General features: G+C 72.9%; 97 protein-coding genes and 1 tRNA gene (2 of these 98 cut by a window edge). 67 read left to right on the forward strand and 31 right to left on the reverse strand.

Annotation, left to right across the window (positions count from 1 at the left end):
- Nucleotides 1–357: the beginning of a carbonic anhydrase gene (locus BS83_RS07325; RefSeq protein WP_051942743.1), read on the reverse strand. Its footprint begins 402 nt before the window's first position; 357 of the gene's 759 nt are visible here — the first part of the coding sequence; the start codon lies at nt 355–357; its stop codon lies beyond the left edge, outside the window.
- Between the two features lie 145 nt (nt 358–502).
- Nucleotides 503–1,498: an ATP-binding protein gene (locus BS83_RS07330; protein ID WP_037602053.1), complete on the reverse strand. Its 996-nt coding sequence runs from the start codon at nt 1,496–1,498 to the stop codon at nt 503–505.
- 193 nt (nt 1,499–1,691) lie between these two features.
- Here BS83_RS07330 and BS83_RS07335 point away from each other — a divergent pair, with 193 nt between their 5' ends.
- Nucleotides 1,692–2,624 (forward strand): Fic family protein, encoded by a 933-nt coding sequence (locus BS83_RS07335; RefSeq protein ID WP_051942744.1) that lies wholly within the window; start codon nt 1,692–1,694, stop codon nt 2,622–2,624.
- 426 nt (nt 2,625–3,050) lie between these two features.
- On the opposite strand, the gene BS83_RS07340 is transcribed toward BS83_RS07335, so the two are convergent.
- Nucleotides 3,051–3,884, reverse strand: a complete 834-nt coding sequence (locus BS83_RS07340) for an HAD family hydrolase (protein WP_408640976.1) — start codon at nt 3,882–3,884, stop codon at nt 3,051–3,053.
- A gap of 521 nt (nt 3,885–4,405) precedes the next feature.
- Here BS83_RS07340 and ssd point away from each other — a divergent pair.
- From ssd to BS83_RS07375, 7 genes are all read left to right on the forward strand, one after another.
- Nucleotides 4,406–5,590 (forward strand): septum site-determining protein Ssd, encoded by a 1,185-nt coding sequence (ssd, locus tag BS83_RS07345; RefSeq protein ID WP_084713195.1) that lies wholly within the window; start codon nt 4,406–4,408, stop codon nt 5,588–5,590.
- Entirely contained in the window at nt 5,587–6,858 is a 1,272-nt protein-coding gene (locus tag BS83_RS07350; RefSeq protein WP_084713196.1) for a TadA family conjugal transfer-associated ATPase, read from the forward strand. The genes ssd and BS83_RS07350 overlap by 4 nt, the downstream gene beginning before the upstream one ends.
- A gap of 203 nt (nt 6,859–7,061) precedes the next feature.
- Complete coding sequence (locus BS83_RS07355) at nt 7,062–7,901, forward strand: type II secretion system F family protein (RefSeq protein ID WP_037603088.1); 840 nt, start codon at nt 7,062–7,064, stop codon at nt 7,899–7,901.
- Entirely contained in the window at nt 7,898–8,770 is an 873-nt protein-coding gene (locus BS83_RS07360) for a type II secretion system F family protein (protein ID WP_232248104.1), read from the forward strand. The genes BS83_RS07355 and BS83_RS07360 overlap by 4 nt, the downstream gene beginning before the upstream one ends.
- 434 nt (nt 8,771–9,204) lie before the next feature.
- On the forward strand, nt 9,205–9,318 hold the full coding sequence (locus BS83_RS48535; protein WP_037602055.1) for a DUF4244 domain-containing protein: 114 nt from the start codon (nt 9,205–9,207) through the stop codon (nt 9,316–9,318).
- Nucleotides 9,308–9,673 (forward strand): TadE family type IV pilus minor pilin, encoded by a 366-nt coding sequence (locus BS83_RS07370; RefSeq protein ID WP_051942746.1) that lies wholly within the window; start codon nt 9,308–9,310, stop codon nt 9,671–9,673. The genes BS83_RS48535 and BS83_RS07370 overlap by 11 nt, the downstream gene beginning before the upstream one ends.
- Nucleotides 9,670–10,089, forward strand: coding sequence for an Rv3654c family TadE-like protein (locus BS83_RS07375; protein WP_232248106.1), 420 nt, complete (start codon nt 9,670–9,672; stop codon nt 10,087–10,089). The genes BS83_RS07370 and BS83_RS07375 overlap by 4 nt, the downstream gene beginning before the upstream one ends.
- A gap of 25 nt (nt 10,090–10,114) precedes the next feature.
- Here BS83_RS07375 and BS83_RS07380 read toward each other — a convergent pair whose 3' ends face one another.
- The gene (locus BS83_RS07380; protein WP_084713253.1) at nt 10,115–12,760 is read right to left on the reverse strand and encodes a DEAD/DEAH box helicase; all 2,646 of its coding nucleotides are present in this window, start codon (nt 12,758–12,760) and stop codon (nt 10,115–10,117) included.
- A gap of 67 nt (nt 12,761–12,827) precedes the next feature.
- Between BS83_RS07380 and BS83_RS07385 the strand changes: the two genes are divergently transcribed.
- From BS83_RS07385 to BS83_RS07395, 3 genes are all read left to right on the forward strand, one after another.
- Nucleotides 12,828–13,169, forward strand: a complete 342-nt coding sequence (locus tag BS83_RS07385; protein WP_037602057.1) for an STAS domain-containing protein — start codon at nt 12,828–12,830, stop codon at nt 13,167–13,169.
- A 116-nt stretch (nt 13,170–13,285) separates the two neighbouring features.
- Complete coding sequence (locus BS83_RS07390) at nt 13,286–13,762, forward strand: ATP-binding protein (RefSeq protein ID WP_037602059.1); 477 nt, start codon at nt 13,286–13,288, stop codon at nt 13,760–13,762.
- 759 nt (nt 13,763–14,521) lie between these two features.
- A complete protein-coding gene (locus BS83_RS07395; RefSeq protein ID WP_051942747.1) occupies nt 14,522–16,927 on the forward strand; it encodes a sodium-translocating pyrophosphatase in 2,406 nt (801 codons plus the stop codon).
- 119 nt (nt 16,928–17,046) lie between these two features.
- Here BS83_RS07395 and BS83_RS07400 read toward each other — a convergent pair whose 3' ends face one another.
- Nucleotides 17,047–17,937, reverse strand: a complete 891-nt coding sequence (locus tag BS83_RS07400) for an alpha/beta fold hydrolase (protein WP_037602061.1) — start codon at nt 17,935–17,937, stop codon at nt 17,047–17,049.
- A gap of 135 nt (nt 17,938–18,072) precedes the next feature.
- Here BS83_RS07400 and BS83_RS07405 point away from each other — a divergent pair, with 135 nt between their 5' ends.
- From BS83_RS07405 to BS83_RS07435, 8 genes are all read left to right on the forward strand, one after another.
- Nucleotides 18,073–18,786 carry a hypothetical protein gene (locus BS83_RS07405; RefSeq protein WP_157596998.1) on the forward strand — a complete coding sequence of 238 codons (714 nt, stop codon included), beginning with the start codon at nt 18,073–18,075 and terminating at the stop codon, nt 18,784–18,786.
- Between the two features lie 256 nt (nt 18,787–19,042).
- The gene (locus tag BS83_RS07410; RefSeq protein WP_232248167.1) at nt 19,043–20,584 is read left to right on the forward strand and encodes a DUF7059 domain-containing protein; all 1,542 of its coding nucleotides are present in this window, start codon (nt 19,043–19,045) and stop codon (nt 20,582–20,584) included.
- Between the two features lie 301 nt (nt 20,585–20,885).
- A complete protein-coding gene (locus tag BS83_RS07415; RefSeq protein ID WP_037602063.1) occupies nt 20,886–21,182 on the forward strand; it encodes a DUF3592 domain-containing protein in 297 nt (98 codons plus the stop codon).
- A 605-nt stretch (nt 21,183–21,787) separates the two neighbouring features.
- Nucleotides 21,788–24,598, forward strand: a complete 2,811-nt coding sequence (gene topA, locus BS83_RS07420; protein ID WP_037602065.1) for a type I DNA topoisomerase — start codon at nt 21,788–21,790, stop codon at nt 24,596–24,598.
- Nucleotides 24,599–24,768: 170 nt separating this feature from the next.
- Entirely contained in the window at nt 24,769–27,447 is a 2,679-nt protein-coding gene (gene tmk / locus BS83_RS49090) for a dTMP kinase (RefSeq protein ID WP_051942749.1), read from the forward strand.
- Nucleotides 27,448–27,479: 32 nt separating this feature from the next.
- Nucleotides 27,480–28,424: a hypothetical protein gene (locus BS83_RS49095; protein WP_051942750.1), complete on the forward strand. Its 945-nt coding sequence runs from the start codon at nt 27,480–27,482 to the stop codon at nt 28,422–28,424.
- Between the two features lie 149 nt (nt 28,425–28,573).
- Entirely contained in the window at nt 28,574–29,770 is a 1,197-nt protein-coding gene (locus tag BS83_RS07430; RefSeq protein ID WP_037602067.1) for a DNA polymerase III subunit delta', read from the forward strand.
- A gap of 223 nt (nt 29,771–29,993) precedes the next feature.
- Nucleotides 29,994–31,031: a hypothetical protein gene (locus tag BS83_RS07435; RefSeq protein ID WP_037602069.1), complete on the forward strand. Its 1,038-nt coding sequence runs from the start codon at nt 29,994–29,996 to the stop codon at nt 31,029–31,031.
- Here the strand turns inward: BS83_RS07435 and BS83_RS07440 are convergent.
- Nucleotides 30,992–31,174, reverse strand: coding sequence for a hypothetical protein (locus tag BS83_RS07440; RefSeq protein ID WP_037602070.1), 183 nt, complete (start codon nt 31,172–31,174; stop codon nt 30,992–30,994). The genes BS83_RS07435 and BS83_RS07440 overlap by 40 nt on opposite strands.
- Nucleotides 31,175–31,186: 12 nt before the next feature.
- Between BS83_RS07440 and BS83_RS07445 the strand changes: the two genes are divergently transcribed.
- From BS83_RS07445 to BS83_RS07475, 7 genes are all read left to right on the forward strand, one after another.
- Nucleotides 31,187–32,803 (forward strand): alpha/beta hydrolase, encoded by a 1,617-nt coding sequence (locus BS83_RS07445; protein WP_037602072.1) that lies wholly within the window; start codon nt 31,187–31,189, stop codon nt 32,801–32,803.
- 114 nt (nt 32,804–32,917) lie between these two features.
- Nucleotides 32,918–33,607, forward strand: coding sequence for a leucine efflux protein LeuE (leuE, locus tag BS83_RS07450; protein ID WP_037602074.1), 690 nt, complete (start codon nt 32,918–32,920; stop codon nt 33,605–33,607).
- A gap of 87 nt (nt 33,608–33,694) precedes the next feature.
- Nucleotides 33,695–33,768 (forward strand) — tRNA-Thr (locus BS83_RS07455).
- A 419-nt stretch (nt 33,769–34,187) separates the two neighbouring features.
- A complete protein-coding gene (locus BS83_RS07460; protein ID WP_198035161.1) occupies nt 34,188–38,051 on the forward strand; it encodes a S8 family serine peptidase in 3,864 nt (1,287 codons plus the stop codon).
- A 242-nt stretch (nt 38,052–38,293) separates the two neighbouring features.
- Complete coding sequence (locus BS83_RS07465) at nt 38,294–40,267, forward strand: S53 family peptidase (RefSeq protein WP_051942751.1); 1,974 nt, start codon at nt 38,294–38,296, stop codon at nt 40,265–40,267.
- Between the two features lie 152 nt (nt 40,268–40,419).
- A complete protein-coding gene (locus BS83_RS07470; protein WP_037602078.1) occupies nt 40,420–41,445 on the forward strand; it encodes a LuxR C-terminal-related transcriptional regulator in 1,026 nt (341 codons plus the stop codon).
- Between the two features lie 207 nt (nt 41,446–41,652).
- On the forward strand, nt 41,653–41,853 hold the full coding sequence (locus BS83_RS07475) for a hypothetical protein (RefSeq protein ID WP_157597002.1): 201 nt from the start codon (nt 41,653–41,655) through the stop codon (nt 41,851–41,853).
- 28 nt (nt 41,854–41,881) lie between these two features.
- On the opposite strand, the gene BS83_RS07480 is transcribed toward BS83_RS07475, so the two are convergent.
- A complete protein-coding gene (locus BS83_RS07480; protein WP_232248107.1) occupies nt 41,882–43,060 on the reverse strand; it encodes a carboxylate-amine ligase in 1,179 nt (392 codons plus the stop codon).
- 282 nt (nt 43,061–43,342) lie between these two features.
- Between BS83_RS07480 and BS83_RS07485 the strand changes: the two genes are divergently transcribed.
- From BS83_RS07485 to BS83_RS07495, 4 genes are all read left to right on the forward strand, one after another.
- Nucleotides 43,343–43,804 (forward strand): class II glutamine amidotransferase, encoded by a 462-nt coding sequence (locus BS83_RS07485; protein ID WP_051942752.1) that lies wholly within the window; start codon nt 43,343–43,345, stop codon nt 43,802–43,804.
- Nucleotides 43,801–43,923 carry a hypothetical protein gene (locus BS83_RS49100; protein ID WP_456300473.1) on the forward strand — a complete coding sequence of 41 codons (123 nt, stop codon included), beginning with the start codon at nt 43,801–43,803 and terminating at the stop codon, nt 43,921–43,923. The genes BS83_RS07485 and BS83_RS49100 overlap by 4 nt, the downstream gene beginning before the upstream one ends.
- 242 nt (nt 43,924–44,165) lie before the next feature.
- The gene (locus tag BS83_RS07490; protein WP_037602082.1) at nt 44,166–45,452 is read left to right on the forward strand and encodes a hypothetical protein; all 1,287 of its coding nucleotides are present in this window, start codon (nt 44,166–44,168) and stop codon (nt 45,450–45,452) included.
- Nucleotides 45,453–45,508: 56 nt separating this feature from the next.
- The gene (locus tag BS83_RS07495) at nt 45,509–47,308 is read left to right on the forward strand and encodes a SulP family inorganic anion transporter (RefSeq protein ID WP_198035162.1); all 1,800 of its coding nucleotides are present in this window, start codon (nt 45,509–45,511) and stop codon (nt 47,306–47,308) included.
- A 124-nt stretch (nt 47,309–47,432) separates the two neighbouring features.
- Here the strand turns inward: BS83_RS07495 and BS83_RS07500 are convergent, their stop codons facing one another.
- Nucleotides 47,433–47,867, reverse strand: coding sequence for a DUF7144 family membrane protein (locus BS83_RS07500; RefSeq protein ID WP_037602084.1), 435 nt, complete (start codon nt 47,865–47,867; stop codon nt 47,433–47,435).
- Between the two features lie 295 nt (nt 47,868–48,162).
- Here BS83_RS07500 and BS83_RS07505 point away from each other — a divergent pair, with 295 nt between their 5' ends.
- The 3 genes from BS83_RS07505 to BS83_RS07515 all read left to right on the forward strand — a co-directional run bounded on the left by BS83_RS07505 (nt 48,163) and on the right by BS83_RS07515 (nt 51,984).
- Entirely contained in the window at nt 48,163–49,491 is a 1,329-nt protein-coding gene (locus BS83_RS07505) for a diacylglycerol/lipid kinase family protein (RefSeq protein ID WP_037602086.1), read from the forward strand.
- Nucleotides 49,488–50,036 carry a phosphatase PAP2 family protein gene (locus tag BS83_RS07510; protein ID WP_037602088.1) on the forward strand — a complete coding sequence of 183 codons (549 nt, stop codon included), beginning with the start codon at nt 49,488–49,490 and terminating at the stop codon, nt 50,034–50,036. The genes BS83_RS07505 and BS83_RS07510 overlap by 4 nt, the downstream gene beginning before the upstream one ends.
- Before the next feature lie 85 nt (nt 50,037–50,121).
- Entirely contained in the window at nt 50,122–51,984 is a 1,863-nt protein-coding gene (locus BS83_RS07515; protein ID WP_063774113.1) for a cation:proton antiporter, read from the forward strand.
- On the opposite strand, the gene BS83_RS07520 is transcribed toward BS83_RS07515, so the two are convergent.
- Nucleotides 51,914–52,795 carry a YhjD/YihY/BrkB family envelope integrity protein gene (locus tag BS83_RS07520; RefSeq protein WP_232248120.1) on the reverse strand — a complete coding sequence of 294 codons (882 nt, stop codon included), beginning with the start codon at nt 52,793–52,795 and terminating at the stop codon, nt 51,914–51,916. The two genes, BS83_RS07515 and BS83_RS07520, sit on opposite strands and share 71 nt — an antisense overlap.
- A 244-nt stretch (nt 52,796–53,039) precedes the next feature.
- Between BS83_RS07520 and BS83_RS07525 the strand changes: the two genes are divergently transcribed.
- The 6 genes from BS83_RS07525 (at nt 53,040) to BS83_RS07550 (ending at nt 58,078) form a co-directional block, all read left to right on the forward strand.
- Nucleotides 53,040–53,447 (forward strand): hypothetical protein, encoded by a 408-nt coding sequence (locus tag BS83_RS07525; protein WP_037602089.1) that lies wholly within the window; start codon nt 53,040–53,042, stop codon nt 53,445–53,447.
- Between the two features lie 42 nt (nt 53,448–53,489).
- Nucleotides 53,490–54,107 (forward strand): class F sortase, encoded by a 618-nt coding sequence (locus BS83_RS07530; protein WP_051942835.1) that lies wholly within the window; start codon nt 53,490–53,492, stop codon nt 54,105–54,107.
- Nucleotides 54,108–54,195: 88 nt separating this feature from the next.
- Nucleotides 54,196–54,699, forward strand: a complete 504-nt coding sequence (locus BS83_RS07535) for an RNA polymerase sigma factor (RefSeq protein WP_037602093.1) — start codon at nt 54,196–54,198, stop codon at nt 54,697–54,699.
- The gene (locus BS83_RS07540; RefSeq protein WP_037602095.1) at nt 54,683–55,237 is read left to right on the forward strand and encodes a hypothetical protein; all 555 of its coding nucleotides are present in this window, start codon (nt 54,683–54,685) and stop codon (nt 55,235–55,237) included. The genes BS83_RS07535 and BS83_RS07540 overlap by 17 nt, the downstream gene beginning before the upstream one ends.
- A 161-nt stretch (nt 55,238–55,398) precedes the next feature.
- Nucleotides 55,399–56,319, forward strand: coding sequence for an AurF N-oxygenase family protein (locus BS83_RS07545; RefSeq protein ID WP_037602097.1), 921 nt, complete (start codon nt 55,399–55,401; stop codon nt 56,317–56,319).
- A 100-nt stretch (nt 56,320–56,419) separates the two neighbouring features.
- Nucleotides 56,420–58,078, forward strand: coding sequence for an FAD-dependent oxidoreductase (locus BS83_RS07550; RefSeq protein WP_037602099.1), 1,659 nt, complete (start codon nt 56,420–56,422; stop codon nt 58,076–58,078).
- A 91-nt stretch (nt 58,079–58,169) separates the two neighbouring features.
- Here BS83_RS07550 and BS83_RS07555 read toward each other — a convergent pair whose 3' ends face one another.
- Nucleotides 58,170–58,619 (reverse strand): hypothetical protein, encoded by a 450-nt coding sequence (locus BS83_RS07555; protein WP_051942753.1) that lies wholly within the window; start codon nt 58,617–58,619, stop codon nt 58,170–58,172.
- A 39-nt stretch (nt 58,620–58,658) separates the two neighbouring features.
- Nucleotides 58,659–59,303, reverse strand: a complete 645-nt coding sequence (locus BS83_RS07560) for a TetR/AcrR family transcriptional regulator (RefSeq protein ID WP_157597006.1) — start codon at nt 59,301–59,303, stop codon at nt 58,659–58,661.
- Between the two features lie 157 nt (nt 59,304–59,460).
- Between BS83_RS07560 and BS83_RS07565 the strand changes: the two genes are divergently transcribed.
- Nucleotides 59,461–60,228 (forward strand): SDR family NAD(P)-dependent oxidoreductase, encoded by a 768-nt coding sequence (locus BS83_RS07565; protein WP_037602102.1) that lies wholly within the window; start codon nt 59,461–59,463, stop codon nt 60,226–60,228.
- A gap of 69 nt (nt 60,229–60,297) precedes the next feature.
- Here the strand turns inward: BS83_RS07565 and BS83_RS07570 are convergent, their stop codons facing one another.
- The gene (locus BS83_RS07570) at nt 60,298–61,674 is read right to left on the reverse strand and encodes a carboxyl transferase domain-containing protein (RefSeq protein ID WP_037603128.1); all 1,377 of its coding nucleotides are present in this window, start codon (nt 61,672–61,674) and stop codon (nt 60,298–60,300) included.
- Between the two features lie 72 nt (nt 61,675–61,746).
- Nucleotides 61,747–62,343 (reverse strand): TetR family transcriptional regulator, encoded by a 597-nt coding sequence (locus BS83_RS07575; RefSeq protein WP_037602104.1) that lies wholly within the window; start codon nt 62,341–62,343, stop codon nt 61,747–61,749.
- A 114-nt stretch (nt 62,344–62,457) separates the two neighbouring features.
- Between BS83_RS07575 and BS83_RS46315 the strand changes: the two genes are divergently transcribed.
- The gene (locus BS83_RS46315) at nt 62,458–62,802 is read left to right on the forward strand and encodes a hypothetical protein (protein WP_063774114.1); all 345 of its coding nucleotides are present in this window, start codon (nt 62,458–62,460) and stop codon (nt 62,800–62,802) included.
- On the opposite strand, the gene BS83_RS07585 is transcribed toward BS83_RS46315, so the two are convergent.
- Nucleotides 62,765–63,400 (reverse strand): phosphatase PAP2 family protein, encoded by a 636-nt coding sequence (locus tag BS83_RS07585; RefSeq protein WP_037602106.1) that lies wholly within the window; start codon nt 63,398–63,400, stop codon nt 62,765–62,767. The genes BS83_RS46315 and BS83_RS07585 overlap by 38 nt on opposite strands.
- A 95-nt stretch (nt 63,401–63,495) precedes the next feature.
- Here BS83_RS07585 and BS83_RS07590 point away from each other — a divergent pair, with 95 nt between their 5' ends.
- From BS83_RS07590 to BS83_RS07600, 3 genes are all read left to right on the forward strand, one after another.
- A complete protein-coding gene (locus BS83_RS07590; RefSeq protein WP_037602107.1) occupies nt 63,496–63,867 on the forward strand; it encodes a BlaI/MecI/CopY family transcriptional regulator in 372 nt (123 codons plus the stop codon).
- Nucleotides 63,868–63,886: 19 nt separating this feature from the next.
- Nucleotides 63,887–64,894: a M56 family metallopeptidase gene (locus BS83_RS07595; RefSeq protein ID WP_051942754.1), complete on the forward strand. Its 1,008-nt coding sequence runs from the start codon at nt 63,887–63,889 to the stop codon at nt 64,892–64,894.
- A 169-nt stretch (nt 64,895–65,063) separates the two neighbouring features.
- Nucleotides 65,064–66,584 (forward strand): glycoside hydrolase family 3 protein, encoded by a 1,521-nt coding sequence (locus tag BS83_RS07600; RefSeq protein ID WP_232248124.1) that lies wholly within the window; start codon nt 65,064–65,066, stop codon nt 66,582–66,584.
- A 21-nt stretch (nt 66,585–66,605) separates the two neighbouring features.
- Here the strand turns inward: BS83_RS07600 and BS83_RS07605 are convergent, their stop codons facing one another.
- From BS83_RS07605 to BS83_RS07645, 8 genes are all read right to left on the reverse strand, one after another.
- Complete coding sequence (locus BS83_RS07605; RefSeq protein WP_037602109.1) at nt 66,606–67,211, reverse strand: TetR/AcrR family transcriptional regulator; 606 nt, start codon at nt 67,209–67,211, stop codon at nt 66,606–66,608.
- 34 nt (nt 67,212–67,245) lie between these two features.
- Nucleotides 67,246–69,324 (reverse strand): YhgE/Pip domain-containing protein, encoded by a 2,079-nt coding sequence (locus BS83_RS07610; protein ID WP_037602111.1) that lies wholly within the window; start codon nt 69,322–69,324, stop codon nt 67,246–67,248.
- Nucleotides 69,317–70,075, reverse strand: coding sequence for an ABC transporter ATP-binding protein (locus BS83_RS07615; protein WP_063774115.1), 759 nt, complete (start codon nt 70,073–70,075; stop codon nt 69,317–69,319). The genes BS83_RS07610 and BS83_RS07615 overlap by 8 nt, the downstream gene beginning before the upstream one ends.
- A gap of 130 nt (nt 70,076–70,205) precedes the next feature.
- The gene (locus BS83_RS07620) at nt 70,206–70,865 is read right to left on the reverse strand and encodes a response regulator (RefSeq protein ID WP_037602113.1); all 660 of its coding nucleotides are present in this window, start codon (nt 70,863–70,865) and stop codon (nt 70,206–70,208) included.
- A complete protein-coding gene (locus BS83_RS07625; RefSeq protein WP_063774116.1) occupies nt 70,862–72,214 on the reverse strand; it encodes a sensor histidine kinase in 1,353 nt (450 codons plus the stop codon). The genes BS83_RS07620 and BS83_RS07625 overlap by 4 nt, the downstream gene beginning before the upstream one ends.
- 33 nt (nt 72,215–72,247) lie before the next feature.
- Nucleotides 72,248–73,075, reverse strand: coding sequence for an ABC transporter permease (locus tag BS83_RS45205; protein ID WP_037602115.1), 828 nt, complete (start codon nt 73,073–73,075; stop codon nt 72,248–72,250).
- Nucleotides 73,072–73,992 (reverse strand): ATP-binding cassette domain-containing protein, encoded by a 921-nt coding sequence (locus tag BS83_RS45210; protein ID WP_037602117.1) that lies wholly within the window; start codon nt 73,990–73,992, stop codon nt 73,072–73,074. Before BS83_RS45210 ends, BS83_RS45205 begins: the two co-directional genes overlap by 4 nt.
- 537 nt (nt 73,993–74,529) lie before the next feature.
- Nucleotides 74,530–75,558 carry a terpene synthase family protein gene (locus BS83_RS07645; protein WP_051942755.1) on the reverse strand — a complete coding sequence of 343 codons (1,029 nt, stop codon included), beginning with the start codon at nt 75,556–75,558 and terminating at the stop codon, nt 74,530–74,532.
- A 440-nt stretch (nt 75,559–75,998) separates the two neighbouring features.
- Between BS83_RS07645 and BS83_RS07650 the strand changes: the two genes are divergently transcribed.
- Together BS83_RS07650 and trxA are read left to right on the forward strand one after the other, a co-directional pair.
- The gene (locus tag BS83_RS07650; RefSeq protein ID WP_051942756.1) at nt 75,999–78,935 is read left to right on the forward strand and encodes an ATP-binding protein; all 2,937 of its coding nucleotides are present in this window, start codon (nt 75,999–76,001) and stop codon (nt 78,933–78,935) included.
- Between the two features lie 67 nt (nt 78,936–79,002).
- A complete protein-coding gene (trxA, locus tag BS83_RS07655) occupies nt 79,003–79,368 on the forward strand; it encodes a thioredoxin (RefSeq protein WP_037602121.1) in 366 nt (121 codons plus the stop codon).
- Nucleotides 79,369–79,459: 91 nt separating this feature from the next.
- Here the strand turns inward: trxA and BS83_RS07660 are convergent, their stop codons facing one another.
- Entirely contained in the window at nt 79,460–80,062 is a 603-nt protein-coding gene (locus BS83_RS07660; protein WP_037602123.1) for a TetR/AcrR family transcriptional regulator, read from the reverse strand.
- 155 nt (nt 80,063–80,217) lie between these two features.
- Here BS83_RS07660 and BS83_RS07665 point away from each other — a divergent pair, with 155 nt between their 5' ends.
- The 8 genes from BS83_RS07665 to BS83_RS07700 all read left to right on the forward strand — a co-directional run bounded on the left by BS83_RS07665 (nt 80,218) and on the right by BS83_RS07700 (nt 90,170).
- Complete coding sequence (locus BS83_RS07665; RefSeq protein WP_037602125.1) at nt 80,218–80,604, forward strand: Zn-ribbon domain-containing OB-fold protein; 387 nt, start codon at nt 80,218–80,220, stop codon at nt 80,602–80,604.
- Nucleotides 80,605–80,752: 148 nt separating this feature from the next.
- Entirely contained in the window at nt 80,753–81,142 is a 390-nt protein-coding gene (locus tag BS83_RS07670; protein ID WP_037602127.1) for a hypothetical protein, read from the forward strand.
- Between the two features lie 170 nt (nt 81,143–81,312).
- The gene (gene efeU, locus BS83_RS07675; RefSeq protein WP_037602128.1) at nt 81,313–83,397 is read left to right on the forward strand and encodes an iron uptake transporter permease EfeU; all 2,085 of its coding nucleotides are present in this window, start codon (nt 81,313–81,315) and stop codon (nt 83,395–83,397) included.
- Nucleotide 83,398: 1 nt separating this feature from the next.
- A complete protein-coding gene (efeB, locus tag BS83_RS07680) occupies nt 83,399–84,715 on the forward strand; it encodes an iron uptake transporter deferrochelatase/peroxidase subunit (protein ID WP_051942757.1) in 1,317 nt (438 codons plus the stop codon).
- A gap of 166 nt (nt 84,716–84,881) precedes the next feature.
- On the forward strand, nt 84,882–86,597 hold the full coding sequence (locus BS83_RS07685; RefSeq protein WP_051942758.1) for a threonine/serine exporter family protein: 1,716 nt from the start codon (nt 84,882–84,884) through the stop codon (nt 86,595–86,597).
- 51 nt (nt 86,598–86,648) lie between these two features.
- Nucleotides 86,649–87,671 carry a hypothetical protein gene (locus BS83_RS48240; RefSeq protein WP_051942759.1) on the forward strand — a complete coding sequence of 341 codons (1,023 nt, stop codon included), beginning with the start codon at nt 86,649–86,651 and terminating at the stop codon, nt 87,669–87,671.
- A 155-nt stretch (nt 87,672–87,826) separates the two neighbouring features.
- Nucleotides 87,827–89,017: a C40 family peptidase gene (locus tag BS83_RS07695; protein ID WP_037602129.1), complete on the forward strand. Its 1,191-nt coding sequence runs from the start codon at nt 87,827–87,829 to the stop codon at nt 89,015–89,017.
- A gap of 271 nt (nt 89,018–89,288) precedes the next feature.
- A complete protein-coding gene (locus BS83_RS07700; RefSeq protein WP_037602130.1) occupies nt 89,289–90,170 on the forward strand; it encodes an oxidoreductase in 882 nt (293 codons plus the stop codon).
- Between the two features lie 71 nt (nt 90,171–90,241).
- Here BS83_RS07700 and BS83_RS07705 read toward each other — a convergent pair whose 3' ends face one another.
- From BS83_RS07705 to BS83_RS07720, 4 genes are all read right to left on the reverse strand, one after another.
- Nucleotides 90,242–91,633: an HNH endonuclease signature motif containing protein gene (locus BS83_RS07705; RefSeq protein ID WP_198035163.1), complete on the reverse strand. Its 1,392-nt coding sequence runs from the start codon at nt 91,631–91,633 to the stop codon at nt 90,242–90,244.
- A 110-nt stretch (nt 91,634–91,743) separates the two neighbouring features.
- A complete protein-coding gene (locus BS83_RS07710; protein ID WP_037602132.1) occupies nt 91,744–92,226 on the reverse strand; it encodes a hypothetical protein in 483 nt (160 codons plus the stop codon).
- Between the two features lie 219 nt (nt 92,227–92,445).
- Nucleotides 92,446–94,140 carry a flavin monoamine oxidase family protein gene (locus BS83_RS07715; protein ID WP_037602133.1) on the reverse strand — a complete coding sequence of 565 codons (1,695 nt, stop codon included), beginning with the start codon at nt 94,138–94,140 and terminating at the stop codon, nt 92,446–92,448.
- A 142-nt stretch (nt 94,141–94,282) separates the two neighbouring features.
- A complete protein-coding gene (locus BS83_RS07720; protein ID WP_051942760.1) occupies nt 94,283–95,017 on the reverse strand; it encodes a TetR/AcrR family transcriptional regulator in 735 nt (244 codons plus the stop codon).
- Between the two features lie 106 nt (nt 95,018–95,123).
- On the opposite strand from BS83_RS07720, the gene BS83_RS07725 reads away from it, so the two are divergent.
- The 6 genes from BS83_RS07725 to BS83_RS07750 all read left to right on the forward strand — a co-directional run bounded on the left by BS83_RS07725 (nt 95,124) and on the right by BS83_RS07750 (nt 102,462).
- Complete coding sequence (locus BS83_RS07725; protein ID WP_037602134.1) at nt 95,124–96,872, forward strand: amidohydrolase; 1,749 nt, start codon at nt 95,124–95,126, stop codon at nt 96,870–96,872.
- Nucleotides 96,873–96,937: 65 nt separating this feature from the next.
- Nucleotides 96,938–98,725 carry an ABC transporter substrate-binding protein gene (locus BS83_RS07730; RefSeq protein WP_157597010.1) on the forward strand — a complete coding sequence of 596 codons (1,788 nt, stop codon included), beginning with the start codon at nt 96,938–96,940 and terminating at the stop codon, nt 98,723–98,725.
- Nucleotides 98,722–99,678, forward strand: a complete 957-nt coding sequence (locus BS83_RS07735; protein ID WP_037602137.1) for an ABC transporter permease — start codon at nt 98,722–98,724, stop codon at nt 99,676–99,678. The genes BS83_RS07730 and BS83_RS07735 overlap by 4 nt, the downstream gene beginning before the upstream one ends.
- Entirely contained in the window at nt 99,675–100,601 is a 927-nt protein-coding gene (locus tag BS83_RS07740; RefSeq protein WP_037602139.1) for an ABC transporter permease, read from the forward strand. The genes BS83_RS07735 and BS83_RS07740 overlap by 4 nt, the downstream gene beginning before the upstream one ends.
- Complete coding sequence (locus BS83_RS07745) at nt 100,601–101,644, forward strand: ABC transporter ATP-binding protein (protein ID WP_051942761.1); 1,044 nt, start codon at nt 100,601–100,603, stop codon at nt 101,642–101,644. Before BS83_RS07740 ends, BS83_RS07745 begins: the two co-directional genes overlap by 1 nt.
- Nucleotides 101,641–102,462: an ATP-binding cassette domain-containing protein gene (locus BS83_RS07750; RefSeq protein ID WP_037602143.1), complete on the forward strand. Its 822-nt coding sequence runs from the start codon at nt 101,641–101,643 to the stop codon at nt 102,460–102,462. The genes BS83_RS07745 and BS83_RS07750 overlap by 4 nt, the downstream gene beginning before the upstream one ends.
- A 6-nt stretch (nt 102,463–102,468) precedes the next feature.
- Here BS83_RS07750 and BS83_RS07755 read toward each other — a convergent pair whose 3' ends face one another.
- Entirely contained in the window at nt 102,469–103,140 is a 672-nt protein-coding gene (locus tag BS83_RS07755; RefSeq protein ID WP_037602145.1) for a hypothetical protein, read from the reverse strand.
- Between the two features lie 204 nt (nt 103,141–103,344).
- Complete coding sequence (locus BS83_RS07760; RefSeq protein WP_037602146.1) at nt 103,345–103,839, reverse strand: inorganic diphosphatase; 495 nt, start codon at nt 103,837–103,839, stop codon at nt 103,345–103,347.
- Nucleotides 103,840–103,947: 108 nt separating this feature from the next.
- On the opposite strand from BS83_RS07760, the gene dacB reads away from it, so the two are divergent.
- The 6 genes from dacB (at nt 103,948) to folE (ending at nt 112,084) form a co-directional block, all read left to right on the forward strand.
- The gene (gene dacB, locus BS83_RS07765; RefSeq protein ID WP_051942762.1) at nt 103,948–105,588 is read left to right on the forward strand and encodes a D-alanyl-D-alanine carboxypeptidase/D-alanyl-D-alanine endopeptidase; all 1,641 of its coding nucleotides are present in this window, start codon (nt 103,948–103,950) and stop codon (nt 105,586–105,588) included.
- Nucleotides 105,589–105,856: 268 nt separating this feature from the next.
- The gene (locus tag BS83_RS07770; protein WP_037602149.1) at nt 105,857–106,963 is read left to right on the forward strand and encodes a zinc-dependent metalloprotease; all 1,107 of its coding nucleotides are present in this window, start codon (nt 105,857–105,859) and stop codon (nt 106,961–106,963) included.
- Nucleotides 106,964–107,281: 318 nt separating this feature from the next.
- The gene (gene tilS, locus BS83_RS07775; RefSeq protein WP_037602151.1) at nt 107,282–108,469 is read left to right on the forward strand and encodes a tRNA lysidine(34) synthetase TilS; all 1,188 of its coding nucleotides are present in this window, start codon (nt 107,282–107,284) and stop codon (nt 108,467–108,469) included.
- Between the two features lie 81 nt (nt 108,470–108,550).
- Nucleotides 108,551–109,105, forward strand: a complete 555-nt coding sequence (gene hpt, locus BS83_RS07780) for a hypoxanthine phosphoribosyltransferase (RefSeq protein ID WP_037602153.1) — start codon at nt 108,551–108,553, stop codon at nt 109,103–109,105.
- 255 nt (nt 109,106–109,360) lie between these two features.
- Nucleotides 109,361–111,379 (forward strand): ATP-dependent zinc metalloprotease FtsH, encoded by a 2,019-nt coding sequence (gene ftsH, locus BS83_RS07785; RefSeq protein WP_037602155.1) that lies wholly within the window; start codon nt 109,361–109,363, stop codon nt 111,377–111,379.
- Nucleotides 111,380–111,478: 99 nt separating this feature from the next.
- Complete coding sequence (gene folE, locus BS83_RS07790) at nt 111,479–112,084, forward strand: GTP cyclohydrolase I FolE (protein WP_037602157.1); 606 nt, start codon at nt 111,479–111,481, stop codon at nt 112,082–112,084.
- 240 nt (nt 112,085–112,324) lie between these two features.
- On the opposite strand, the gene BS83_RS07795 is transcribed toward folE, so the two are convergent.
- Nucleotides 112,325–113,536, reverse strand: a complete 1,212-nt coding sequence (locus tag BS83_RS07795) for an alpha/beta hydrolase (protein WP_157597012.1) — start codon at nt 113,534–113,536, stop codon at nt 112,325–112,327.
- A 36-nt stretch (nt 113,537–113,572) separates the two neighbouring features.
- Complete coding sequence (locus BS83_RS07800) at nt 113,573–114,730, reverse strand: alpha/beta hydrolase (protein WP_037602159.1); 1,158 nt, start codon at nt 114,728–114,730, stop codon at nt 113,573–113,575.
- Nucleotides 114,731–114,917: 187 nt separating this feature from the next.
- On the opposite strand from BS83_RS07800, the gene BS83_RS07805 reads away from it, so the two are divergent.
- Nucleotides 114,918–115,343: the start of a phosphatidylglycerol lysyltransferase domain-containing protein gene (locus BS83_RS07805; protein WP_037602161.1), read on the forward strand. 1,383 nt of this gene lie beyond the right edge of the window; 426 of the gene's 1,809 nt are visible here — the first part of the coding sequence; its start codon is at nt 114,918–114,920; its stop codon lies off the right edge, out of view.

Here is a 115,343-nt window from a genome sequence, read left to right on the forward strand (position 1 = left end):
CACCGCGTACTCGACGGCGGCGAAGACGCTGTCGTCGGCAGCGGGCGGGACGAGGTTGCCGATGTTGCGGACCGTGAACAGCTCGCCGGGGCCGCTGTTGGTGATCACATTGGGCACCATGCGCGAGTCGGCGCAGGTGATGAAGAGCTGGTCCGGTGACTGGCCCTCCCGGGCCAGCCGCGCCAGCTCGGGACGGAGCAGGGGCGCGGTGTGTCGCTGGAAGTCCCGGACGCCCGTGAGGGCGTCCGGCGACTGGGGCCGCGACTGCGGCCGTGGCCGCGACAGGGACTGCGTCGCGGACGGCGGCTGGGGCTGTGGGGACAGCGGACTGGTCTCGGTGCTCGGCGTGCTGTGCATGGGTCGCGTCTCCTGTGGGGTAGGACGGCGCGGCGGGTGTGCCACGAATGAGCCAAGAATCGGTAAATGAAGAGTAATGAGTTCTTTACCGTCCGGGCAGTTCCAGCTGCCCAAGTTCACCCGTGCGAGTCATGGCCGTTCCTGCTCAGACCCCCAGCGGCTCGGGGAGGGGCAACAGGTCCTCGCCGAGAACGAAGTCCGGATCGACCTGGGCGGCGAGGTCGGCGCCGGTCTTGGCGTTGCCCCAACTCTCGGCATTGCGAAGGTGGAAGGCGACCAGCTGGGAGGTGTAGCGAACCCAGTCGCGCCGCGAGTGGGCGGCGTCCGCGGTCTCCTGCATGACCCGCAGGACGGCGGCGTTGGCGGGTTCGAGCTCGTCGAAGGCCGGCGAGCGCCCCTGCTCCGTCCGGCGCACCCAGGCGGACTGTCCGAAGCCGGCGAGCAGTGCGTCGCCCAACTCCTCCCGGAGGAAGGCGAGATCGTCGTCATGCTGGATCTTGTTGCCGATGACGTGCAGCCGGACGTCGTAGTCGGCCGCGTAGTCCCGGTACTGCCGGTACACCGAGATGCCCTTGCGGGTCGGCTCGCAGACCAGGAAGGTCTGGTCGAAGCGGGTGAACAGGCCCGAGGCGAAGGAGTCCGCCCCGGCCGTCATGTCGGTGACCCAGTACTCGCCGGGGCCGTCGAGCAGATGATTGAGGCAGAGCTCCACCGCGCCGACCTTCGAGTGGTAGCAGGAGACCCCGAGATCCTCCTCGGTGAAGGCCCCCGTCGCCATCAGGCGCAGGGAGGCGCCGTCCACCGTGATCGGCCGCGCGCACAGCTGGTAGACCGGGTTCTCCTCGACGATGCGCATCAGCCTGGAGCCGCGTCCCGGCGGGGTCGTCTTGATCATTGACGCCGCGTCGGCGATCCGGGGGTTCTCCCCGCGCAGGTACTCCTTGATGGCCGGGAGCTGGGCGCCGAGGGAGGGCAGCGTCGCGCACTGCTCCTCGCTGAGCCCGAGGGCTGCGCCCAGATGCTGATTGACATCTGCGTCCACCGCGATCACCGGGCTCCCGGCGGTGGCGAGGTGGCGGATGAAAAGGGAGGACAGCGTGGTCTTGCCACTGCCGCCCTTGCCGACGAAGGCGATCTTCATGGAGTGCTCCGGACGGGGCCTGATGGGACGGAAGGGGGCTTATTGGGAACCGTTATCGTCACCGATAGTGGTCATCGTAGCCAGGCGTAGCCGACGGGAGATCCGCTTTCACAGTTCCTTGACTCTTTCGGGTGATGCACCCCACGTCCCCGGGCGCACTCCCGGACCCCGTGCGTTCCGTAATGTCATTGCGGTGAGCACGAGCACCCCTTCATCCCCGTCCGGCCCCGCGTCCGGGTCGGCCGACCCGCTGGCGCCCCTGGGCGAGCTCCCCGGTGTCGCCGAAGCGGTGGCCGAGACCCGTCGGGCCGTCGACCGCCTCTACGGGCACCGCGTCATGCGACGCCGTGCCGACGAGGTCACCTCCGAAGCCGCGCTGCGCGGGGCGAGGGCCTCCGCCGCGCTCGACGGGGCGGACTGGCCACTGGAGGAGGTGCGCCGTCGTACCGACTTCGGCCGGGACCTGGAGGCCCGCACCGTCGGTGGTGCGCTGCGTCTTGGTGTCGAATCCGGGCAGCTGCTCGGCACCTGGCGGCACTCGCCGCTGCAGGTGCTGGCCCGGCTGCACCTGCTGGCCGTCGGCGACGCGGACGGCCCTGCCGTCGGGCGGCCCCGCCAGGCCGGAGAACCCGCGGAGGAGCTCTTCCGGCACCGGGTGGCCGCTACCGAGAAGGTCGAGACGGAATTGCCCGCCGACCTGACGTTCCCCCCGGCGCCCGCAGCTGCCGAGGTGTCGGCACGATTGGACACCCTCGCGCAGCTGTTGGCCAGCCGCGGTGGCGCGAAGCACCCGAACGAGCGAACGGCGCCGGCTCTGGTCGTGGCCGCCGTGGTGCACGGCGAGCTGCTCACGCTGCGCCCCTTCACCAACGCCAACGGCCTGGTCGCCCGGGCCGCCACGCGGATCGTGCTGATCGCCGAGGGGCTGGACCCGAAGGCGATCTGCCCGGTGGAGGTCGGCCTGGCCGAACTCGGCACCGACGCCTACCGCGCGGCGCTCACCGGCTACGCCTCGGGCACCGCCGCCGGTATGGCCGCGTGGATCGCGCACTGCGCTCAGGCGATGCGTCTCGGGGTGCGCGAGAGCACGGCGGTCTGCGAGGCGATGCAGCGCGGGATGGCCTGACCGATCCGAGGCCGGCGGTCGTGGGTGGACGGCACGGCCGGGAAAGGGTTGCGGCGGCATCCATGGATGCCGCCGCTGGCACAGGGTCCGGGTGACCATGCGTACGCCTGTATGTGCCCATCCGGCGGGGATCTCTGCCCGTTCGCCGGGTGCGGCGGCCCAGATCGCGGGTCGGCTGCACGTGGGTGCCCGAAGCTGTGCGCGGTCCGTGTGGCCTGACGCTTCGATGGGTCCTGCCGGCGATTGCCGTCGGAGGTGAGCCATCTGGTCTCGCGGGCCGTAACTCCTTTGTAGCGCGGATCACCCCGAAGCGGAACCCGGGGGCGCAGTTCTTTACCTTTTGCCCGGCTTCCTACCCGTTTCGTTACTCGGGCGTGCGGTCGCCGGCAGGGCGGTCGGGCGGCGGGTCGTCGGCAGCTGGGGCAGTCAGGCCGAGCCGGTGCGGGTGGAGCGGCGCGCGGCGTACCAGACCAACCCGGCCGCCGTCACCGCCGCGCCGAAAGCCGCCGCGGCCAGCACGGGTCGGCTGGTGACGGCCAACGAGGCGCTGCGCTCGCGCAACTGCACCGGACGGGTGAAGACCAGGACAGGCCAGGCCCTGGCGACTGCCTCGCGTCGCAGCGCCCGGTCGGGGTTGACCGCGAAGGGGTGGCCGACGGCCTCCAGGAGCGGAAGGTCGGTCGCGGAGTCGCTGTAGGCGTAGCTGCGGGACAGGTCGTAGCCCTCCTCTGCGGCCAGGCGCCGGATCGCGACCGCCTTGTTGGCGGCGTAGGCGTAGAAGTCGATCTCACCGGTGTAGCGGCCGTCCGCCTCGGCCATCCGGGTGGCGATGACGTGGTCGGCCCCGAGCATCTCGCCGATCGGCTCGACGAGTTCGGAGCCCGAGCTGCTGACGATCACGACATCGCGGCCGGCCGCGTGATGCTCCTCGATCAGCGAGGCGGCCTCGTCGTAGATCAGCGGATCGATCAGGTCGTGGAGCGTCTCGGCGACGATCTCGCGCACCTGGGCCACGTTCCACCCGCGGGCGAGCGAGGAGAGATACTGCCGCATCTTCTCCATCTGGTCGTGGTCGGCCCCGCCGGCGAGGAAGACGAACTGCGCGTAGGCGCTCTTCAGCACGGCGCGGCGGTTGATCAGCCCGCCGCGATAGAGCGGACCGCTGAACGCGAGCGCGCTGGACTTGGCGATCACCGTCTTGTCCAGGTCGAAGAAGGCGGCCTGACGGGCGGGGCGGCGGGGCTGCGAGTGGTTATCCACGAGGTCGAGGATAAGTGCCAACCATTCGGCTCAAGGCCCGGCGCGTGGGTTTGCTTGAGAAGGGCTTCGGGTACACCATGGAAGTCACGGATCGTTCGCGACCGTGCTAACCCAGCTCGACTCCTCCCCCCCGAGTCGGGCTGTGGAGGACGACCCCCGCTCTCCCCCCCGGCGGGGGTCGTCGCATGTCCGGGGCCGGGAGCTCCGGAGCCTCCGAAGTGCGATTTCCGGAAGAACTGCCCCCGGAAGCGTCGCTGCTCGGACCTGGGCACGATTCCCGATCAGTTCTACGCGCGACTCGCTGCGGAGAAGGTTCCCGCAGTTCGATCCGGCGATGCGTCAACTTCTTGACACATAATGCACTCTCGCGTGTAGCGAAGTTTTCCACACCCCCTTGGTTGTCCACAGATTGCCGCCCGGATCAGACGCCTCTTGCGAATTCCGCGCACTCTGATTCCGCGCCGCACACGGCGCGTCCAGCACTCCGTGAGGGGTCCAGTACTTCGCGAGGGGGAGCCGTCATGGCCGCACGCCCGCCCGTCGATCCACCCACCGACCCACCCGCCGGTCCGTCCGGCGGTCCGGCCGACAACCCGGCCAGGATCCCGGCCGCCGCTCCGCTCCCCGGCCCCAGCGGGCCGTTGATCGTCACCGAGGACGACGGCCTGATCGACACGCTGCTCAAGCTCTGCGCCGCCGCCGGGGCGACCCCACAGGTCGTCTGCGGGGCACCGCCACCACGCCAGGCCTGGGAGGCCGCCCCGCTCGTGCTCGTCGGCGTCGACGTCGCCGATCGCATGGCCACCCTCGCGCGGCGTCCGGGCGTCCTCCTGGTCGGGTTGGATCTCGACGACAGCGAGGTCTGGCAGAAGGCCGTGACCATCGGCGCGGAGCACGTCGTCTTCCTGCCGGACAGCGATGCCTGGCTGCTCGACCGGGTCGCCGACGCGGCCGAGGGCGTCGGCCACCCGGCGCTGACGGTGGCGGTGCTCGGCGGTCGTGGCGGCGCGGGGGCGTCGACGCTCGCCTGCGCCCTCGCCGTCACCGCCGCCAGAGAGGGGCACCGGACCCTGCTGATCGACGTCGATCCGCTGGGCGGCGGTCTGGACGTCCTGCTCGGCGGAGAGGAGGCCGCAGGCCTGCGGTGGCCCGATCTCGCGGCCTCCCGAGGCCGGGTCAGCGCCGTGGAGCTGGAGCATGCCCTGCCCCGGCTGCACCGCCTGTCCGCACTGAGCTGGGACCGCGGTGACACGCTGACCATCCCGGTCGAGGCGGTGCGGACCGTCCTCGGCGCCGCGCGGCGGCGCGGCGGCGTGGTGGTTCTCGACCTGCCCCGCAGGATCGACGAGGCCGCGGCCGAGGCCTTGGAACAGGCAGACCTCGGCCTGCTGGTGGTACCGGCCGAGCTCCGGGCGATGACGGCCTCGAGCCGGGTCGCGTCCGGGGTCGCGCTGAGGCTCGGCGACCTGCGCGCGGTCGTCCGCGGCCCGTCGCCGAGCGGGATGACGGGCGAGGAGGTCGCCCGGGGGCTGCGCCTGCCCCTGGCGGGCGAGCTGTCCGCCGAGCCGGGGCTGGCCGCGGACCTGGAGTGCGGCCGTCCGCCCGGGGCAAGGCCCAAAGGGCCCCTCGGCCGGTTCTGCACAGCGTTTCTGACCGAGGCTCTGGCAGGAGCCGGGCTGACTGACGGTGGGGGAGTGGCAGCATGACCAGGAGCACCAGCACGGCTCGCACGACGGGCGTCCATCGCGTCCACCACCCCGCCACAGGACGCCCCGCAGGTGCCGGCGGCGGAGGGGCGGTCTCGGCGGCCCTGCTCGACGCAGTCCGGCTGCGACTCGCCGAGGCGGGCGCGGAACCGACGATCACCGATGTCGCGGCCGCCCTCCGCGCCCAGGGCCGTCCCTACGGCGACACCGAGGTCCTGGAGATCGTCAGGGAGCTGCGCGCCGAGATGGTGGGCGCGGGTCCGCTCGACCGCCTGCTGACCGATCCGGAGGTCAGCGACGTCCTCGTCAACGGCCCGCGCGATGTGTGGGTCGATCGGGGCCACGGGCTCCAACGCGCCCGCGAGGTGCGGTTCGCCGACGAAGCCGCGGTACGGCGGCTGGCACAGCGGCTCGCTCACACGGCCGGACGCCGTCTCGACGACGCCCGTCCCTGGGCCGACGCCCGGCTGCCGCAGGGGGTGCGTCTGCATGCGGTGCTGCCCCCGGTCGCCGTGGGCTGCACGCTGATCTCGCTGCGGGTCAGCCGACCCCGGCCGTTCACGCTCGAGGAGCTGACGGCCGCGGGCTCGCTCACCGCCTGGGGCGCGGCCCTGTTGCACGCGTTGGTCCGTGCCAGGGTCGCCTTCCTCGTCTCGGGCGGCACGGGCACAGGGAAGACCACCCTGTTGGCGGCACTGCTCGGCCTGGTGCCCACGCATGAACGCCTCGTCGTCGTCGAGGACTCGGCGGAGCTGGTCCCCGACCACCCGCACGTGGTGCGACTGGAGGGCCGTCCGCCCAACCAGGAGGGCGCGGGCGGGGTGGCCCTGCGGGAGCTGGTCCGCCAGGCGCTGCGGATGCGCCCCGACCGGCTCGTCGTCGGCGAGGTGCGCGGCGAGGAAGTCCTGGAGCTGCTCGCCTCCCTGAACACCGGTCACGAGGGCGGCTGCGGCACCGTCCACGCGAACACCGCGGCCGACGTTCCCGCCCGGCTGGAGGCGCTGGCGGCCACGGCCGGGCTCGGCAGGGACGCCCTGCACAGCCAGCTGGGTTCCGCGCTGGACGCCGTGGTGCACCTGGTCCGAGGGCCGGGCGGCCGGCGTCGGGTGGCCGAGGTCTGCGTCCTGTCACGGGGCGGCGGAGGCCTGGTGACGGCCGTTCCCGCCGTCAGATTCCCGCCTGCGGGCGGACAGGAGCCGGGCCCCGGATGGGCGCACCTGGCCGAACGCTGCGGCGGGCTGCGCGCGCCGTGGGGCAAGGCGCAGTGAGGGCGGGGCCGATGCCGGTCGGTCTGCCGGGGCTTCTCGGCCATCCGGGGTTGCCCCTCGGGCCGGTGCGGGGGCTGCCCCTCCGCTCGGCGCTTCTTCCCTTCCGTCCGGCACTTCCTCTCCATCTCGCGCTGCCCGGCCCACCCGGGCTGCTCCTGCCGCCCAGGGCGCTGGGGCTTCCATGGCCGCTGCTGCACGCGACCATGGCGGGAACGGTGATGTGCCTGCTCGGCTGGGCAGCCTGGTGGCTGGCCCGGCGCGACGAGGCGGTGCGCCGCCAGCGACTGCTCTACCCCGGAGCCCCAGCCCGGAGCGTCGGTCCGTGGCAGCGCCGAGCCCGACGACTCCGGGCGCGGCTGCCGGTGGAGCTGGGGCTGGTCCCGCTCGGCGCGGCCGCCGCATGGCTGGCCGACTCCCCGGTACCGGGACTGGTCGGTGCGGCAGCTGTCTGGCCGGTGCTGCGGCTCCGGCGCCGTCGGCGCGCGGCCAAGGCGCGGGAGCGGCGCAGGGTCGCGGTGGTGGAGCTCTGCTCGGCACTGGCCGGGGAGCTCCGCACGGGGGCCACCCCGCATCAGGCGGTCGAAATGGCCGTCGAGGGCCTCCCGCACGGGGACGCCCTGGATCTGACCGGTCTGCTGGCCGCCGTGCGGCTCGGTGGGTCCGTCGAATCTGCCCTGATCCTGCTGTCGGAGCTGCCCGGCGCAGAGGGGGCCGCAGGAGCCGCCGCGTGTTGGCGGGTCACCTCCTCCAGCGGGGCCGGTCTGGCCGAAGGGCTCGACCGGGTCGCCGAAGGACTGCGCGCCGAGCGGGCGCTGCGCGACACCGTGCGTGCCGAGTTGGCCGGTCCTCGCTCGACCGCCGTCCTGCTGGCCCTCCTGCCACTCTTCGGGCTGGCCCTGGGCGCGGCTCTCGGGGCCGACCCGCTGCAGGTGCTGCTCCACACGACGCCGGGCCTGGTCTGTCTGTTGCTCGGCTCGGCACTGGAGTTCGCCGGGCTGGCCTGGACAGCGCGCATCGCCCGCACGGCGGAGGGCCTGACGTGAGCGGCGGGTTGGTCTGGGCTTCCGCTGCGCTCAGCGGAGGCACTGCGCTCGCCGTCGGCCTGACGGTGCGTCGGCGGCGGGGACTGATCCGCCGCCGCGCGGGCCGGTTCGGTCTGCAGACCGCTCCGCAGGGCGGCGCGGGAGCGGCAACTCCGTCGGCCAAGCTGCCCGTGGTGCGCCTTGCCGCTCGCCGGGCAGCGAGCCCGGCGTCATGGGCGGCGTCGGTCCGCTCGGAGGGGCGCGCAGCCGAGCGGGACCGACTGGTGCCCCGGCTGGCGTCGATGCTGATCGGCGCCGGAGCAGTCGCGCTGGTGGGAGGACAGGCGGGCTGGGTGCTGGGTGTCGCGCTGACAGCGCTGGGGCTCAGGCTCCTGCCCGCTCCGCCGGGCCGCGCCGAGCAGCAGCGCCGCCGGTCGGCCGCCGCGCTGCGATCCCAACTGCCCTTGGCCGCTGATCTGCTGGCCGGCTGCCTGGCCTCCTGGTGTCCGCCGGACGCCGCCCTCACGGCGGTGGCCACGGCCGTGGCCGAGCCCATCGCGAGCCGACTGGCCACGGCGGCGGTCGAGCTCTCGATAGGAGCAGACCCGGAGGCCTGCTGGGAGCGGCTCGGAGACACCGAGCCCGCTCTGGCCCCACTCGGTCGCTGCCTGGCCCGCGCGGCGGCCAGTGGCGCACCCCCGGCGGCGGGCCTGGCCCGCCTGGCCGACGCCGAACGGGCGTCAGCCGCACGCGAGGCGCAGGCACGCGTCCGTCGTGCCGGGGTCCTGGCCACGGCACCGCTCGGCCTCTGCTTCCTGCCGGCCTTCGTCCTCGTCGGCGTCGTCCCGGTGGTCACCGGGCTGGCCGGAAGCTTCCTCGGCCGCCTCTGAGGCACACGGACGACCGGCGGTCCCGCCTGTCGTCCCCGACTGTCCCGATCCCGTCGTGCAGCCGGGCCGACCGACTGCGCCCGTCGATCGACCCCTCGCTCGATCGACCAATCGACCGGCTCGTCGGCCGGAGTGGGCCGAGTGCATCAACTCGCCCGCCGACTCGATCAGACGGCGCACTCAGCGCCGTTCACCCCCGACCGGAGGAACCCCATGACCACGTCCGCTCCCCGTGCCGTTCCCCGAAGCGCCGCGGCTCCCGGCAGCCCCGTCGGGCACGTCCGCTTCATCGGGCTGTGCCTGCGGCGTCCCCGGGCCACGCTCTCGCTCCTGCTGTGCGTGGCGCAGGTATGGCTCCTGCACGGCGCGCACGTCGTCCGCTGCCGCCTGCGCCGTTTCGCCCCGGACGCGGGAATGACCATCAAGAGTACGCCGTGGGAACCGTCGCCGCGTGCGGCTTCGCCGCCCTGCTCTACAAGGTGGTCACCAGCGGGGCCGTCTCCGCCGCCCTTCAGGGCCTGATCAGGCGAGCGCTCGGTGCTGTCTGAGCGTGCCCGGCGCGAGCTGGGATACACGACGGCGGAGGCGGCGGTGGCGCTGCCGGCGCTGGTGCTGGTCACCGCACTGCTGCTGTGGGCGGTTCTGGTCGGATCCGCGCAGGTGCGCTGCGTGGACGCCGCGAGGGAGGCCGCACGCGCGGCGGCCCGTGGGGACCCGCAGGCCGTCTCCTTGGGCCGGGCCGCAGCCCCGTCCGGCGCCTCGGTCTCGGTGAGCGTGGGAGGCGACCTGGTCCGGGCCGAGGTGTCCGCGGTCAGCGGCGGACCCGGCGGTCTGCTCTCCGTCCGGGTCGCCGCCACAGCGATCGCGGAGCGGGAGCCCGGCGAGCCGGGAGCCCGGCCGTGAGCCCCACCAAGGCCGGTCACAGGAGCAGGATCAGCGACGGAGCCGGGCGGTGGAACGACGTGGGATCGGCGACGGTCTGGCTGGTCGGTCTGCTGCTGCTGGTCTCCCTCGCGGCCACAGCCGCGCTGGGGGTCGCGGGCGCGGTGGCGGCCCGCCACCGGGCGGAGTCGGCCGCCGACCTCGCGGCGCTCGCCGCAGCGGGACGGCTGCTGCTCGACCCGGGGGAGGCCTGCGCCCGTGCGGCCGTGATCGCCTCCGCTCAGGGCGCGACGCTCCGGTCCTGCACCATCCGCGCCGACGCGCTGGAGGACAGCGTCGAGGTCGAGGTCACCGTCCCCACCGGGATCACCCTCGTGCCCGGCCTCCCTCCGGCCCACGCCCGCTCGCGCGCCGGGCCGGTCACGGCTCCGATGTAGCCCGGCCCCGCATGTGTGCGGCCGGTCAGAGCCTCTTGGCCTCCGCCGACTCGGCGCCCGGCGCCCCGTCGTCGCTGACCGCGCTGCCACCGACCGCGCCTCCGACCGAACTGCCACCGATCGCGCCGTCCGTCGCCGTGCTCCCTCCGACGGGGCTCCCTCCGATGGGGCTCGCTCCGCCCGCGCCGCTCTCGGTAGGGCCCGGGGCGCCGTCGCCGCCACCGGCGGTGTGAGCGTCCGGTGCTCCCGCCAGGAGCAGGGTCAGCAGGCGGATCGCGCCGGGCTTGTCCAGGGGGTCGTTGCCGTTCCCGCACTTCGGGCTCTGGATGCAGGAGGGGCAGCCACGTTCGCACTCGCACGCGGTGATCGCCTCCAGGGTGGCCGACAGCCACGCCCGAGCGCGCTGGAAGCCGCGTTCGGCGAAGCCCGCGCCTCCCGGGTGGCCGTCGTAGACGAAGACCGTGGGCAGGCCGGTGTCCGGGTGCAGCGGCACCGAGACGCCGCCGATGTCCCAGCGGTCGCAGGTCGCGAAGAGCGGCAGCAGGCCGATCGAGGCGTGCTCCGCCGCGTGCGCGGCACCGGGAAGCTCCTCGGGAAGCACTCCCGCGTCCTCCAGTTGGTCCTCCGTCACCGACCACCAGACCGCGCGCGTCCGCAGCGTGCGCGGCGGCAGGTCGAGCTTGGTCTCGCCCAGGATCTCGCCGGTCAGCAGTCGGCGCTTGAGGAAGGAGACGACCTGGTTGGTCACCTCCACCGAGCCGAAGCTCAGCCGCGCCTCCCCCCAGGCCACCTCGCGATCGGTGCCCAGCACCGTGATCGCGGTCGTGTCACGGGCGACGGTGCTGTAGGGCGGATCGGCCTCGGCGACCAGGGCGACGGACTCGTCCAGGTCGAGTTCGCGGACCAGATAGCTGCGGCCCTGGTGCAGGTGGACCGCCCCGGTGTGGACGGACGTATGGGCGGATCCCGCGTCGACCGTGCCGAGCAGGCGACCGGTGTCGGCCTCCACGACGCGCACGGGGGCGCCGCCCTCGCCGCGAATGTCCACCAGGTCCGCCGCCCGCTCCCTGCGGGTCCAGAACCAGGACGCGCCCCCGCGTCGGCGCAGCATCCCGCGCCGCTCCAGCTGGGGCAGGAGTATCGGCGCCGACGGGCCGAAGAGCTCCAGATCCTCGGGCTCGGTCAGGGGCAGCTCCGCCGCGGCCGCGCACAGGTGCGGCGCGAGCACGTGCGGGTTGTCCGGGTCCAGCACCGTCGACTCCACCGGCTGCCGGAACAGCGAGTCGGGATGGTGGACCAGGTAGGTGTCCAGCGGGTCGTCGCGGGCGATCAGCACCGCGAGCGCGCCCTGTCCCTCCCGGCCCGCCCGGCCCGCCTGCTGCCACAGCGACGCCCGGGTGCCCGGGTAGCCGGCCAGTAGCACCGCGTCCAGACCGGCCACGTCGACGCCGAGCTCCAGTGCGCTGGTCGAGGCGAGGCCCAGCAGGGCTCCGGAGTGCAGAGCGCGCTCCAGCGCCCGCCGTTCCTCGGGCAGGTAGCCGCCCCGGTAGGCGGCCACGCGACGGGCCGCCGCATGACCGGCGGCCTCGGCCAGCCGCTCCTGGGCGATCACCGAGATCAGCTCGGCACCGCGCCGGGAGCGGACGAAGGCGACGGTGCGGGTGCCGTCGAGCACCAGGTCGGTCAACAGGTCGGCCGCCTCTGCGGTGGCCGAGCGGCGTACGGGGGCTCCGTGCTCGCCGGACATCTCGGTCAGGGGCGGTTCCCACAGCGCGAAGACCGTCGCACCGCGCGGCGAGCCGTCCTCGGTCACCTCCGCCACGGGCAGGCCGGTGAGCCGCGCCGCGCTCTGTCCCGGATCGGCCACGGTCGCCGAGGCGAGCAGGAAGACCGGGTTCGCGCCGTAGCGGGCACAGAGCCGGCGCAGGCGCCGCAGCACCTGCGCGACGTGGGAGCCGAAGACTCCCCGGTAGCTGTGGCACTCGTCGATGACGACGTAGCGCAGCGCGCGCAGGAACGAGGCCCAACGGGTGTGTCCGGGCAGGATGCCGCGATGGAGCATGTCCGGGTTGGTCAGCACGTACGAGGCGTACTGCCGGACCCACTCGCGTTCCTCGAACGGAGTATCGCCGTCGTAGCCGGCCGCGCGGACCCGCGACAGCGGAGACTCGGGTCCCGCGGCGCTGCGCAGCTCGCCCAGGCGGCGCAACTGGTCGGCGGCCAGTGCCTTCGTCGGCGCCAGGTACAGGCCGGTGGCCCCGCGGCCGTTCTTGGCCTCGGTGCCGTCCAGCAGGGCGCTCAGCACAGGCGCGAGGTACGCGAGCGACTTGCCCGAGGCGGTGCCTGTGGCAATCACCACATTCTGTCCGTTTATCGCCAGTTTCGCGGCCTCGGCCTGATGCGACCAAGGGCGGGCGATTCCGGCGGCGGCGACCGCCTCCAGAACCTCCGTCCGAAGGCCGGTCGGCCAGTCCGCATACTGAGCGGGCCGGGCGGGAATGTGCTCCATATGGGTGAGCCGATCTTGCCGCCCCCGCGTGCCCACGAGGCGGTCGAGAGCGGCCTCCGACGGGTCCGGGTGCGGCTTCATCGGCCTCAAGTCTGTCATCACGCCGATGGAGATTCGCCCCAAGGCGTCGTGCTGGCCTCGCGATAAGTGGTTGAATGCCATCGCGGCCGTGCAACGGGGCCAGGGCCCCGCCATCGGCATGGAAGCAAGGCAAGGTGCTGGAGGTTCCGTGGACCTGTCCCTGTCGACCCGTTCCGTCGGCGACCGCACGGTCGTCGACGTGGGGGGCGAGATCGATGTGTACACCGCCCCGAAGCTGCGCGAGCAGCTCGTCGAGCTCGTCAATGAGGGTCACTACCACCTGATCGTGGACATGGAAGGCGTGGACTTCCTGGACTCGACCGGGCTGGGCGTGCTCGTCGGCGGGCTCAAGCGGGTACGCGCCCATGAGGGTTCGCTTCGTTTGGTCTGCAACCAGGAGCGCATTCTCAAAATTTTCCGGATCACCGGACTGACCAAGGTGTTCCCCATCCACGGCTCCGTGGACGAGGCCGTCGCCGCCAACGACTGAGCGGTGGTGCGCCCGGGAGCGGTCGGCGCGGTACAGCGGGCAACTGACCCGTGCGGCCGCGCGACCGCCGCTCCCGGGGCCGGTCCGAAAACCTGAACCTTTCGAGGGGGACATATATGGCCACCGTCGAACTGCGCTTCAGCGCGCTCCCGGCGCACGTGCGCACGGCGCGGCTGGTCGCCGCGGCGGTCGCACGACAGGCCGGGGTCGACGAGTCCGTTCTCGACGAGGTCCGCCTCGCCGTGGGCGAAGCCTGCTCACGGGCCGTGGGCCTGCATGTGCGCAGCGGCGTCTCGCACCCGGTCAGGGTCAAACTGATCCAGCAGGAGAAGCGGTTCCTGATCGAGGTCGGCGACGGCGTTCCGACGCCGGCCACCTCGCACGCCGACAGCAGCGGCGTCGACGCGCTCGCTCTCGCCGCCGAGGCCGGGGCCGGAAACCAGGCGAACGGCGGCGACCACGGTTCCGACGACACGATGGGTCTGGCCGTCATCAGCGGCCTGGTGGACGACCTGGTCATCGGACACGATGACGACGGTGGCCTGATCCGCATGAGCTGGCCCGTCGCCGACCCGGCAGACCACCTGGGCTGAGCCCGGACCGAACCGCACGCGGCGCGCCGGGCGGACGGGATCCCCGTGCCGCCCGCCCGTCCACCCTGCCCGGGTACTGGGCTCCGCGGCGGGTCCGGCCTCGGCGCATCCACGGCTCTGCCCGCATCGACGGCGCATCGGGCCGGTCGAAGGCGCCCCGGGCCGCCCTCGCGTGCCCGATTCGGTCGTCCGGCGGTGGCGGCCTCGGTTGCGGCTGATCCGGACCGGATCCGCCCGGACCGGATCGCCCCGACCGGGATCGCTCCGAGCCCGCGATCTTCCATCGCCTGTGGCCCGCCGAGTGCGGCGGCAGCCTCCTGAGCGGTTCGCCGGGGCGCCGCCTCCGAGCCGACGTCGGCACGCCCGGTCGCGTCCGGCCCCGCTACGCCGCCCGTGCTCCACCGCCTCACGGGGACCCAGGGGGTGCCCACGGGCCCACGCATCTCCACGCCGCCGCAAACACCCACGTCAACGCAGGCGCTCGGCGCACGAGGGCGGAGCAACTCCAGCCCCACCCCTCCCGATTGGGAACTCCTGTCGCGTCCGTCGGCGGACCGCTCCGCGTCGTCCCGATCAGCTATTCCGTCACATCACGTGCCACCTGTACCAATTGCCGCACATACCCTGTTTTGATCATGCGCCCGATTCCTACAATCGCCGCCTGCCACCTTGCCCGCGCTGCCGAGCGGTCCGCGCCTCCACGCGTCCCATGACGCGTGGAACCCGCCCGGCGCACGAGCCAGACGTCAAGGAGGACGAATGGCCGGGCTCTACCTCTCCGGCGCTCCATCAGGGGTGACCGCCGTGCTCACCGGTTCGGACCGGGTCGTGGTCGTCATCGTCGCCGTCGTCGCCGCAGCCGCGCTTGGTGTCGCGTGGCTGCTGGTCCGTCAGGTACTGGCAGCGGACCAGGGCACCGACACCATGAAGCAGATCGCCGCCGCCGTGCAGGAAGGCGCGAACGCCTACCTCGCACGCCAGTTCCGCACCCTCTCCGTGTTCGCCGTCCTCGTGCCGGCGATGCTCCTGCTGTTGCCCGCCGACAACTGGTCGCAGCGGATCGGACGCTCGCTCTTCTTCCTCGTCGGCGCGGTCTTCTCCGCCGTCACCGGCTACGTCGGCATGCGGCTCGCGGTACGGAGCAACGTCCGGGTGGCCGCCGCGGCGCGCGCGGCGACACCTTCCGAGGACGGGGGCGAGGCCCCCGACGTCCGGTCGGTCTCCCACCGGGCCATGCGGATCGCCTTCCGCACCGGCGGCGTGGTCGGCATGTTCACCGTCGGACTCGGCCTGCTGGGGGCCTCGGTCGTCGTCCTCCTCTACAGGGAGAACGCTCCCAAGGTGTTGGAGGGCTTCGGTTTTGGGGCCGCGCTGCTCGCGATGTTCATGCGCGTGGGCGGCGGCATCTTCACCAAGGCCGCCGATGTCGGCGCCGACCTGGTCGGCAAGGTCGAGCAGGGCATCCCCGAGGACGATCCGCGTAACGCGGCGACCATCGCCGACAACGTCGGCGACAACGTCGGTGACTGCGCGGGGATGGCCGCAGACCTGTTCGAGTCCTACGCCGTCACGCTCGTCGCCGCGCTGATCCTGGGCGTGAGCGCCTTCGGCGACGTCGGGCTCGCCTTTCCGTTGCTGGTGCCGGCCATCGGCGTCGTCACCGCCGTCCTCGGGATCTACGCGGTCTCGCCCCGCAGCGGCGACCGCTCCGGCATGACGGCGATCAACCGCGGCTTCTTCCTGTCCGCGGTCGTCTCGCTCGCGTTGGTCGCGGTCGCGGTCTTCGCCTTCCTGCCCGGGAGCTTCTCGGCGCTCAAGGGCGTCTCCTCCACCATCTCCTCGCACAGCGGCAACCCCCGCGTCTTCGCCCTCGCCGCTGTCGCGATCGGCATCGGGCTGGCCGCGGCCATCCAGCAACTGACCGGCTACTTCACGGAGACGAACCGGCGCCCGGTGATGGACGTCGGCAAGACCTCGCTCACCGGCCCGGCCACGGTCATCCTGTCCGGCATCTCCGTCGGCCTGGAGTCGGCGGTCTACTCGGCGGTCCTGATCGGCGCGGCCGTCTACGGTGTGTTCCTGCTCGGCGGCGGTTCGCTGATGCTGTCGCTCTTCGCCGTCGCGCTCGCCGGCACCGGGCTGCTGACCACAGTCGGCGTCATCGTGGCGATGGACACCTTCGGGCCCGTGTCGGACAACGCGCAGGGCATCGCCGAGATGTCGGGCGACGTGACCGGGGCCGGCGCGCAGGTGCTGACCGAACTCGACGCGGTCGGCAACACCACCAAGGCCATCACCAAGGGCATCGCCATCGCCACCGCGGTGCTGGCCGCCACGGCGCTGTTCGGCTCGTTCACCGACGCGATCAACACCGCCGAGAAGCAGATCGGTTCGGCGGCCCAGGGGTTGAGCCTGAGCTTGGACATCTCCCAGCCCAACAACCTGGTCGGGCTGCTGCTCGGTGCTGCCGTCGTGTTCCTCTTCTCGGGCCTGGCCATCAACGCGGTCTCCCGCTCGGCCGGTTCGGTGGTGTTCGAGGTGCGTGAGCAGTTCCGGTCCAAGCCGGGGATCATGGACGGCACCGAGACGCCGGACTACGGGCGCGTCGTCGACATCTGCACCAGGGACGCGCTGCGCGAACTGGCCACGCCCGGTCTGCTCGCGGTCCTCGCGCCCATCGCCGTCGGGTTCCTGCTCGGCGTCGGCGCGCTCGGCTCCTACCTGGCCGGCGCGATCGGCACCGGCACCCTCATGGCGGTCTTCCTGGCCAACTCGGGCGGCGCCTGGGACAACGCCAAGAAGCTGGTGGAGGACGGCCACCACGGCGGCAAGGGCAGCGAGGCGCACGCGGCGACGGTCATCGGCGACACCGTCGGCGACCCGTTCAAGGACACGGCAGGACCGGCCATCAACCCGCTGCTCAAGGTGATGAACCTGGTCTCGCTCCTGATCGCCCCGGCGATCGTCAAGCTGGGCTTCGGCGCGCACGCCAACACCGCACTGCGCGTGGGCATCGCGGTGCTCTGCCTGGCCGTGGTGGTCGGCGCGGTCTGGGTCTCCAAGCGGCGCGGCATCGCGATGGGCGCGGAATCCGGGGCGGCGGCCGAGGCGGCCGGAGCGACGGTCCCCGACCAGGGGCAGGGGGTCGCCTCACCGGCCCGCTGACCCGCGCCGCCCCGCGTCAGCGCGGGGACTTCACCGGCTCCCGGATCGTCCGATCACGCGGCTACGTCGACCCCTCGACAGCCTCGATCCCTCGATCGCTCCATCCCTCGATCCCGTGATCACCCGAGGTCGGTCGGCCCGCCGCCCGCATGGGCGTTGGCGGCGATCGCGGGAATGATCCGGGGCCAGAGCGCACGCGGCAGGTCGTGGCCCATGCCCGGCAGCGTCAGCAGTTTGGCGTCCGGGACGGCTGCGGCCGTCGCGTGCCCGCCGCTCACGTCCACCAGCGGGTCGGCCTCGCCGTGGACGACCAGGGTGGGCACGCCGACGTTCTTGAGCCCCGGCGTCCGGTCCGGCGAGGCCAGGATCGCGGTGAGCTGGCGCGCGAAGCCGTCGGCGCGGCTGCTGCGGTCGTAGGTCGCGGAGACGTAGGCGCGCAGTTCCTCGTCGTCGCGCGGGTAGTCCGGCGAGCCGATCACCCGGGAGGCGGCCATGCCCGACTCGATCACTGCCTCGCGCCCGATCGCCCGCGGACGCAGCAGCATCCGGGTGGCTTCCGGCGTGGACAGGCCGGTCGCCGGGTCGCCGGGGCGGGACATGATCGAACACAGGCTGAGCACCCGCTCGGGGCTGTCGATCGCCATCTGCTGCGCGATCATGCCGCCCATCGAGGCCCCCACGACGTGCGCGCGCTCGACGCCCAGGACGTCCAGCAGGCCGACCGCGTCCCTGGCCAGGTCCGCGATCAGATACGGCGCGCTGGCCGGGTCCCCGCCGAGGACCGCGCCGAGATCGGGCTGCGGCCCGGCGTCGAGGTGGCTCGACAGGCCGGAGTCCCGGTTGTCGAAGCGGACGACGTGGAATCCGTGATCGGCGAGCTGGCGGCAGAGCCGCTCGTCCCAGGCCGTCAGCTGAGCGCCCAAGCCCATGATCAGGAGCAGTGTGGGCCTCGCGGGATCCCCGAAGGTCTCGTACTCCAGCTCGAGTTCGTGGACGTGAGCGCGGGGCATGCGGCCCTCCCGGTGGTTCGTGGCGCAGGCTGAGGTACGTACTGACTGGTCGGTACGGTATCGGGACAATTGTGCGGCGGAAAGGGGCCAGCGTGTAGGTTCCGAGGCTGGGTCGGAACGTGGGAAGGGGACCCGGTGAGTGGGACGGATCGGTCGATACGGGGTCGGCGCGCCGGCCGTGCGGCGGCTGCGGCCGCGATGACGGCGGTCGTCGTGGGCGCGAGCGCCTGTGGCGGCAGTGACAGCACGGCGCAGTTGGACTCCTGGGCCAAGAGTGTGTGCGGCGGAGTCGCCGCGCCCATCCAGTCGGTCCAGTCGGCGCAGAGCGACACCGGGCAGATCATCGCGGGTGAGACCCCGGCCGCCCTGCAGACGCGTCTTGCGGCGGACATGGGCAAGCTGGCCACGGGCAACCAGCAGATAGCGCAGGCCGTGCAGGCGGCGGGCGCACCGAAGACCAGCGGCGGTGCGCAGCTGCAGGCGGACGCCGTCAGTGAGCTGAACCAGGCAGCCGGGGGCTACACCAAGGTGCAGGCCACGGTGAAGGCCCTGCCGGTCACCGACCAGGCCCGCTTCGCGGCGTCCCTGCGCGGGGTCTCCGACCAGGTCCAGCAGCTCTCGACGCTGTCGTCGGGCGCGCTGCAGAAGCTCCAGACCGGCGAACTCGGCGCGGCTCTCAAGCGCCAGCCGGGCTGTGCCCAGCCGAGCGGCACGCCGACGCCGGCGACGAGCGCCGCGACCTCGTCCTCCCCGTCCGCATCCACCCCGGCCGGCGCCGGCGCCTCGGCGGGCACGTCCGCCAAGCCCAGCGCCTCCACGTCGCCCAAGCCCTCGACGTCCGCGCACTGACCCCGACCCGCTCGTCCCGCACAGGCTCGACCGGCCAGGGGCCGGGCGGGCCGTGCGCCTGGGGTGACGGGAGGGTGGTGTCGGGGAGAATGGCCGGGTGAACAGCTCCGCAGCTTCCACTCCGTCCAGCGCGAACTCCGCGTCCACCCCGTCCGACCGTGCGGCCTCGGACCCTGCGGCCTCCCGCCCTGCGGCCTTCGGCGTCGGTGCCTCCCCCGGCGGCGCTGCCGAGGCCGGATCAGGCGCGCCGCTGCCCGTGCTCGAGCCGACGCGGATCGCGCGGCTGCGCGAGGCCTTCGTCGCCGCCGACTACACCGCCGACGGCTGCCTGGAACTGCTCGGCGCCGCCGCGTACGCCGCGCTCGCGCGCAGCGAGAGCGTGCCCGCGTTGCGGGCCACGACCGGAGCGGGCGCGCTGCAGACGCTGGTGCGTCTGTTCCTGCTCCAGCGCGCCGTCTCCTACCCGGCTGCCGCGACCGCACTGCCGGTCGAGGAGGCGCTCGCGGACGGCTGGCTCGTGCGGACGAGCGAGAGCGACGTGCGCGCGACGGTCGACATCAGGCCCTACGCCAACGACATCGCCGGCGAGCAGGCCGCGGCCGAGGCGTGGATCGTCTCCGACCTGGGCTGTGCCGTCGGCGGAGCGGGCGGGATCGGTTCGGGGGCGGCGACGGACCAGGGCGTGTCGCGCGGCGAGCTCGTGCTCGGCGTCGGCGGGGCGTCGACGACGCTGGCCAACATCGCCGTCCGGCGGCCGGTCCGGCGTGCCCTGGACCTCGGCACCGGGTCCGGGATCCAGGCCCTGCACGCCGCCCGCCACGCGGGCCGGGTCGTGGCGACGGACGTCAACCCGCGGGCCCTGCACTTCACACGCCTCAGCGCCGAAATCTCCGGGCTCGGCGACCGCATCGAGGTCCGCGAAGGGAGCCTGTTCGAGCCCCTCCAGGCCGACGAGACCTTCGACCTCGTCCTCTCCAACCCGCCGTTCGTGATCTCACCGGGGGAGCGGTTCACCTACCGCGACGGCGGCATGGCCGGCGACGAGCTCTGCCGCAGCCTGGTCGCGCAGGCCGGAGCGCATCTGGAGCCCGGCGGCTACTGCCAACTGCTGGCCAACTGGCAGCACGTGCGCGGCGAGGACTGGCGGGACCGGGTGGCCTCGTGGGTCTCCGGCAGCGGCTGCGACGCCTGGGTGGTCCAGCGTGACGTCCAGGATGTGACCACCTACGCGGAGCTGTGGCTGCGCGACGGCGGCGACCATCTCGGCCCCCGCGCGGACTACGAGCGGCGCTACGCCGAGTGGTTGGACGCCTTCGAGGCGGCCGACGTCGAGGGTGTGGGCTTCGGCTGGATCACGCTCCGCCGGCTCCCCGAACAGGGCGCGGACGTCAAGCCGATCCTGGTCGCGGAGGAGTGGCCGCATCCGGTCGAGCAGCCGCTCGGGCCGGTCATCGAGCAGTGGTTCGAGCGCCAGGACTTCCTGCGCGCCCAGGACGACGCCGGCCTGCTGGCGGCGCACTACCTGCTCGCGGACGAGGTGGTCCAGGAGCAGGTCGGCGTGCCCGGCGCGGAGGACCCCGAGCACGTGATCCTGCGTCAGAACCGGGGCATGCGACGGGCGACCAAGGTGGACTCGGTCGGCGCGGGCTTCGTCGGAGTCTGCGACGGCTCGTTGGGCGCGGGAGACATCCTGGACGCGATCGCACGGTTGCTCGACGAGGACCCGGTCGTGCTGCGCGACCGCGCGCCCGAACAGATCCGTCTGCTGGTCGAGCAGGGATTCCTGCGACCCGCCTGACCCGCGCGGCCGGGCGGCATCGGGTGAACATCACACCGAACCACCGGCGTTCACCGCACGTTTGCCCATGCGACGGACGCAGTAGGCCGCACGTTGCCGACGCGCTGGAAATCTGGACCCCGCAACCGATCATTTGATCGACCATCACAGCGGCTGAGCCAGCGGGGGCGGGGCGAACGTGGGAACTCCACTGGGTCTGTTCACGGGGGCGTGGTTTTTCCTGTTCGGCGGCGCTGTCCTGTGGTGGTGCGCCGCAGAGGTGCGCGCTCGGCGCACCCTGCGGCGCGTTGGCGTGAGCGGCATGGCCCGTGTCGTCGTCGATCTCGACGAGGCCACCGACCACGCCGACACCGCGCCGATGCTGAGCTTCCAGGTCGAGGGCCACGGTGAGGTCGTGACGCGCCCGCGGGGCTGGACCTCGATCAGACGGGTGCCGACGCTCGCGGTCGACTCCCTGGTGCCGGTCTCTTACGACCCGTCCCAGCCGACGCTCGTCGTGGTGGACGGCACGCCCCAGGGGCGGAGCGACGTGTTCTGGCTCCTTCTCGGCCTCGCCTTCGCCGGCTGCGGTGTGACGCTGCTCGCATTCGCGCTCTGACGCGATCCCGCCCGCAGCCCGTCCGCGGCCGACGCCCGAGGGCGATCCGGCGCTTCCGCCGGCGCCCGCATCCGGCAGGGCTCCGTCCGGGCTCCGGCCGGGGCCCGGACGCGTCCGGCACCCACGCCCCACCCGATCTCGGCCCGACGTCGATCCGACCGATTCCCCAGGTCCGATCGAGCTCCGACTGCCATGCTGTGACGGCTGGTCCTATCAGATGGGTGCATGGCTGTGCGTCCGGATGGGCAGAGACACGCCGAAAGGGTCGGGTTCTGCGTCGTGCGCCATGCGGCCAGTCCTATGATCCGGCTTGTCCGGCCCGCCCCTGCCAGTGTCGGCGGACGTGTTCGCGTATCCGTGTGACCACGTACGACGCCGTCCCGAACAGCGGGAGCGGAGGCCTTCGGGTTACCGTTCGAGTGACAGCGGAGGGCCCCCGTCCGTGACATGTCGGGATCCGTCCGTTTGACAAGGGGCACTGGGATGCGGTCACACTCCGCATTCAGGACCTGCATTCAAGGACCGCAGTCACGACTGCACTCAGGATCGTGTCGCCGCACGCAGTGACGACACCACCCCTACCCGACCGGGAGAGAAGAGCGAAGGTGTCCCCGACCAGCGAGACCGCACGCGACGGACGTCGACTCGTGATCGTCGAGTCGCCGGCCAAGGCGAAGACGATCAAGGGTTATCTGGGCCCTGGATACGTGGTCGAGGCCAGCGTCGGGCATATCCGCGACCTGCCCGGCACGGCGGCGGAGGTACCCGAGGGCTACACCGGCGAGGTCCGCCGGCTCGGCATCGACGTGGACCACGATTTCGAGCCGATCTACGTCGTGAATTCGGACAAGAAGGCCCAGGTCTCCAAGCTCAAGGCGCTTCTCAAGGACGCCGACGAACTCTTCCTCGCCACCGATGAGGACCGCGAGGGCGAGGCGATCGCCTGGCATCTCCAGGAGGTGCTGCGCCCGAAGGTGCCGGTGCACCGGATGGTCTTCCACGAGATCACCAAGGACGCGATCCAGGAGGCCGTGCGGCACCCGCGCGAGCTGAACAAGCTTCTGGTCGACGCACAGGAGACGCGCCGCATCCTCGACCGCCTCTACGGCTACGAGGTCTCCCCGGTGCTCTGGAAGAAGGTCATGCCGAAGCTGTCGGCAGGCCGTGTCCAGTCCGTCGCGACCCGCCTCGTCGTCGAGCGGGAGCGCGAGCGGATGGCGTTCCGTTCCGCCTCCTACTGGGACCTGACCGCCGTCTTCGCCACCGCCGACGCCCTCTCCGGCAAGGCTGCCGCCGCCGGCGACCCGGGTACCTTCGGTGCGCGCCTCAGTTCGGTCGACGGCCGCCGCGTCGCGACCGGCCGTGACTTCGACTCGCTCGGGCAGCTCAAGAGCTCCGCCGGTTCGGCCGCGCAGGTCCTGCACCTGGACGAGCAGTCGGCCCGCTCGCTGGCCGCCGCGCTCGCCGACACCGACTTCCGGGTGCGCAGCGTCGAGTCGAAGCCGTACCGCCGCTCCCCGTACGCGCCGTTCCGCACCACCACGCTGCAGCAGGAGGCCAGCCGCAAGCTCGGCTTCGGCGCGAAGCGGGCGATGGACGTGGCGCAGCGGCTGTACGAGAACGGCTTCATCACCTATATGCGTACCGACTCGACCACGCTCTCGGACACGGCGGTCAACGCCGCCCGGGCGCAGGTCGAGCAGCTCTACGGCCGCGAGTACCTGCCGGACGCGCCGCGCGTCTACCAGGGCAAGGTCAAGAACGCCCAGGAGGCGCACGAGGCGATCCGCCCCTCCGGCGACCGCTTCCGCACCCCGGCCGAGACCCGTCTCTCCGGCGACGAGTTCAAGCTCTACGAGCTGATCTGGATGCGGACCGTCGCCTCCCAGATGAAGGACGCGGTCGGCCAGTCCGTCACCGTCAAGGTCGGCGGCGCCTCCGCGGACGGCAGGGACGCCGAGTTCTCCGCCTCCGGCAAGATCATCACCTTCCACGGCTTCCTCAAGGCCTACGTCGAGGGCCGTGACGACCCGGACGCCGAGCTGGACGACCGCGAGCGCCGCCTGCCGCAGGTCGCCGAGGGCGACGGCGTGACGGCCGAGGAGATCAACCCGGACGGGCACGCCACCAAGCCGCCGGCCCGCTACACCGAGGCCTCGCTGGTCAAGGAGCTGGAGGACCGCGAGATCGGCCGCCCGTCGACCTACGCGGCGATCATCGACACGATCATCGCGCGACGGTACGTCTTCAAGAAGGGCACCGCGCTGGTCCCCTCCTTCCTGGCGCTGGCCGTGGTCCGGCTGCTGGAGGAGCACTTCGGCCGCCTGGTCGACTACAACTTCACCGCCAAGATGGAGGACGACCTCGACGCCATCGCGCGCGGCGAGGCCGAGTCGGTGCCGTGGCTGCGCCGCTTCTACTTCGGCGAGGGCGACGTCCCGGCGTCGGCCGCCTCCGCGGCCGACGCCGGCAACGGCGACGGCGACCACCTCGGCGGTCTCAAGGAGCTCGTCACCGATCTCGGCGCGATCGACGCCCGCGAGATCAGCTCCTTCCCGCTGCCCGACTCGGACGTGGTGCTGCGCGTCGGCCGCTACGGCCCCTACGTCGAGCGCGGCGAGCAGCGCGCCGACGTCCCGGACGAGCTGGCCCCGGACGAGCTGACGGTCGAGCTGGCCGAGGAGCTGCTGGCGAAGCCGAGCGGCGAGCGCGAGCTGGGCAACGACCCGGTGACCGGCAACGCGATCGTGGCGAAGGACGGCCGCTACGGCCCCTACTTCACCGAGATCCTGCCCGAGGGCACGCCCAAGACCGGGAAGAACGCGGTCAAGCCGCGGACCGGCTCGCTGCTGAGCTCCATGTCGCTGGACACGGTGACCCTGGAGGACGCGCTCAAGATCTTCGGCCTGCCGAGGGTCGTCGGCGCCGACGCCGAGGGCGTCGAGATCACGGCGCAGAACGGGCGCTACGGCCCGTATCTGAAGAAGGGCACGGACTCGCGCTCGCTCGAGAACGAGGACCAGATGTTCACCGTCACCCTCGAAGAGGCGTTGGCGATCTACGCCCAGCCGAAGGCACGCGGCCGCGCCGCGGCGAAGCCGCCGCTGAAGGAACTCGGCGTGGACCCGGTGAGCGAGAAGCCGGTCGTGGTGAAGGACGGCCGCTTCGGCCCGTACGTCACCGACGGCGAGACCAACGCGACCCTGCGCCGGGACGACTCCGTCGAGGAGATCACCCCGGAGCGCGGCTTCGAACTGCTGGCGGAGAAGCGGGCCAAGGGCCCGGCCAAGAAGACGGCGAAGAAGGCCCCGGCCAAGAAGGCGCCGGCGAAGAAGACGGCCGCCAAGAAGACGGTGGCGAAGAAGGCCACCGCCAAGAAGGCGCCGGCGGCGAAGAAGACGACCGCCGAGAAGTAGGGCGCCCGGTCACCGGGCGCCCGGTCAGGGGCGCCGGGCTCTGTCCGACCAGGCGGAGCCTCGCGCCCCTTGAAGGACTCGTGTGCCTCTTGTGAGCGCTTGGTCACAGGCGTGTCATGAACGAGGACAAGGCCGCATCCGCTGTCCTGGGCTCCGGTTAGGCTGGCCGTATGAGCGCCGAGTCGCAGGAGCCCGGAAACGGGGCCCCGGAAAGCCCCCACACGTCCCCCGTCGGCGTCAGCCTGACGGAACGCGCCCGCGCCCTGCTGCGCGTGCGGGGTTATCGCCGCGCCTGGCGCGCGCAGGCGGTGGGCACGCTGGGCGACCGACTCGCCCTGCTGACGATGCTCGGCCTGACCGTCGTCGCCGTGGTCGGGGCGCAGGCGCTGGGCGGCGGATACACCGCCGCGCTGTTCGCCATCGCCGCCGTCTTCGGCGCCCGGCTCGTCGGCACGGTGCTCTTCGGCGCCGTGCTGCTCGCCCCGCTGGCACAGCTGACGCAGCGTCTGGACCGGCGACAGCTGCTTCTCGGCGCGGAGGCGTTGCGCGCCGCGCTCATCGGCTGCTCCGTGTTCTGGGTGACCTGGGTCGGCAGCAAGGCCTGGATCTGGCTGCTCGTCACCGTCTTCGCCGCCGCCGCGCTCGAACGGGTCGTCACCGTCACCCGCGAGTCCATCGCCCCGGCGCTGCTGCCCACCGCCACGCCCGGCCACCCGCCGGTCGACCAACGACCGGTGCTGCGTCACATCGACCTGCGGACCAGCTACGCCGCCGTCCCCTACGGCGCGCTCGCGCTGGTGCTGCTGACCCTGCTCGACCAGGGCGTCGGCCACGGCATCCCGTGGCTCGCCGCCCACTCCCTCGCGCTGGCGGGCTTCGGCGCCGCCGCGCTCTTCGTCGCCGCGGGGACCCTCTCCTTCGGGCAGGAACTGCCCGAGCGCGCCGCCGAGGGCGCCCGCGCCTTCGAGCCGCGCTCGCCGTTGACGAACCTGCGCGCTCCCGCCGACGTCACCCCCGGCCTGGGCGCCCGCGGACGCACCGGCTCCTCCCTCACCTTCAGCTTCGCGGCTTGTGCCGTCGTGGCCGGGGTCGCCGCCGCCGCGTCGGTCGCCTACGTCCACGCCTTCGACCTGCTCGCGGGCGAGATCGGCTACGGGCTGCTGGTGCTGGCGCTCACCGCCGGACTGCCGCTCGGCCTGCGGATCACCCGCAGTGTCCTGCCGACGCTGAGCCGACGCCGGCTGCTGCCGCTGGCCATGGGCACCTCGGGCCTGGCCCTGCTGCTCGGCGGGCTGGTCAGGGACTACGTGCTCGCCCTCGTGCTGTTCACCCTGGCCGGGATCGCCGGCGGCGTCGCCTTCAGGACGGCACGGGCACTGCTCGCGCTGGAGACGGAGGAGGCACGCCTTCCGCGCGTCGACGAGCACCTGCACGCGATGCTGCGGGTCTCCGTCGCGCTCGCGCTGGTCGCCGGTCCGCTGGTCGGCGCGGCCTTCGGCCCTGAGCAGTTCGGCGGCACCACCCTGACCTTCGACCACGGCGGCGCGGGCCTGGCGGTCTCGGTCGCCGGGCTGGCGCTGCTGCTCGCCGGCGTCGTGACGCTGCTGCGCACCGACGACCGCAAGGGCGTCGCGCCGCTGCCCCGTGACGTCTGGGAGGCCCTGCGGGGCGGGGCCGAGCCGCCCGCGTACCGCGCGGGCACCGGCTTCTTCATCGCCCTGGAGGGCGGCGACGGGGCGGGCAAGTCCACCCAGGCGCAGGCGCTGGCGGAGTGGATCCGCAGCAAGGGCCACGAGGTGCTGCTGACCCGCGAGCCGGGCGGCAGCGGGATCGGCCAGCGCCTGCGGGCGATGCTGCTGGACGTCGGCAACACCGGCATCTCGCACCGTGCCGAGGCGCTGATGTACGCCGCGGACCGGGCGGAACACGTGGACTCGGTGATCCGCCCGGCGCTCGCACGCGGCGCCGTCGTCATCACCGACCGCTACTCCGACTCGTCCGTCGCCTACCAGGGCGCGGGCCGCGACCTGGTGGGCGCGGACATCGCCCGGCTGAACCGCTGGGCGACCGACGGCCTGGTGCCCGACCTGACGGTGCTGCTCGACGTCGCCCCCTCGGCGGCGCGCGAGCGCTTCACCGAGGCCCCGACCGGCTCGAGTCCGAGCCCGAGGCCTTCCACCAGCGGGTGCGGGCCGGATTCCTGGCCCTCGCGGCCGCCGACCCGGCGCGCTACCTGGTGGTCGACGCGGGCCAGCCGCCGCACGCCGTCACGACGGCGATCCGGCACCGACTCGACCGCGAGCTGCCGCTCTCCGAGCAGGAGAAGGCGGCCCTGGCCGAGCAGGAGCGCCTCGCCCGCGAGGCCGAGGCACGCCGGATCGAGGAGGAGGCCCGCCGCAAGGCGGAGGAGGAGCGCGCCGAGCGCGAGCGCCAGGAGACGCTGGAGCGGCTCAGGCTGGAGGCCGAGGAGGCCGAGAAGGCCCGCCAGGCCGAGGAGGACCGCCGGGCCGCCGAGGCGGCGCGCTCGGCGGCCGAGGCCGCCCGCCGCCAGGCCGAGGAGGAGGCCGCACGCCGCGCCGAGGAGGAGGCGGAGCGCCGCAGGGCCGCTGAGGCCGCGCGCGCCGCGGCTGCAGCCGAGGCCGCCCGGCTGGCCGAGCTGGAGCGCCAGCGCGAGGAGAAGCGAGCGGAGGAGCGCCGCCGCGCGGAGGAGGCCCTGCGCCGTGCCGAGCAGTCCCGCCTCGCGGCGGAGGCAGCAGAGGCGGCCACGGCCGCGGAGACCGCCGCGGCGGGTCCGGCCGAGCCCAAGACCGAGGAGCGCGAGTCGGCCGACGGCCCGTCCGGCCACATAGCCGCCGACGCGTCGGCGGCGGAAGCGACGGCGGTGCTCCCGATCGTCGAGCCCGAGCGGGCCGCCGCGTCCGAGCGTGGGCCCGAGCCCGAGCGTAGGCCCGAGAGCGACCCCGAGATCCACCCCGCGGCCGCCTCCGAGGGCGCAGCCGAGACGACCGCCGAAGGCTCGGCCGAGAAGACGGCCGTGATGCCCGTCGTCGTGCCCGAGCCCGAGCCTGCGTCCGAGGCGACCGACGCCGCCGGCGCGCAGGCCGAGGCCGAGGCCGCCGCCGACACCGGGGGCTCCCCGCTGGCCAGGGTCCGCGCGGCGCGGGCCGCGCGCGCCCAGGCGAAGGCGAAGACCGAGGAGGCCGAGGCCACCGCCCCGACGGCGTCGCCCGCCCCGGCCTCGTCCGCCGAGGAGACGATGGTGCTGCCGCCGTTCCCGGCGCAGCCGCCGGTGGTCGGCACGCCCGCCGCCGAACCCGAGTCCCCGAAGGCGCGGCGGCCCCGGCTGTCGCGGAAGGCCTCGGCCGAGCCCACTGCTTCGTCCATGGACGAGACGACGGTCATGCCGATCGTCCCGCCCGTCGACCAGACGCCGCTGCCGCGTTCCTGGCGTGAGGCCTCGCCGCGCAGCGCGGAGAGTGTCCAGGACAGGGTGCCCGACTGGCTGTTCCGGCCGCAGCCGGGTCGCGCCGGTTCCGAGGCGCCGACCAGCGAGATCCCGATCCTGCCTGCCGCAGTGTCGCCCGAGGCCGCAGAGCCCTCGGCGGAGCAGCCGAAGGACGCGGAGACCCCGGCGGGCGAGACCCCGGCCTCCGGCGGCCGTTACGACTGGGCCGAGGAGACCCCGCTGGACGACCTCCCCACGCTGACGGACCAGCTGCTGGGTACCCGCGAGGAGTGGGCCCAGTGGCACGCCGAGCACCCGGACCAGCCGGAGGGCCCGGACGACCAGCGCGGCCGCGGCCCCGGCCCCGGCCGGCACCGCTGAGCCTCCGCCCCCGGCCCTCCGGCTGGTCCGGCCCCGACCGTTCCCGCGGCCCCGGCGTCCCTGACGCCGGGGCCGTCGTTTGTCGGCGTCGGCGGCTAGGCTGCCGGGAGCAGGGAGAGAGTCGGAGAGCGGCAGAGCGGCGGCGTGACGTGAGCGTGTGGGACGACCTGGTCGGCCAGGACCAGGTGGTGGAGCAGCTCGTCTCCGCCGCCCAGGGAGCCCGCACCGTCGTGGCGGGGGAGGCTACGGGGGCGTCGGGCATGACGCACGCCTGGCTGTTCACCGGGCCTCCGGGGTCGGGGCGGTCCACGGCCGCGCGCGCGTTCGCGGCGGCGCTGCAGTGCACCTCGCCCGACATCGACCTGGGCGGTGTGCCCGGCTGTGGGTTCTGCGACGGCTGTCACACCGCGTTGATCGGCAGCCACGCCGACGTGAACACGGTGCGGACGGACGGGCTCAGCATCGGCGTCAAGGAGACGCGTGAGCTGGTTCGCAACGCGTCGATGTCGCCGGCCGGCCGCCGCTGGCAGGTGATCATCATCGAGGACGCGGACCGGCTCACCGAGGGCGCGGCCAACGTCCTGCTGAAGGCGATCGAGGAGCCCGCGCCCCGCACGGTGTGGCTGCTCTGCGCGCCGAGCGTCGAGGACGCGCTGCCCACGATCCGCTCGCGCTGCCGTCTGCTCGTGCTGCGTTCGCCCGCGGTCGGTGCGGTAGCGGACGTGCTGATGCGCCGTGACGGCGTGGATCCGGAGCTCGCGGCCTTCGCGGCCCGCGCCTCGCAGGGGCACATCGGGCGCGCGCGCCGGCTGGCCCAGGACGAGTCCGTGCGGGCGCGCCGCGCCGAGGTGCTGAAGCTGCCGCTGACGGTGGGAGATCTGGGCGCCTGCCTGGCCGGGGCCCAGGCGCTGGTGGACGCCGCGACGGCGGAGGCGAAGCAGGTCGCCGAGGAGGTCGACGCGAAGGAGACCGAGGAGCTGCGCGCGGCCCTCGGCGCGGCGGCGGGTGTCGGCGGGCGGATGCCTCGCGGTACGGCGGGCGCGATGAAGGAGCTCGAGGACCGGCAGAAGCGGCGGGCGACGCGTATCCAGCGGGACAGCCTCGACCTCGCGCTGCTCGACCTCGCGGGCTTCTACCGCGACGTGCTGGCGGTCCAGTTCGGGGCCGGCGGCGGGCTGTCCAACGAGGACCTGCGGTCGGGCGTCGAGCGTCTGGCGTCGCAGTCCACGCCGGAGGCCACGCTGCGCCGCATCGAGTCCGTGCTGGCCTGCCGCGACGCGATCGAGCGCAACGTGGCGCCGCTGCTCGCCGTCGAGGCCATGACGGTCGCCCTCCGCGCGGGCTGAGCCGTCCCCGCGCCGCCCCCGCCTGGGCGCCGCTGCCGTCCTGCCTGGGCCCCGTGCCGCCCTGCCGACACACCGGCCGCCACCGCGTCGACCCTTGGGCGTCAGCCCGTCGTCACCTCGCACGATCCGGCCTTCGCTCATTCGGGTGGCAATGGACCGGAGAGTGATCACAGTCCCTCCGATGGGGGATCCGGTCAGGATGACCTTGTGGTGGAGCGCAGCGTTGATCGCTGCCGGGGCGACGGTCGGTGTCTGGCTCGCGGGCAGTGCGCTCGGCGCATGGCGGGAGGAACGGGCGGGGCAGGTCTACGAGTTGACGCCGCGCTACCTCGGCGCGGCGCTTCGGGCGGTCGCTGCCGCGCTCGCCCTGGCCTGCGCCCTGGCCGGCGGCGTGTTCGCCGCGGGATCAGGGGGCCAGCGCACCGTCGCCGACTCCCGGGCGCTCTCCTCCGCCGAACCCGGTTCGACGCCGGGCGCGAACCCCGGCGGTGCGGCGGCCAGGGCGTCGTCCGGCTCCGGGCGGGGTTCCTCCGGCTCGGCCTCCGACCGCGTGCACGCCGCGTCGGCCCCGCTGACCGCCGTCGGCACGTCCTCGGGCGGCCGGCTGCTCCAGGGCGGCCTGCCCGGGGTTCCGGGCCAGGTGAGGGTCTGGCTGCCCGCGCAGTACGCCGCGCACGCCGCCGCTCCGGCCGGTGCCGCCGCAGCGGCGGGAGCCGGGTTGCAGGCGCTCGTCGTCCGCGCTCCAGAGAGTGAGCTGTCGGAGGTCTGGGAGGGGCTGGCGGGTGCGGTGGCCGGCGGGCACGCGAACCCGTTCATCGCGGTCGCCCCGGCCGACCCCTGTGTACTTGCCGGGGACGACTCCGCCCTGCGTCGCGCGGTCGCGGCACAGTTCCACGTCGCCACCCGGGCCCGCTCCTGGGCCGAGCTGGGCATGGACGCAGGCGCTGCCTGCGCGGCCACCGCCGAGCTGGCCCACCCGGACACCTACGCGGGCTCCGTCGCGCTCGGCGGCACGCTCCCGCATCCCGCCGCCGGGTCGGTGCCCGCAGGCGTGCGGCTGCTGCTCGCGCAGGCGCACCGGGACCTGCCCGCCCAGGCGGAGGCGAACCGGCTGCGGGCAGCGCTCACCGGCGCGCCGGACGCCGGAATCCGTCTCTCCGCGGTGGTCCGCGACATCTCCCCCGACCGTGAGCGCTTTCGTCTGGTCAGAATGGCGGCAAACTATCTGACCGAGGAGTTCGCCGCCGGCGCCCACCGCTGACGCCTCCTCTCCGCCGAGCCGCCCCGCACCAGCATCGCCGTCGACACCAGCAGCACCACCCTCGTCAGCCGCACCACCCTCGTCAGCTGCACCACCGGCACCACCAGCCGGTCGTCGCCTCCCGCGTCGACCGACGCGTCCATCTTGGGGAGAGCATGAAGAGAACGCCCGTGACCAGGGCCGTCACGGCACTGACCGCCCTCGGTCTGGCGGCGTTGGCCGCCGGCTGCACCTCCTCGGCCCCGGCGCCCGGTTCCACCGCCGGAAGCGGCGCGACGGCCGCCTCCAGCGGGCCGTCCTCCGCCGACAACGCCCCCAGCAGCAACGCCGCCGCCACCCTGCAGCCGCTGCCCACCGAGGTCGCCGCGAACCTCCAGCCGTACTACGCGCAGCGGCTCTCCTGGCACAGCTGCGACTCCGGTTTCCAGTGCACGACCTTCAAGGTCCCGCTGGACTACTCCGACCCGGCCGGCGGGGACATCACCCTCTCGGCGGTCCGCAAGCCGGCCACCGGCCAGGGGATCCCACGGATCGGGTCGCTGCTGGTCAACCCGGGCGGACCCGGCGGCTCGGCGGTCGACTACGCCGAGTACGCGGCCATGAGCTTCCCGACCGTGGTCCGCGCCGCCTACGACATCGTCGGCGTCGACCCGCGCGGCGTCGCCCGCAGCGCCCCGGTGAAGTGCCTTTCCGACGCGCAGATGGACGCCTTCACCGCCGTCGACACCACCCCGGACAACCAGGCCGACGTCGACAAGCTCGTCGCGGCGGACAAGACCTTCGCCAAGGCGTGCCAGGCGCAGTCCGGCAAGCTGCTGGCGCACGTCAGCACCGTCGAGTCGGCGCGCGACATGGACGTCTTCCGCGCACTGCTCGGCGACGCCAAGCTGCACTACCTCGGCAAGTCCTACGGGACCTTCCTCGGCGCGACCTACGCGGGCCTGTTCCCCTCGAAGGTCGGCACGATGGTCCTGGACGGGGCGATGAACCCGTCGCTGAACGCGATGCAGCTGAACAGCCAGCAGGCGGGCGGCTTCGAGGTCGCCTTCGACGCCTTCGCCGCGGACTGCGTGAAGCGGTCGGGCTGCCCGCTCGGCACCGGCACCGTCGAGCAGGCCGGGGCGAAGCTGGACGCCTTCTTCCACTCGCTCGACAGCAAGCCGCTGCCGACCGGGCAGAGCCGTCAGCTCGACGAGGCGCTGGGCACCACCGGTGTGATCTCCGCCATGTACGACCAGACGCAGTGGCCGGACCTGCGGCTCGCCCTCACCGCGGCCGTGGACAACGGCGACGGGAAGGCGCTGCTCGCGCTCTCCGACCAGTACTACGAGCGCGGCCCCGACGGGACCTACAGCAACCTGATGTACGCGAACTCGGCCGTCAACTGCCTCGACCTGCCGCCCGCCGCGACCTCGCCGGACCAGGTCCGCCAGGAGGCGCCGACGTACGAGAAGGCCTCCCCGCAGTTCGGCACCACTCTCGCCTGGGGCGGCCTGACCTGCGCGTACTGGCCGGTGGCGGCCACCGGCGCACCGCACGTCATCCCGGCGAAGGGCGCCGCGCCCATCCTCGTCGTGGGCACCATCCGCGACCCCGCGACCCCCTACGCCTGGGCGCAGGGCCTGGCCGCGCAGCTGGATTCGGGCTCGCTGCTGACCTACGACGGCGACGGCCACACCGCCTATTCGCGCGGCAGCAGCTGCATCGACGAGGCGGTCAACTCCTACCTGCTCGAGGGCCGCGTCCCGCCGAAGGGGACCGTCTGCCACTGACCCGGCCCAGCAGTTCGCGTCGGGGCGGTTGTCAGGAGTGACCGCCCTCGACGATCCTTTCTTTCGACCCGTCCGTCTTCCTGACGCCCCCTGTCGACGAAAGGCCGCACTGCCATGTTCGGCGTGACCCACTACTCCACCTACGTGCTGGGTGCTCTGCTGATCGTTCTGCTGCCCGGCCCGAACTCGCTCTTCGTGCTCTCGGTCGCCGCGCGCAGCGGGATAGCCACCGGCTACCGCGCGGCGGCGGGCGTCTTCGTCGGCGACACGACGCTGATCCTGCTCACCTCGCTCGGCGCGGCCTCCCTGCTGCGCGCCACCCCGCTGGTCTTCGACGCGGTGAAGCTGATCGGCGCGGTCTACCTGCTGGTGATCGGCTGGGGGATGCTCCGCGCCGCCCGCGCCCTCTGGCGCGACCGCCACGACGCGGCCGTGCCCTCGGAGACCAGGGAGACCCCGGAGACGGCCGCAGCCGCAGCCGCGGCCGAGCCGGCCGCGTCGGGTTCGCCCTTCCGCCGGGCCCTGGTCATCAGCCTGCTCAACCCGAAGGCGATCCTCTTCCTGCTCTCCTTCTTCGTGCAGTTCGTCGACCCGTCCTACTCCAGCCCGGCCCTCTCCTTCGCCATCCTCGGCGGCACGATCCAGTTCTTCAGCTTCGCCTACCTCACCACCCTGATCCTGGCGGGCCACCGCCTCGCGGCCGTCTTCCGCTCCCGCCGCCGCCTCTCGGCCGGCCTCACCACGGGCGTCGCGGCCCTCTTCATCGGCTTCGCGGCGAAGCTGGCCACCGCCTCCGCGGGCTGACCGGCGGCCCGGGCGGGCGGTCGATCATGGTGTGATCGAAACGTGGTGCAGGAGCACCCTCCGAGCTGTGTAAACTAATCCCCGTTCGCCGCCTTAGCTCAGTTGGCCAGAGCAACGCACTCGTAATGCGTAGGTCTCGGGTTCGAATCCCGAAGGCGGCTCCGCAGTGAAGCTCCAGGTCGGTCCTCCGGCCTGGAGCTTCACTCGTTTGACGGCCTTCGGCGACGGCCTTCGGGCCGCCCCGCGGCCACGGCGGTGAGGCCGCTGGGACCTGCTCTCCCGGCCGTCGTTCGTCGACATCGAGCCCCTGGCTGCTCCCGGCGACCGGCGCGACGGCTGTCGTCGGCAGACCGAAGGCGCCTCCCAGGCTTCCGGCCCGCTGCCAGGGCCCTGCCCGCACCGCTGTCGGCCCGCTGCCCGCGCCGCTGTCGGGCTGCGTATGCACCCCTCTGCCCGATTCGCGGCGGCGGCATGTCGCCAAGACGGTGTGCCGCCATTCCCACCTGATCCGCTGGGCGTCGTGGGCGAACAGAATGCCTCCCATTCCATCGGTGCTCGACCCACCCTCGGAGGCCTTTTCGTGTCGCCCTCATCCCCCCGTCGCGGGCTGATAGCCCTCGGCGCGGCCATGGTCGTGCTGGCGGTGACGCCGTCGAGCGCGTCCGCCGGCGCGGCCGTCCCGCGTTCCGCTCCCACTGCCGCCCTGTCGTCCCCGGCCGCCGCCGGTGCGACCCACACGGTCACGCTCATCACCGGAGACCGGGTCACCGTGACGACCCTCGCCGACGGCCGCAGCGTCGCCTCCGTCGAGCGCCCGAAGAACCTGACCGGCGGCGTGCAGATGACGACGGTCGGCAAGGACCTCTTCGTCTATCCGAGCGAGACGCTGCCCTATCTCGCCGCGGGCGCGCTGGACCAGCGGCTCTTCGACGTCACCCGCCTGATCGCGGACGGGTACGACGACGCGCACACCAGCGGGCTTCCCCTCATCGTGCAGTACGGCGAAGGCGTCGGCAGCCGGGCGGCGGCCCGGGCGCTGCCGGGGACGAGTGTGCAGCGTGATCTCGCGGCCATCCACGGAGCCTCCGTCACCGCGAACCGCGCGCAGCCGACCGCCGTCTGGCAGGCCCTCACCCCCACCGGGTCGCTCGCCCGTGCCAAGTCCCTTGCGGCGAGCGTCGTTTCGGCCGCATCGCAGGGCCGGAGCGCGACCGCCGACGCCACCGCACCCGCCGTCTTCGGCGGGAACATCACGCACGTCTGGCTGGACGGCAAGGTCAAGTCCACCCTCGCGGAGAGCACGGCGCAGATCGGCGCGCCGGCGGCGTGGAGCGCGGGCGTCGACGGCAAGGGGGTGAACGTCGCGATCCTGGACACCGGCGTCGACGCCGCTCACCCCGACATGGTGGGCCAGGTCGCCGACTCGCAGAGCTTCGTGCCGGGCGAGGACGTGACGGACCGGAACGGTCACGGCACGCACACCGCCTCCACCATCGCCGGCACGGGCGCGGCGTCGGGAGGAACCGAGAAGGGCGTCGCACCGGGCGCCCACTTGCTGGTCGGCAAGGTCCTCAGCAACGAGGGCTCCGGCGACGAGTCGTGGATCATCGCGGGCATGCAGTGGGCGGCGCAGACCGAGCACGCCAAGGTCGTCAGCATGAGCCTGGGGAGCACCGACCCCAGCGACGGCACGGACCCGATGAGCCAGGCCGTCGACGACCTGAGCACCTCCACCGGGGCGCTGTTCGTGATCGCGGCCGGAAACCAGTCCAGCGCCGGCATCGGCTCGCCCGGTGCCGCCACGGACGCGCTGACGGTGGGTGCGGTGGACTCGACCGACGCCCTGGCCTGGTTCTCCAGCTGGGGTCCGCGGGTGCCCGACGGCGGCCTGAAGCCGGAGATCACCGGTCCGGGGGTGGACATCCTCGCGGCCCGCTCGCAGTACTCCACCGAGGGTGGTTCCGGCTACTACATCAGTCTCAGCGGCACCTCCATGGCGACGCCTCATGTCGCCGGTGCGGCGGCGCTGTTGGCCGAGCAGCACCCGGACTGGACCGGGCAGCAGCTCAAGGACGCACTGGTCAGCACCTCCCACGAGACCGCGGACATCCCCCTGACCCAGGGCGGCGCGGGCCGCGTCGACGTCAAGGCGGCCGTGCTCGGCACGGTCGACGCCTCGGCGACCGCCTGGTCCGGCTTCTACGCCTGGCCGCACACCGGCGACAAGCCCACCACCCGGACCGTCACCTACACCAACACCGGCGGCGCCGACGTCACGCTGAACCTCGCCGCCAAGGCGACCGGTCCGGACGGCAACCCGGCGCCCGCCGGTGTGTTCAGCCTGTCCGCGTCGAGCGTCACCGTCCCGGCCCACGGCACCGCGCAGGTGACCGTCACCGGCGACCCGAACGCCGCCGGCTACGGCGCGACGGACGGTCAACTGGAGGCCACCGACGCCGCCGACCCCAGCGGCGCCGTGGTCGCGCACACCCTGATCGGCATCGACCGTGAGGACGAGCGCTACAACCTCACCGTCAACGCCACCGATCGCTCGGGCCAGGCCCTGCCCGGCTACGCAGTGATCTACAAGACCGGCGACCCCTATCCGAACCAGATCATGATCCCGGCCTCGGGGACGCTGACCATGCGTCTGCCCAAGGGCGAGTACTCGGTGCTGATGTACGCGGACCTGCCCGGCGCGGGCGGACCCGACGACCTCGGGCTCGGGGTGCTGTCGGTGCCGCAGGTCCAGCTGGACCAGAACCGGGTGGCGAACCTGGACGCCCGTCAGGCGCACCGGGTCGCCGCCATCACACCGCAGGCGTCCGTGGACGAGCTGGTCCGCGCGGAGTGGAACCGGACCACGCCGGGCGGCGGCCTGCTGAACGAGAACTACATCCTGCCGTCCGTCTACACCAGCCTGTGGGCGCAGAGCACCGCGCCGGTGACCGACGGCACCTTCCACCTCGACACCCGCTGGCGCAGGACCGTCGCGCCGCTGGTGGCGACGGCCACTCAGGCCCGGTTCCCGGCGGAGAGCTTCCCTGACCTCCTGCGCGAGCCCGGTTCGTCCCAACTGCCCGCCGGCACCAGCCACCTGGACGTCGTCTACGCGGGGAAGGGCACCGCTGCCGACTTCGACGGCCTGAACGTCAAGGGCAAGGCGGTGGTCGTGCAGTACGACCGCCAGTCCGACTACCTCAGCCAGGCCCAGGTCAACGCTGCACAGGCGGCGAACGCCACCGCGGCGGGGGCCAAGCTGCTGCTGGTCGCCAACGACACGGTGGGTCGCCTGTCCACCTGGTACGGCTCGGCCGACTTCACCACCGCCAGCGGGATCGAGGTCGACGGCCTGGAGACGGGTGAGGCCGACTCGCTGATCAGCGCGACCACGCGCGGACCGGTTCGACTCACGGTGACCTCCACCCCGAACTCGCCCTACGTCTACGACCTGGTCGAGCGCAAGGACGGCCGCATCCCCGCTTCGGATCTGACGTACCGTCCCACAGCCGGCAGCCTGGCCCGCATCGACCAGCGCTTCGCCGGGTCCGCCACCACGCCCGGCTCCAACGGCCGTTACGACCTGCAGAACTTCGACACCTACGGCGTCTTCTTCGACACCGTCCAGCAGCTCGGGACCAATCGCACCGACTGGGTCACCCCGGGCAACGGGGCGTTCACCTGGTACGAGCAGTCCGACGTCCTCAACGTGGTCGAGGAGCGCGCTCCGATCGCCGACCCCGGGGCGGGCACCAGGGCGGCCAAGACCTGGTTCTCACCGGTGATCCACCCGCGACTGGGCGACAGCATCCTGCCCGACCGGCAGGGCGACTTCTTCTCCCTCAACGTCCCCGCCTGGGGCGACGGCGGCGCCGGGGACACCGGCTACGACTACGGAGACTGGCAGTCGACCCCGGACCAGCTGCACGAGACCGTTTCGCTCTACCAGGGCGCCACGCTGATCGGGTCGACCCCGCACCAGCAGCTCAACGTCTACACCCAGGTGAGCCCGGACCCGCTGCCGTACCGGCTGGTCGCGGAGACCTCGCAGAGCACGGTCTTCCCGACCTCGACGGCCACCCGAACCGAATGGGGTTTCACCTCAGGGAACGGCTACGCGTACCTCCCGCTGATCCAGCTGGACTACGGCGTGGCCACCGACATCTCCGGCAACGCGGCACGCCGCACCACGCTCACGCTGACCGCCTCGCAGCTCCCCGGCGTCACCGGCGCGGGCACGGTCGACGGGGCCACCCTCCAGCTGTCCTTCGACGACGGCTCGACCTGGACGAACGCGACCCTGCACGCGAACGTGCACGGCACCTGGACCGTCGCGGTCAATGCGCCCGCCTCGGCCCGGTACGTGTCCCTGCGCGCCACCGCCCACGACACCGCCGGGAACACCGTCACGCAGACCGTCCTGCGGGCCTACGGCGTCAGGTAGCCGACGGGCCGGAGGCCGCAGCCGCGATGCGGCGGCCTCCGGCCCGCTCGCCCGTCACCCCGCCCGGCCTCGACCCCGCCCCGGCCCGCGCACCCGCACGGCCCGCCCGGATCCCCGCGTGTCAGCGAGCGGCTCGCTCGCGCCCGCCCGCTGACCACCTTCAGACCTTGGAGCCCGTCATCACCGGCACTCGGAACCCTCGTACACCCCGCGTCCGCACGACACTGGTAGCGGTCGCCTCCATGGCCCTCGCCGTCACCGGGCTGACCGCGGCGGCTCCCTCCTCCGCCGCGCCCCGACCCAGCGCCCGCGTTCTCCCCGGCTCCCACCCCGCCTGGGCCGCACCGTCCGCCGACCGGGGCGCGCTGCCCGACGCCACCAGGCTCACCGCGCGCGTCTACCTCGCCGGCCAGGACCCGGCCGGACTGGCCGCCTATGCCAAGGCGGTCTCCACCCAGGGCAGCCCCGAGTTCGGCGCCTTCCTGACGGCAGCCCAGGTCCGGCAACGATTCGGCGCGACTCCGCAGCAGGTCGCCGCCGTCCGCGCCTGGCTCACCGGCGCCGGACTCACCGTCACCGCGACCACCCCCCACTACCTCGAGGTCACCGGACCCGCCGCCGCCCATGCCAGGGCCTTCGGCACCGGTATCCACCGGTACGCGGTCGGGGGGAGGACCGAGCACGCCCCCGCCGGCAACGTGGTCCTGCCCGCGAGCGTTTCGTCGGCCGTTCTCGGAGTCTTCGGCCTCAGCAGCGTCACCGCCACCTCACGTCCGCAGTCGGTGCCGATCCGCCCGGGGGCGGCCGACCGGGCCGGCACCGCGCCCGCCTCCGCCGGCGGCATCAGCACCACCGCCACCTGCTCCGACTACTGGGGGCAGCGGAAGGTCACCGGCGGTCCGGTCGGCTACACGGCCGTCACCACCTACGACCAGTGCGCGATGGCGCCCTCCCAGCTGCGCAAGGCCTACGGCATCACCGCCTCCGGGCTCACCGGCAAGGGCGCCCGCGTGGCGATCATCGACGCCTACGCCTCCTCGACGATGCTCGCCGACGCCGACCGGTTCGCGACCGCTCACGGTGACAAGCCCTTCGCGGCCGGGCAGTACACCGAGCTCGTCGACCCGACGCGGTGGAACAGCCAGGACTCCTGCGGCGGACCGGCCGGTTGGGCCGGGGAGGAGGCGCTCGACGTCGAGATGGTCCACGGTCTGTCCCCGGACGCGAACGTCGTCTACGTCGGCGCCGACTCCTGCCAGGACGCGGACCTGCTCGACGCCCTCTCCGACGTGGTGGACAACCACCTCGCCGACGTCGTCTCCAATTCCTGGGGCGGCCTCATGCACGCCACCTTCGGTGACATCAGCCCCACCGAGATCGCCGCCTACGAGCAGGTCTTCCAGCAGGGCGCGATCGAGGGCATCGGCTTTGACTTCTCCGCCGGGGACTGCGGGGACTCCTCTCCCGCCGCGGCCGCCACCGGTGTCAACTGCGACCCGAACACCACCCGTGCCCAGGCCGACTGGCCCGATTCCGATCCCTGGGTCACCTCCGTCGGCGGCACCGCGCTCGGCCTCGCCGACAGGAGCGGCAGCTACGGCTTCGAGACCGACATGGGTAACCTACGCTCCACCCTGCTGCCCGACGGTTCGGGCTGGTCCCCGCTGCCCGGCGCGTTCTACTTCGGCGGCGGAGGCGGCACGAGCGAGGACTTCGCCCAGCCCTGGTACCAGGCCCAGGTCGTCCCCGGCCGGCTCGCCCACACGCTGATGACCGGCGCCCACAGTGACACCGCGCAGCGGGTCACCCCCGACGTGGCGATGAACGGTGACCTCTACACCTCGGTCCTGGTCGGCCTCTCCGACGGCAACCCCTACGCCGAAGGCGGTTACGGCGGCACCAGCGTCGCCGCGCCGGAGTTCTCCGCGGTCCAGGCCGACGCCGTCCAGGCCCGCCACGGCAAGCCGATCGGTTTCGCCAACCCGGCCCTCTACCTGCGAGCGGGGACCAAGGCCTTCACCGACGTGGTCGACCGGGCCGCCGCCCGCGACCAGGCGCCGCTGAACGCCGTCGCGGACTTCGGGGTCATCGCGGGCAGCCTCCGCGTCCGACTCGTCGCCTTCGGCGAGGACACCAGCCTCAACGCCACCAAGGGCTACGACGACGCCACCGGGGTCGGCAGCCCGACCCTGGCCTACCTGAACTCGTTCAGGTAGCCGCCCGCGCCCGCCGGCGCGGGGAACCGACCTCCCCGGTGTTCCCCGCGCCGCCGGACCACTCCCGCCGTTGGGCCGTTCCGACCCCGGCCCGGTCGGCCGAGGCCGGGCGACTGTCCTTCGGATCCCGAGCCAGAGAGAGCGAGGCCACGTTGCCCGACGCCACGCGTGACCAGACGCGGCTGCTCGCCCGCTTCGGCCTCGGGGCGGACGCCGAGGACGTCTACATGACGCTGCTCACCCGCACCGTCGCGGATGTCGCGGAGCTCGCCGAGACGACGGGATTCGGACTGTCGCGGGTCGGCACCGCCCTGACGCCGCTCATGACGAACGGGCTGGTACTGGCGGTGGACCAGGGCAACTTCCGGGCCCGCGCACCGGAGTCGGCGTTCCGCGACCTCCTGGCGCGCCGGGAAAGGGACCTGGACGACGACCGCACCAGCGTGGAACGGCTCGCCGACGTGCACCGTCGATCGGCGGCCGTGCGTGACGCCGCCGACATCGTCCAGGTCATCAGCGGCCGGGACGCGCTGGCCGCCGCCCTGCGGGATCTCCAGGAGAGCGCCAGGCACCGCGTCCGCTCCCTGGTCAAGGCCCCCGTGCTCGCGCTGCCCGCCGAGGACAACATCGACGTCCAACTGGCCCGCATGGACGAGGGGGTGGCGTACCACACCGTGTACGAGCGATCCATGCTCACCGACACCTCGGAGTTCGACCTGCTGGGCTTCTCCGTGCGGCGCGGTGAGGAGGTCCGGCTGGCCAACCACCTCCCGGTCAAGATGCTGCTGGCCGACTCCGACCAGGCGGTCATCCCCCTCGACCGCGGAGCCCAGCAGGAACCCGTCGCCCTGGTGATCCGGCACCGCAGCCTGATCGAGGTGCTGGAGGCGTTGTTCGAGCGGGTCTGGTCGGCCGCGGCTCCGCTGCCCGCCGGCCGGAAAACGACCGGAGGGAGCCCGGAGGAGGCGCCGGAGCAGCACGTGGGGCTCGACCTCTCCCCGAGCGACCGGACGCTGCTCCGGATCCTGGTGACCGGCTTGCCCGACCGCGCGGTGGCCACCCATCTCGGGATCGGCAAGCGGACCGTGGAGCGGCGGGTGCGCAGCCTCCTGGACCGGGCCGGAGTGGCCACACGGATCGAACTGGCCGTTCACGCGACGCGTCAGGGCTGGATCTGATCCTTGCCGCGTCTCGGTGCGAGAGCGGGCAGGCGGTCGGTTCCGGCACGGCCCGCGCCGGGGAGGCCCGTGGCGCTCAGGTCTCCTCGGCCGACCGCGACCGCGACCGCGCGTGCGGGATACGGCGGCGGCGCGCAGGCTGGAGAGCAGGAACGTACTCGCCGGAATCGGGGTCGTGCGATGTATCGGGAAGCTCGTATCCGCTTCGTGAGGCCGGTCCAGGCCGAGACGGTGACCTTCGAGCACGAGATGGATCTTCTGGTCGCGCTCGAACACGGCTGGGTGAGCGTGGAGCTGGAGGTCGACGGGCAGACGCAGCGGTTCTCGCTGCCGGCCTCGTGCGTGGAGTGGATCCAGTGGCACGGGCCCGGCAACTACGGTCCCACCGTCTCGCGCGGCGGGATCTGAGCATCCCGCCGGGCCGCAGGCGCCCGCGTCAGCCGGTCAGGGCGCTGGTCTGCGAGACGATGAACTCGTTCAACCCGGTCAGGCCGCGTTCCTGCAGGGTGCGGCGCTGGCGTTCGGCGCCGTTGCCCTCGTCCATGAGGCGTTCGAGATGCGGCACGATCTCGCGTGCGTCCCCGGCCCGCCCCAGCGCCGGGCGCAGGTAGGCGACCATGTCGGCGAGAACGTCGTGGGCCCGGCGCTCCCGGCCGCTCCACGGGTCGAGCAGGTCGCCGGTCACCCCGTGGCGTGCGGCGCGCCAGGCCCCGGCTGCCAGGACCTCCGGCGGGCAGACCTCCGACGCCCGGCGCGCGGACTCGTCCTCCAGCAGGGTCATCGCCAGGGCGCGGACCAGCCCCGCGATCATGACGGCGTCGTCGACCCTCAGCTGGACGTCGGCGGCGCGCACCTCGACGGTCGGATGCCGGTCGGAGAGCCGCGCGAGCCAGTACACCTGCCGCTGGTCCGCGATCAGCCCGCGGTCCACCAGGCCGGCCACCCTGGCGTCGTAGTCCTCCGCGTCGCGGAAGAGGGGCGGCACGCCGGTCACCGGCCAGCGCCCGAAGACGAGCGACCGCCAGCTGGCGAATCCGGTGTCACGCCCGTGCCACAGCGGGGAGTTGGCGGCCAGCGCGGTGATCAGGACCAGCCACGGCCGCAGGCGGTTGAGCAGGTCCACCCGGGTCTCGCGGTCGGGCACGCCGACATGGACGTGCATGCCGTTGATCAGCTGCTCGTTGGCGAGCTGCCCGGCGTCGTCCCGCATGGACAGATAGCGCGACTCCGGGGTCACCTCCATCCGGTCGTTCCCCGAGACGGTCGCCGCGCCGCAAGCGGCCAGACAGCAGCCGGCCCGCTCCGCCGCGTCGCCGAGCAGGTGCCGCAGGCGCAGCAACTGCCCCGCGACCTCGTCCAGTCCACTGCACACCGGCGTGGCGATCTCCAGCTGGACCTGGAGGAACTCCGCCTGCACCTCGCCCTCCTCCGAGGCCAGCCCGTCCTCCTCCAGGGCCAGCGAGCGGACGGCGTCGGCCATCGGCACCGGTCTCCCGGTGCCCGGGGCGACCAGGAGGAACTCCTCCTCGACCCCCAGGCTCGGCGTGGTCCCACAGGCGGCCGCCTCCGCGGGGACCGTGGGCGAGATCGTGTCGTGCGAGTGAACGGGACCCACGTGCATGCTGCCTCCCGCGCCGAAGGGGGCCGAGGTGGTGTGGTGGATCGGAGGATCGGCTGTCGCCGTCATTGCTGTCGCCGTCAGTTCAGTATGGCTCGGGACTCCGAAAGGGAAAGCCGCAGAAGGCCGCAGAAGCCCGACGGAGCGCGGAGATTGGCCGCCCCGACGGCTGACGGGAGAACTGGGGCGGCCTGGCTTACGCTGGAGGGACCCGGGAACCGTAGGCCTGAAGCGGACGCGGCGTGCCTGCGTGCCGCCGAGCCAATGGTGGTGAGGGCGATGTGCAGGTGGTCGGCCGACTCGGGTTCCCCGATCCACCTCGACGAAGGGTTCTCCAAGCCCGCCCACTCGCTCATCGACCAGAGCCGGCATGCGCGCAGGGGCGTCGAGACCAGCAACGGTGACGGCTTCGGCGTCGGCCGGTACGAACCTGACCGCCCCGAACCGGCGATCTTCCGCGGGGTGGGGCCGGCCTGGAGTGACACCGACCTGCGCGAGCTGGCCGGGCGGATCGGCTCGCCGCTCTTCCTCGCGCACCTCCGCGCCTCGACGGGGACCGGGGTGCAGGAGAGCAACTGCCACCCGTTCCGCCACGGTCGCCGGCTCCGGATGCACAACGGAGCGATCCACAACTTCTTCGACCTCAAGGGTGAGCTGGTGCGCGCGGTCGACCCCTCGCTCTACGCCGGGTGCACCCCGAGATCAAGGCCTTGGAAGGCCTCTCCCCGCACACCCGCATGATCGTCTCCGAGCCGCTCGGCGATCTGCCCGGGGCGTGGAACGCGGTGCCCGAGGCCTCCTACGGCGTGATCCAGGAGAGGCAGGACGAGACGCACGATCTGGTCCCCCTCTCCTCCTGACCGGCTCGATGCCGCCTCCGGCCCGGGTCGCCCGCCGCGACCCGGGCCCTCGCACGCCCTGAGGCGCCCCGCGAGCCCGCGCGGGCGTCCCGCAGGCGTCACGCGAGCCTCACGCGGGCCCCGCGTGCAGGGACGCCCCATCGCCCGAACGGAGCGCTCCGGATCGCGGGGCGGGAGCGGCTGCCGTTGACTGGTCGGACCGGCGCTGCACGCGCCGGGGCGAGCAGGTGGAAGGGGCAGGCATGGCGGACGATGCGGAGCTTCGGCGGCTCCAGGCCCAGGTCGCCGAGTTGCAGGCGCCGAAGCAGCGCTGGAAGTCCGCGCTCTCCGCGGTCCTGATCACCCTGGCGTGCATCATCGCGCCGCTCGCCATCGTGTCGTCCTGGGCGTCCAGCATCATCGGCGACACCAACCGCTACGTGGCCATGGTCGGCCCGCTGCCCGCCAACCCCGACGTCCAGGACGCGATCGCGACCCGCGCCGCCCAGGCGGTCTCCGAGCACGTGGACGTGAGCACGCTGCTGGAGCAGGTCGCGCCCGCCGACCGGCCCCGGCTGGACGCGGCCCTCGGCAAGCTGAGCGGGCCGATCAACAACGCCATCGCGGGCTTCGTCCAGAAGCAGACCAAGACGGTGGTCTCCAGCGACTGGTTCCAGACCTTCTGGGAGAACGCCAACCGCCGCATCCACACCACCGTGGTCAAGGCGCTGACGGGCCAAGGCGGCGGCGCGGTGCAGCTGACCCAGAACTCCGTGGTGATCGACCTGGCGCCGGTGATCGACCAGGTCAAGGACCGGCTCGTGTCGCAGGGGATGACGATCGCCTCGAAGATCCCGGAGATCCACACCGACTTCACCGTCCTGAACGCGCAGAACATCGGCAAGGCCAAGACCGGCTTCCGGCTGCTGCAGATCATCGGCAACTGGCTGCCCGTCATCGGCGTGCTGATCGCGGTGGCCGGCGTCTGGCTGGCCCGCAGACGAAGGCGCGCCGCGGTTGCGGCCGCCTTCGGGATCGCCGCCGGGGCGCTGGTGCTCGGCATCGGGCTCACCGTGTTCCGGGCGATCTACCTGGACAAGCTGCCCGCCGACGTCAACCAGGCCGCGGCCAAGGCGATCTACGACCAGCTGGTGCTGTTCCTGCGGACGGCGGTCCGCTCGGTCGTGGTGCTGGGCATCGCGGTCGGGCTCGGCTTCTGGCTCACCGGTCACGGGCGCAGGGCCGCGCGGATCGGCGGGGTCTTCACCGCGGGGATCGACGCGACGCGCGGCGCGCTGCTGAACGTCGGCATGAAGCTGGGGCCTGTCGGGCCGTTCGTGCACCGCTACCGCAAATGGATCATGTGGGTGGTGCTGGCGGCGGGCGCCCTGACGCTGGCCCTGTGGTCCTACCCGACCGGACTGGTCGTCTTCCTGATCGTGGTGGTCGTGCTCGTGGCGCTGGCCGTGGTCCGCTTCCTCGACCTGGAGGCGACCCCGCCGCCCCCGCCGCCGGGCAGCGCCGGACCGGAGGCGCCGACCGGCGCGTGAGGACGGCCGCGACGCGGCGGGGGCCGGGGCGGGGCAGGCGCGGAAGGGAGGGCGGGGTGAGCGACCCGGCGGGACCTCAGTTCCGCGACGCTGCCGCCCGCACGTGGCGCGCCGTCCGGTCGATGTCGTGGCGGCAACGGCTGCCCGGCCTTACCGACCTGCGGGCGACGGAGCCCCGGACCCGTCGCCGTGACCTCCTGGTCGGCCTCTCCGTCGCCGCGGTCGCGCTGCCGAGCTCGCTCGGCATGGCCGACCTCGCCGGGCTGCCGGCCACGGCCGGGCTGTATGCGACCACGGTGCCGCTGCTCGGCTACGTCCTCTTCGGCTCCTCCCGGCAGCTGATCGTCGGGCCTGACGGGGCCACCGCGGCCCTCACCGCGACCACCCTGGCGCCGCTCGCGGCCGGGTCCGTCGGGCACTACACCGACCTCGCCACCGCGCTCGCCCTGCTGATGGGCCTGTGGATGGCGCTCGGCGCGCTGCTGCGGCTGGGCTTCATGGCCGACTTCCTCTCCAGGCCGGTCCTGGCCGGGTACTTCAACGGCGTCGGGCTGCAGATCATCGCCGGTCAGACGGGCAAGCTGCTGGGGCTCAAGGTCCCTGGCACCCACTTCTTCGACACGGTCGAGCACCTGATCCTCCGCCTGGGCCACACCAGCCTGACCACGCTCGCGCTCTCCCTCTCCCTGCTGGCGCTGGGCCTGGTCACCAAGTGGGTGTGGCCGCGGGCTCCCGTCGCGCTGCTCGTCGTCGTGGCGGCGATCGTCGCCTCCTCGGCCCTGTCGCTCGCCGACCACGGAGTGGCCACCGTCGGCGAGGTCCGCCGCGGGCTGCCGGTGCCGCAGATCCCGCACGTGCGCCTGTCCGACCTCTTCGACCTGATGCTGCCCGCGGCTGGCATGGCGCTGGTCTCCTTCGGCGACGCGATCGCGATCACCCGCACCTACGCGGCCAGGAACGGCTACGAGATCACACCGGGGCGGGAGCTGACCGGGATCGGCGCCGCCAACATGGTCGCGGCGTTCACGCAGGGGATGCCGGTCTCCTCCAGCAGCTCGCGCACCGCCGTCAACGACAGCTCCGGCGGCCGGTCGCAGGTCGTCGGGATCGTCGTCGTCGTGATCGCGCTGGTGGTCGCCGCCTTCGCCACGCCGCTGCTGGAACCGCTGCCCAAGGCGGCCCTCGGGGTCGTGCTGGTGCTGAGCGCGCTCGGCATGATCAGTGCCAAGGACATGGTGCGGCTGCGCCGGGTGCACACCTCCGAGGCCGCGCTGGCCATGTCGACGATGCTCGCGGTGCTGACCTTCGGCACGCTCGGCGGTCTCCTGATCGCGGTGGCGCTGTCCATCGGGGTCTTCGTCTACCGGACCGTGCGTCCGCACGACGCGGTGCTCGGACGGCAGCCGGACGTGGACGGCTACCACGACATCGCCGTGCACGAGGACGCGCAGACCGAGCCGGGTCTGGTGGTCTACCGCTTCGACGCGCCGCTGTACTTCCCCAACGCGCTCTGGTTCCGCGACCGCGTCCGCGAGGTGATCGCCTCGACCGAGGCCCAGGCCCAGGCCGAGGCGGACATGGAGACGGGGACGGGGGCGGCGGCGGACGGGACGGTGCGCTGGCTGGTCGTCAACGTCGAGGCGGTGACCTACATCGACTCGACGGCGGTGGAGATGCTGCGGGCGCTCCACGGCGAACTCGCCGAACGCGGCATCCTCCTGGCGCTGGCACGGGCGAAGCATCCGCTGCGGCGGGTGCTGCGCCGCGCGGGATTCGCCGCGGTGCTGGGGGAGGACCGGATCTACCCGACCGTCGCCACGGCCGTGGCGGCCTACCTGGCGGAGACCCGGAACTGACGGCCGGGCCCGTATCCACGGCGCACCCACGGCACATACTCACGGCGTGGCCCGCGCACGCGACGTGGCCCGCCGCGGGAGGCGGCGGGCCATTGTCGTCGGGCCATGGTCGGGTGTCGGCGGCTCAGATGTCCCTGACCCGCTTGTGGCTGGTCAGGCCCCAGATGACGAAGATGTCGATGCCCATCATCACGATGGCCCACCAGGGGGAGTACGGCAGCCACAGGAACTGCGCGATCAGGCTGAGCGAGGCGATGACCACGCCGGACCACCGCGCCCACGTCTGGTCCGCCAGCAGCCCGGCGCCGACGACCACGGCGATGGCGCCCAGCGCGATGTGGACCCAGCCCCAGCCGGTCAGGTCGAACTGGTACACGTACTTCGGCGTCGCCACGTAGACCTTGTCCTTGGCGACCGCCGAGGCGCCCTGGAGGATGCCCAGGGTGCCGCTGATCAGCAGCAGCACCGCCGCGAAGACCACGGCCCCGGCCGCCCAGCCGCCACCACCGGAGCCGGTACTGCCGCCGGAGACTCCGGGGTCGCTCGTTGTCGATGCCATGGGGCCCTCCTGGGTCGGAACGATCCCCGGAAATCGCCGAAGATCATATGCAAGTCAGCTTCACCCGGCCCCGTTCGCCCGGCGACCGGGATCCGCCGAACGGGTGAGCCGGGGGCGACTCCCGCGCCGACTGCTCCCCGGGCCGAACGCCCGCGCGCCGCCCGTTCGGCGCGCCGTCAACAGCCGTGCCGGGTACGGTGACCGAACCGGGGGGACGGGAGAACCGAGGGAACGGCAGGACCCGGAGAACGGCAGAGGCAGAGGGGACGCGCGGACAGGAGAGGGCGAGGGGGCCATGTCAGAGACGGCGGGGCACAGGCCGCGGGTGCTGGCGCGGATCGCGCTGCTGTGTGCGGCGGCGGCCGTGGCCGCGGTCGTGTTCACCGGTCCGCACGGGCTGCTGGTGCTGTTCTGCGCCCTGGTCGCGCTGGCGGTCATGGCCGTCGGCGGCTGGTGGGCCATCGCCCACCGGGGCGTGCCGCGCGTCGTCGGCGCGGTGCTGGCCGTCGCCGCGCCGGTGGGCGTGGTCGTGCTGGCGGTCGTCTCCGAGGTGCTGCTGCTCGTCCTGCTCGCGCTCGTGCTGTGGCTGGCCGGTCTCGCCTGTGCGCGCTCCGCGCTGCGGGCGGCCCGGCCGCCCAGGCCGATGCCGGTGCGGGAGACCCCGCCGCCGCTGCGGCCGGTACTGATCATGAACCCGCGGTCCGGGGGCGGGAAGGTCGAACGCTTCGAACTGGTGCGTCGCGCCGAGGAGCTGGGCGCGCGGGTGGTGCTGCTCGACACCTCGGCGACGCAGGACGTCGCCGGGCTGGCCCGCCAGGCCGTCGCCGAGGGCGCCGACCTGCTCGGCGTGGCGGGCGGGGACGGCACCCAGGCCCTGGTGGCGGCGGTCGCGGCCGAGCACGACCTGCCGTTCCTGGTCGTCTCCGCCGGCACCCGCAACCACTTCGCCATGGACCTCGGCCTCGACCGCACCGACCCCGCCACCTGCCTGGACGCGCTCCGCGACGGCGTCGAACTCGACGTGGACCTGGGCCGGGTGGGCGACCTGCCCTTCGTCAACACGGTGTCCTTCGGCGCCTACGCGCAGATCGTGCAGAGCCCGCAGTACCGCGACGCCAAGGCCGTCACCGCCCTGGACGCCCTGCCCGAGCTGCTGGTGGGCGACGGCGGCCCGCGCCTGACCGTGCACGCGGGCGGGCACCGCCTGGACGCGCCGCAGGCGCTGCTGGTCAGCAACAACACCTATGCCGCGCCCGACCCGATCAGCCTGGGGCGCCGCCCCCGGCTGGACCGCGGCGTCCTGGGCGTCCTCGGCATCCGGGTCGACGGCGCCGCACAGGCCGCGGAGCTGGCGCTGCGCGGCGCGCGGGCCACCGGTCTCACCGTGCTGTCGGCCCGCAGGGTCACCGTGCACGCCGACGCCGCGGAGATCCCCGTCGCGGTGGACGGCGAGGCGCTGAACCTGCCGACCCCGGTCGTCTGCACGCTCGCCGTCCACGCCCTCCGGGTCCGCGTCCCGCGCGACCGCCCCGGGGCCGACCCCCTTCCGCAGGATCTCGGACCACGCCTGGACTGGCACAACGTCGTCCGTCTCGCCTTCGCCCGTACGGAGAACCACCCGTGAACGACACGATCCTGCACGACCTCTCCGCGCTCGACGGCGCGCTGTACGCCGCCGTCGCCGCGACCGACACGCCCGCGCTCGACGCGGGCCTGCGGAGGCTGTCCCGCGCCGCCAACCATTCGAAGATCAACCTGTCGATCGCGGCGGCCCTCGTGCTGGTCCCCGGCCGCTGCCGGCGCGCGGGCCTGGCGGGCGCCGCGGCGGTCGGCGTGGCCTCGCTCACCGCGAACCTGCTCGGCAAGGAACTGGTGCGCCGCCCGCGCCCCGACCGCGAGGCCGCGCAGGTGGCCGTGGACCGCCACGTCCCGATGCCCACCTCGGCGTCGTTCCCCTCCGGCCACACGGCGTCCGCGTTCGCGCTGGCCACGGCGGTCGGCGCGATCCTCCCCGCCGCCGCGGCGCCGCTGGGCCTGCTGGCCTGCGCGGTGGGGTACTCGCGGGTGCACACCGGCGTCCACTACCCCGGCGACGTCGTCGCCGGGGCCCTGCTGGGAAGCACCTGCGCGACGGCGGTCCTGGCGGCAGGCCGGAAGCTGGCGCCCTAGTCGGACGCTGCGCCGCCGGGGCCGCGGGTTCACCCCGATGGCCGTTCGGCGTGACGCGCGCATCGGGCCGTGGTGAAGCTGGGGCATGACGACGGACCAGATCTTCGCGGGCGTGGGCCTGATCGCGGTGCTCGCCGTCGGCTCGCAGGTGCTGGCGGCGCGGCTGCGGGTGCCGGGAATCATCGTGCTCCTCCCGGTGGGTTTCACCGCCGGCGCGCTCACCGACGTCGTCCACCCGGACAAGCTGCTCGGGGCCACGTTCTCGCCGCTGGTCTCGCTCGCGGTCGCGGTGATCCTGTACGACGCCGGGCTGGAGCTCGACGTGCGTCGGCTCACCGGCGACGCGCGGCGCACCGTGGTCCGGCTGATCTGGGTCGGCACCCTCGTCACCTGGCCGATCGTCGCCCTCGTCGCCGCTCCGCTGCTGGACATGTCCTCCCAGGCCGCGACGATGCTCGGGGTCGTCCTGATCGTCTCCGGGCCGACCGTCGTCGGCCCGCTGCTGAACTTCGTGCGGCCGCGGCCGGGGCTGCGCCGGATCCTGGTCTGGGAGGGATCGCTGATCGACGGGGTCGGCGGGGTGCTCGGCGCGCTGGTGTTCGCCGCGCTCCAGTCGGGCCACCGGGTGAGCTTCGGCTCCGCCGCGACGAACCTGCTCGCCAGCGCCGGGGTGGGCGTCGCGGGGGGTCTGCTCGGGGCGGTCGTGCTGTGGCTGCTGCTGCGCAGGCTCGGCCTCGGCGAGGTGCTCGGCACCACCGCGCAGCTCGCCGTGGTGATCGGCGTCGCCGCCGGCTGCGACCTGCTGCGCGACGACGCGGGCCTGATCGCGGCCATCATCATGGGCGTCGCCGTGGCGACCCTGCCCGGCCTGGACCCGCTGGTCCGCAGGCCGTTCTTCGAGACCCTGGTGTCGCTGATCATCGGCGTGCTCTTCGTCTCGATCTCCGCGACGGTCACCCCGGCGTCGCTGCGCCACGTGGTCGGGCCGACGGTGCTGCTGACGGCCGTGCTGGTGCTGGTCGCCCGGCCGCTGGTGGTCCTGGTCTCGACGCTCGGCCGGGACCTGGACCGCCGCGAACGGGGTTTTCTCGGCTGGATGGCGCCGCGCGGCATCGTCGCGGCCTCGACCGCGTCCACCTTCTCCGCCGCCCTCGCCGCCAAGGGGATCGCCGGCGCGGAACGGATCCTGCCGGCGACCTTCGTCGTGATCGTGACCACGGTGCTGGTCTACGGGCTCACCGCGGTGCCGGTGGCCAGGCGTCTCGGTGTGACCGCGTCGCGGCGCTCCAGACCGCTCCTGGTCGGCGGCGACCGCTGGGTGGTCGACCTCGGGCTCGCCTTCCGCGCGGTGGGCCTGGACACGCTGATGTGGGCGGGCGATCCGGAGCAGCGGGAGCGGATCGCCGCCGCCGGACTCGAACTGGCGCCGGGTGAGCTGCTGGCCACCGCGACGGGGGAGGGCGCCGAGCTGGAGGGGATCACCGCCGTGCTGCTGCTGACCGGCGAGGACGACTTCAACGCTCTCGCGGCGACGCTGCTGCACACCGAGGAGGGCCCGGAGGTCTACCGGCTCGCCGAGCGTCAGGAGGGCAGCGGAGTGGTGGCGCCCTTCCTGAGCGGCGAGGTGCTCTTCCCGCCGGGGCTGACCGGCGAGGCCCTGGCCGGCCGTCACCGGGCGGGCGCCGCGATCGAGGTCAGGCCGTCGCCGTCGCCCTCGCTGCAGTCGGGGGCCGGGCCGGAGACCGAGCCGGTGACCGAGCCGGAGCCTGGGTACGAGCTGCTCTTCACGGTGGACGCGGCCGGGCGGCTGCGCCCGACCACCAACCGTGCCGCCCCCGCGCCGCCGCCCGCCGGTCACGTGATCACGCTCGGTCCGGTCAGTCCCTGGCCAGCTTCCCCAGATGCCGGTTCAGCGGCGCGCCCTGGGCCAGCACCGCGCCGATCGTGATCGAGAAGGTCACCGCCGCGCAGATGACGATCAGCCACGAGAGCAGCGCCAGTACCAGGCCGAGCGATCCGTAGCTGGACAGCGTGCGGTTCAGCGCGTGCGGCATGTAGACGTGCGAGACGACCGACAGCACGCTGACGCAGAGCGAGCCGAGGACCGCGCCGGGGAGCAGCGGAAGCCAGTTCACCTTCGAGCCGCCCAGCAGCAGGTGCTGGGTCCACCACCAGATGGCCACGCCCAGGACGAAGCCGAGCGGAAACCCCAGCCAGCCGCCCGCCCCGAAGCCGTTCCGCACCGGGCCCTGCAGGACGAAGACGGCGAGCAGCATGATCAGCCAGGCCAGCCAGCGCCACGGCGAGATCCTGGTCGTCGCCTTCGGCAGCCGCCAGGCCCCGCGGCAGACCCTGGCCATGGCCCGGCTGAAGCTGGTCGCCGAGAGCAGCGCCATCACCAGGCCGATCACGCCGGTGGTCTGCAGCAGCTCCTTGCCCGCGTTCGCGTTGCCCGTCCCCAGCACCGACTCCAGCTGGTCCTTCGAGACGCCGGTGAGCCCGAAGAGGTTCTGGATCGACTCGATCAGCTGCTGGCGCACCGGCTGCGGTGCGAACGCGGCGAAGGCGAAGAACAGCGGCACCGTGGTCAGGAAGGCCTGGGCGGCCAGCCGGGTCGCCGAGTCGAGCAGGTTCTCCGTCGTCAGCCGGTTGATCAGGTCGGTCAGCAGCGGCAGGCGGCGCTGGGCCTCGTCGTAGCGCTCCTGCGCCCGTGCCTTGGCCCGCGCCAGGGAGGCCTTCCAGGCCGCGGTGTCCACCACGTCTCTCGCCTGCCTCTCTCCTCTGCCGCGCGGGAGGGTGCCGAACCAGTCAAGGTGCCATCCGTCCGGCGCGCGAGCGGGGCGTCACCCGGACGGCTCAGCGGGCCGGTGCTCCCGCCGGATTTTTCTTTGCCATCCCTTTGCAACCGGTCCCCGGGCCCCGTCGTCTCTCCGCCCGATCTGAAACGCAGCCCGCCGCCGCACCCCCGGGTGCTCCGGCGGACCGAGCAGAGAGAAGCGGTACATGCGCAAGAGTGTTCTCGCCGTCGTCGCCCTGACGTTCGCCGCCGTGTCGGCGACCGCCGGGCCCGCCTTCGCCGCGACCGGCGGCAGCAGGGGATCCGCGCCCAAGGCGGTGGCGACCGCGACCCCGACCTCCCCCGGCGGCACCGCGACGGCCACGCCGGAGCCGTCCGCGCCGGGGGCCAGCGCCACGCCGACCGCCGTGGCGACCGCGATGCCGTCGGCCGCGCCCTCGCGCCCCGGCCAGGTCGGCGCCGTGCCGTCGGGCGCCCCCGACACGGGCGTGCCCCCGGTCGCGGCCGGCGGCGGCACCGACCCGACGATGCTGGGCGCCGGTGTCGGCGGCGCGGTGGTCCTCGCCGGAGCGGGCGCGTTCGCGCTGCGCCGCCGGGCCAGGGCGCAGGGCTGACCGTTGCGCGTGGTGACGCGAGCCGCCGTGGCGCTGGCGACGATGCTGGCCGTGGCCGGTCTGACCTCCGCCTGTGGGAGCGGGAGCAGCGGCGCGGTCGGCTCGGCGGGCCAGGGCGCGCAGATCGCCGGGACGCAGCCCGCCGCCGACAGCCCGGCGGCGGCCGCCGCCGGAGCGGTGACGGCTTCGCCGTTGGCGCGCTCGGCCCCGGTCCGGCTGCTGATCCCCAGCATCGGGGTGGACACCTCCGTCATGAGGCTCGGCCTGGCCGCGGACGGCACCGTCCAGGTGCCGCCCATCGCGGCGAACGCGCCGGCCGGCTGGTACGACGGTTCGCCGACGCCGGGTCAGACCGGTCCCTCGGTGATCCTGGCGCACGTGACCGTGGGCCGGTACGGGAACGGGGTCTTCCTGCACCTCTCCCGGCTGAGGCCCGGTGACCGCATCACCGCCAGGCTGGCGGACGGTGCGTCCGCCGTGTTCTCGGTCGACCGGGTGCAGACCGTCCCCAAGGCGCAGTTCCCCACCCGTGCCGTCTACGGGAACGTCGACCGGCCCGAGCTGCGTCTGATCACCTGCGGCGGCCCGCGCAACGGCTCGGGAGGCGGCTACCTCGACAACGTCGTGGTCTACGCCTCCCTGGTGTCCTCCGCACGGTAGGCCGCCGACGCGGCGGGCGGTCTCCGGCTGCCTGCCGCGCGGCGACGCCGAGAGAACGTCCGAACCACCCCGGTCAGCATGGAGAACGTTGAAACGGTCCCAGGAGAGCGCAGCCGCCGAGCTGTTCGCCGCCCTGTATCCGAGCCTCGCCGGGTGGTGCCGTCGTCTGGTCGACGACGACGGCACCGCCCACGAGGTCGCCTCGGAGGCGTTCGCGCGCCTGTGGGCGCGCTGGTCGTCGGTGGAGGAGCCGCGCGGCTTCCTCTACGTGACGGCCGCCAACCTGGTGCGCGACCACTGGCGCAAGCTGGAGCGCGAACGCCGGGCCATGAGGCACGTCTCGGCGCAGGCCGCGCTGGACGCGGTCCAGTACGGCCGGAGCGCCGAGGCCGCCGTGCCGGTCAGACTGCTGGTCCAGTCGCTGCCCGAGCGGCTGCGCACGCCGGTCCTTCTCTACTACTACGCCGATCTGCCGATCAGGGAGGTGGCACTGCTGATGGGGCGCAGGGAAGGTACCGTCAAGGCCGATCTGCACGCGGCCAGGGAGCTGCTGCGGGCCAGGCTCGGGGGACACCTTGACCACACACATTGACGATCCGCGCGAGGATCCGTACGACGGATCGGACGACGAGCTCCTCGTGCTGCTCCGCCCCGCCGTCTCGCCGCTGGCGCCGCCGCCCGGCGCGTTCGAGCGCGTGCGGCGCACCGCCGCGCGGCGGCGTCGACTCAGGGCGGTGGCCGGGGGCGGGCTGACGCTCGCCGTCGCCGCCGCGATCGCGGCCCCGGTGCTGCTGGCCACCGGCCCGACCCGGAGTGTCCCCGTGCTCCCGCTCGCCCCGCCGCCCGCAAGCTCGACCCACGACCGGCCGGCGCCGTCGGCGACCCCCGCGCCTTCGGTGTCGGCCCCCACCCCCGAGCCCCAGAGGCCCGTTCCCTCGGCCTCTCCCTCCGCGCCCGGCTCCGTGCTGTCCGGCCCGCCGAGCACCGCGACGTCGTCCGGTCGGCGACCGGTGCCGACCGCGACGCCCTCCGCGACCGCCACCCCGACACGGCAGCCGGGACCGACCACGAGCGCCCACTCCGCGCGGCCCGGCGGCAGCGCCACCGCGGTGCCGGCGGCGACCCCGTAGGGGCGCCGCCGCGCGTCTCTGACGTTCCTTCACGAAGTCCCCCACGGCCCGGAGCCGTGGGGGACTTCTCCGCGTCCGGCTCCTGTTGTAATAATGAGTGTCAACAAGAGCTCCCGCTCGCCCCGCGCCCACGCGTTCGCGTCAGCAGTACGGAGGCCGCCATGGCACAGCTCGTCACCGGACCGAGATCCCACGGCCGACACACCACCGCCGACGACGACGTGTCGAAGCGTCTGCTCGACTCGGCGGCGATGCTCTCCTACGACCCGGCGACCGAGATCGACTGGGACGCGCCGCTCCCCGAGGGGCACTACGGCCTCAATCCCGAGTGGAGCACCCTCTACGGCACCCGCCTGTGGGACGAGATGACGGAGGAGCAGCGCGTCGTCCTGACCCGCCACGAGGTCTGCTCGATCATGAGCACCGGCATCTGGTTCGAGATGATCCTGCAGCAGATGGTGCTGCGCGATCAGTACCTGAAGAACCCGGGCAACGCCGAGTTCCGCTTCGCCCTCACCGAGATAGCCGACGAGTGCCGGCACTCGATCATGTTCGCCCGGGCCTGCGAGAAGATGGGCGCCCCCGCCTACCGGCCGCCGCGCGGCTTCGCCGAAGCCGCCCGCGCCTTCAAGACGCTCGCCAACGGCGAACTCGCCTACGGCGGGATCCTGGTGGCCGAAGAGGTGCTCGACGTGATGCAGCGCGACTGGATGCGCGGCGACGACGTCCTGGAGATCGTGCGCGGCACCTCGCGGATCCATGTCGTCGAGGAGTCCCGGCACATGAAGTTCGCCCGCCAGGAGATCCGCGAGCGGACCCGCGGCATCGGCGCGGTGCGCCGCCGCTCCAGCAGCGTCGTCATCGCGATCGCGGCCTACGTGATCCTCAGCAGCATGGTGAACAAGGGCGTCTACGCCGCGGCCGGTCTCGACACCGAGCGCGCGCTGGCCGAGGTCCGGGCGAACGAGCACCGCAAGGCGATGATGCGCACCAGCTCCCGGCACCTGATGGCGTTCCTCGCCGAGGCCGGCCTGCTCTCCCGTCAGGCGGCCGCGATCTACCGCCGTGTCCACATGCTCTGAGCCGTCCTCCGAGCAGTGCCTCCTCAGAGCAGCGCCTCCTCAGACCAGTGCATCCTTCGAGCAGCGCCGTCCTCCAGCAGCTAGGAACCCCACACCGGCCATGGCCTACGCGATCACCCAGACCTGCTGCAACGACGCCTCGTGCGTCTCCGTCTGCCCGGTCAACTGCATCCACCCCACCCCCGACGAGCCGGGTTTCGGCACGACCGAGCTGCTCCACATCGACCCGGTCGCCTGCATCGACTGCGGCGCCTGCGCGGACGCCTGCCCGGTCGACGCGGTCTTTCCCGTCGACCGGCTGGTCGGCCCCGACGTCGTCTACGGCGAGCTCAACCGCCGCTGGTACCAGGAGCATCCGAGCGACCACGCCTGGGGCGCGCCGGAGTTCCCCCGCAGCCTGCCCGGCGACGTCGGTCCGCTCCGCGTCGCGATCGTCGGCACCGGTCCCTCCGCGAGCTACACCGCCCAGACGTTGCTGCACTCCACCGGCGCACGGGTGACCATGATCGACCGGCTGCCCGTCGCCGGCGGGCTGCTGCGCCACGGCGTGGCGCCCGACCACCAGTCGACCAAGCAGATCGCCGAGACCTTCGCGGGGGCGTTCCAGCACCCTCGGCTCGGCATGCACCTCGGCGTCGAGGTCGGCGCCGACCTGACGCACGAGGAACTGGCGGCCCATCACCACGCGGTCGTCTACGCGGTCGGAGCCGCCGGTGACCGCAGGCTCGGCCTGCCCGGGGAGGACCTGCCCGGCAGCCTGCCCGCCACCACCGTCGTGGGTTGGTACAACGCCGACCCGACGGTCCCCGCCGGCGCGGTGGACCTCACCGCCGAGGGCTGCGAACGGGTCGTCGTGATCGGCAACGGCAACGTCGCGCTCGACGTGGCCCGCATCCTCCTCGCCGACCCCGACCACCTCGCCACCACCGACATCGCCGAGCACGCCCTCGATGTGCTCCGGGCGGGCCGGGTTCGCGAGGTCGTCCTGCTGGCCCGGCGCGGGCCCGAGCACGCGGCCTGGACCCGGCCCGAGTTCCTCGCCCTGCGCCACCTGCCCGGCGTGGAGCTCGTCCTCGACGACCAGCCGGAGGTCCGCGCGACCGTGGCGGCCGCCGAGGCGGGTTCGAAGGCGGCGCTGCTCGCCGAACTCCCCGTCGAGCGGCACGATCTGACCGCGCCCCCGCGTCCCGGCCGCAGGATCGTGCTGCGCTTCCTCACGACGCCGATCGCCGTGCTGGGCGAGGTCCGGGTCGGCGGGCTGCGGGTCGCGGACACAGCGGCCCCCGGCGAGGAGGAGACCATCGCGGCCGGGCTGGTCGTCCGCTCCATCGGTTACCGGGGCGTGGCGGTTCCCGGGCTGCCCTTCGACGAGGCCGGCGGCACCATCCCGCAGCGCGACGGCCGGGTGCTCGACCCGGCCACCGGACGGCCGCTGCCCGGCGTCTACGTCGTCGGCTGGGCCAAGCGCGGCCCCACGGGCGGCATCGGGGCCAACCGCGACTGCGCGACGGAGACCGTCGACGCGCTGCTCGACGACGCGGCGGCGCACCGCCTGCCGACCCCGAGCGGCACCGGCCGGGCGTTCGCCGGACTGGTCCGCAGGCGGCGTCCCGAGGCGCTGGGGCTGCGCGAGATGCGGCGGGTGGACCGCGCCGAACGCGCCCTCGGCCGGGCGCTGGGCCGCCCCCGGGTCAAGCTCGCCACTATCCCCGAACTGCTGGCCGCGGCGCGGCCGCGCCTGCGCCGCCCGGCCGCGTAGCCCGGCCTCGTAGCCCGGCCGGGGGCGCCGGCCGGAGGGTGTCGGCCGGGCGAGGACGTGCGGAGGAGAGGACCGTCGGAGGAGGGGACCGTCAGAAGAAGTCGCCGTCGTCCCCGCCGAAGTCGCCGTCGCGGTCGAAGTCGTCGCGGCGCTCCTCGACCACGTACTCCGGACGGTCGTCGTCGCTCAGCATCTCGCCGATCAGCGCGCCGCCGACCAGGCCCGCCACGCCCGCGCCGACCACGGCGGCGGTGCTGTGGCCGGGACGGGGCTGCTGCGGGTAGCCCGGCTGCGCGTATCCGCCCTGCGGGTAGCCGGGCTCGGCGTAACCCGCCTGGGGATAGCCCTGCTGCGGGTACCCGGCCTGCGGATAGCCGGCCTGCGGGTAACCCTGCTGCGGCGTGTAGAAGGGCGGCGGCGTGGTCTGGATGCGCTGGGCGCAGGTCTGGCAGGTCTGCACCGGACGTGGCACGCCCCACTGCGGCTGCCACACCACGTTGACCGCGCCGTAGCCGTGCGAGGGGTCGAAGAAGCAGGTCACTGATGCACTCCCAAAGCCGTCCGCTGCTCGCCGGGCCGTTCAGGCGCCGGCATGGGGGGATACGTGCGGGACCCCGCGGTTGGTTCCCGCGAGCACGGTGCGCGCGATCGCGCGGGCCTGGGCCGGGTGGTCCGCGGGCAGCCCGGCCGCGTCGGCCGTGGCCTCGGGACCGGCCATCAGGGTCAGGAAGGCGTAGTTCTGACACATCCCCAGGAACGCCGAGGCGAGCAGTGCGGGCGAGGCCTCCGCGGCCACCCGGCCGGCCCGTTGCTCGGCGCTGACGTAGCCGACCAGCGCCTGCTGCCCCAGCAGCGGGCCGACGGCGTGGCCGGTTCCCCCGTCACGCAGCCGGGCGAGCTGCTCCCGGTCGCCGAGCACCGGTCCGGCGATCGGCAGCAGCTCCAGGAAGAAGCCGAGCGCCGCCTCGCCGAACTCCGCGAGGTTGTCCTCGACGCCGTCCGCCCCGCCCTCGCCGACCCGGCCCAGCAGCCGTGTCATCGCCTCCCTGATCCCGGCGGAGACCTCCGCCATGGCGGCGCCGACCAGGGCGGTCTTGTCGGTGAAGTGGTTGTAGATGCTGCCCTCGGCGACCTGCGCGGTGCGGGCGATCTGCTTGGTCGTCATGGCGGCGATGCCGTGCTCCCTGATGACCTCCAGGGCGGCGCGGACGATGCGTTCGCGCATCGGGGGAGGCGTGCTGTCCGCCACGGTGGTTCCGCCTCTCGGTCGCTCCTGCTCGGCCCGACGCTATCACCGCTTGACTGATGAGTGAGTGCACACTCAGACTGAGTGTGCACTCACTCAGAAGTGCGCGAGCGTCCCGACAGGACAGGGGAACGTCATGAGCATCGCCCGCTACGCCGACCTCCAGGGCCGGATCGCCGTCGTCACCGGCGGCTCCCGCGGCATCGGCGCCGCGACCGCGCTGGCCCTGGCTTCCAACGGCGCCAGGGTCGCTGTCGTCGGACGTGACAAGGACGCACTGGACGCGGTCGTGGCCGCCGTCCGGGCCGACGGCGGCACGGCGATCCCCGCCGTGGCCGACGTGACCAGCGAGGACCAGCTCGCCCACGTCCGTGAGCTGGTGCAGGGCGAGCTCGGCACTCCGACGCTGCTGGCCGCCTTCGCGGGCGGCCTGGGCGCGCCACGGCCGACCGTCGAGCTCGACGCCGCCCGTTGGCGCGAGATCCTCGACACCGACCTGACCTCCGTCTTCCTCACGATCCAGGCCTTCCTCCCCGGCATGGCGGCGTCCGGCGGCGGCTCGATCGTCACCATGTCCTCCTCGGCCGGACGCCAGCCGAGCCGCGCGAACGCCGCCTACGGCGCCGCGAAGGCGGGCGTGGTCATGCTCACCCGCCACCTCGCCGCCGAACTCGGCCCGCAGGGCATCCGGGTGAACTGCCTGGCGCCGTCCTCGATCCGCACCGAGAAGGTCGCCGCCCGGATGCCCCCCGAGACGCAGCAGGCCGTCGCCGCCCAGCATCCGCTCGGCCGCCTCGGCACACCGGAGGACGTGGCGGAGGCGGCCCTCTTCCTCTGCTCGGAGGCCAGCGGCTGGCTCAGCGGCCTGACCGTCGACGTGGCCGGCGGCCGCGTCACCAACTGACCGCGGCTCCGACTGACCCTGCTCCGACTGACCCTGCTCCGACTGACGGCGACTCCCCCGGAGCGGGGCTCAGCCTCCCGCCCGCCGGACGATGCCGACGGCGACGCCCAGGCGCTTGAGCGCCTCCGGATGCAGCTGCAGGCGCTCCGTCGTCTCCTCCAGCTCGGACGGCTCACGCTTGAGGATCGACAGCGCGAGCTCCGGGGCGATGACGGAGAAGTAGCTGTCCGGCGTCACCCACAGCAGCTCGGGATCGGGCGTGCAGAGCGCGAGCGCGCCGCCGGAGCCGCCCTCCCCGATCACCAGCGTGGTCACCGGGACCGTGGCCGAGGCCAGAGCGGCGAACAGGTCCGCGATCGCCGCGCCCGCTCCCTCGCGCTCGGCCGCCGCGTCGTTGGCCGCGCCGGGGGTGTCGACCAGGGTCAGCACCGGGACGCCGAGCCGGTCCGCGAGCCTGACCAGGCGCGCGGCGGCCCTGAAGCCCGACGGTCGCGTCGCCGTACCGCACTGCGCGGCGTACGCGACGGTCCGGCCCTCGGGCCGCCGACTCGACCGTCGTCGGCCGAAGCCGCAGAGCATGCCGGGGTCGACACCGCCGCAGCGGTCGCCGACGAGCGGCTCGCGCCAGTCGAAGTAGGCGTCCAGGTACTCCTCGGCATGCGGACGCCCCACCGCCCGGGCACGCGCCACCGCCGCGACCCCGTCGGCCGGGAGGCCGCTTCCGGCGAAGAGCGCGGCGGGCGGTGACACCGGCTCCGCCTCACCGTCCTTGGGCCCCAGCAGGGCGATCCAGCGCGCGACCGTGCCGCGCAGCTCCTCCGGTGCGACGACGGCGTCGATCTGACCTGCCGCCAGCTGGCTCTCGGCGGTGTAGGCGGCCGGATCGGCGTCCGGCGGCCGGACCCGTGAGCCCGCGAAGCCCACCTGTGCGCCCGGCAGCGCCAGCACCACGTCGGAACCGGCGCCGAGGGTGGCCCAGCCGCCGCCGGTCGTCGGATCGCGCAGCACCGCGATCTGCGCCAGCCCGGCGGCCCGGGTCAGCGCGATCTGCCCGGCCACACGCTGGAGTTGGAGCAGCGCCCGCATGCCCTCCTGCATCCGGCTGCCGCCGGTGGCGATCAGCGCGACGAGGGGCAGGCGCAGCTCCCTGGCCCGCCGGTGCGCGAACTCGATCCGCTCACCTGTCCGTTCGCCCAGCGATCCGCCGAGGAAGCCGAACTCGAAGGAGAGCAGCACCGCCTCGCCGGCCTCCGCGACCCGGCCGACGCCGCAGACCACGGACTCGTCCTCGCCCGTCCGCTGCCGCGCTCGGGCGCGTGCGTCGCCGTAGCCCGGCCAGTCGATCGGCCCGTCCTTCGGCCGCCCGGCCGCCGAGGAGGAAGCGGTGGGCTCGGCGAACTCGGTGAACTCGTCGGTGACCAGCGCGATCGCGTCGCGGGCCGTCATCGGGTCGAGGAAGGTCACCGGCCCGAGTCTAGAGAACCCGCCCTCCACGAAGGGGCAGCCGAGGCGTCCCGTTCAGCGCCGGGTCAAGCGGCCCGCGAGCAGCACCAGGGCCTCGCGGTCGGTGCCGGGCCGATTGTCCGGCGTGGCCGCCAGCAGCAGGCGGACCACCTGGGGGAGCGTGAACCAGGTGTTCACCAGGGCCAGCACCGCGTACATCAGCCGGGCGGCGTCGACCTCGTCCGTCAGCACGCCGGCGCGCTGGGCCGAGGAGACGGCGGCGACCTTCTCCGCGTAGTGGGCCGCCCGCTCGCTCTCCGCCGCGACCCCCTCCGGCGCGCCGTCGGCGCACTGGAGCCCCTCCCAGGCGAGCAGGCGCAGGAAGTGGGGATGCGCCGAGTGGTAGTCGTACACGCGCCCGGCGTAGTCACCCAGGTCGGCGGCCTGCTCGACGGTCATCGGCACGGCGGCCGCCAGCTTGGCGAGCTCCGCCTCCAGCACGGACCCGAAGAGCTGCTCCTTGCTGCCGAAGTACTGGTAGATCCGCTCCTTGTTGACGCCCGCCCTGGTGGCGATCCGGGCGACGCGGGCCCCGTGCGGGCCGTGCTCGGCGAACTCCTCGACCGCGGCGTCGAGGAGGAGCTGCTTCGTGCGTGCGGTGTCCCAGGGCATGGAGCCAGCATAGCGCGACTCCAACCGTTCGGTTGGACATCGGGGCGCGGCTGTGCCAGACTCCAACCAAGCGGTTGGAGATGACTCCGGCCGACTGAAACGGGAGGAACCGTCGTGAGCACCGTTGTGATCACCGTCACCACCGCCGCGGCCACCAAGACCTCGACTGCCCAGGCCACCCCGACTGCCCAGGACGCGCCCGCCGTGCCGTCCGTGCACCGGCGCGCGCTGATCACCTGGCTGGCCGTCTACCCGACCATCACCACGGCGTTCTTCGTCCTGGGTCCGCACACCGCGCATCTGCCGATACCGCTGCGCACGCTGATCCTGACCGCGGTCGTCGTCCCTGTGGTCGTCTATCTGCTGGTGCCGCTCCTGCTCAAGGGCAACGCCAGGCTCGACGCCCGGTTCGGCGCGGCGCTCAGCGCGCGGCGTGCGCGCCGGAGCGGCGGCGCGTGAGCAGCGGCTCCAGCGCCCCGGTGCGCAGCCGCGCCACGACGGGCTGGGCGTAGCGGCCGAGCAGCCGGCTGACCAGGTAGGCCACCGGCAGCGCCAGCAGCGCCGCGCCCAGCACGTCGTGCGGGTAGTGGGCGCCGAGGTAGACCCGGGTGAAGCCCTCCAGCAGGGCGAAGAGCGCCGCGATCCCGGCGAGCCGCCGGTCCAGCAGCCACAGCGCGGCCACCGTCGCCGCCGCCGTGGTGGTGTGCCCGCTGGGGAAGGCGTAGTCGGTCCGCACCGGGCAGGCCTCGACGATGTACGCGTGCGGCATCGAGTAGCACGGCCGCACCTCCGCCACCAGCTTCTTCGCCACCTCGGCCACGGCGAAGGCGCCCACCACGGCCACTGGCGCGGCCAGTGCCAGGGTCATCGTGGCGGTGTCCCGGTGCCGGGCGCGCAGGAAGCCGATCACCATGAGCACCGCGAAGACCACCAGGCCAGCGTTGGTCCACAGGTGCAGCGGCGTGTTCAGCCACTTGGTGTCCTTGGCCAGGTCGGTGATCGTGGTGAACAGGCCGGCGTCGATACCGGAGCCGTCGAAGGCCAACTGCTGAAGCATGTGGGGTTCTCTCGTACGCGTGGGGTCGGCCGTGACAGACTCTGACTCGGGAATTTCTACAGGACCGTAGCAGGTGAAGGGAAGATGGCCGGGAGATGAACGAACGTCGGCAGATGGGCGCGCTGGAGGCGGAGGTGCTCGACCTGCTCCAGACCGCGGCCGAGGCGCTGACCCCCGGCCATGTGCTGGAACGCCTCGACGGCGGCCTCGCGTACAGCACGGTCGTCACCGTGCTGACCCGGATGCACGACAAGGGGCTGCTCAGCCGGGTCAAGCAGGGGCGTGCCTTCGCCTACCGCCCGGTCGCCGACCGCCATGGCCTGACCGCCCGCCGGATGCGGCAGGTCCTGGACGCCGATCCGGACCGGCACGCCGTCCTGGCCCGCTTCGTCGACGACCTGGGGGCCGGCGACGAGGAGATCCTGCGCCATCTGCTCGGGAGCGCGCTCCCGCCGCAGACGGACTGAGCGGGAGGGCGGCCGCACCGTGCACCTGCCTCTCGGGCTCGACTCGCTCCATCTCTTCTTCTACCTGCCGCTGGTCCTGCCGGGCCTGCTCGGCCTCGCCGCGCCCCGGCTGGCCGAGCGGCTGGAGCCCCGCGCCGCGACCTGGCTGCTGACCGGTTCCGCCTTCGTCCTGGCGGGCGGGAGCACGGTCGCGCTGGGCGTGCTGGTGCTGGCCGGGGTGATCCGGGTGCCGCTCGCCGCGTGGCTCGGCCACTGGTCGCCGACGGTGATCGCTCAGGGCGACCCGGTCTCCAGGATCGAGGCCGTCCTCGCCGCCCTGGTCCTGGTCGTGGTCTGCGCCGCCGCGCTGCGGCTGCTGTGGCGGCGGGTGCGCGCGCTGGTGGCGGCCGGTTTCGAGGCTGCCTGTCTGCCGGGGGCGGGGGAGTACGTGGTGGTGGACGACCCGACCCCGGAGGCCTACGCGCTGCCCGGTCGGCCGGGCCGGGTCGTCGTCTCCTCGGGGATGCTCGCCGCGCTGGACGAGGGCGAGCGCGAGGTGCTGGTCGCGCACGAGCGTGCTCATCTGCGCGGCCACCACTACGCCTTCGTCGCCTTCGCCCACCTGGCCGCCGCCGCCAACCCGCTGCTGCGACCGGTGGGCACCGCCGTCGCCTACACCGTCGAACGCTGGGCCGACGAGCGCGCGGCCGACAGCTGCGGCGACCGCCGGCGCACCGCGCGCGCGGTGGGCAAGGCCGCGTTGGCGGCCAAGCACGCGGCGACCGGTGCGGCGCCGCGCAACCCGGCCACCGCACTCGGGATCCTGGGGCTGCGCCGGGGTCCGCTGCACGGCGCGGGTCCCGTGCCGCGCCGGGTCGCGGCCCTGCTGGCGCCGCCGGTCCGGGTGCGCCGTGGGCTGCCCTGGGCGTTGCCGTTCGGCGTGCCGCTGCTGCCGTTCGCCGCCATGTGCGTCCTGCTCGCGGCGAGCGGCGTCTGCGCGTTCGCGGCGGCGCACGACATCCACCTGCTGATCGATCCGCGCGGCTGAGCTGCCGCGCCGCATGTGGTCCTCCCTGCGGCACGGCGTCTTCGGCCTGCGGTTGCGGCGGTTCCTGCCCTCTGACGTGGCCGAACCACGCCTTGACAGCTAAATTGGTCTAGGCCACGATGCGATTGGTCTGGACCAAGTGTGTCGCTTCCGTCGGAAGGTCAGATTGATGATGTCCCCTGCGCCGAAGCCGAACCGCACCGTCGCCCGACACGCGCACGCACTGCTCCAGCCGGGCTTCGAGGGGACCACCGCTCCCGACTGGCTGCTGCGTCGCATCGGCGACGGACTCGCCTCGGTCGTCCTCTTCGCCAGGAACATCGCCGGGCCCGAGCAGGTGGCCAGGCTGACCGCACAGCTCCGCGCCGAGAACCCGGAACTGATCGTCGCCATCGACGAGGAGGCCGGCGACGTCACCCGGCTCGAGTCGTGGACCGGCTCCACCCGGCCGGGCAACCTCGCCCTCGGCGCGGTGGACGACATCGAGCTGACCGAGTCGGTCGCCCGCGACATCGCCCGTGAGCTGCACGCCGCCGGCGTCACCCTCAACTACGCGCCCAGCGCCGACGTCAACTCCAACCCCCGGAACCCCGTGATCGGGGTCCGCTCCTTCGGCGCCAGCACCGACCTGGTCGCCCGCCACACCGCCGCCTGGATCCGCGGCCTGCAGGCGGGCGGCGTCGCCGCCTGCGCCAAGCACTTCCCCGGACACGGCGACACCGCCGTCGACTCCCACCACGGCCTGCCCAGCTACGGCGCCAGCCGCGAGGAGATCGCCGCCGCGGCGCTGCCGCCGTTCCGTGCCGCGCTGGAGGCGGGCGTCCGCGTGGTGATGTCCGGTCACCTGTTGGTCCCCGCCTACGACGCCGAGCACCCGGCCACCCTCAGCCGCGCCATCCTGCACGACCTGCTCCGCGGCGAGCTGGGCTTCGACGGCATGGTCGTCACCGACGCCATCGAGATGGGCGCGGTGCACGACCGCTACGGGCTGGACGGCGCCGCCGTCGGCGCCGTCCGGGCGGGCGCTGACGCGATCTGCGTCGGCGGCGAGCGCGCGGACGCGGGCGCGGTGGACGAGCTGGCCGCCGCCCTGGTCGCCGCGGTCGAGGCGGGCACGCTGAACGAGGAGCGCCTGGCCGAGGCCGCCGCCAGGGTCCAGGAGTTCGCCCGCTGGTCGACGGAGCGCGCCCGCGCCCTTCCCGCGCAGCGCATCCGCGGCGACATCGGCTTCGTGGCGGCGCGCAGGGCGGTCCACTTCACCGAGACCACCCCAGGGGCGCTGCCGCTGGCCGCGGCCCCGCACGTGGTCGAGTTCGTCCCCGACATGAACCTCGCCATCGGCAAGGAGACCCCGTGGGGCGTCGCCGCGCCGCTGCGCGAGCGCCTGCCCGGCACCACCTCGGTCCGGGTCCACCAGGACGAACTCGCGTCCCTCGAAGCCCCCTTGGACGCACTGGCCCTGGGCCCCTCGGCGGGTCGCCCGTTGGTGGTCGTGGTGCGGGACGTCTCCCGGCACGGCTGGATGGCCGACGCGCTGGCCCGACTGGTCGCCAGCCGCCCGGACGCGATCGTGATCGAGATGGGGCTCCCCACGGCGGCCTCGGCTGCGGGCGCGGCCTACATCACCACGCACGGCGCGACGACCGCATCCGGCGTGGCGGCGGCGGAGCTGTTGGTGGGAGCCCTCTGATGACGGGCTCCCACGGACTACTTACCCCGCTTGGGTGAAGTGCACGCGCACCATCGCCGACAGAACTCCGTGGACGTCGTCCAGGGTGCGCTCGGGCTGGAAGGTGAGCCAGTCCAGGGCGACCACCAGCACCATGCCGAAGACCGCCGCGGCCACCAGCCCGGTGTCCAGGTCCGGACGCAGCTCGCCCGCCGTCACCGCGTCGTCCAGCGCCGCTCGGACCACCGCCACCGCGTCCTCGCGCAGCAGCGTGAGCGTCTCCTGCCAGGCGCGGTTGGTCCGCCACAGCTCCGAGAGCAGCAGCCGGGCGAAGGCGCGGTACTGCTCGATGAAGGCCAGGCCCGCGCGGACCATGGCGTCCACCTGCTCGACCGGCTCGCCCGCGCGGGAGGCGGACGCCTCCCGCAGCGAGGCGGTGAGCAGGCCGACGCCGTGCCGCAGCAACTCCTCGAACAGGTCGTTCTTGTTCTTGAAGTTGTAGTAGACGGTGCCCTTGGCGACCCCGGCGCGCTCGGCGATCTCGTCCACCGTGGTCGCCGAGAAGCCCTGTTCGGCGATCAGCTGCTGCGCCGCGACGAACAGCTTCTGCCTGGTCTGCTCGCGGCGCCCGCCGCTGCCCGTGCTCATGCCGCCATCCTCCCGCACGGCCCGCTCCCGCACGTCAGAGCACCAGCTCGGGGTGGAGCGAGGCGACGGTCCAGACCCGACGCCGCCCGGCCGCCCAGGTGGTCAGCGCCAGCGAGGCGACCAGAAAGGCGCCCAGCACGCCCGCGCCCTGCCACACCACGGTCAGGTCCCCACCGCTGATCAGCCGCCGCAGCCCGCCGACCACCCAGGTCATCGGCAGGTACGGGTGGATCGCGCCGAAGAACCCTGGGCTGGTCTGCACCGGATAGGTGCCGCCCGCCGAGGTCAGCTGCAGCATCAGCAGGGCCAGGCCGATGACCCGGCCGCGGGTGCCGAACACGGCGTTGACGCACTGCAGCACCGCCGCGAAGCTCGCGGTCGTCAGCAGCAGGAACCCGATCGTCCCCGCCGTGCGGACCAGTTCCAGCCCGAGTGCGAAGTGCAGCACCGCCAGCAGCGCCGCCACCTGGGCGACCCCGATGGCCACCGCGGGCAGCCAGCCCGCCAGAGCCGCCCGCCAGGCGGGGATGTTGGCCGAGAGCAGCCGGGCGTTGAGCGGGCGCAGCAGCATGTAGGCGATCATCATGCCGACCCAGAGGGCGAGCGGGATGAAGTAGGACGACAGCCCGGTGCCGTAGTTGGCCGCCTTGTTGAGGGTGCCCAGGGCGAGCTGGACCGGGTCGCTCATCACGCCGGTCCGCTCCGCGCGATCCTGCGCGGAATAGTCGGGGATCCGGGCCGCGCCGTCGTGCAGCGAGCCGGCCAGCTGGTCCGCGCCGCCGCCGAGCTGGTAGAGCCCACCACTGAGCCGGTCCGCACCGCCGACGAGCGTGCCCAGGCCGGCATCGAGGCTCTGCGCGCCGGTGGCGAGCCGGGCGCTGCCGGAGGACAGCTGGGCGACCCCGGCGTCGAGCCGGTCGATCTTGGCCACTTGGGCGTCGACCTGGTCGGCGAGGTACGGGGCGTCCTTGGCCAGCCGGTCCGCGTAGCCGCGTACCGTGCCCGCGTCGGCGGCGAGTTGGGCCAGCCGTCCCCGGTCGGCCGCGACCGCGCCGTCGACGGAGGTGGCCGCCTGCACGGTCTGCCGCGCCGCCTGGACGGCGAGCCTGAGCGCGTCGCACTCTCCCGCGACCGGCGTGGCGGCGGGGTTCGCGCACTGTGCGGCCTGCACCTGGGAAAGCTGCTGCTCGGCGGCCTTCGCGTCGCGCACCGCCTGCGCGGTGGTCGCCGGCAGGTCGGTGGCGATCTGCTGCACCGCGCCCGCGGCGAGGGAGACCGCCTGCGCCGCCTGCCGGATGTCCCCGGCCCGGCTGCGCAGCGTCGGGGTGAGCGGGTCGGCCACGCTGTGCACCAGCCGGTCCAACTGCGCGGTGCCCGCGGCGGCCTGGGCCGCGCCCGCCTGCAGCCGGTTCAGCCCCTCGCTGAGCGACCGGCTGCCCGAGTGGGCCTGCCTGAGTCCGTCGGACAGCTGCTGCGCCCCGCTCTGCGCGCTGTGCGCACCGTCGGCGAGCTCTCCCGCGCCGCCCGCGGCCTTCAGGGTCTGGTCGTGCAGGTCGCCGAAGGAGACGTAGATCTGGTCGAGGTAGCCGCGCACGGTGCTGCTGGAGCTGGCGGCGCGGATCTCGGAGAAGGCGGTCCGCGCGATGATGCCGCTCAGATAGCTGTTGGAGTCGTTGCTGCGGGCCTGGAGCAGCCCGTCCTCGGGGTGGTCGCCGCTGCTGGAGGCGAGCTTGCCGGTGAAGTCGGCGGGGATGGTGAGCGTCATGTAGTAGTCGCCCTTGCGCAGCCCCTCGTCCGCGCGGGCGGGGCTCACCTCGTGCCAGTCGAAGGTGTGCCGGTCCAGCAGCTGGGTCGTCAGGTCGCGCCCCGCGTTCATCGGCTTCCCGTCGACCTGCGCGCCCCGGTCCAGGTCGACGACGGCGACCGGCAGTTTGTCGAAGTTGCCGTACGGGTCCCAGAACGACCAGATGTACAGCGCGCCGTAGAGCAGCGGCAGCAGGGCCACGGCGACGACGGCGGCACGCGGCAGCGAACCGCGCCGGAAGCGGCGCAGCTCCAGCGAGCCCAGCGACAGCGCGCGGAACGGCCGCCGCCGGGTGATCCTGTCACTCATTCTCGTCCCCGCCCTCGTCCGTCCGGTCCGCCCCGTCCGTCTCATCGCCCGATCCGCCCGCGCCGTCCGCGCCGTCCCGGCCGACTCCGGCGACGTTCCCGCGCGCCCCGTCGCGGTCCAGCGTGACCACCACGTCGGCGATCGCCGGCTCCTCACGGCCGGTGGCCACCACGGTCAGGCCCGCGTCCGCCAGCGCGCGCAGGGCCTGCCAGGCCGTGTCGCGGTCGGCCGCGTCGAGCCGGTCGCCCACGTCGTCGACGGCCAGCACCCGCGGCCCGCTCAGCAGCGCGGCCGCGGTCGCGGTGCGGAAGGACTGCAGCGCGGTCAACGTGTCCGCGCGCCGGGGGAGATCCGCGGCGTCGAGCCCGGTCGCGGCCAGGGCGGCCGCGACCCGCCGAGCTGCGCCGGGGCCGTGGGCACGCAGCAGCAGGCGCTCGGTCAGGTGCTCCTCGACGGTCAGCGCGCCGTCGAGATCGTTCACCCCCGCGACCGGTCCGAGCGCGACCCGCCGCCGCACCGCCCCCGCCCGGCGCGGCAGCGGCCGCCCGTCGACGGACGCCTGGCCCGCACTCGGTCGCATCCGTCCGGCCACGGTCAGCAGCAGACTGGTCCGCCCCGACCCGCTGTCGCCCACGAGGGCGACCAACTGCCCTGGCCCGGCCTCGAAACTGACGTCCTGGTAGACGACGCCGCGCGGTCCGCGCAAGGTCAGCCCCTCCGCGACGACGGTGGCGCCCTGGTAGTCGCCCATCCCTCGTCCCCTCCCCATGTCACCTTTTTTGAACTGACTGGTCAGTACAAAAAAGGTAGCACGCTGCGCCGGGGGTCGCGGAACCCCGCAGGTCGGAGGCCGCGCCCGGGGCAGGCGGGCTCAGGCAGGCTCAGGCAGGGCGGGCGAGGCCGGCGTCGTAGGCGATGATGACGGCGTGGACGCGGTCGCGCGCGCCGATCTTGGCCAGAACCCGACTGACGTGCGTCTTCACGGTCGACTCCGACAGCACCAGATGCGCGGCGATCTCACTGTTCGTCAGCCCCTGCCCGATGTCCACCAGTACCTCGCGCTCACGCTGCGACAGCGCGGCGAGGCGGGGGTCCGTCTCCGGTTCGCGGGGCGCGCCGCCCTGGGCGGCGAACGCCTCCAGCAGCCTTCGCGTCATCGCGGGCGCGACCACCGCGTCCCCGCCGGCCACCGCGCGGATGCCGGCCAGCAGTTCCTCCGGCCGCGCGTCCTTGAGCAGGAAGCCGCTGGCGCCCGCCCGCAGCGCGCCGTAGGCGTACTCGTCCAGGTCGAAGGTGGTCAGCACCAGCACTCGGGAACGGTCACCCGCCGCGACGATCCTGCGGGTGGCCTCGATGCCGTCCATCCCGGGCATCCTGATGTCCATCAGCACCACGTCGGGCCGCAGTTCGGCAGCCTGCCGCACGGCCTCGGCGCCGTGTGCGGCCTCGCCGACGACGGTGGTCTCCGGGCTGCTCTCCAGCAGCATCCGGAAGCCCATCCGCTGCAGCGGCTGGTCGTCGACGATCAGCACGGTGGTCACTGCTGCCGCTCCTCAGAGTCGCCCCCGGTGGTGTCGAGGTGGTGCCGCGCGAGTCCCCGTGGTCCGAGCGTAGCCGTGAAGGGCAGCACCGCGCGGACCGACCAGCCGCCGCCCGGACGCGGCCCGGCCGAGGCGCTGCCGCCGGCCAGTGCGGCGCGCTCGCGGATGCCGATCAGCCCGTGACCCGCGGGCCGGCCGGTGGGCGGCAGGTCGCTGGACTCCCGCCCCTCCCGGTCCGGCCCGCTGTCGTCCACGGACACCCTGACCTCGCCCGCGCGGGCGTCCGCGGCCACCGAGACGTGCACGTCGGTGCGCGGGCCCGCGTGCTTGAGGCAGTTGGTCAGCGCCTCCTGGACGATCCGGTAGACCGCCAGCTGCAGGCCGGCCGGCAGCGCGGCCGTGTCGCCCGAACTGGTCCAGGTGACGGTCGGCCCGGCCGCCCTGATCCGCTCGCACAGCGCGCCCAGATCGGCGGCGCCCGGCTGCGGGTGCAGCTCAGGGGGTGTCGCCGTCTCGCCCTCTTCGTCCGGCAGTTCGGCGCGCAGCGCGCCGAGGGTACGCCGCAGCTCGCCCAGCGACTCACGGCCCGCCGCCGCGATGATCCGCAGCACCTCGGGGCCACGCTCGGGTCGCAGCTCGGCCTGGGCGGCGCCGCCGTCGGCCAGCCCGATGATGATCGCCAGACTGTGCCCGACGATGTCGTGCAGCTCGCGCGAGACCCTCGCCCGCTCGGTCGCCGCCGCGAGCTGCTCGCGCTGCTCCCGCTCGACCTCCAGCGTCGCCGCCCGGTCGGCGAGCGCCGCCAGCTGTGCCTGCCGGATCCGTCCGGCCAGCCCCAGCGCGGCCGCGGCCACCGCCGCGCAGCTGACGAAGAAGAGACCCGCCCACGGCTGCCGCGACAGTGGCTGGACCCGCCAGGCGAGCACCGCGCAGCACGGCAGCACGCCCGCGGCGATCCACGGCAGCCGCTTCGGCGGCAGGTACCTGGCCGCGCCGTACAGGGCGATCATCAGGCTGATGTCACTGCGCGCCGCCACCCCGAACGCCCACTGCACCGCGCACACGGCCAGCACCACCCAGACGACCAGCCACGGCCGCCTGCGCCGCCACACCAGCGGCAGCGCCTGCGCGGCGGCGGTCAGCGGGATCACCCACACCGCGACCGCGCGCTGCCCGAACAGCTCGTGATGCTCACCGCCGCCCCTGAAAAGGTCGGCGAGGCCCACCAGCAGCACGAACAGCGCGATGCAGGAGTCGAGCACCTGCGGGTGCGCGCGGTCGAACGCGCGCACCCGCAGCCAGCCCCGGGCGACCGGATGGTCCCAGAGGGGATCGGTGCTGATGTCCATCGGTGCGAACTACCTGTCCGGCCTTCCGGCCGCTCAGCTGTCGGAACGGACCAAACGGTACGCCGCCCCGGCCACCGCGACGGCGACCCACGCGGCGAACACCCACAGGCCCGTGCCGGGGCTGAGCGCGCCGGAGTAGGTGTGCAGCTTGAAGATCTGCTGGCCCGCCTCGCCCGGCAGGTACGGGGTGATGTTGGTGTTCCAGCTGCTGGGCAGGATGTCCAGCACGATCGGGAACAGCATCAGCGTGCCGATCAGCAGCGAGATGCCGCCCGCCACCGAGCGGACCAGCATGCCCAGGGCCGCACCGAAGACGGTGACCAGCGCGAGGTAGAGACCCGCGCCGAACAGGCAGCGCAGCACGCCGCTCGCGTCGAGCGACAGCGCGGCCGGCTTGCCGGACAGGAAGCCCATACCGCCCAGGAAGGACGCGAACGCGCCGACCGTCGCGACGACGATCACGGCGCCGAAGGCGACCAGCAGCTTCGACCAGAGCACCGGGAGGCGCTTGGGCACCGCGGTGAGCGTCGAGCGGATCATGCCGGTCGTGTACTCGCCGGCGGTGAGCAGCACGCCGAGCACGCCGAGCGCCAGCTGGGCCAGCTCGCTGCTGCGCAGCGCGATGGTGACCGCGTCCTTGGCGTCCGCGCCGGGCCCGTGCAGGTCGGCCGGGTTGTAGCGGTACGCCGACATGACCCCGATGCCGACCAGGAGCAGCAGGGAGATCCCGAGCGTGATCCAGGTCGAGCGCAGCGAGAGGAACTTGGACCACTCCGCGCGCAGGACGCGCGGGAAGGTCACCTTGTAGGCCGGCCTGGCCTCGGTCCGCGCCTCGGCGGGTGCCGTCAGGGTCGCGCTCATGCGGCCACACTCCCGTTGCTCCGGTACTCGACGGTGTCCCCGGTCAGCGCCATGAACGCCTCCTCGAGGGAGACCGCCTGGGGGGTCAGCTCGTAGACGGCGACGGCGGCGTCCGCCGCGCGCTGTCCGATCTCGCGGGCCGTCAGGCCGTTGACGATCAGCGTCTCCGAGCCGGCCTCGCCGGTGACGGTGACGTCCGGGCCGAGCAGCAGCTCGCGCAGGCGCGCGGAGTCGGCGGAGACGACCTTGACGCTGTCGCCGCCCGACTGCTCGATGAAGTCGGCGACGGTGGTGTCGGCGAGCAGCCTGCCCCGGCCGACGATGATCAGGTCGGTGGCGGTCAGCGCCATCTCGCTCATCAGGTGCGAGGAGACGAAGACGGTCCTGCCCTCGGCCGCGAGGCCGGTGAGCAGGTTGCGGATCCACAGGACACCCTCGGGGTCGAGACCGTTGACCGGCTCGTCCAGCATGATCGTCTGCGGGTCGCCGAGCAGCGCGGCGGCGATGCCGAGACGCTGACCCATGCCGAGCGAGAACGCGCCCGCCCGCTTCTTGGCGACCTTGCCGAGCCCGGCGAGGTCGATGACCTCGTCCACCCGGCGGCGCGGGATGCCGTGCGTCAGCGCGAGCGACAGCAGGTGGTGGTAGGCCGAACGGCCGGGGTGGATGGACTTCGCCTCCAGCAGCGCGCCGACCTCCTGGAGCGGCGCGGCGTGCTGGGCGTAGCGCTTGCCGTTGACGGTCACGCTGCCGCTGGTGGGCGCGTCCAGCCCGAGAATCATGCGCATGGTGGTGGACTTCCCGGCCCCGTTCGGGCCGAGGAAGCCGGTGACCACGCCGGGCTTGACGGTGAAGTTCAGACCGTCGACGGCGGTCTTGTCGCCGTAGCGCTTGATCAGATGCTGGATCTCGATCACGGGATCGGTTCCTCCGGGGTCCTGGGCGGGGAGCCCGGACGGTTCCGGAATCCCTGCTCACCACGCTAGGGAGGGCACGGGCCCCGACCCCCGGCACGACGGGACCGTTCCGAAGGGGTGGGTGGTACCGCGGTACCACCCACCCCTCAGCCCCGAGACGTACCTCTGAGCTGTGAGCGCAGCTGCCGCAGGCGCCGCAGCAGATCGGCCCGCGAGGGGCCCTGCCCGGCGGGCGGCACGGGAGGAAAGACGGGCGGCGCGGGCCGCCGACGCGGCGGCTCCGACGCGGCTGGGGGAGGGGGAGCGGAGGGTTCTTCCTTGGATAACGCCGGGTGGCGCGAGACGGACATGCGCGGGAGGCTAGCAGTCCGGTCTGACACAACATCAAACGTGTTGCATCCAGAGCCGTGTTGCACTATCCGGGCGCGCGGGAAGCCACCCGCAGGCGGCTGGTCCTCACCGAACGGGGCCATCCGCATGGAGGTGGCTTCTCGCGCACGCGGTGAATCGAGCAGAGCCTCGCGGCCCTTTACCGGGCTACAGCAGCTCTTCGAGGTAGTTCGGCCGGTCCACCGGAAGCGCGCCCTCGGGGCGGTAGCGTTCGGTGCTCGCCTCCCAGGCGAAGTAGCCGCGCATCCAGTCGCCCATGGCGTCCGTGTAACGGGCCACCGCTGCGGTCTCGTTGACGCTCAGCCCCAGCGCGACGCAGATCTCCGGCAGCTCCTCGGCCAGCCGGAAGAACTCGTCCACCATCCACTGCGCCTCCGCGCGCACCAGCGCGAAGGCCTCCGCCAGCGAGCACTGCCGCTCGTGCTGCACGATCACCGACAGGTTGTAGACGTCGCCGCGCGGCACCTCCTTCGGGTAGGAGTACACGTCGTTGTTGACCGCGGGCGCGTCACCGGCGAGCCGGCGCATCAGGGTGAGCTGCGGGTTGTGGAAGGCCGACGCCGGCACCTCGCCGAGGCCGTGCCCGCTCAGGAAGCGTTCCGCCAGGTCCAGCACGGTGTCGACGCCCGACGCGCCGCGGCGCAGCACCAGATAGGCCGCCCTGCTGGGGTAGTCCTCGGCGTGATGGGTGGCCCGGCCCAGCGCCTCGCTCGGGTGGGCCGAGAAGTAGCCCTCCCAGTGGTAGGCGGCCCTTGCCCGCCAGCGGGCCGACATGCCCTGGCTGCCCCGCCGCCACAGGTCGGCGAAGGCCGACTCGACCGGGGAGGGGCGCTCCGGCGGCCGGCCGGTGTGCAGGATGGTGATCAGGGGCGCGCAGACCCGGGCCACCTCGGCGGGGTCCAGGCCGAGATCACCGTCGAACTGGTCGTCGAAGAGGAAGTAGAAGGAGCACTGGTCGACCGCGAGGTTGAGGTCGGCCAGGCCGGCCTCGGGGAAGCTCGTCGCGGCCAGCTGGGCGATCGCCCAGCGGTCGTAGTGGCGTTGCGCGCTCGCGTCGCGCAGCATGCCGTGCGCGCGCAGCCAGTCGAGGTTGTGGGCGGCGGCCGCGTCGCGCAGCGGGTTCACCCGCACGCGGCCGGGGACGACTATGGGGTCGCCTGTGTACCGTGCGTTCACGAGGCTCGTCCTCCTCTGCCTTGATGCGGCAGTGCCTTGATACGGCAGTGCCTTGATGCAGCAGTGCCCTGGCGCAGCTCCGCCCTGGTGCGGCGATGCCCAGGTGATGCGGGCTCGTGGTCCCCCCCAGCGAGCCGAACTCTGTGAACCGCGACCCTCGCGATCGAGGACCGACGCTACCTGAACCGATCATTCCTGATGAGAGATCAGTCGGCCATATGCTCAATTATCAACGAGAGTTGGCGAAAGTGGTCGGTCTCGCTCCCTGTGCGCCCCCGCAACGCTCCCACCTGCGCCCCCGCCCGCATCGGCCCCCGGCGCGGAACAGCGATCCCCGCCGCGGCCGATCCGCCCGGATCCGCCGATGGGCCCCCGCACCCCGTCTGCGCTGGCTAATCTCGAAACGGAGAAGCGAAGAACCGGCAGGAGCGGAGCGAGCCGTGGACGAGCGTCAGCTCTACGAGCGCGAGGAATCGATCGGGTTGGGCGAGCGCGCTCTGCGCCGGCTGCGCGCGGACGCGGCAGCGGGCGACACCAGCCCCGGCGGGCTGCTGCTCTACCGGGGGCGCGCGGGCATCGGCAAGACCAGCCTGATCAACCGGCTGCGCAACGCCGCCAACTCCGACCCCGACGGCCAACTGCTCCTCTACGCCCGCGCCGGTGAGCAGCAGTCGGGCGCGGCCTTCCACGTCGCGCGGCAGCTGCTGCAGCCGGCCTTGGCCAAGATGTCCGATACCGAGCGTCGTGAACTCTTCATCGGCTGGTACGACATAGCCGCGCCCGCCCTCGGACTGGTCCCGCCGGACCCGACCCGGCAGGCCGACCCGCTCGGTGTCCAGGAGGCGCTGAGCCTGGTCGTCACCCAGCTCTCCGTCAACCGTGGCCCGGTCGTGCTCGTCGTCGACGACCTGCACTGGGCCGACCAGGAGTCGCTGGCCTGGCTGACCGGCTACCTGGGTCAGATCTCCCCGCTCCCGCTGCTCGCCGCGCTCTCCTACCGCGCCGAGTCGCTGCCGGAGTCCGTCGAGGCGGGCCTGCGGCACGAGGTCCGCGAACTGGGTGGGCGCGGCCAGGTGATCGAACTGGCCAAGCTCAGCCCCGCCGCCGTCGACGCCATGGTCCGCTCGCGGCTCGGCGAGGACGCCGACGACATGTTCTGCCGCACCTGCTGGTCGATCACCGACGGGAACCCCCTCGCGGTCAGCAGCCTGATCGAGCGTCTGGTCGAGCAGAAGATCGAGGCGATCGACGAGAACAGCGAGCAACTGCGCAGTCTCGTCGCGCTCAGCAGCGGCCAGGAGATCGGCCGCCGCCTGGAGCGCTTCGGCACGGACGTGCAGCGGACGGCGTTCGCCGCCGCGGTCCTCGACACGCCCTTCGACCTGGAGCTGATCTCCCGGGTCGCCGGGCTGCCGCTGAACCAGGCCGAGACCGCCGTCGACAAGCTCATCGGCGACCAGATCTTCACCAGGAACGGCCGCGAGTTCACCTTCACCCACCCGACCATCGCCACCGCCGTGTACCAGTCGATCAAGTTCCCGGCGATGCGGACCAGCATCCACAGCAAGGCCGCCGACGAGGTGCTCGCCTCCGGCAAGGGCGGCATGGCCGCCGCCTCGCGCCACCTGATCCAGCTGCACCCCGAGGACAACCAGCTCGTCGTCGAGCAGCTGCGGCAGGCCGCCCACGAGCACCTGGCGATGGGCGCGCCCGAGGCCGCCAGGCGCTGCCTGGAGCGTGCGCTGCAGGAGCCGCCGGGCGAGGACGACATCGCCGACATCCGCTTCGAACTGGCCGGCGCCGCGCTGCTGATCGACCCGGACTGCACCGTCAACCAGCTCAGGCTGGCCCTCGCCGAGGTGCCGGGGCTCGACCCGGTGCGCAGGGAGACGGCCACGATGCGCCTGGGCCAGGCGCTCACCCACACCAACCGGGTGCAGGAAGCCGTCGAGGTGACCGGGGCCGAGATCGAGCGGATGGCAGAGGGGCCGGGGCGGACCAGGCTGCAGGCCGGCTCCTTCATGTGGCGGATGCTGCTGCGCAACGAGGTGGGCGGCAGGGAGACCTCCCGCCAGCTGGAGCTGCTGGCGGCGCAGCACCGTCTCGGCAGGGACCCCGAGTCCCGCGCGGTCCAGGTGCTGCGCGCCTGGGACCTGACCATGCGCGGAGAGAACTCCGTGGAGGCGCTCGCGCTGGCCGACCGCGGCCTGGAGGCGGGCCTCCCCGCGGAGGGCCTCGGCTGGACCAACAAGACCTGGGGCTTCGAGATCCCGGTCATGCTCGGCGTCACCTACATCTACAACGACCGCCTCGACCGCGCCCGCGACCTCTTCGCCGACGCGGCCCGCGAGTTCGAGCTGATGGGCTGGAGCGGCGGCCACCTGGGCTTCGCCGTCTACCTCCAGGCACTGGTGCTGTTCCGGATGGGCAAGCTGGTCGACGCCGAGAAGTACCTCAGGCCGACGCTGCGCAAGTCCGACCGGCTGGGCAAGGGCTCGCCGCTGCAGTGGGACCTGGTCGCGGTGCTGTGCGACACCCTGCTGGCCCAGGGCCGGACCAAGGATGCGGTCAGGCTCGCCGAGGACTACGACTTCCGCCCCGGCCTCTACCCGCCCGCCGCGGTGCTGCCCGACGCGCCCGCGCTCCACGGCCGGCTGCTGCTGGCCCAGGGCCGCAAGAAGGAGGCGGCGACCGCGCTGGAGCAGGCCGGCGAGGAGCTGGACGCGCGCGGCTGGCAGAACACGGTCTGGTCGCCCTGGCTCAGCCACCTCGCCCTCGCGGTGGCGGACACCGACCCGGGGCGGGCCCGTTCGCTGGCCGCCGAGGCCTACAAGCGCGCCACCCGGGCCGGCACGAACTCCGGGGAGGGCATGGCCCTGCGCTACTGCGCCCGCGTCGCGGAGCCCGGCAAGGAGCTCGGTCTGCTGCGCGACGCGGTCGACGCGCTGGGGCAGTCGCCCGCGGCGTACCAGTACGCGATGGCGCTGGTCGACTACGGCGCCGCGCTCCGCCGCGACGGTCGGCTCCGCGAGGCGGTGGGCGTGCTGGAGCAGGGCCTCGACATCGCCCGCGACTGCGGCGCGACCGGCCTGGCCGACCGCGCCCGCCGCGAGCTGCAGGCCGCCGGCGTCAACCCGCACCGCCTCCGTCCGCTGCCCTCCCGCGATCTCACCAACCACCAGCTGCTCGCCGCGCAGCTGACGGCCGAGGGCCGGGACCTCAACGCCGTGGCCGAGTCGCTCTCGGTCACCCCGCTGCGGGTCTCCGAGCTGCTGGCCGCGGTCTACCGCACGCTGGGCACCAACCCGCAGGGCCTCGCGGAGACCCTGCGGAACGACCCCGGTCTGCAGGGTGGCGAGCCGGCGGGTCCGGAATAGGGTGGTTGCGATCCCCGTTGTGGTGCACAGGCCGCGAACGACGCAGCCGGAAGGCAGGTAGCAGGTCATGGCCACCGTCGAGCTGACCAAGGACAACTTCAACGAGGTCGTGGAGAAGAACGACTTCGTACTGATCGACTTCTGGGCGTCCTGGTGCGGCCCGTGCCGGATGTTCGCGCCTGTCTACGACAAGGCCTCCGAGCAGCATGACGACCTGGTCTTCGCCAAGGTCGACACCGAGGCCCAGCAGGAGCTGGCCGCGGCCTTCGACATCCGCTCGATCCCGACCCTGATGGTCATCCGCGACCGCACGGTCATCTTCGCCCAGCCCGGCGCGCTGCCCGCGCCGGCACTGGAGGAAGTGATCAAGCAGTCCCGCGCGGTAGACATGGACGAGGTCCGCGCGAAGGTCGCCGAGCAGCAGGAGGGCTGACACAGGTCAGTCGCACTCGCCCAGCCGCACTCCCTCAGGGGCGCGAGGACTGCTTGATCAGGCAGTTCCTCGCGCCCCTGAGACGTTGCCGCTAACCCCGTGCCGACCAGTTCCGCTGCGGCCGGTACTCCACCAGCGTCAGGGCCAGTTCCACGTGCCGGTCTATCAGCGCGTCCAGGGAGAGCTGCCCGTCCGCGCGGTACCACTGGGAGACCGCGTTGCACATCGCGATGACCCCGCGACGGGCCTCGTCGGGGAACGGGGTGTGGAAGTCGCCGGAGGCGACGCCCGCGTCGATCGGGTCGCGGAAGTAGTTCGTCGCCTCCGCCTGCCGACGGCTGTAGCGCTCCAGCCGGTCGGGGTCCAGGCTCCGCTCCTCCAGCAGCAGGATGTTGCTGCGCATCGCGTGTTCGCCGCGGAAGCGCGTCGTCGCTGCGACCACCGCGCTGAGCCGGTCGGACGGCGAGTCGCCCACGCGTCCCAGCTCCTCCGCGACCGCGGCCGTGTACCGGTCCATGCCCTCGTCCAGCAGCGCGTGCAGCAGTTCCTGCTTGCCGGAGTAGTAGTGGTACATCGCCGAAAGGCTCATGCCCGCCCGCGCGGCGATGTTCCGGATCGAGGCGCTGCCGAACCCCCGCTCGGCGAACTCCTGCCGGGCGGCTTCGAGCAGCGCGGTCTGGCCGGCAGGGCGCATCAAGCCTGTCCTTCTCTGGTCGAGTCGCACGCGTCGAGTCGAACTGAGCGATCGTTCGGCGATTCTACGCAGAATTCCCGCCGCAGCCCTACTGGACAGCGTCGGGATTCGACTCTAACTTAACGATCGTTCGTGAAGGTTGGAGGAGGCAACTGATGACGATCGCCACGCCGCCCAGCGCCGATCCGGCCGAGATCTACCGGGAGGGCCTCGCCCACGGCGAGCTGCGCTACCAGCGCTGCCAGTGGTGCTCCACCCGCTTCGCGAGCGTCAGCCTGCTCTGCGCCACCTGCGGCGGCTCCGACTTCGTCTGGGAGCTCAGCAGCGGACAGGGGAAGATCCACGCCCTCCCTCGCGCCGCCCTCGCGCCGGACCGGCAGGAGTGCACCGCCGTCGTCGAGCTGGACGAGGGCTTCCGGATGCGCGCCCAGCTCGCGCCGACCCCCGCGCACCGGATCTGGCAGGGCGCCCCCGTGCGGCTCGAGGTCGCCGAGACCTGCGACGGTTCGCTGCGCCCCGTCTTCCGTCCGGTGGCCGCCTGACCCCCGCCGATCGGCTGGTTGAAGACCCGACCTGCGATCTGCAACCCTCTGCACGCTGACTACGTCCTTCGAGACGCGCCACAGCAGCACCGGGCCTGCACTCACCGCGCTCGGCCACACCGAGCCCGTGACGGATCGAGGGATCGTCATGTCCGCACGTCGTGCCACTTCGCTACTCGCCACCGCGCTCCTGGCCGCGTGCGTCGCGACCGGAGTCGCCACGCCGGCCTTCGCCAAGTCCTCGATCTCCCTGCGCGTCGCCGCGTCGCACGTCGCCCTCGGGCGCCAGATCCACCTCACCGCGACCGGCACGTCCGACGACCTCGGCGGGGTGCCGATGCGGCTCTGCGTGGAGGAGCGGGTGGGGCGCGGCGCCTGGTTCCTGGCGGGCTGCGGCCGTGAGGGCGCCCTGTCGCTGTCGGTCCGGGCGGGGCACGCCGGCGTCGTCACCTTCCGCGCCGAACTCCTCGGCGTGGGAAGCCACGGCCACGTCGTCGTGGACCGGGTGAGCGGGCCGGTCACCGTGCGCGTGCGCTGAGCCGTCCCGCCCGCATCGGGAGTTCCCCTTCCTGCAGCCGCACCCCCATTCCGGGGCGGTCTTGAACCGCTAGTAAGGTATGCCTAAGCTAACCGGCGAGCGCAGTGCTCGCTCGGTCGGCTGCTGCCGCCGTACTGGTCGAACCGGGTGTCCGGGGAGGGGTCCTTCTGATGTGGGACGACGCGTTTCCCAGCTTCTTGATCGGATTGCGTGAGGGGCTGGAGGCCGGACTGGTCGTCTCCATCCTCGTCGCGACCCTCGTGCGCGCAGGGGAGAAGGCCCGTCTGCCCCAGGTCTGGACGGGCGTCCTCGCCGCGCTGGGACTCTCCCTCAGCTTCGGCGCCGTGCTCACCTTCACCTCGGCCAACCTGTCGGCCAAGGCGCAGGAGGCCTTCGGCGGCTGCCTGAGCATCATCGCGGTGGCCTTCGTGACCGCGATGGTCTTCTGGATGCGCAGGAACGCCCGCACCCTCTCCGGCGAGATCAAGGAGAAGGTGACCGCGGCCCTGGCCATGGGCGCGGGCATGCTGGTGGTCACCAGCTTCCTCGCGGTCGGCCGCGAGGGTCTGGAGACGGCGCTCTTCATCTGGACCACCGCCCAGACGGCGGGCGAGAGCACCGGCCCGATGGTCGGTGCGGCGATCGGCCTGGTCCTGGCGACGGCGCTGTGCTGGGGCCTGTACCGCAGGGTCCTGAAGATCAACCTGACGAAGTTCTTCACCTACACCGGCGCCGGCCTGGTGATCATAGCGGCGGGCGTCCTCGCCTACGGCCTGCGCGACCTCCAGGAAGGCGGCGTCCTGCCCGGCGCGGGCAGCTTCGCCGTCGACCTCGGCGGCAGCGTCGACGCGAACTCCTGGTACGCGACCCTGGTCCAGGGCGTCCTCAACCTCACCACGCAGATGACCTGGCTCCAGGTCGTGGCCTACGTGGTCTACCTGGCCGTGGTGATGACGCTCTTCCTGCGCGGCACCCGCGTCGCCGCCCCGAAGCCCGCCGCCCCGAAGCCCGTCGCCGCGCCCGCGCCGGCGCAGTCCGCCGAGTCGGCCGACGCCGGGGCCGACGCCCTCGCTTCGGCCCCTGCTTCCGCTGCCGCCAGGCGCAGGTGGGTCGTTCCCGTCGCGGTCGTGGCCGTCCCCGCCGTCGTCGCCGGGGCCGTGATCGCCGGATCGAGCGGCAAGCAGGCCGCCGCCGCGACCGTCTCCGTCTCGCCGACCGAGTGCGGCAAGGGCTTCACCGCCCCCCGGCCCGGCCAGCAGACCTTCCAGATGCGCAACACCGGCGGGCAGACCTCCGAGGTCTACCTGATCAACCCGGCCACCAACGCCGTCTACGGCGAGATCGAGGGCCTGGCCCCGGGCACCACCCGGGCGCTGGTCGCGACCCTCGGCGCGGGCCAGTACGCCTGGCGCTGCGTGCCGACCGGCGGCAAGGCGGTCACCTCCGCCGCCGTCACCGTCTCCGGCGGAGCCGCCGTCCAGGCCGTGCTGCCGGTCTCCGAGGACGATCTGGCCGGTCCGCTCGGCCAGTACAAGGCGTACGTCGACGTCGGTCTGGCCACCCTGCAGACGGAGACCGCCAAGCTCGCCGCGGACCTGCACGCGGGCGACCTCGCCACGGCCAAGAAGGACTGGCTGACCGCCCACGTCCAGTACTCCTCGCTCGGCGCGGCCTACGGCACCTTCCAGGACTTCGACCAGGCCATCAACGGCCGCGCCGACGGCCTGCCCAAGGGCGTCGACGACCCCGACTTCCACGGCTTCCACCGCCTGGAGTACGGCCTCTGGCACGGCCAGACCCCCGAGGCCCTGGCCCCCGTCGCAGACAAGCTCGCCGCCGACGTCACCGGCCTGCGCAAGGCCTTCCCGACGCAGGACTTCGACCCGACGGACCTGCCGCTGCGCACCCACGAGATCCTGGAGAACACCCTCCAGTTCGAGCTCACCGGGGACACCGACGAGGGCAGCGGCACCAACCTCGCCACCGCCCAGGCGAACCTGGCCGGCACCCAGGAGCTGCTCGGCCTGCTCCGCCCGCTGATCTCCGCCCGCAGCCCGCAGCTGATCGCCACCGTCGACGCCGACATCGCCCGCTTCGGCGGCCTGCTCAAGCAGTCCCAGCCGAGCGGCGGCGCCTGGACGCCCGTCAGTCAGCTCGACCCGACCCTTCGGAGCGCCCTCAACGGCGCTCTCGGCCAGCTCCTCGAAGACCTCGCCCCCATTCCCGACCTGCTCGAGATCCGGAAGTCCGCCTGAGATGACCGACAACCAGACCCCTGCCGGCTCCTGCCCCTTCGGCTTCGGCTCCAGCAGCTCGACCCCGGGCGCCTCCCGTCGCTCCTTCGTCAAGACCGCGCTCGGCGCCGGCGCGGCCGGTGCCGCGCTCGCGGGCGGCGGGCTCGCGCTGACCGGTGCGACCGCGTCGCCCGCCGTCGCCGACAGCAAGAACGGCGCGACGGACATCAGCGCCGGCGCGGTCGACTTCCAGGGCGCGCACCAGGCCGGGATCACCACCCCGGCCCCGGCCTTCGCCGCCTTCCTGTCGATGAACGTCATCGCCGAGAACCGGGCCGGCCTGGAGCAGCTCTTCCGCACCCTCACCGACCGGATCCGCTTCCTGACCGCCGGCGGGACCCCGCCCGACCTCGGCGTGGGCGCGCCGCCGTCCGACAACGGCATCCTCGGCCCGGTCGTCCCCGCCGACGACCTGACCGTGACCGTCGGCGTCGGGGCCTCGCTCTTCGACGGCCGCTACGGGCTGGCCAAGCAGCGCCCCGCCAAGCTGGGCCCGATGCGGACCTTCCCCAACGACAACCTCGACCCGGCCGAGTGCCACGGCGACCTCAGCCTGCAGATCTGTGCGGCCCGCCAGGACACCGTGCTGCACGCGATGCGCGACATCGCCAAGCACACCCGCGGCCTGATGCAGGTCAAGTGGCGCATCGACGGCTTCCAGAGCGCGCCGCGCCCCACCGGCGCGCAGCGCAACCTGCTCGGGTTCAAGGACGGCATCGCCAACCCGGACACCGGTTCCGGCCGCGAGATGGACAAGCTGGTCTGGGTCCGGCCCGGCGCGGGCGAGCCCGCGTGGGCGGTCGGAGGCAGCTACCAGGTGATCCGGATCATCCGGATGCTGGTGGAGTTCTGGGACCGCGTCTCGCTCACCGAGCAGGAGAAGATGTTCGGCCGCCGCAAGGACACCGGCGCCCCGCTCGACGGCGCCAACGAGACGGACATCCCCGACTACGCCAAGGACCCCCAGGGCGACGCGATCCCGCTGGACGCCCACATCCGGCTGGCCAACCCGCGCACCGCGAAGACCGACGACAGCCGCATCCTGCGCCGGGGCTTCAACTACGACCGCGGCCTGGACGCGGTCGGCAACCTCGACATGGGCCTGGCCTTCTGCTGCTACCAGCAGGACGTGGTCCGGCAGTTCGAGGCGACGCAGACCCGGCTGATCGACGAGCCGCTGGTCGACTACATCTCGCCCACCGGCGGCGGCTACTTCTTCGCGCTGCCCGGCGTGAAGGACGCCTCCGACTGGCTCGGCCGCGGCCTGCTCTCCGCCTGAGCCTCTGCTCCTCCGCCTCTGCGGTCCCCTGCGTTCCTGGGCCCCCTGCGTTCCTGGGCTCCGGGGGGAGGTATACCCGCTTTCGTCCTATAAGCGACGTAAGCGGGTATGCGTCACCTCTGCCGATCGGGCAAGGTAGGGGGCGGAGACGTGAGGGGAGCAGTAGGTGCCCGAGGGCAGACAGCCAGCACAGCCCGACAAGCCGTCGGACCAGCGGGAGGAACCGTCGGGGAAGTCGGCGGAGGCGGCGGAGGGGGCGGCGGAGGAGGCGGAAGCGGCGGTCGGGCCGGACGAGGAGCTCACGGTCACACCGGGACTCCTCGGCCACGCCGAGCCGGTCGGCACCACGCCCGCGTCACTGGAGGCCGCCCCTGTCGAGCCCGAGGAGGAGGGGAAGCCAGACAGCGACTGGGCCCACTTCGGCTACACCCCCACCTCCGGCATCCCGGTCGTCTCGCTCCGCAAGGGCGCGCCCGGCCCCGCCCCCTGGCCGGACCGGATGCGGACCCTGCTGCGCACCCCCATGTCCGAGCGCCCCGCCTTCGAGCGCACCGAGACGGAGGACCGCCCCGCCGAGGTTCCCGCCCCGAAGATCGCCCGGGTGCTCGACCTCTCCCTGCGCATCGGCGAACTGCTGCTCGCCAGCGGGGAGGCCGCCGAGGACGTCGAGGCGGCCATGCTCGGCGTCTCGCACGCCCTCGGCCTGGACCGCTGCGAGCCGCAGGTCACCTTCACCCTGATCTCGATCACCTACCAGCCCTCGCTGACCGAGCCCCCGATCACCTCGGCCAGGGTCGTGCGCCGCCGGGGCTCCGACTACACCCGGCTGGCGGCCGTGTACCGGCTGGTCGCGGACATCACCGGCGAGCAGGCCGGCGTCGAGGAGGCGTACCGCCGCCTCGCCGAGATCCGGCGCAACCGGCACCCCTACCCGACCTGGCTGCTCTCCCTGGCGACCGGCTGCCTGGCCGGCGCGGCGACGCTGCTCGTCGGCGGAAAGGCGGACGGCCAGGCCTGGCTCGTGCTGCTCTGCGCGTTCGTCGCCTCGGTGGTCGGCGACCGGCTGGCCTGGCTGATCTCGACGCGCGGACTGCCGGAGTTCTACCAGTTCGTCGTCGCGGCCATGCCGGCCGCCGCGCTCGGCGTCACCCTCACCCTGGTCGGCACCGGGCTGCGCGGCTCCGTCGTGATCACCGGCGGCCTGTACGCGCTGCTCCCGGGCCGCGCGCTGGTCGCCGCCGTCGCCGACGGCCTCACCGGCTTCTACATCACCGCCGCCGCCCGCCTGCTCGAAGTGCTCTACCTCGTCGTCGGCATCGTGCTCGGGGTCAGCCTGGTGCTCTACGTCGGCGTCAGCTTCGGCGCGAAGCTCCACCCGGAGCAGACCTTCGCGCAGCAGGAGGCCCCGCTGGTGCAACTGCCGGCCGCCATGGCGCTGACGCTCTTCTTCGCCGTACTGCTGCAGTCCCCGCGCCGGGTGCTGTTGATCGTCACCCTGCTCGGCGGCATCGGGTGGACCGTCTTCGGCGTGCTGCGCACGGCGGGCGTCTCGGCCATCGTGGCCACGGCGGGCGCGGCCATGATCATCGGCCTCTTCGGCCAGATGGCCTCGCGCTACCGGTACGCGTCCTACCTGCCCTACGTCACGGCGGCGCTCGGCCCGCTGCTGCCGGGGTCGGTGATCTACGTCGGTCTGCTCTCCTTCACCCAGAACGAGCCGATCTCCGGCCTGCTCTCGGTCATCCGGGCGGCGGCGCTGGCCCTCGCGCTGGCCGTCGGCGTCAATCTGGGCGGGGAGATGGCCCGCCTGTTCCTGAAGATCCCCCAGGGCGACGCCCCGAACTTCGTCCGCCGCGCGGCGAAGCGCACCCGGGGCTTCTGAGATGACGGGGCTTCTGAGATGACGGGGCTATCGAGATGACGGGCCGCTGAGATGTGGGGCGACCTTCCCGACTACTACACCCAGCACATCCAGGACCCCGGCAAGCAGCCGCTCTTCCTGCTGCTGGTCGGCTTCATCAGCTCCTTCCTCTTCATCCGCTTCAGCGTGCGGATGATCCGCCGCGGGGTGAAGTGGTGGCCGGGCAACGTCACCCCCGGCGGGCTGCACATCCACCACGTGGTCTTCGGGGTCTTCTTCCTGCTGGTCGCGGGGTTCGTGGTGTTCGCGACGGACGGCTCGCACCCGTGGATCGACGCCGCCGGACTGCTCTTCGGCATGGGCTGTGGGCTGGTGCTCGACGAGTTCGCCCTGCTCCTGCACCTGGAGGACGTCTACTGGAGCGAGCAGGGCCGCAAGTCCGTCGACGCGGTGATCATCGGAATCCTCTTCACCGGACTGCTGCTCGTGGGCTATCTGCCGCTCGGGGTGACCCCGGACGCACCCGTGCGCTGGGGCCTGATCGGGATCATCTGCACGAACGCCTGCTTCACCGTGGTCGCCCTGCTCAAGGGCAAGTTCTGGAGCGGCATGCTCGGAATCATGGTGCCGGGCCTGTCCTGGATCGCCGCCATCCGGCTGGCCCGCCCGCGCAGCCCCTGGGCCCGCTGGCGCTACACGCACCGCCCCCGCAAGTTCGCCCGCGCGCGCCGCCGCGAGGCCCGCTGGCACCGCCGCGCCGACCAGGCGCGGCTGTGGTTCTTCGACCTGATCGCGGGCAAGCCCACCCCACCAGGGGTCGAGCCCTCGCGCGCCCACCTCTTCGCGGAGCGCTGGGCCCACCGCGTGACGGCCCGCCTGGAGCACGCCGCCTACGCCCCGCTAGACCAGGCCAGGGTCCGCCGCCTCGCCCGCCTGAACCGCCTGGCCGCCAAGCACGGCACGCCCCTCTCCCTCTCCTCCTCCCGGTCCGGCTCCGCGGCCGCCCGCGGCGTGGCCTCCGCCGAGTCCGCCCGCCGCCGCGCCGCCGCCCGCCGCCGCCGCGCGGTGGCCGCCGGCCGCCTCAAGCGGCGCTGAGCCACGGGAACCACGTGAGCCGCTGGAGGTCGTGGAGGCTACGGAGTCCAGGGCGTCCCGCGGCCTGTGCCGTGCGTCACCGGAACGGACGGACCGTCACCCGAGTGGCCCGCACATCGGGCATGAGTTTCTGACGGATGGCCAGACTTGTTGATGTGAATCGCCGCACCGCCTCCCTCGTCGCCGGCCTCGCCGCTCTGCTGCTGCCGGGGGCCCTCGCCCTGCCCCAGGCTGTCGCGAGCGCCCGCGCCGACACCCCGCCCGGCCCTTCCTCGGGTGCGGTCCACTCCGCGCAGGCCGCCGCCGAGGCCGCCCAGGCGCGGGTGAACGCGGTCGCCGCGCAGCTGGCGGCGGCACAGGCCACGGAACAGGCGCTGAACATGCGGGCGGAGGCCGCCGTCGAGGCCTACAACGGCGCGGTCGTCGCCCAGCAACGCGCCGACAGCGCAGCGGCGACCGCCCGCGTCGCGGCTGCCGCCGCAGACCAGGCCAACGCCTCCGCCCTGGAGCAGGTGGGCCGGCTGGCAGTGCAGGAGTACCAGGACGGCGGCCCGCCGCAGCTCGACGGATTCGTCGGCCTGCTCGCCGCCCAGACCCCCGCCGACGCCGCCCTCGCCACCCAGGCCGCCCGCGCCGCGGCGGAACGGGCGAGCTCCATCCTGCACGCCGCCGCGGCGACCGCCTCGGCCGCAGCGCGGACCTCCGCCGCCGCCCAGGCGGCGAGCACGGCGGCCGCCGCCGCGACGGCGAAGGTCCAGGCCGCCCGCATCCAGGCCCAGCAACTGCTGGCCGACCAACAGGCCCAGGTCACCGCGCTGGACACCCAGCGCACCCAACTCCTCGCCGGCCTGGCCGACGCGCAGCGCACCGCCCTCCAGCTCACCGAGGCCCGCGCCGCCGCCCTCGCGGCCCAGGCGGCCCGCCTGGCCGCGCTGCAGAAGCAGCAGAGCGCGGGCGTGGCACCGGTCCCGGTCCCCGTCTCCGGGAACGTCTCCGACGTCATCGCCTTCGCGCGTGCGCAGCTGGGCCTGCCGTACGTCTGGGGCGGCGCCGGACCGGCCACCTACGACTGCTCCGGCCTCACGATGCGCGCCTGGCAGCGCGCAGGCATCTCCCTCCCGCACTTCGCCGCCGACCAGTACGCCGAGTCCCACCCTGTGACCTATCGCCAGCTCCAGCCCGGTGACCTGGTCTTCTGGTCCCACGACGGCACCCCGCAGGGCATCTACCACGTGGCCCTCTACATCGGCTCCGACACCATCATCGAGGCCCCGCGCACCGGCGACGTCGTCAAGACCGCCTCACTCTGGATCATGGGCACCCCGGCCTACTACGCCCGCCCCTGAGGCACGGAGCGGTAGCGGTCGAAGGCATGCGGTTGTCAGGGACGAACGTTGGCTCATGGTCGGAGCGACGAGTTCGTCGCCGGCCCGCTCGCCCAGTGCGTCGACCTCCTGACACCAGATACAACGGTTCCGCGGTGCGCCGCGTTCCGCCGCGCGACGTGACATTTCCCTTTCCGGTAAAGCCTGTTCGGGGCCGCATCCGCACCCGCATACTCCGAGGTCTGCCCAATTCCCAGTCACGAGAACGGGATGCGAATTGATCTCAGGGACGATGCCCGACGCTGCCGCCGCCGGCACCTGGAAGCTCGGCGACCGCGAAGTCAACCGGCTCGGATTCGGCGCGATGCGGCTGACCGGCAACGGCGTGATGGGCAATTCCGACGGCGCTCCGATCGACCGCGATGTCGCGATCGGGCTGCTGCCTCGGGCCGTCGAGCTCGGCGTGAACCACATCGACACGGCGTCCTTCTATTTCGGTCCGCTCCGGTCGGCCAACGAACTGATCAACCGCGCGCTGGCCCCCTACGACGACCAGGTGGTCGTCGTCACCAAGGTCGGCCCCGGGCGTGGTCCGTCGGGGGATTGGACGGCCAGGGCGACACCGGAGCAGCTGCGGGGGCAGGTGGAGGAGAACCTTCGCCAACTCGGCGGTGACCACCTCGACGTCGTCAATCTGCGGCGCGGACTGGAGCCCTCGATCGCCGAACACTTCGGGGCGCTGGCCGATCTTCGTGATGCCGGGCTCATCCGTCACCTCGGCATCTCCCACGTCACGCCCGAGCACCTGGCGGAGGCCCAGGCCATCGCGCCGGTGGTGTGCGTGCAGAACTTCTACAGCCTCGACTGCCGCCGTGCCGACGAGAACGGATTGTTGGACAGCTGTGGCGAGCAAGGCATCGCCTTCGTCCGGTACTACGCCATCTCCGGCCTCCAGCGCGAGGCCGCAGCCGCCACCGCCCACGACGACGCCGTCCTCGCCGTCGCCCGCGCCCACGACGCGACGCCCGCGCAGGTCCGACTGGCGTGGACCCTCCAGCGTGGCCCTCATGTCCTTGCGATCCCGGGTACCCGCAATCCGCAGCACCTGGAGGAGAACATCGCAGCCGCCGCACTGCGGTTGTCGGAGGACGAGTTGGCCCGCCTGGCTGGTTGATCGCTGGGCATGTGGACATGTGGGCGTGCCGATGGGCCGCCGGGTGGGCGGCTCATCGGCTGTTGGGTTGTTCAGTGGGGGTAGCGGGTGTTGGGGGGTGGGGGTGTGTCGGGTGGTGGGACGGCTGTGGGTCTGCCGTTGCTCATTTCGAGTTCCCAGCCGGTGTGGTGGAGGTCGGTGTGGTGTTCTCCGCAGAGGAGGGCCAGGTTGTTCAGGCTGGTGTGGCCGCCGTCGGCCCAGTGGGTGAGGTGGTGGGCTTCGCACCAGGTGGGTGGCCTTGTGCAGCCGGGCCAGACGCAGTGCCGGTCCCGGGCGATGACCGCGTCCCGCAGGTGCGCGGGCACGGTGCGGGTGGCGCGGCCGATGGAGACCGGCTTGCCCTGGCCCTTGGTGAGGATGACGCGGAGTCGGCAGTCGCAGGACTCCTTACGGGCCTGCCACCGCGGCAACCGGAACCCCCGCGTGGACGTGGCGACGCCGACGGGGTGCAGCAACCCCGACACATCATCGTTCCCGTCCGTTTCCGGGTCGTCGGTGAAGGTGGGGTGGGCCGGGCACTCCTCCCGCAGCGCGTCCAGATCCGCGATCACGGTGAAGTGGGGGCGCTGACCACCGGTGGTGGGGAGCTTGTCGCAGCCCAGCGCGAGGTCGGCGACCGCTTCGAGGGCGTCGCCCATCCGCTCCGGATGCGTCCGGGTTTCCCCCTCGACGGGGGTGCCCATCGCCGCCTCCAGCGCGACGCGCAGCTTCTCCCCCGCCACCGCCGACAGTTCGGCGGTCAGCACCCAGAACGGGTCATCGCTCGTGCCGGTCTGCGACAGCCTCGCGGTGGACCGGAACAGCGCCGGGGCGTCCTTCACCTGCGGCTCCTGCTCCTCGACCAGGTGGGCGCGGACCTGCCGGGCGGCCTGCTTGAGCTGCCCCAGGTGGAGTTCCTTCGCCTGCCCGACCAGGAGTTCTTCGGCCTGTTCGCGGGCCTGGGGGTCCTCCACGTCGGTGATCTCGTGGGCGATGACCTCCGCCTGGCTGGCGGAGAGTTCCCCGTCGGTGAGCGCGGTGCGGACGGTGCGGAGGGTGTCCAGGCGGCGGGCGCGGTCCACGAGCTGCTTCGCCGCCCGGTCGCTCAACTGGCCGTGCGTCTGCAGGAACCCCTTCGCCGTCCGGGAACGGGTGGCGGCGACCGCGCCGGTGCGGTCGAACACCGCGACCCGACGTGCCAGCTCCGCCCCCACCATCTCCTCGAAGCGGACCAGCGCGAGGAGCTGCTCGGCCTGGAACGGGGCGCCGGCCGCACACAGGGCGTCATCGTCCTCCGCCGCCAACGCGGCCAGGAACGTCATGCACGAGGCGGGCAGGGTCCGCAGCGGCTCGGTGCTCGCAGCACGGGCCTGGCGGGAGCTTGAGGGAGTCAGGGGATCCGCACGGAACACGTCCCCCAGCGAGGCAGAAAACACCTCACCCATGGACGCATCTCCGTCTTCACACCCGCCCCCGAACATCGAGGCGTCCATAGAACAATTATGACACCCCACCAAGCCCCACACCATCACTCACAAGAGTGAAAACCCCCAGCTCACACGGCCTCTACGGGCGTCAGGGGCAGGCCCAGCGTGCGGAAGGTGACGCGCTGGTCGAACCACATCAGGCCGACCGTCGTCGCGGTCATGAACGCCGCCATCCCCAGGTGTCCGGCGGTGGACGTGACCTGCGTGCCCAGGAGGCCGAGGATCAGGTGAACGCCGATCCTGAGCCCGATCAGCGCGCCCAGGATCGTGCGGCTGCGTCCGTTCTTCAGCATGGCGCGGACGAGCTTGCGGCGCTTGCCCAGGACCGTGAGCCCGACGAGCATGTTGACCAGGCCGAGCCCGGAGAGGGCCATCCAGGCGTCCGGGTGGAGCTTGATGATGTCGTAGGCGGCGCCCATCAGACCCTCGAACACGAAGAACCAGGGGGAGAGCGGCTTGACCCCGGCGAGCGACGCCGCCGCGTCCGAAGGCTGGTCCTTCTTGCCGAAGCTGATGAAGGCCGGCTTCGTCAGTGCCGTGGTGATGCTCATTCCGGTCGCCCCCTGGGTGCCTGCCGACCTGCTGATCGGCTTTCCTTGTGATCACGAGCTTGCCGTGGGAGGGGGTGGGCGCGGCAGTCGCGGCCGTCCTGACAATCGCAGGACATTTGTCATACGCCGCGCATGACAGTGCAGGACACGGCGCATGACGGCACGTGAAGGCGCATGACAGCGACGGCCTTCGCCGCCGCGTCCGCCGCTGGTCGCCGCTCAGACCTGGGAGTTGACCTCCGTGGCCGCACGCTCGCCCGAGGCGACCGCCGCGTTCAGGGTCGCGTTGTCGACGTCGGTGTGTTCCCCCGCGAAGTGGATCCGGCCCTCCTGGACCGCCTCGTAGCCGGCGAATCCGGTGTACTGGCCGATCCCGTAGTAGTGGTACGCGCCCTTGTGCCACGGGTCGAGCGACCAGTGGTCCTCGTAGGCGAGGCCGTTGAACGCTGCGGTGGTCCCCGGGTAGACGTTCTCGATCTGTGAGAGGAACCAGTCGACGTCCGCCGAGGGGGCGGGGCCGTGGGCCGCGCCGGTGAGGACGGAGCGGGCGGTGTCGCCGCCGGGGAAGTTGACCAGAAGGGCGGGGCCGCCCTTCGCACCGAGCTGGACGGAGCCGTCCCAGGCCGTCTGGTAGCCGGTCGGGCCGGTGTTGCTGACGCCGTTGTAGCCGAGTGACGGCCAGGTCTTACCGGTCAGCTGGGTGACCAGCTTGGCGTTCTGGCCCATCCCCTGCTGCTGGATGGCGGTGAGCTTCAGCGCCGAGAGCCCGGATCGGCTCAGGTCGACGTCCCGCAGGGTGCTGAAGGGCAGCGCGAGCACCAGGTGGTCGGCCTGCGCGGTGACCGCCGGACTCCCGCCGCCCACGCAGGAGAAGGTGCAGCTGTAGCTGCCGTCGCTGTTCTGCACCACCGCTGTGAGCTGGTAGCCCTGCCGGACCGTCCCCGGGGGAAGCCGGCCCAGCATGCCGCTGACCAGCTGGTCGTTGCCGCCGATGAGGTGGTACTTCTCGTCGAAGCCGGCCCCGCCGTCGAAGGTCGAGGACGCGCCGAGGAAGCCGATCATGCCCAGCGCCGACGAGTGCGCGGGTTCGCCGCCGGACTGGAGCTGGATCGACTGGATCAGCTGGCTCAGCGCCGAGCCCGAGGGAAGGCCGATCTGGGTCAGGTAGTCGAGGCAGGAGAGCTGGTCCAGGCGTTTCGCCTCCGCGGTGGCGTTGTTCCAGCGTGGGGTGCCCATCGCGGCGTATGACGCCGCAAACGCCTGGTAGGCCTCGGCGACCCAGTCGCTCTGCTGCTGTGCGCCGTCGTAGCGGCCGCCGTCGATCCAACCGGCGTAGGTGCCCGAGCCGAGGGTCCCGCCGTTCGCGTACTCGGTCTTGAGGCCGAGGGACTTGGCCAGGGCGAGTACGGAGGTGTCGGTCGAGCTGATGAAGGAGCCGCCGTGCTCGCTCACCATGCCGTTGGCGAAGAACCCGCGCAGCGACCAGCACCGACCGCCGATGTGCGTGGTGTCGGCCTCGTAGACGGTCGAGGCGATCGCTTTGGGCCCCGTCCACAACTGGTGTGCGCAGCGCAGTCCGGCCAACCCGGCCCCGACGATGACGACGCGCGGGGCGGTCGCGCTCGCCGCGGCCGCCGCCCCGGTGGCCGCCGCAGCCCTGGTCGAGCCCGCCAGTGCGGCTCCGGCCAGTCCTGCGACGGAGACCGCGCCTGCTCCGGCCAGTAGTTGACGCCGATTCAGCCGGAGCTCGGCGCGGTCCGCACGTTCGGCGCGCTCGCCGGCGACCTCGGCGACCGGCATGCCGCGACGCCGGGCCTCGCCGTGCAGGGAGAAGGCGAGGCCGAGGCGGTCCGGAGAACCGGTGCGGGTGGTCGGCTGGGGCGTGGTGCTCGATCTGGCAGGTTCCCGGTGCATGAGAATCCCTCTCTGGGGGACCGAACGATGCTGACCGGGAGTGAACTGCTAGCGCAATGCTGTTGTCAACAGTGTTGCGCGAACTGCCGCCGCGGCGGCCCCTCGCGGCGGCTTCGGGAACCCCGCCGCGAGGGTCGTCCGCTCACGCGCCGCCGCGCAGCTCCGTCGCCCTGCGTTCGATCGCGGTGATCAGCGCCTCGACCCTGGCGTCGTAGACCTGGTCCTGTGTCACCTCGGCCAACTCCGCCGCTGCCGCCGTGATCCGGGGAAAGGCCTGCGGATCGACGAGCCGGTACTCGCGGTTCCACGCGGACTCGTCCGCGGCCCGCGCCTCGGGGGAGAAGAGCAGGTAGGCGGCGCGCTGCCCGACCAGGGCCAGCAGCGAGTCGCCCACCATCCGGTAGTGGACCGCCGCGTCCGTGCCGGTCAGGCCGGCTTCGGTCACCGCCCCGAGGATCAGTTCGACGACGCGGAACTCGTTGGCCCGTCGCGTCGTCCGGCTCGCCATGGCGGAGGCCACGGCGGGGTAGCGCAGCGCGACCGCCAGCGAGCCGTCGGCCAGCGCGCGGATCCGGTCCTGCCAGCTCAGTCCGGCCGGGATGCTGTCCAGGACTTCGCCGAGCGTGCGGTCGGCGACCTCGAGCAGCAGCTCGTCCTTGTCGCGGAAGTGACGGTAGACGGCGGTCGGGTCGGCGCCGAGCTCCTCGCCGAGGCGGCGCACCGTGAAGGCGTCCGCGCTGCCGCGTGCGGCGATACGCAGACTCGCCTCGATGATCAGCTCGGGCGTCAGCTGGCTGCCCGAGCGCTTGCTCCGGGTGGACTTGGCGGGGGCGTCCGCGGGGGCGTGCGCGGCGGTTCCCAGGGGTGGCTTCGACATGGTCCGGCCAGTGTAACGATGCGGGACAGTCCGAGCGCAATGCTGTTGACAACAGCGTTGCGCGCCGCTTCACTCCTCCTCACCACCACACGGGGAGGGAACACCGATGGCGCACCACCCACACCAGACGGCCGAGTTGGTCTTCCGAGGCGGGAGTGTCTTCACCGCAGCGACGCCGACCAGCACTCGCGCGGGAGCCTCCCCCGCAGCCCCCGTTCCCACAGCCCCTGTCCCCGCAGCCCCCGTTCCGGCGGCGGTCGCCGTCCGGGACGGCCGCATCCTCGCGGTGGTCCGCGACGAGTCCGAGCTGCGTGATCTCGTCGGGCCGGCCACGGAGGTCGTCGACCTCCAGGGCGGTCTGCTCGCGCCCGGGTTCCAGGACGCCCACGTGCACCCCGCCGTGGCCGGCGTGCAGATGCTCCGCTGCGACCTCGCGGGACAGCGCAGCATCGAGGGGTATCTCGCCACCGTCGCGGCCTACGCCGCCGCCCATCCGGACGCCGCGTGGATCAGGGGCGGCGGCTGGTCGATGGACGTGTTCCCCGACGGCATCCCGACCCGCACGATGCTCGACTCCGTCGTTCCCGATCGGCCGGTGCTGCTGACCAACCGCGACGGCCACGGCGCGTGGGTCAACTCCCGTGCGCTGGAGCTGGCCGGGGTCGACCGGCGCACGCCCGATCCGGCCGACGGACGGATCGAGCGGGAGCCCGACGGGACACCCGTCGGCACTCTCCAGGAGGGCGCGATGAACCTGGTCGGCGACCTCGTGCCGGTCGCCACGGCGGAGGAGGCCCGTGCGGGGCTGCTCGTCGCCCAGCAGCACCTCTTCTCGCTCGGCGTCACCGCCTGGCAGGACGCCATGATCGGCGCCTTTCCCGGCAACCCGGACAACTTCTCGGTCTACGTCGACGCCGCCCGCGAAGGCGCGCTCCGGGCGCGCGTGGTCGGCGCGTTGTGGTGGGACCGCGAGCGTGGCGTCGAGCAGATCCCCGACCTGCTGGAGCGCCGTCTGCACGGCCGCGTCGGCCGGTTCGACGCCACCACCGTGAAGATCATGCAGGACGGCATCGCCGAGAACTTCACCGCGAGCATGCTCGAGCCGTACCTCGACGGCTGCGGCTGCGCGACCGCCAACTCCGGCCTGAGCTTCGTCGATCCGGCCGTGCTCCGCGAAGCTGTGCGGCAACTCGACGCGCTCGGCTTCCAGTTGCACTTCCACGCGCTGGGCGACCGAGCGGTCCGCGAGGTCCTCGACGCACTGGAACTGGCCCGTGCCGCCAACGGTGCGAACGACAACCGGCACCACCTCGCCCATCTCCAACTGGTGCACCCGGACGACCTCAAGCGCTTCGCCGAGGTCGGCGCCGCCGCCAACATCCAGGCACTCTGGGCGGCGCACGAGCCGCAGATGGACGAGCTCACCATCCCCTACCTGGGCGCCGAACGCGCCGCGCTGCAGTACCCGTTCGGCGACCTGGCCCGCGCGGGCGCCCGCCTGGTCGCGGGCAGCGACTGGTCGGTCAGCAGCCCCAACCCGCTCTGGGGCATCCACGTGGCGGTCAACCGCGCCGTGCCGGTCGACGCGCCGAACGCCGCGACCGACCGGCGGCCCCGGCGGCCGTTCTACCCCGAGCAGGCGCTCACCCTGGGGCAGGCCTTCACCGCGTACACGGCGGGGAGCGCCTGGGTGAACCACCTGGACCAGGAGACCGGCACCGTCGAGCCGGGCAAGTGCGCGGACCTGGTCGTGCTGGACCGCGACCCGTTCGCCGGTCCGCCCGAGGAGATCGGCGCGGCCAAGGTCCGGATGACCTTCATCGACGGACGCCCCGTCCACGTCGCCGACAGCTGAACCCTTCTCCCCGACGCCGTCCGCTCCGCTCCTGCACCCGTTCCGCTCCGACCGGAGGCCACCCCATGAGCACGCCCACGAGCTCCACCCCGCGCCGCACCGCCCCGCGCCGCACCGCCCGCACCGGATCCGCGCGCCGCACCCTCCTCGCCGTCTCCTCCCGCTCCGCAGTCTCCTCCCGCTCCGCCGTCTCCGCTCTCGCCGCCCTCTCCGCCCTCGCCCTGACGCTCACCGCCTGCAGCGGGACAGCCCACCCCGGCGGGGCCGGCGGCGCTTCGGGCACCGGGGCCGCCTACCGGCTCACCGCCAGGACCCCGGCGAGCGCCGGCGGCCTGGACTCCTTCACCTGGTCGCTCTTCGCCGAGCCGACGTCGATCGACTACGCCTACTCCTTCGACTACCCGCCGAACACGGTGCTCGCCAACGTCTGCGAGAGCCTGCTGCGCTGGAACCCGGACCTCACCACCTCGCCGGGTCTCGCCTCCGCCGTCGCCAGCCCCACGCCCACCACCTGGGTCTACACGATCCGCGGCGGCGTCCACTTCCACGACGGGACGGTGCTCACGGCGGACGACGTGGTCGCCTCGCTGCGCCGCAACCTCGACCCGAACGTCGGGAGCGACTGGGCCTACCCGTACCGCAACGTGAAGTCCGTCGACAAGACCGGGCCGATGCAGGTCACCGTCACCCTCAACACCCCCGACTCGACCTTCAACAAGTACATGGCGGCCAGTCCCGGCACGGTCGAGTCGGCCGCGACGCTGCGCAGCGACGGCAAGGACTACGGCAACCCGTCCAAGGGTGTGAACTGCACCGGACCGTTCGCCTTCTCCTCGTGGACGCCCGGTCAGTCCCTGGTGCTGACCCGCTTCGACGGCTACTGGGACCCGTCGCTGCGCGCCAGGTCCAAGCAGGTGAAGTTCGTCTTCCTCTCCGACGCCACCGCGCGCGTCAACGCCTTCCGGACCGGCGAGGTCGACGGCGGCTGGATGGTCCCGCCGGACTCCTACGCCCAGCTCGCCTCCTCCTCGGCGGGCAGGCTCTACTACGGGCAGAACACCACCGTCGCGGACGAGGTCGTGGGCAACCTCAAGGGCGTGCTGGGCAGCGCCGACGTGCGCCGGGCACTGCTGATGGCGATCGACCGGAAGGGCATCATCAAGGCCGGCGTCGCCGGGGTCGGCGACGTCGCGGACTCCCTGGTGACGCGGAACAACTGGAACGGCAGTCTTTCCGGCGGCAGCCTCGACGCCGTTCTCAAGGCGCTGCCCGCCTACCCCTACGACCCGCCGAAGGCTAGGCGGCTCGCCGCGAAGGCGGGAGTCGCGGGGCAGAAGGTGGTGATCGCGACCAGCCCGCTGGACTCGCAGACCACGATCATCACCCAGGCCGTCGCGCAGGCCGCCACGGCCATCGGCCTCAAGCCGGAGATCGACACGATCTCGTCCGACAAGTACACCGCGCTCTTCACCGACCCCGCCGCCCGCAAGGGCGTCGACCTCTTCCTGACCTTCTGGTACACCTCCATCACCGACCCGCTGGACATGTACGGCTCGCTGCGGACCGGCGCGTTCAGCAACTACGGCAACTGGTCGAACCCGCAGTTCGACGCCGCCGTCAACCAGGCCGTCGGCTCCGCCGATCCGGCCGCCCGCGCCGCCGCCGCGGCCAAGGCGCAGCAGATCGCCATGGACCAGCTGCCCTGGCTGCCGCTCTACACCGAGCCGGTCAGCGTCTTCCTCGGCAAGCGGATCACCGGCGTGCAGCCCTCCATCGACTACCTGTACTACCCCTGGGCGGCCGAGATCGGCGCACAGGGCAGCGGATCACAGGGCACGGGAGCGCAGGGATGAGCCTCGCCGTCGCCGTGCTGCGCAGACTGGCCGGGATGGCGGTGACCCTGCTGGTGACCTCCTTCCTCGTGTTCTCCTCGCTCTACCTCGCGCCGGGCGACCCGGTCTCCTTCCTGGTCCGCGGCCGCAGCCCGAGCCCGGCCGAACTGGCGGCGATCCGCCGGCAGTTCGGCTTCGACCAGCCGTTCCCTGTGCGCTACTGGCACTGGCTGGACGCGGTCCTGCACGGCGACTTCGGCCGCTCCTACCTCTTCCACGAGAGCGTCGGCGCGGTGATCTCCTCCAGGCTCCCCGCCTCGCTGCTGCTGGTCGGTGTGTCGACGGTGCTGATCGCGGTGGTCGGGATCGGCGCGGGTGCGCTCGGCGCGCTGCGGCGCGGGACGCGCACCGACAAGACGGTGCTGCTGCTGATGACGGTCGGCGCCGCGGTGCCCTCCTTCGCCGCCGCCATCGTGCTGCGGTCGGTGTTCGGGGTTCGGCTGGGCTGGTTCCCGACCATCGGCAACGGCACCGGCTTCGTCGACCAGCTCCACCACGTGGCGATGCCCGCCGTCGCCCTGTCGGTCACCTTCATGGCCCTGGTCACCCGCGTCTCCCGGACGGCGATGCTGGACGAACTGGGCCGGGAGCACGTCGAGGTGGCGCTGAGCCGGGGGACCGGCCGGTGGAGCGTGCTGCGCCGGCACGTGTTCCGCAACGCGCTCGGCCCGATCGTCACCGTCTCCGGCCTGCTGGTCTCCGGGATGCTCGTCAGCACCGCGATCGTCGAGACCGCCTTCGGGATGTCCGGGATCGGCTCGCTGTTGGTGCAGTGCGTCGACGAGCTGGACTTCCAGGTCGTGCAGGCGTTGGTGCTGCTGGTCGTCGCCGTCTTCGTCGTCGTCAACACCCTGGTCGACCTGCTGTATCCGCTGATCGACCCGAGGGTCGCCGCCGGGGGAGGAGCCCGATGAGCAGCGCCACCACCCCACCACGGCCGGAACCCTCGCTGCAGCCCCGGCCCGCCTCGGGCCTGCAGCGTCGCCCCGGGGCGGCCTGGCTGCGCCGCGGCCTGGGCAGCGGCTTCCTCCGGTACGGAGTGCTGTTCCGGATCTGCCTGGTGCTGCTGGTCCTGTTCGTGCTGGTGGCGGTGTTCGCGCCCTGGCTCGCGCCGCAGGACCCCACGATCGGCGACTTCGCCGACACCATGGCCGGTCCCGGGGCCGACCACTGGCTCGGCACCGACCAGGGCGGGCACGACACGTTCTCCGCGCTGCTGGAGGGGGCCAGGACCAGCCTGCTGGGGCCGCTGGGCGTGGTCGTCTTCTCCAGCCTCAGCGGCATCGCCGTCGGCCTGTTCAGCGGCTGGCGCGGCGGACGCGTGGACGCGGTGATCGGCCGCATGCTGGACGTCCTGTTCGCGTTCCCCTCCCTGCTGCTGGCGATCCTCGCCGTCGCGCTGTTCGGCAAGGGTCTCGGCGCGCCGGTGCTGGCCATGGCGGTCGCCTACATGCCCTACACGGCCCGGCTCGTGCGCAGTCTGACGGCGCAGCAGAAGAACCGCCCCTACGTGTCCGCCTACCTGGTCCAGGGCCACGCCCCGGCGTACGTGGCGGCACGAAGGCTGCTGCCGAACATCGCACCGACCGTGCTCGCGCAGTCCACCGTCAACTTCGGCTACGCGCTGCTGGATCTGGCCGCGCTCTCCTTCCTCGGCCTGGGCGTGCAGCCGCCGACGCCCGACTGGGGCGCGATGATCAACCAGGGCCAGGGGGCGGTGCTCGCCGGACAGCCGCTGTCCGCGGTGCTGCCGGCCCTGGCCGTGGTGCTGGTCGTGGTGGCCTTCAACGTGGTCGGCGAACAGCTCGGCGACCAGCTCGCCGGAAGGGAGTCCTGATGTCATCGGCATCCGCATCAGCGTCCGCATCCGTGCACCGCGCCGAGGCCCCCGCCGCGCTGCTCCGCCTGGACGCGCTGACGGTCGAACTCCCCGGCGCGGCCAGGCCGGTGCTCGACGCGGTGTCGTTGAGCGTCGCGGCGGGCGAGGTCGTCGGGCTGGTCGGCGAGTCGGGCTCGGGCAAGTCGGTGACCGCGCGTTCCGCGCTCGGCCTGCTGCCGCACGGCGCGCGGACCGCCGGCCGGATCCTGGTCGACGGCGTGGACCTGGTCGGGGCCGACGCCGCCCGGCTGCGCGAGGTGCGCACGGCGACCGCCGCCATGGTCTTCCAGGACCCGAGGGCCGGCATCAATCCGGTGCGCCGCGTCGGCGACTTCCTCACCGAGCCGCTGCGGCTGACCCACCGCTGGTCCCGCAGGCAGGCCGACGCCCGTGCCCTCGACCTGCTCGCCGCCGTGGGCCTGCCCGATCCCGAGCGGCAACTGCGGCAGTATCCGCACGAGTTGTCCGGCGGCATGCTGCAAAGGGTGATGATCGCCGGAGCCCTGGCGGGAGAGCCGCGGCTGCTGCTCTGCGACGAGCCGACGACGGCGCTGGACGTCAGCACCCAGGCGGAGATCCTGGCCCTGCTGGGTCGGCTCCAACGCGAGCGCGGCCTGGGCATGTTGCTGATCACCCACGACATCGAGCTGGCCGCAGCCTCCTGCGACCGGGTCTACGTGATGTACGCGGGCCGCATCGTCGAAGCCGCGCGCGCCGACGAGCTGTTCGGTTCGCCGCGTCACCCGTACACCGTCGGCCTGCTGGGCTCCTCACCGCCGCTGACCGGGCCGCTGGAACGGCTCCGGCCGGTCCCCGGCGCGCCGATGGGGCTGAACGAGTCCGCACCCGGCTGCGCCTTCGCCGCCCGGTGCGCGTTCGTCGACCCCGGTCGCTGCGACCGGGCGCAGCCCGCACTGCTGCCGCTCCCCGAAGCGCCGGGCCGCTCCGCCGCCTGCGTCCGCGCGTCGGAACTCCCGCTCATGACGGAGGCCCACCCGTGACGACGCCCACCCCGCTGCTCGAAGTCGCCGGGCTGCGCAAGACCTACGGCGCGACCGTGGCCGTCGACGGGGTCTCCTTCGCGCTGCCGCCGGGCGGTGCGCTCGGTCTGGTCGGCGAGTCGGGATCCGGCAAGACGACCACGGCCCGGATGCTGGTCGGGCTGGAGCGTCCCGACAGCGGCTCCATCCGCGTGCTCGGGACGCCGCTCGCGCCCGCCGTCCACGGCCGGGCCGCCCGCCTGGCCCGGGCGAAGGCGGTGCAGATCGTCTTCCAGGACCCCTACCTCTCACTGGACGCCAGGATCGGCGTCGGGGCGACGATCGACGGGGTGCTGCGGCTGCACGGGCTGGGCGACCGCGTCGCCCGTGCGGCCAGGGTCCGCGAGCTGCTCGACCAGGTCGGCCTCGGCGAGCGCGAGGCGGCCGCGCTGCCGCGCCGGCTCTCCGGCGGCCAGCGGCAACGGGCGGCGATCGCCCGCGCGTTGGCGGTGGAACCCGCCGTGCTGGTGCTGGACGAGGCGGTCTCCGCGCTCGACGTCTCGGTGCAGGCGCAGGTGCTGAACCTGCTCGCCGACATCCGCCGGGAGGCGGGTATCGGCCTGGTGTTCGTCAGCCACGACCTCGCGGTGGTCCGCTACGTCTGCGACGAGGCCCTGGTCCTGCACCGCGGCCGGCCCGTGGAGCACCGCCCGATGGCGGAACTCCTCGACGCCCCGGCCCATCCGTACACCCGGCTGCTGCTGGCCTCGGTCCCGCACCCGGGCTGGGACCCCGACGACATCGCCCGCCGCCGCCGCGAACTGAGCCGCCAGGGTTGAGCCGGGTCAGTGACCGCCGGGACTCCCGTCATCGCCGGCGGCGTCCGGCTCCGGCGGGGCCGTCCAGTCGGGGCGGAGTCGGTGCAGGGCGTCGAACTTGGCCTTGGCGCTCTTGGCCTCCGCGCTGCGGGTGGCGCTCTGGTTGAACAACCGGAGCGTCTCCCGCGGCTCCGCCTCGGCCCGGACCGAGCGGTCGTGCGCCGCCCGGCTCTGCCTGGCCCGGGTCCGGGCGGCGTGCCAGGCACGGTGGGCGGCGAGGAGCTGCGCGTCGCTCGGCAGATCGGCGGCCGGGACGGCGGCGGGGCGCGGGTCCGTCCGTCCGGTCAGGCGCTGCTCGGCGCGCGCGACGGCCTCGGCCTGCTGCGCCTGCTGTACCGCGTCGCGCTCGGCGGCGAGCGCCGGCTCGTCGACGACGATCTTCGTCCGGTCCTCGGCGGCGTGGCGGACCGGGACGACGTCGCCCACGGCGTACGCGAGTGCCGAGGAACGGAGCAGCCCACCGACCCGGCAGGACACCTCCGCGGTCGACCCGTCGTCGAAGTGGACCCGCAGGTGCAACCGCACCGGCACCGCGCCCGCCGCACTGCTCGCGCCGGCGACCGACTTCGTCTCCACCCCGAGCACGACCCCGCGGGCCTGGACCCCGTCGCGCACCAGCTTGTGCTGTCCACCGAACATGCGCCCGCCCCCGACCTGTCGTCCCGCACCGCTCGTGCGCGCCGATGCTAGCGCCGCGCGCACCGCCCTGGAGCGTCGCCGGAGCAACGAAAACGCCCCCCGGCGTACCGGAGGGCGGTTCGTACCGCGAGCGACGCCTGGCGTCGCAGTGCGACGCAGCGCAGCGCTTCGCGGCGCTTCGCGGCGAGGTGCGGAGCGCTCGGCTCAGTGCGACTTGCCGGAGTCGGCGAGACGCTTGATGGAGTTGGTGATCTCCTCCTCGGCCTCCTGGCGACCGACCCAGTGCGCGCCCTCGACGGACTTGCCGGGCTCCAGGTCCTTGTAGACCTCGAAGAAGTGCTGGATCTCCAGGCGGTCGAACTCCGACACGTGGTGGATGTCGCGCAGGTGCTCCCAGCGCGGGTCCGAGGCCGGGACGCAGAGCAGCTTGTCGTCGCCGCCCGCCTCGTCGGTCATGTGGAACATCCCGATGGCGCGGCACTTGATGACGCAGCCGGGGAAGGTGGGCTCCTCGAGGATGACGAGCGCGTCGAGCGGGTCGCCGTCCTCGCCGAGGGTCCCGTCGACGAAGCCGTAGTCGGCCGGGTAACGGGTCGAGGTGAAGAGCATGCGGTCGAGGTAGATGCGACCGGACTCGTGGTCGACCTCGTACTTGTTCCGCGAACCCTTCGGGATCTCGATCGTGACGTCGAACTCCAAGGCTCTCCTCCAATATCAGTGGTTGCAGCCAATAGTGTCTCCTACGGCGTGGAGTGCTCTGGAATGGGGAAGGGCCGGATGGGGAACTGGCGGGTTTGGGCAGGTGCGGTGAGAGGTCGGCTGAGGCCTGCGCTGGCGTCCGCACGCGAGGCGGTACGGACGGCGTCCACCGCGGCGTGGACGGCCGCCGCGCCGACCGCCAAGAAGGCCGGCCGCCGGTACGCGTACGCACCGACGCGCTGGGTGGCCGGGATCGCGGCCGGGACGGGGCTGGTCCTCGCGGTCGTGTCGATCGCCGTGGCCGGCCCGTGGCAGGGCGGCCAGCGGACCAGTGAACGTGCCCTTGCCGCAGGTCGGGGCCATGTCGCCGGTCACCCGGGCGGTGCGGCGGGCAGCCCGGCGAAGCCCGCCGGACCGAGCTGGCAGGCGCCCGCCGCCGTCCTCACGCCCGCGGGCGTGACCGCCACGGCGCCGACCAGGAGCGGACTGGCCGGCGCGCTGACCGGTCCGCTGGCCGACCGGGCGCTGGGCCGGGTGACCGCGTCCGTGGTGGACGTGGCCGACGGCAGCACGCTCTACAGCTCCGGCGCCGACCAGCCGCAGCAGCCCGCCTCCACCAACAAGATCGCCACCGCGACGGCCGCGCTCGCCCTGCTCGGCCCCGACCACCGGTTCACCACGAAGGTGGTCGGTGACGGGCACGGCGGCCTCGTCCTGGTCGGCGGCGGGGACCCGACGCTGACGTCCTCCGGCGGGAGCGGCAGCGACAGCCTGTCCGCGCTGGCGGCGGCCACCGTCCAGGCGCTGAACGGTCCGTCCGCGACGGCCGCCACCGGCGGCAAGGCCGACGCGGCGGACGCGGCCGCCACGGCCTCGACGGATGCTCCGGCCACCACGGGCGCCCCGGTGAGCCCGTCCGCCCGACCGCGGGTGACGTACGACATCTCGCTCTTCGCCGGCCCCGCGCTTCACCCGATAGGGGTCAACGGGAACATCGCCCTGGTCCAGGCGCTGACCGCGGACGAGGGCAGGATCGACCGTCAGAGCACGGAGGACGCCCCGCGCTACGCCGATCCGGCGGCGACCGCGGCCCGCACCTTCGTCCAGGCGCTGAACGCCGCGGGGCTCCACGTCGCCGGCTCGGGCACGCCCGTGCAGGCCACCGCCCCGGTCGGCGCGAAGGTCGTCGCCGAGGTGCAGAGCGCTCCGCTGAGCGAGATCGTCGAGCGGATGCTGACCGAGAGCGACAACGACATCGCCGAGGCGCTCGGTCACGCCTGCGCGATCGCCGCCGGCCGCCCGGCCACCTTCGCCGGCGGCGCGGACGCGGTCCGGGCGACGCTCACCCGTCTGGGCGTCTCCCTGGGGGCGACCCGCCTGGTCGACTCCAGCGGACTCAGCGGCCAGGACGGGATCCCGGCCCGGGTGCTGACGCAGCTGCTGGTCCTGGACGCCTCCCCGGCCCACCCCGAGCTCCGGGCGGTCCTCAGCGGCCTGCCGATCGCCGGCTTCACCGGCACGCTCGACAACCGCTACGGCGGCGAGGGGAGCGCCGCGGGTCTGGGCGTGGTCCGCGCGAAGACGGGCTCGCTGAGCACGGTGAACACCCTGGCGGGTCTCGTCGTCGACCGCAGCGGCCGACTGCTGGCCTTCGCCTTCATGTCCAACGGCAGCGCGGACGCGACCTCGGCCCGCGCCGCGCTCGACCGCCTGGCGGCGAAGGTGGCCACCTGCGGCTGCGCGGCCTGAGCGCAGGCGCGCGGCTCTGAGCAGGCGGGGAACCATGCAGGGCCGCAGAGCCTCGCGCCCCTGGACAGTGCGACGACCCCTGTGCGGAGACGTACGCGCCCGCATGCCGGAGGCGCACGGTTCCCCGCGCCCCTGATGGTGCAACCGGTCCGGCGTCGGGTAGGGCAGAGCCTCGCGCCCCCGGGGGGCGTGCAACTGGCCCGGCGTCGGGAGGGAGGGGGCGGTGCCCTTCTGCCCAGAACGGGGAAGAGAACGTACGGTTGAACGCATGACGAGCGCCGGCGGTAGCAAGGGCACGGACATGATCGACTGGGACCTCGCGGTCGCGACAGCGACCCGACTCGTTCGGCCGGGGCCCGACGTGAGTCGCGAGGAGGCCCGCGCCGTCGTCGCGGAGCTGCGCGAGCACGCGCGGGAGGCCGAGGGCCATGTGCGGGCGTACACGAAGATGGGCTCCCCCCACGGCGGCACGCCCGTGCTCGTCGTGGACCGGCCCGGGTGGATCCGGGCGAACGTCGCCGGCTTCCGGACCGTGATCACTCCGCTCACCGAGCGGATGGCCGCGAAGCGGGTCGCGCTGCCCGGCGCGGGGGCGATGAACGCGGTCGGCGGCAAGCTGACCGGTGTGGAGCTGGGCCTGGTGCTGTCGTTCCTGTCGACGAAGGTGCTCGGCCAGTACGAGACCTTCGCGCCCGCCGACGTCCCGGCCGACCTCTCGGCCATGGGCAAGCCCGCCACGCCCCCCGGGCGGCTGCTGCTGGTCGCGCCGAACATCGTCTCGGTCGAGCGCGAGCTGGACGTGAACCCGCACGACTTCCGGCTCTGGGTCTGCCTGCACGAGGAGACCCACCGGACCCAGTTCACCGCCGTGCCGTGGCTGCGCGACCACATCGAGGGAGAGATCCAGGCCTTCCTCGCCGAGACCGAGATCGACCCGGCCACGCTGCTGGAGCGGCTCCGCGAGACGGTCAGCGGCGGCGCGCCCTCGCCCGGCAACCTCGTCGAGGTCGTGCAGACGCCCGCGCAGCGCGAGATCCTCGGCCGGCTGACGGCCGTCATGTCGCTGCTGGAGGGTCACGCCGACGTGGTCATGGACGGCGTCGGTCCGCAGGTCGTGCCGAGCGTGGCGGAGATCAGGGAGAAGTTCCAGCAGCGCCGCGCCAAGGGCGCGAGCCGGATGGACCAGCTGCTGCGCAGGCTGCTGGGCATGGACGCCAAGCTGCGCCAGTACCAGGACGGCGCGGTCTTCGTGAACGCGGTGCTGGACGCGGTCGGCATGGAGGGCCTCAACAAGGTCTGGACGTCGCCGAACACGCTTCCCACGAAGGAGGAGATCCACAACCCCGCCGCCTGGGTGGCCCGTATGCACCGCTGACGGCCCCGCCGCCCGGCCCCGCCCGCTCCGGACCCGGCCCGACCCGACCCGCGCCGGACCCGCGCCGGACCCGCTTCGGACCGCCACGCCGCGCTGACGACACCTCAGCTCGTGTCCAGCGGACGCGCGGACCGGGTGCCGAAACGTTTCGGCGTTCACCCGTCCGCGCGAACCAGGTCGGCGGGCTGACGACGAAGCCGCGTGTCGGGCAGGAGGTCTGCGACGATCTGCGACATGCCGGTCACTCTGGGTATGAGACGATGCGGCAGCCTCCTGCTCCGCACGCTCTGCTCCGTACGCTCCAAGGAGTGATCGACCATGGGTCCACATCCCGCGGTGGCGGCGATACGCCTGGCGGTGCGCCGGGTGCTCGCCGAGTTCGCCGACGAGGTTCCGGCCACCTTCAGCGCCGCCGGGACCGATACCGCCACCGCCGCTGCACCGGGCTCCGCCGCATCGATTTCCGCCGAACCGGACACCCCGAACGCCCCGAACACCCCCGACACCGCCGCACCGCGCCCGCTCATCAGGTCCGTCGGCGACGTCGACCCGCGTCACGCCAAGTTCCGCAGGCCCCGCCCCCGTGCCGCCGCCGGCGCGCCGCTGGTGCTGGTGGCCTGCTCCGGCGGGGCCGACTCGATGGCCCTCGCCGCCGCCACCGTCTTCGAAGCCGCGAAACTCGGCCTGCGCGCCGGGGCGGTCACCGTCGACCACGGCCTTCAGGCCGGGTCCACCTCCCGCGCCGTCGAGGTCGCCGCCCGCCTGCGCGCCCTCGGGCTCGACCCGGTCGACGCCCTCGGCGTCCGGGTCCCCTCCGCCACCGGCCACGGCGGTCCCGAGGCCGCCGCCAGGGACGCCCGCTACGCCGCGCTCGCGTCCGCCGCCGACCACCACGGCGCCCGGGTCGTCCTGCTCGGGCACACCCGCGACGACCAGGCCGAGACCGTGCTGCTGGGCCTCGCCCGCGGCAGCGGCACCCGCTCGCTGAGCGGGATGCCCGCCGCGACCGGCCGCTACCGCCGGCCCTTCCTGGAACTGGACCGGGCCACCACCCGGGCCGCCTGCACGGTGCTCGACCTGCCCGTCTGGGACGACCCGCACAACGTGGACCCGGCCTACACCCGCGCGCGGGTCCGCCACGAGGTGCTGCCGGTGCTGGAGAAGCACCTCGGCGGCGGCGTCGTCGAGGCGCTGGCCCGCACCGCCCGCCTGTTCAGGGACGACGCCGACGCGCTGGACGTCTGGGCCGCCCAGGTGGAGACGGATGTCACTCGTCCGGACGGGCTGGAGGCCACGCGGCTGGCCGAGCTGCCCGCCGCCGTCCGCCGCCGGGTGCTGCGCCGCGCGGCGCTGGCCGCGGGCTCCCCCGGCGGGGAGCTGTTCGCCCGCCATGTGGAGGCGATGGACCTGCTGGTCACCGGCTGGCGCGGACAGGGTCCCGTGCATCTGCCGGGCAACGTCCGGATGAGGCGGCAGGCGGGTCGGCTGACCTTCCGCCGGGCCTGACGGCCCGGTCGGCTCCCGTAAGGTTGAGGGACGCAGCCGCAGGGGACGACTCTGCGAACTCCAGCTTGAGGAAGTAGCGCGGTGGACGAGAAGGACATGGGCACCGACCTTGCCAAGGTGCTCATCAGCAAGGACGAGATCGACGCCAAGCTCGCCGAGCTCGGGGCGCTGATCGACCGCGACTACGCCGGAAAGGACCTGCTGATCGTCGGTGTCCTCAAGGGCGCGGTGATGGTGATGGCCGATCTGGCGCGCACCCTGCACTCCGACGTGACCATGGACTGGATGGCCGTCTCCTCCTACGGGATGGGCACCAAGTCCTCCGGCGTCGTCCGCATCCTCAAGGACCTGGACACCGACATCTCCGGCCGCGACGTGCTGATCGTCGAGGACATCATCGACTCGGGGCTGACCCTGTCCTGGCTGCTCAGCAACCTGCAGTCGCGCAACCCCGCGTCGCTGGAGGTCTGCACGCTGCTGCGCAAGCCGGACGCCGCGAAGGTGTCGATCGACGTCAGGTACGTCGGATTCGACATTCCCAACGAGTTCGTCGTCGGCTACGGCCTCGACTACGCGGAGAAGTACCGCAACCTCCCGTTCGTGGGCACGCTCGCGCCCCACGTGTACGGCGGCTGACTTCGCGGCTTTCGCCGGGAACAGTGGTCGGTTTCCCTCCGTTGGAGGGTGGGAAGAGCCGTTTGACACGGGAGCGCAACCGTTCAGATGGAGAATGGCTGCGGTACCGTCCAATAATTCGCTGTTCCTATCGGGACGGTCGAGGACACACAGCAGTTACGCAAACGCAGACATAGGACGCATCGCCCGGCCGCCGAGCCGGGAGGTGCCGCACAGTGGCAGGAGGGACGGGGCGGCCAGGGTCGCCCCGCATGGATGGACGTGAAGCGATACTTCCGTGCGCCGATGATGTGGATCGTGCTGGCCGTCCTCGCCGTCATCGTGCTGATGCAGGTCGTCTCCCAGACGCAGGGATACAAGACCGAGGACACCAGCGCCGTCATCAGTCAGGTCACGCAGGGCAACGCCCAGTCGGTCCAGGTGACCACGGGCGACAGCCAGCTGATCAAGGTGCAGCTCAAGAGCGGCAAGCAGTTCGACGGCACTGACAAGATCGAGGCCCCGTACGCCTCCGACCAGTTCGCGGCGACCCTGCAGACCGATCTGCAGAAGGCCGTGGACCAGGGCACGCTCCCCAGCTACACGGTGAAGCAGGACAAGCAGAACGCCTTCGTCGGCATCCTGCTCTCGCTGCTGCCGTTCGTGCTGATCGTCGTGGTCTTCCTGTTCCTGATGAACCAGATGCAGGGCGGCGGCTCCCGGGTCATGCAGTTCGGGAAGTCCAAGGCCAAGCTGATCACCAAGGACACCCCGAAGACCACCTTCGCCGACGTGGCGGGCGCGGACGAGGCGGTGGAGGAGCTCCACGAGATCAAGGAGTTCCTGCAGGAGCCGGCCAAGTTCCAGGCCGTCGGCGCCAAGATCCCCAAGGGTGTGCTGCTCTACGGCCCGCCCGGAACCGGCAAGACCCTGCTGGCCCGCGCCGTCGCCGGCGAGGCCGGGGTGCCGTTCTACTCGATCTCCGGCTCCGACTTCGTCGAGATGTTCGTGGGTGTCGGCGCCTCGCGTGTCCGTGACCTGTTCGAGCAGGCCAAGGCGAACGCACCGGCGATCGTCTTCGTCGACGAGATCGACGCGGTCGGCCGCCACCGCGGCGCCGGCCTCGGCGGCGGTCACGACGAGCGCGAGCAGACGCTGAACCAGCTGCTCGTCGAGATGGACGGCTTCGACGTGAAGGGCGGCGTGATCCTGATCGCGGCGACCAACCGTCCCGACATCCTCGACCCGGCGCTGCTGCGTCCGGGCCGCTTCGACCGCCAGATCGCCGTGGACCGCCCGGACCTCACCGGCCGTCTGGAGATCCTCAAGGTCCACCAGAAGGGCAAGCCGGTCGCCCCGGACGTCGACCTGATGGCCGTCGCCCGCCGCACCCCCGGCTTCACCGGCGCCGACCTGAGCAACGTGCTCAACGAGGCCGCGCTGCTCACTGCGCGCAGCGACAAGAAGCTGATCGACAACACCATGCTGGACGAGGCGATCGACCGCGTCGTGGCGGGTCCGCAGAAGCGCACGCGGATCATGTCCGACAAGGAGAAGAAGATCACCGCGTACCACGAGGGCGGTCATGCCCTGGTCGCGGCGGCCTCGCCGAACAGCGATCCGGTGCACAAGGTCACGATCCTCTCCCGCGGCCGCGCCCTCGGCTACACGATGGTGCTGCCGGACGAGGACAAGTACTCGACCACCCGCAACGAGATGCTGGACCAGCTGGCCTACATGATGGGCGGGCGCGCGGCGGAGGAGCTGGTCTTCCACGACCCGACCACCGGCGCGTCCAACGACATCGAGAAGGCCACCGGCACCGCCCGGGCCATGGTCACCCAGTACGGCATGACCGAGCGCCTCGGCGCGATCAAGTTCGGCACCGACGCCTCCGAGCCCTTCCTGGGCCGTGAGATGGGTCACCAGCGCGACTACTCGGAAGAGGTCGCCGCACTGGTGGACGAGGAGGTCAAGAAGCTGATCGAGAACGCCCACAACGAGGCCTGGGAGATCCTGGTCGAGAACAGGGACGTGCTCGACAACCTGGTTCTGGAGCTCCTGGAGAAGGAGACCCTGAACAAGGAGCAGCTGGCCGAGATCTTCGCCCCGATCGTCAAGCGCCCGCCGCGCCCGGCGTGGACCGGTTCGGCGCGGAGGACCCCGTCCACCCGCCCGCCGGTGCAGTCGCCGCGCGAGCTGGCCCTGACCAACGGCGTCAGCGACAGCGCCCCGTCCCTGGACAAGGGCCCGTCGATCCCGCCGCTGTCGGGTCTGGACCAGCCGGAGCTGTAGCGCTTCGCGAACAGTGCGGAATGAACACTGCTGCCCCAGGGCTTTAGCCTTGGGGCAGCGGCGTGTCTTCTTCGAATCATCAAGCGAGGAGAACCACTCATGATCGACCCGGTGACCATCGAGACGACCGGAGCAGTCCGGGAGTTCGACCAGAAGCGGGCCGAGGACGCCGTCCGTGAGCTGCTGATCGCCGTCGGCGAGAACCCGGACCGCGAGGGCCTGCGTGACACGCCCGCCCGAGTGGCCCGCGCGTACCGCGAGATATTCGCGGGGCTGTACCAGGAGCCGGAGGACGTCCTGACGACGGTCTTCGATCTCGGTCACGACGAGCTGGTCCTGGTGAAGGACATCGAGCTGGTCTCCTGCTGCGAGCACCACCTGCTGCCGTTCCACGGCGTGGCGCACGTCGGCTACATCCCTGCCGAGAGCGGGAAGATCACCGGCCTGTCGAAGCTGGCCCGCCTGGTCGACGTGTTCGCGCGCCGGCCCCAGGTGCAGGAGCGTCTGACGACGCAGATCGCGGACTCCCTGATGCGGATCCTGGAGGCACGCGGGGTGATCGTCGTGATCGAGGCGGAGCACATGTGCATGTCCGTGCGGGGCATCCGCAAGCCCGGCGCGAAGACGATGACCTCCGCGGTCCGGGGCCAGCTGCGCGACGGCAAGACCCGCGCGGAGGCGATGAGCCTCATCATCGGGCGATAGTCGGTCGCACCACCAGGGGCCCGAGGCTCCGCCGATGGCGCGGAACCTTCGAGCAGAGGGCCGGTGGCACCACCCCAGGGGCGCGGGGCTCTGCTTGATCGACTACGTGCGCGACAGTCCCCAGCCTTCGGCCGGGAGGTGCCCCCTCTGACGACCGGATGGACCCGAACGCGCAGGGCCGTCCGCACAGGGTGGTTCCTCGCGCAGTTCCTCGCGCCCCTGAGGCGTTGCCACCGGGCCTCAGTGGGTGAGTTGGGCGCTGAGCCATTCGAGGGTGGGGCCCTGTTCGGCGGACCAGGTGCCGAAGTTGTGGCCGCCGGAGCGCAGCAGCAGAGGGGTGGCCTGCATCGGGGGGCGGACCTCGGCGAGGAACCGCTGGGTCGCGGGGTAGTCGCGGTCGCGGACCGACGTGGCCAGCAGGACCTTGATCGGCGGAGCCGGCAGATGCGTGAGGCGCCAGCCGAAGTCCGCCTCGGACATCATCCGGTCCCGGTCCGGGCCCTCGGGCCCGAAGAGTGTGCCGGTCTGGCGGTTCTCGTAGAGACCGTAGTCGCCGCCCAGATCGCCGACCACGCCGAAGACCCCCGGGTGGCGCATCGCGAAGGCCAGCGCGCAGGTGCCGCCCTCGGAGTAGCCCTCCACCGCCCAGCCGCCGGGCGAGGGCAGCAGGCGGTAGGCGGAGCGCAGCGCCGCAGGGACCTCGGTGGAGAAGTAGGTGTCCACCTGGGGTCCGCCGACTGCGTCCACGCAGTTGGTGTCCCTGGGCAGGGCCACGTTCTGGGAGACCAGCACCAGGATCGTCGGCTGCATCCGGCCGCCCGCGATCAGGCCGGCCGCCTGCCGGGGCGGGTCCAGGCGGCCCAGGGTGCTCTGGATGGTGCCGGGGAAGCCGGTCATCATCAGCACGACGGGGAAGCGGGTGCGCGCGTAGGCCGGCTGGAAGTACTGCGGGGGAAGGTAGACGTACGCCTGCTGCCGGAGCCCCGTCCGGGGGCCGATCAGGCGGACCGAGGAGAGCGAGCCGACCCGGTTCGCCGGGCCGGGCAGGATGGCCGGGGCCGGGCCGTCGGGCCGGACCAGGCGTGAGCCCGCCGTGCCGCCGGGCAGGCCCAGCGCGTCGCCCCCGCCTGCCGCCCTGCCCAGGCTGACCTGCTGGTCCGGGCCGAGCAGGTCGTCCCAGGTGGGATAGAAGTCACCGTACGAGTTGACCAGCAGGGCCGCCGCGAGCACCAGGCCCAGCTGGCCGGAGAGCAGCGCGCCCAAGCGGGCCGCGACCCGTGCCCAGCCCCGGCCGGCCAGCCGTGGCCAGCACCACACCGTCACCACCGTGACCAGCACGGTCAGTCCGAGAACCGTCCAGAGCAGCGCAGCGCTGGTCAGCTCCATCACACCGGTACCCCGTTCCGCGTTCGCCCCGTCGTCGTCCGGGGTGTTCAACTCCGGGGTGTTCAACGACCGAGGGGAGCGGAGGGCGTCGGGCGGGGCGGGTCAGGTGCCCGCGGTGTTCGGGACGACCAGCTTCGACGCGAGCCAGGGCAGCGCCTGCGGGGTCTCCTGGTTCCAGGTGTTGAAGTTGTGGCCGCCGCTCTCCAGCATGAGCGAGGAGATCGTGAAGGGCGGCTTGGCCGAGACGGCCTTGATGAAGGCCAGCGTCGACTTGTAGTCGGCCTCGGTCTTGCTGCTGGTGACCAGCAGGGAGACCGGGACGGGCGGCAGGTTCTGCACACGCCACATCAGGTCGGCCTGGTTGCGCAGGTCCTGGCTGCCGCCGAAGAGGTCGCCGGTGGTGGAGTCCTGGATCGCCTTGTAGTACCCGGAGAGGGAGACCGCGGCGGTGAAGGAGTCGGGGGCGCGCATGGCCAGCGAGAGCGCGCAGTAGCCGCCGGTCGAGTCGCCGAGCACGCCCCAGGCCTTGCCGTCGGTGGAGATGTCGTACTGCGTGGCCAGCGCCCGGCGGAGGTCCTTGGCGAAGAAGGTCTGCGCCTGCGGGCCGCCGGGTATGTCCTGGCACTCGTTGTCGCGAGGCATGGCCACCGCGGGACGCATCAGCACCATGACCGTGGGCTGCATCTTCTTCTGGTAGATCGCCTGGGCGGCGATCGTCGGGTACTTCATCCGGGAGACGAGGTTCTCCGGGGTGCCCGGGTAGCCGGTGAAGACGATCATGACCGGGTACTTCTTGTGCGCGTTCGCCGGGTCCTTGTAGCCCGCCGGCAGGTAGACGAAGGCCGGCTCGTCCAGGTCGGTGGAGCCGCCGTGGATGGAGACCTGCTCCACGGTGCCGCCGCGCGCGTTCGAGCTCGCGCCGCCCATCTGCAGGGCCACCGGCTTGGAGTCGATCACGGTGACGCCGCCGGCGCCCTTGCCGTCCGAGGTCGGCTTGGTGTGGTCGACGATGCTGGTGGCGCCGCCCTGGTCGGTGCCGAACAGGTCGCTGAAGGAGCTGTAGAAGCCGCCCCAGTTGTTGGCGACCAGGCCGATCGCCATCAGGCTCAGCAGCTGACTGGTCAGCAGCGTGCCGACCCGGCCCAGCAGGGCCTTCCAGTTGCGGGAGCTCAGCTTGGGCCACAGCCAGATCGTCCCGACGAAGCTCGCCACCGCCAGAAGTGCGACAAGCAGCTCCAGTTTCCTGCTGGTGAGTCCCATGACCTGCCCAAGATCTTAATCGTGCGTCCACCCGTTGTTCGGGCCGAGGCCCGACGTACCAGCATGCCTGAGTGCAAGCTGAGAAGCAGCATGAAAAGGCGTGTATGAGTTCTATTCATGTGCTGTCATCACCTGGGACGGCGCATCCGGAACCAAGTCCTTACCAGTACGTCTACGCTGTGCACCCATGAGCGAACCCGTGGCCACCGAACGACCGACCCGCAAGGGTCTGCCGATCCCCAAGATCTCCCGTCCCTGGGTCCCGAGGGTCGTCGGCTACGCGACCGCTCTGATCGGCATCTTCGACATCGTCGCCGCGGTCTTCCCGCACTTCCGTGCCTCGCGGATGCACGAGCTCGCCGCGGTGCTGCCGGGCACCGTCACCACCGTCGCCACGGCGTTGTCCCTGGTCATCGGCATTCTGCTGATCATGCTCGCGCACGCGCTGCGCCGCCGTAAGCTGCGCGCCTTCCGCGCGGTCGCGGTGCTGCTGCCGATAGGGGCGGTGGTCGAACTGCTGCGCTGGCACCACGCCGGCACGGCGGCGATCACGCTCGTGGTGTGGGTGGTGCTGCTGGTGAACAACCGGGAGTTCTACGCCCTCTCCGACCCG

The sequence above is a fragment of the Streptacidiphilus rugosus AM-16 genome (genome assembly GCF_000744655.1).
In the GTDB taxonomy this organism is placed as follows: domain Bacteria; phylum Actinomycetota; class Actinomycetes; order Streptomycetales; family Streptomycetaceae; genus Streptacidiphilus; species Streptacidiphilus rugosus.

Excerpts from the sequence above, each read along its gene's own strand:
- BS83_RS07735 (WP_037602137.1), top strand. The coding sequence starts at position 98,722 with ATGAGCCTCGCCGTCGCCGTGCTGCGCAGACTGGCCGGGATGGCGGTG.
- BS83_RS07755 (WP_037602145.1), bottom strand. The coding sequence starts at position 103,140 with ATGTTCGGTGGACAGCACAAGCTGGTGCGCGACGGGGTCCAGGCCCGC.
- tilS (WP_037602151.1), top strand. The coding sequence starts at position 107,282 with ATGGGTCCACATCCCGCGGTGGCGGCGATACGCCTGGCGGTGCGCCGG.
- BS83_RS07565 (WP_037602102.1), top strand. The coding sequence starts at position 59,461 with ATGAGCATCGCCCGCTACGCCGACCTCCAGGGCCGGATCGCCGTCGTC.
- ssd (WP_084713195.1), top strand. The coding sequence starts at position 4,406 with ATGGCCGCACGCCCGCCCGTCGATCCACCCACCGACCCACCCGCCGGT.
- BS83_RS07390 (WP_037602059.1), top strand. The coding sequence starts at position 13,286 with ATGGCCACCGTCGAACTGCGCTTCAGCGCGCTCCCGGCGCACGTGCGC.
- BS83_RS07745 (WP_051942761.1), top strand. The coding sequence starts at position 100,601 with ATGTCATCGGCATCCGCATCAGCGTCCGCATCCGTGCACCGCGCCGAG.
- BS83_RS07730 (WP_157597010.1), top strand. The coding sequence starts at position 96,938 with ATGAGCACGCCCACGAGCTCCACCCCGCGCCGCACCGCCCCGCGCCGC.
- BS83_RS07355 (WP_037603088.1), top strand. The coding sequence starts at position 7,062 with ATGGCGGGAACGGTGATGTGCCTGCTCGGCTGGGCAGCCTGGTGGCTG.
- BS83_RS07465 (WP_051942751.1), top strand. The coding sequence starts at position 38,294 with ATGGCCCTCGCCGTCACCGGGCTGACCGCGGCGGCTCCCTCCTCCGCC.
- BS83_RS07350 (WP_084713196.1), top strand. The coding sequence starts at position 5,587 with ATGACCAGGAGCACCAGCACGGCTCGCACGACGGGCGTCCATCGCGTC.
- BS83_RS07670 (WP_037602127.1), top strand. The coding sequence starts at position 80,753 with ATGTCCGCACGTCGTGCCACTTCGCTACTCGCCACCGCGCTCCTGGCC.
- BS83_RS07605 (WP_037602109.1), bottom strand. The coding sequence starts at position 67,211 with ATGAGCACGGGCAGCGGCGGGCGCCGCGAGCAGACCAGGCAGAAGCTG.
- ftsH (WP_037602155.1), top strand. The coding sequence starts at position 109,361 with ATGGACGTGAAGCGATACTTCCGTGCGCCGATGATGTGGATCGTGCTG.
- BS83_RS07550 (WP_037602099.1), top strand. The coding sequence starts at position 56,420 with ATGGCCTACGCGATCACCCAGACCTGCTGCAACGACGCCTCGTGCGTC.
- BS83_RS07585 (WP_037602106.1), bottom strand. The coding sequence starts at position 63,400 with ATGCTTCAGCAGTTGGCCTTCGACGGCTCCGGTATCGACGCCGGCCTG.
- BS83_RS07380 (WP_084713253.1), bottom strand. The coding sequence starts at position 12,760 with ATGGCATTCAACCACTTATCGCGAGGCCAGCACGACGCCTTGGGGCGA.
- BS83_RS49100 (WP_456300473.1), top strand. The coding sequence starts at position 43,801 with ATGATCGTCTCCGAGCCGCTCGGCGATCTGCCCGGGGCGTGGAACGCG.
- BS83_RS07500 (WP_037602084.1), bottom strand. The coding sequence starts at position 47,867 with ATGGCATCGACAACGAGCGACCCCGGAGTCTCCGGCGGCAGTACCGGC.
- BS83_RS07395 (WP_051942747.1), top strand. The coding sequence starts at position 14,522 with ATGGCCGGGCTCTACCTCTCCGGCGCTCCATCAGGGGTGACCGCCGTG.
- BS83_RS07615 (WP_063774115.1), bottom strand. The coding sequence starts at position 70,075 with ATGGGCGACTACCAGGGCGCCACCGTCGTCGCGGAGGGGCTGACCTTG.
- BS83_RS07415 (WP_037602063.1), top strand. The coding sequence starts at position 20,886 with ATGGCCCGTGTCGTCGTCGATCTCGACGAGGCCACCGACCACGCCGAC.
- BS83_RS07770 (WP_037602149.1), top strand. The coding sequence starts at position 105,857 with ATGACGAGCGCCGGCGGTAGCAAGGGCACGGACATGATCGACTGGGAC.
- BS83_RS48240 (WP_051942759.1), top strand. The coding sequence starts at position 86,649 with ATGTGGGGCGACCTTCCCGACTACTACACCCAGCACATCCAGGACCCC.
- BS83_RS07725 (WP_037602134.1), top strand. The coding sequence starts at position 95,124 with ATGGCGCACCACCCACACCAGACGGCCGAGTTGGTCTTCCGAGGCGGG.
- trxA (WP_037602121.1), top strand. The coding sequence starts at position 79,003 with ATGGCCACCGTCGAGCTGACCAAGGACAACTTCAACGAGGTCGTGGAG.
- BS83_RS07525 (WP_037602089.1), top strand. The coding sequence starts at position 53,040 with ATGCGCAAGAGTGTTCTCGCCGTCGTCGCCCTGACGTTCGCCGCCGTG.
- BS83_RS07700 (WP_037602130.1), top strand. The coding sequence starts at position 89,289 with ATGCCCGACGCTGCCGCCGCCGGCACCTGGAAGCTCGGCGACCGCGAA.
- BS83_RS07715 (WP_037602133.1), bottom strand. The coding sequence starts at position 94,140 with ATGCACCGGGAACCTGCCAGATCGAGCACCACGCCCCAGCCGACCACC.
- BS83_RS07665 (WP_037602125.1), top strand. The coding sequence starts at position 80,218 with ATGACGATCGCCACGCCGCCCAGCGCCGATCCGGCCGAGATCTACCGG.
- BS83_RS07400 (WP_037602061.1), bottom strand. The coding sequence starts at position 17,937 with ATGCCCCGCGCTCACGTCCACGAACTCGAGCTGGAGTACGAGACCTTC.
- tmk (WP_051942749.1), top strand. The coding sequence starts at position 24,769 with ATGAGCGCCGAGTCGCAGGAGCCCGGAAACGGGGCCCCGGAAAGCCCC.
- efeU (WP_037602128.1), top strand. The coding sequence starts at position 81,313 with ATGTGGGACGACGCGTTTCCCAGCTTCTTGATCGGATTGCGTGAGGGG.
- BS83_RS07590 (WP_037602107.1), top strand. The coding sequence starts at position 63,496 with ATGAACGAACGTCGGCAGATGGGCGCGCTGGAGGCGGAGGTGCTCGAC.
- BS83_RS07660 (WP_037602123.1), bottom strand. The coding sequence starts at position 80,062 with ATGCGCCCTGCCGGCCAGACCGCGCTGCTCGAAGCCGCCCGGCAGGAG.
- BS83_RS07740 (WP_037602139.1), top strand. The coding sequence starts at position 99,675 with ATGAGCAGCGCCACCACCCCACCACGGCCGGAACCCTCGCTGCAGCCC.
- BS83_RS07560 (WP_157597006.1), bottom strand. The coding sequence starts at position 59,303 with ATGCGCGAACGCATCGTCCGCGCCGCCCTGGAGGTCATCAGGGAGCAC.
- BS83_RS07545 (WP_037602097.1), top strand. The coding sequence starts at position 55,399 with ATGGCACAGCTCGTCACCGGACCGAGATCCCACGGCCGACACACCACC.
- leuE (WP_037602074.1), top strand. The coding sequence starts at position 32,918 with ATGTTCGGCGTGACCCACTACTCCACCTACGTGCTGGGTGCTCTGCTG.
- BS83_RS07515 (WP_063774113.1), top strand. The coding sequence starts at position 50,122 with ATGACGACGGACCAGATCTTCGCGGGCGTGGGCCTGATCGCGGTGCTC.
- BS83_RS07575 (WP_037602104.1), bottom strand. The coding sequence starts at position 62,343 with ATGCCCTGGGACACCGCACGCACGAAGCAGCTCCTCCTCGACGCCGCG.
- BS83_RS07610 (WP_037602111.1), bottom strand. The coding sequence starts at position 69,324 with ATGAGTGACAGGATCACCCGGCGGCGGCCGTTCCGCGCGCTGTCGCTG.
- BS83_RS07330 (WP_037602053.1), bottom strand. The coding sequence starts at position 1,498 with ATGAAGATCGCCTTCGTCGGCAAGGGCGGCAGTGGCAAGACCACGCTG.
- BS83_RS07440 (WP_037602070.1), bottom strand. The coding sequence starts at position 31,174 with ATGGACGCGTCGGTCGACGCGGGAGGCGACGACCGGCTGGTGGTGCCG.
- BS83_RS07800 (WP_037602159.1), bottom strand. The coding sequence starts at position 114,730 with ATGGGACTCACCAGCAGGAAACTGGAGCTGCTTGTCGCACTTCTGGCG.
- BS83_RS07570 (WP_037603128.1), bottom strand. The coding sequence starts at position 61,674 with ATGACGGCCCGCGACGCGATCGCGCTGGTCACCGACGAGTTCACCGAG.
- BS83_RS07710 (WP_037602132.1), bottom strand. The coding sequence starts at position 92,226 with ATGAGCATCACCACGGCACTGACGAAGCCGGCCTTCATCAGCTTCGGC.
- BS83_RS07485 (WP_051942752.1), top strand. The coding sequence starts at position 43,343 with ATGTGCAGGTGGTCGGCCGACTCGGGTTCCCCGATCCACCTCGACGAA.
- folE (WP_037602157.1), top strand. The coding sequence starts at position 111,479 with ATGATCGACCCGGTGACCATCGAGACGACCGGAGCAGTCCGGGAGTTC.
- BS83_RS07530 (WP_051942835.1), top strand. The coding sequence starts at position 53,490 with ATGCTGGCCGTGGCCGGTCTGACCTCCGCCTGTGGGAGCGGGAGCAGC.
- BS83_RS07505 (WP_037602086.1), top strand. The coding sequence starts at position 48,163 with ATGTCAGAGACGGCGGGGCACAGGCCGCGGGTGCTGGCGCGGATCGCG.
- efeB (WP_051942757.1), top strand. The coding sequence starts at position 83,399 with ATGACCGACAACCAGACCCCTGCCGGCTCCTGCCCCTTCGGCTTCGGC.
- BS83_RS45205 (WP_037602115.1), bottom strand. The coding sequence starts at position 73,075 with ATGAGCGCGACCCTGACGGCACCCGCCGAGGCGCGGACCGAGGCCAGG.
- BS83_RS07445 (WP_037602072.1), top strand. The coding sequence starts at position 31,187 with ATGAAGAGAACGCCCGTGACCAGGGCCGTCACGGCACTGACCGCCCTC.
- BS83_RS07490 (WP_037602082.1), top strand. The coding sequence starts at position 44,166 with ATGGCGGACGATGCGGAGCTTCGGCGGCTCCAGGCCCAGGTCGCCGAG.
- BS83_RS07600 (WP_232248124.1), top strand. The coding sequence starts at position 65,064 with ATGATGTCCCCTGCGCCGAAGCCGAACCGCACCGTCGCCCGACACGCG.
- BS83_RS07720 (WP_051942760.1), bottom strand. The coding sequence starts at position 95,017 with ATGTCGAAGCCACCCCTGGGAACCGCCGCGCACGCCCCCGCGGACGCC.
- BS83_RS07625 (WP_063774116.1), bottom strand. The coding sequence starts at position 72,214 with ATGGACATCAGCACCGATCCCCTCTGGGACCATCCGGTCGCCCGGGGC.
- BS83_RS07705 (WP_198035163.1), bottom strand. The coding sequence starts at position 91,633 with ATGGGTGAGGTGTTTTCTGCCTCGCTGGGGGACGTGTTCCGTGCGGAT.